Source organism: Bradyrhizobium sp. NBAIM18 (genome assembly GCF_020193825.1).
Taxonomy (GTDB): Bacteria; Pseudomonadota; Alphaproteobacteria; order Rhizobiales; family Xanthobacteraceae; genus Bradyrhizobium; species Bradyrhizobium yuanmingense.
Window position 1 is genome coordinate 55,563 of the sequence record NZ_JADYVO010000006.1, and the last position, 111,332, is coordinate 166,894.

At 64.9% G+C, this 111,332-nt stretch carries 111 protein-coding genes (2 of these 111 cut by a window edge); 28 read left to right on the top strand and 83 right to left on the bottom strand.

Features of this window, described 5'->3' with window-relative positions; all coding sequences use genetic code 11:
• Positions 1 to 208, top strand: the 3' end of a protein-coding gene (locus I6F17_RS15380) for a 5-(carboxyamino)imidazole ribonucleotide synthase (protein ID WP_225126736.1). 899 nt of this gene lie to the left of the window's left edge; 208 of the gene's 1,107 nt are visible here — the last part of the coding sequence; its start codon lies off the left edge, out of view; the stop codon is at positions 206 to 208.
• A gap of 46 nt (positions 209 to 254) precedes the next feature.
• On the opposite strand, the gene aqpZ is transcribed toward I6F17_RS15380, so the two are convergent.
• Positions 255 to 977 carry an aquaporin Z gene (gene aqpZ / locus I6F17_RS15385; RefSeq protein ID WP_036041199.1) on the bottom strand — a complete coding sequence of 241 codons (723 nt, stop codon included), beginning with the start codon at positions 975 to 977 and terminating at the stop codon, positions 255 to 257.
• A gap of 259 nt (positions 978 to 1,236) precedes the next feature.
• Between aqpZ and rpsU the strand changes: the two genes are divergently transcribed.
• Both rpsU and I6F17_RS15395 read left to right on the top strand, forming a co-directional pair.
• Complete coding sequence (gene rpsU, locus I6F17_RS15390; protein ID WP_008546194.1) at positions 1,237 to 1,533, top strand: 30S ribosomal protein S21; 297 nt, start codon at positions 1,237 to 1,239, stop codon at positions 1,531 to 1,533.
• A gap of 101 nt (positions 1,534 to 1,634) precedes the next feature.
• Positions 1,635 to 2,285, top strand: coding sequence for a tetratricopeptide repeat protein (locus I6F17_RS15395; protein ID WP_225126733.1), 651 nt, complete (start codon positions 1,635 to 1,637; stop codon positions 2,283 to 2,285).
• 26 nt (positions 2,286 to 2,311) lie between these two features.
• Here I6F17_RS15395 and I6F17_RS15400 read toward each other — a convergent pair whose 3' ends face one another.
• From I6F17_RS15400 to I6F17_RS15460, 13 genes are all read right to left on the bottom strand, one after another.
• Positions 2,312 to 3,217 carry a hypothetical protein gene (locus I6F17_RS15400; RefSeq protein WP_036041221.1) on the bottom strand — a complete coding sequence of 302 codons (906 nt, stop codon included), beginning with the start codon at positions 3,215 to 3,217 and terminating at the stop codon, positions 2,312 to 2,314.
• A 93-nt stretch (positions 3,218 to 3,310) separates the two neighbouring features.
• Positions 3,311 to 3,595, bottom strand: a complete 285-nt coding sequence (locus tag I6F17_RS15405) for a cupin domain-containing protein (protein ID WP_225126731.1) — start codon at positions 3,593 to 3,595, stop codon at positions 3,311 to 3,313.
• Positions 3,596 to 3,607: 12 nt separating this feature from the next.
• Entirely contained in the window at positions 3,608 to 4,705 is a 1,098-nt protein-coding gene (locus tag I6F17_RS15410; protein ID WP_036041222.1) for an ionic transporter y4hA, read from the bottom strand.
• Between the two features lie 49 nt (positions 4,706 to 4,754).
• Entirely contained in the window at positions 4,755 to 6,182 is a 1,428-nt protein-coding gene (locus I6F17_RS15415) for a sodium:proton antiporter (protein ID WP_225126729.1), read from the bottom strand.
• 4 nt (positions 6,183 to 6,186) lie between these two features.
• Entirely contained in the window at positions 6,187 to 6,984 is a 798-nt protein-coding gene (locus tag I6F17_RS15420; RefSeq protein ID WP_035998702.1) for an alpha/beta hydrolase, read from the bottom strand.
• 28 nt (positions 6,985 to 7,012) lie between these two features.
• Positions 7,013 to 7,165 (bottom strand): hypothetical protein, encoded by a 153-nt coding sequence (locus I6F17_RS15425; RefSeq protein WP_225126716.1) that lies wholly within the window; start codon positions 7,163 to 7,165, stop codon positions 7,013 to 7,015.
• Between the two features lie 32 nt (positions 7,166 to 7,197).
• On the bottom strand, positions 7,198 to 8,595 hold the full coding sequence (locus I6F17_RS15430; RefSeq protein ID WP_036041228.1) for an NAD(P)(+) transhydrogenase (Re/Si-specific) subunit beta: 1,398 nt from the start codon (positions 8,593 to 8,595) through the stop codon (positions 7,198 to 7,200).
• A 39-nt stretch (positions 8,596 to 8,634) separates the two neighbouring features.
• Positions 8,635 to 8,952 carry a proton-translocating transhydrogenase family protein gene (locus tag I6F17_RS15435; protein ID WP_035998681.1) on the bottom strand — a complete coding sequence of 106 codons (318 nt, stop codon included), beginning with the start codon at positions 8,950 to 8,952 and terminating at the stop codon, positions 8,635 to 8,637.
• A gap of 11 nt (positions 8,953 to 8,963) precedes the next feature.
• Entirely contained in the window at positions 8,964 to 10,091 is a 1,128-nt protein-coding gene (locus tag I6F17_RS15440) for a Re/Si-specific NAD(P)(+) transhydrogenase subunit alpha (RefSeq protein ID WP_225126707.1), read from the bottom strand.
• A 139-nt stretch (positions 10,092 to 10,230) separates the two neighbouring features.
• On the bottom strand, positions 10,231 to 10,383 hold the full coding sequence (locus tag I6F17_RS15445; protein ID WP_036041235.1) for an aa3-type cytochrome c oxidase subunit IV: 153 nt from the start codon (positions 10,381 to 10,383) through the stop codon (positions 10,231 to 10,233).
• Between the two features lie 97 nt (positions 10,384 to 10,480).
• Positions 10,481 to 10,876, bottom strand: coding sequence for a type II toxin-antitoxin system death-on-curing family toxin (locus I6F17_RS15450; protein ID WP_081493791.1), 396 nt, complete (start codon positions 10,874 to 10,876; stop codon positions 10,481 to 10,483).
• Positions 10,877 to 10,887: 11 nt separating this feature from the next.
• The gene (locus I6F17_RS15455; protein ID WP_018641564.1) at positions 10,888 to 11,112 is read right to left on the bottom strand and encodes an AbrB family transcriptional regulator; all 225 of its coding nucleotides are present in this window, start codon (positions 11,110 to 11,112) and stop codon (positions 10,888 to 10,890) included.
• A 101-nt stretch (positions 11,113 to 11,213) separates the two neighbouring features.
• Positions 11,214 to 13,151 (bottom strand): M3 family oligoendopeptidase, encoded by a 1,938-nt coding sequence (locus I6F17_RS15460; protein ID WP_225126695.1) that lies wholly within the window; start codon positions 13,149 to 13,151, stop codon positions 11,214 to 11,216.
• A 127-nt stretch (positions 13,152 to 13,278) separates the two neighbouring features.
• Here I6F17_RS15460 and I6F17_RS15470 point away from each other — a divergent pair, with 127 nt between their 5' ends.
• From I6F17_RS15470 to I6F17_RS15480, 3 genes are all read left to right on the top strand, one after another.
• A complete protein-coding gene (locus I6F17_RS15470; protein ID WP_225126675.1) occupies positions 13,279 to 14,775 on the top strand; it encodes a sigma-54 dependent transcriptional regulator in 1,497 nt (498 codons plus the stop codon).
• A gap of 348 nt (positions 14,776 to 15,123) precedes the next feature.
• Positions 15,124 to 17,295, top strand: coding sequence for a L,D-transpeptidase family protein (locus tag I6F17_RS15475; protein WP_225126674.1), 2,172 nt, complete (start codon positions 15,124 to 15,126; stop codon positions 17,293 to 17,295).
• 273 nt (positions 17,296 to 17,568) lie between these two features.
• Complete coding sequence (locus I6F17_RS15480) at positions 17,569 to 19,188, top strand: DUF882 domain-containing protein (RefSeq protein ID WP_225126672.1); 1,620 nt, start codon at positions 17,569 to 17,571, stop codon at positions 19,186 to 19,188.
• 49 nt (positions 19,189 to 19,237) lie between these two features.
• Here I6F17_RS15480 and I6F17_RS15485 read toward each other — a convergent pair whose 3' ends face one another.
• From I6F17_RS15485 to I6F17_RS15495, 3 genes are all read right to left on the bottom strand, one after another.
• A complete protein-coding gene (locus tag I6F17_RS15485; protein ID WP_225126670.1) occupies positions 19,238 to 21,004 on the bottom strand; it encodes an adenylate/guanylate cyclase domain-containing protein in 1,767 nt (588 codons plus the stop codon).
• Positions 21,005 to 21,090: 86 nt separating this feature from the next.
• Positions 21,091 to 21,363 carry a DUF2312 domain-containing protein gene (locus I6F17_RS15490; protein ID WP_018641571.1) on the bottom strand — a complete coding sequence of 91 codons (273 nt, stop codon included), beginning with the start codon at positions 21,361 to 21,363 and terminating at the stop codon, positions 21,091 to 21,093.
• A 195-nt stretch (positions 21,364 to 21,558) separates the two neighbouring features.
• Complete coding sequence (locus I6F17_RS15495) at positions 21,559 to 21,864, bottom strand: DUF1244 domain-containing protein (protein ID WP_035998652.1); 306 nt, start codon at positions 21,862 to 21,864, stop codon at positions 21,559 to 21,561.
• Positions 21,865 to 22,018: 154 nt separating this feature from the next.
• Here I6F17_RS15495 and I6F17_RS15500 point away from each other — a divergent pair, with 154 nt between their 5' ends.
• From I6F17_RS15500 to I6F17_RS15510, 3 genes are all read left to right on the top strand, one after another.
• On the top strand, positions 22,019 to 22,600 hold the full coding sequence (locus I6F17_RS15500; RefSeq protein WP_035998649.1) for a DUF1036 domain-containing protein: 582 nt from the start codon (positions 22,019 to 22,021) through the stop codon (positions 22,598 to 22,600).
• Positions 22,597 to 24,033 (top strand): pyruvate kinase, encoded by a 1,437-nt coding sequence (pyk, locus tag I6F17_RS15505; RefSeq protein WP_225126666.1) that lies wholly within the window; start codon positions 22,597 to 22,599, stop codon positions 24,031 to 24,033. Before I6F17_RS15500 ends, pyk begins: the two co-directional genes overlap by 4 nt.
• Positions 24,034 to 24,264: 231 nt before the next feature.
• Positions 24,265 to 25,176, top strand: coding sequence for a DMT family transporter (locus I6F17_RS15510; RefSeq protein WP_225126664.1), 912 nt, complete (start codon positions 24,265 to 24,267; stop codon positions 25,174 to 25,176).
• A gap of 35 nt (positions 25,177 to 25,211) precedes the next feature.
• Here the strand turns inward: I6F17_RS15510 and I6F17_RS15515 are convergent, their stop codons facing one another.
• Positions 25,212 to 25,892 carry a TetR/AcrR family transcriptional regulator gene (locus tag I6F17_RS15515; RefSeq protein WP_024337641.1) on the bottom strand — a complete coding sequence of 227 codons (681 nt, stop codon included), beginning with the start codon at positions 25,890 to 25,892 and terminating at the stop codon, positions 25,212 to 25,214.
• A gap of 445 nt (positions 25,893 to 26,337) precedes the next feature.
• Here I6F17_RS15515 and I6F17_RS15520 point away from each other — a divergent pair, with 445 nt between their 5' ends.
• The 5 genes from I6F17_RS15520 to I6F17_RS15540 all read left to right on the top strand — a co-directional run bounded on the left by I6F17_RS15520 (position 26,338) and on the right by I6F17_RS15540 (position 31,497).
• A complete protein-coding gene (locus I6F17_RS15520) occupies positions 26,338 to 26,613 on the top strand; it encodes a hypothetical protein (RefSeq protein WP_225126662.1) in 276 nt (91 codons plus the stop codon).
• A 697-nt stretch (positions 26,614 to 27,310) separates the two neighbouring features.
• Positions 27,311 to 27,781, top strand: a complete 471-nt coding sequence (locus I6F17_RS15525; RefSeq protein WP_225126660.1) for a hypothetical protein — start codon at positions 27,311 to 27,313, stop codon at positions 27,779 to 27,781.
• A gap of 262 nt (positions 27,782 to 28,043) precedes the next feature.
• Positions 28,044 to 29,642, top strand: coding sequence for a glycosyltransferase 87 family protein (locus tag I6F17_RS15530; protein WP_225126658.1), 1,599 nt, complete (start codon positions 28,044 to 28,046; stop codon positions 29,640 to 29,642).
• 74 nt (positions 29,643 to 29,716) lie between these two features.
• A complete protein-coding gene (locus I6F17_RS15535) occupies positions 29,717 to 30,949 on the top strand; it encodes a glycosyltransferase family 87 protein (RefSeq protein WP_225126656.1) in 1,233 nt (410 codons plus the stop codon).
• A 251-nt stretch (positions 30,950 to 31,200) separates the two neighbouring features.
• Complete coding sequence (locus I6F17_RS15540; protein WP_035998615.1) at positions 31,201 to 31,497, top strand: hypothetical protein; 297 nt, start codon at positions 31,201 to 31,203, stop codon at positions 31,495 to 31,497.
• Between the two features lie 147 nt (positions 31,498 to 31,644).
• Here I6F17_RS15540 and I6F17_RS15545 read toward each other — a convergent pair whose 3' ends face one another.
• Positions 31,645 to 32,874, bottom strand: coding sequence for a glycosyltransferase family 87 protein (locus I6F17_RS15545; protein ID WP_225126646.1), 1,230 nt, complete (start codon positions 32,872 to 32,874; stop codon positions 31,645 to 31,647).
• 168 nt (positions 32,875 to 33,042) lie between these two features.
• The gene (locus I6F17_RS15550) at positions 33,043 to 33,207 is read right to left on the bottom strand and encodes a Flp family type IVb pilin (RefSeq protein ID WP_128264172.1); all 165 of its coding nucleotides are present in this window, start codon (positions 33,205 to 33,207) and stop codon (positions 33,043 to 33,045) included.
• 297 nt (positions 33,208 to 33,504) lie between these two features.
• Here I6F17_RS15550 and I6F17_RS15555 point away from each other — a divergent pair, with 297 nt between their 5' ends.
• The 3 genes from I6F17_RS15555 (at position 33,505) to I6F17_RS15565 (ending at position 37,660) form a co-directional block, all read left to right on the top strand.
• Entirely contained in the window at positions 33,505 to 34,995 is a 1,491-nt protein-coding gene (locus tag I6F17_RS15555) for a hypothetical protein (RefSeq protein ID WP_225126643.1), read from the top strand.
• Between the two features lie 44 nt (positions 34,996 to 35,039).
• Complete coding sequence (locus I6F17_RS15560) at positions 35,040 to 36,602, top strand: hypothetical protein (RefSeq protein ID WP_225126642.1); 1,563 nt, start codon at positions 35,040 to 35,042, stop codon at positions 36,600 to 36,602.
• A gap of 62 nt (positions 36,603 to 36,664) precedes the next feature.
• Positions 36,665 to 37,660, top strand: coding sequence for a glycosyltransferase family 2 protein (locus I6F17_RS15565; protein ID WP_225126640.1), 996 nt, complete (start codon positions 36,665 to 36,667; stop codon positions 37,658 to 37,660).
• 64 nt (positions 37,661 to 37,724) lie between these two features.
• Here the strand turns inward: I6F17_RS15565 and I6F17_RS15570 are convergent, their stop codons facing one another.
• The 14 genes from I6F17_RS15570 to tolQ all read right to left on the bottom strand — a co-directional run bounded on the left by I6F17_RS15570 (position 37,725) and on the right by tolQ (position 53,999).
• Positions 37,725 to 39,164 carry a hypothetical protein gene (locus tag I6F17_RS15570; protein WP_225126638.1) on the bottom strand — a complete coding sequence of 480 codons (1,440 nt, stop codon included), beginning with the start codon at positions 39,162 to 39,164 and terminating at the stop codon, positions 37,725 to 37,727.
• A gap of 89 nt (positions 39,165 to 39,253) precedes the next feature.
• Positions 39,254 to 40,486, bottom strand: a complete 1,233-nt coding sequence (locus tag I6F17_RS15575) for an APC family permease (protein ID WP_225126826.1) — start codon at positions 40,484 to 40,486, stop codon at positions 39,254 to 39,256.
• 9 nt (positions 40,487 to 40,495) lie between these two features.
• A complete protein-coding gene (locus tag I6F17_RS15580) occupies positions 40,496 to 41,335 on the bottom strand; it encodes a universal stress protein (RefSeq protein WP_225126636.1) in 840 nt (279 codons plus the stop codon).
• Positions 41,336 to 41,588: 253 nt separating this feature from the next.
• Positions 41,589 to 43,511 (bottom strand): ATP-dependent zinc metalloprotease FtsH, encoded by a 1,923-nt coding sequence (ftsH, locus tag I6F17_RS15585; RefSeq protein WP_035998585.1) that lies wholly within the window; start codon positions 43,509 to 43,511, stop codon positions 41,589 to 41,591.
• Positions 43,512 to 43,787: 276 nt separating this feature from the next.
• Positions 43,788 to 44,843 carry a tRNA lysidine(34) synthetase TilS gene (gene tilS, locus I6F17_RS15590; protein ID WP_036041281.1) on the bottom strand — a complete coding sequence of 352 codons (1,056 nt, stop codon included), beginning with the start codon at positions 44,841 to 44,843 and terminating at the stop codon, positions 43,788 to 43,790.
• Between the two features lie 64 nt (positions 44,844 to 44,907).
• Positions 44,908 to 46,005, bottom strand: a complete 1,098-nt coding sequence (ybgF, locus tag I6F17_RS15595; RefSeq protein WP_225126634.1) for a tol-pal system protein YbgF — start codon at positions 46,003 to 46,005, stop codon at positions 44,908 to 44,910.
• Between the two features lie 207 nt (positions 46,006 to 46,212).
• Complete coding sequence (gene pal / locus I6F17_RS15600; protein ID WP_035998574.1) at positions 46,213 to 46,701, bottom strand: peptidoglycan-associated lipoprotein Pal; 489 nt, start codon at positions 46,699 to 46,701, stop codon at positions 46,213 to 46,215.
• Positions 46,702 to 46,944: 243 nt separating this feature from the next.
• Positions 46,945 to 47,706, bottom strand: coding sequence for a hypothetical protein (locus I6F17_RS15605; RefSeq protein WP_035998571.1), 762 nt, complete (start codon positions 47,704 to 47,706; stop codon positions 46,945 to 46,947).
• Between the two features lie 159 nt (positions 47,707 to 47,865).
• Entirely contained in the window at positions 47,866 to 50,187 is a 2,322-nt protein-coding gene (locus I6F17_RS15610) for an EAL domain-containing protein (RefSeq protein ID WP_225190434.1), read from the bottom strand.
• Positions 50,188 to 50,223: 36 nt separating this feature from the next.
• Complete coding sequence (locus tag I6F17_RS15615; RefSeq protein ID WP_157783954.1) at positions 50,224 to 50,367, bottom strand: hypothetical protein; 144 nt, start codon at positions 50,365 to 50,367, stop codon at positions 50,224 to 50,226.
• 78 nt (positions 50,368 to 50,445) lie between these two features.
• A complete protein-coding gene (gene tolB, locus I6F17_RS15620) occupies positions 50,446 to 51,783 on the bottom strand; it encodes a Tol-Pal system beta propeller repeat protein TolB (RefSeq protein ID WP_225126824.1) in 1,338 nt (445 codons plus the stop codon).
• Between the two features lie 39 nt (positions 51,784 to 51,822).
• The gene (locus I6F17_RS15625) at positions 51,823 to 52,782 is read right to left on the bottom strand and encodes a protein TolA (protein ID WP_225126622.1); all 960 of its coding nucleotides are present in this window, start codon (positions 52,780 to 52,782) and stop codon (positions 51,823 to 51,825) included.
• A 4-nt stretch (positions 52,783 to 52,786) separates the two neighbouring features.
• Positions 52,787 to 53,239 (bottom strand): protein TolR, encoded by a 453-nt coding sequence (gene tolR, locus I6F17_RS15630; RefSeq protein ID WP_036021864.1) that lies wholly within the window; start codon positions 53,237 to 53,239, stop codon positions 52,787 to 52,789.
• Between the two features lie 43 nt (positions 53,240 to 53,282).
• Positions 53,283 to 53,999 carry a protein TolQ gene (gene tolQ, locus I6F17_RS15635; RefSeq protein WP_008546343.1) on the bottom strand — a complete coding sequence of 239 codons (717 nt, stop codon included), beginning with the start codon at positions 53,997 to 53,999 and terminating at the stop codon, positions 53,283 to 53,285.
• 424 nt (positions 54,000 to 54,423) lie between these two features.
• Between tolQ and I6F17_RS15640 the strand changes: the two genes are divergently transcribed.
• Positions 54,424 to 54,942: a DUF2231 domain-containing protein gene (locus I6F17_RS15640; RefSeq protein ID WP_225126620.1), complete on the top strand. Its 519-nt coding sequence runs from the start codon at positions 54,424 to 54,426 to the stop codon at positions 54,940 to 54,942.
• Between the two features lie 7 nt (positions 54,943 to 54,949).
• Here I6F17_RS15640 and I6F17_RS15645 read toward each other — a convergent pair whose 3' ends face one another.
• Positions 54,950 to 55,720 carry a DapH/DapD/GlmU-related protein gene (locus tag I6F17_RS15645; protein ID WP_225126617.1) on the bottom strand — a complete coding sequence of 257 codons (771 nt, stop codon included), beginning with the start codon at positions 55,718 to 55,720 and terminating at the stop codon, positions 54,950 to 54,952.
• Positions 55,721 to 55,975: 255 nt separating this feature from the next.
• Here I6F17_RS15645 and I6F17_RS15650 point away from each other — a divergent pair, with 255 nt between their 5' ends.
• A complete protein-coding gene (locus I6F17_RS15650; protein ID WP_225126615.1) occupies positions 55,976 to 57,139 on the top strand; it encodes a fatty acid desaturase in 1,164 nt (387 codons plus the stop codon).
• 33 nt (positions 57,140 to 57,172) lie between these two features.
• Here I6F17_RS15650 and I6F17_RS37750 read toward each other — a convergent pair whose 3' ends face one another.
• The 6 genes from I6F17_RS37750 to I6F17_RS15675 form a co-directional block, all read right to left on the bottom strand.
• Entirely contained in the window at positions 57,173 to 57,307 is a 135-nt protein-coding gene (locus I6F17_RS37750; protein WP_276325995.1) for a hypothetical protein, read from the bottom strand.
• The gene (locus I6F17_RS15655) at positions 57,304 to 57,561 is read right to left on the bottom strand and encodes a hypothetical protein (RefSeq protein WP_225126612.1); all 258 of its coding nucleotides are present in this window, start codon (positions 57,559 to 57,561) and stop codon (positions 57,304 to 57,306) included. Before I6F17_RS15655 ends, I6F17_RS37750 begins: the two co-directional genes overlap by 4 nt.
• A gap of 254 nt (positions 57,562 to 57,815) precedes the next feature.
• On the bottom strand, positions 57,816 to 58,307 hold the full coding sequence (locus I6F17_RS15660; protein ID WP_036041312.1) for a DUF2852 domain-containing protein: 492 nt from the start codon (positions 58,305 to 58,307) through the stop codon (positions 57,816 to 57,818).
• A 121-nt stretch (positions 58,308 to 58,428) separates the two neighbouring features.
• Entirely contained in the window at positions 58,429 to 59,169 is a 741-nt protein-coding gene (locus I6F17_RS15665) for a TetR/AcrR family transcriptional regulator (RefSeq protein WP_057028075.1), read from the bottom strand.
• Between the two features lie 212 nt (positions 59,170 to 59,381).
• Positions 59,382 to 59,747 (bottom strand): YciI family protein, encoded by a 366-nt coding sequence (locus I6F17_RS15670; protein WP_225126610.1) that lies wholly within the window; start codon positions 59,745 to 59,747, stop codon positions 59,382 to 59,384.
• Between the two features lie 47 nt (positions 59,748 to 59,794).
• Positions 59,795 to 60,199 (bottom strand): YciI family protein, encoded by a 405-nt coding sequence (locus tag I6F17_RS15675; protein WP_225126608.1) that lies wholly within the window; start codon positions 60,197 to 60,199, stop codon positions 59,795 to 59,797.
• A gap of 264 nt (positions 60,200 to 60,463) precedes the next feature.
• Between I6F17_RS15675 and I6F17_RS15680 the strand changes: the two genes are divergently transcribed.
• The 3 genes from I6F17_RS15680 (at position 60,464) to I6F17_RS15690 (ending at position 62,562) form a co-directional block, all read left to right on the top strand.
• On the top strand, positions 60,464 to 61,252 hold the full coding sequence (locus I6F17_RS15680) for an SDR family oxidoreductase (RefSeq protein WP_225126606.1): 789 nt from the start codon (positions 60,464 to 60,466) through the stop codon (positions 61,250 to 61,252).
• Positions 61,253 to 61,378: 126 nt separating this feature from the next.
• On the top strand, positions 61,379 to 61,816 hold the full coding sequence (locus I6F17_RS15685; RefSeq protein ID WP_035998510.1) for a hypothetical protein: 438 nt from the start codon (positions 61,379 to 61,381) through the stop codon (positions 61,814 to 61,816).
• Between the two features lie 395 nt (positions 61,817 to 62,211).
• A complete protein-coding gene (locus I6F17_RS15690; RefSeq protein WP_036041329.1) occupies positions 62,212 to 62,562 on the top strand; it encodes a hypothetical protein in 351 nt (116 codons plus the stop codon).
• Positions 62,563 to 62,763: 201 nt separating this feature from the next.
• Here I6F17_RS15690 and I6F17_RS15695 read toward each other — a convergent pair whose 3' ends face one another.
• From I6F17_RS15695 to I6F17_RS15710, 4 genes are all read right to left on the bottom strand, one after another.
• On the bottom strand, positions 62,764 to 63,177 hold the full coding sequence (locus tag I6F17_RS15695) for a VOC family protein (protein WP_225126604.1): 414 nt from the start codon (positions 63,175 to 63,177) through the stop codon (positions 62,764 to 62,766).
• 29 nt (positions 63,178 to 63,206) lie between these two features.
• Entirely contained in the window at positions 63,207 to 63,746 is a 540-nt protein-coding gene (locus I6F17_RS15700) for an SRPBCC family protein (protein WP_225126602.1), read from the bottom strand.
• A 193-nt stretch (positions 63,747 to 63,939) separates the two neighbouring features.
• Positions 63,940 to 65,241 carry an RNA polymerase sigma factor gene (locus I6F17_RS15705; protein WP_036041341.1) on the bottom strand — a complete coding sequence of 434 codons (1,302 nt, stop codon included), beginning with the start codon at positions 65,239 to 65,241 and terminating at the stop codon, positions 63,940 to 63,942.
• Positions 65,238 to 65,606, bottom strand: coding sequence for a YciI family protein (locus I6F17_RS15710; RefSeq protein WP_035998498.1), 369 nt, complete (start codon positions 65,604 to 65,606; stop codon positions 65,238 to 65,240). The genes I6F17_RS15705 and I6F17_RS15710 overlap by 4 nt, the downstream gene beginning before the upstream one ends.
• A 140-nt stretch (positions 65,607 to 65,746) precedes the next feature.
• On the opposite strand from I6F17_RS15710, the gene I6F17_RS15715 reads away from it, so the two are divergent.
• Positions 65,747 to 66,712: a glyoxylate/hydroxypyruvate reductase A gene (locus I6F17_RS15715; RefSeq protein ID WP_225126600.1), complete on the top strand. Its 966-nt coding sequence runs from the start codon at positions 65,747 to 65,749 to the stop codon at positions 66,710 to 66,712.
• Positions 66,713 to 66,727: 15 nt separating this feature from the next.
• On the opposite strand, the gene I6F17_RS15720 is transcribed toward I6F17_RS15715, so the two are convergent.
• Positions 66,728 to 67,408, bottom strand: coding sequence for a TetR/AcrR family transcriptional regulator (locus I6F17_RS15720; RefSeq protein WP_225126598.1), 681 nt, complete (start codon positions 67,406 to 67,408; stop codon positions 66,728 to 66,730).
• A gap of 106 nt (positions 67,409 to 67,514) precedes the next feature.
• On the opposite strand from I6F17_RS15720, the gene I6F17_RS15725 reads away from it, so the two are divergent.
• Entirely contained in the window at positions 67,515 to 68,159 is a 645-nt protein-coding gene (locus I6F17_RS15725) for a glutathione binding-like protein (protein WP_036041349.1), read from the top strand.
• 36 nt (positions 68,160 to 68,195) lie between these two features.
• On the opposite strand, the gene I6F17_RS15730 is transcribed toward I6F17_RS15725, so the two are convergent.
• From I6F17_RS15730 to I6F17_RS15785, 12 genes are all read right to left on the bottom strand, one after another.
• Positions 68,196 to 68,963 carry a transporter substrate-binding domain-containing protein gene (locus tag I6F17_RS15730; RefSeq protein WP_225126596.1) on the bottom strand — a complete coding sequence of 256 codons (768 nt, stop codon included), beginning with the start codon at positions 68,961 to 68,963 and terminating at the stop codon, positions 68,196 to 68,198.
• A gap of 17 nt (positions 68,964 to 68,980) precedes the next feature.
• Positions 68,981 to 69,388, bottom strand: coding sequence for a cytochrome c (locus I6F17_RS15735; protein WP_225126594.1), 408 nt, complete (start codon positions 69,386 to 69,388; stop codon positions 68,981 to 68,983).
• 21 nt (positions 69,389 to 69,409) lie between these two features.
• Positions 69,410 to 71,128: a PQQ-binding-like beta-propeller repeat protein gene (locus tag I6F17_RS15740; protein WP_036041354.1), complete on the bottom strand. Its 1,719-nt coding sequence runs from the start codon at positions 71,126 to 71,128 to the stop codon at positions 69,410 to 69,412.
• 322 nt (positions 71,129 to 71,450) lie between these two features.
• Positions 71,451 to 72,755, bottom strand: coding sequence for a TRAP transporter large permease subunit (locus I6F17_RS15745; protein ID WP_225126592.1), 1,305 nt, complete (start codon positions 72,753 to 72,755; stop codon positions 71,451 to 71,453).
• 31 nt (positions 72,756 to 72,786) lie between these two features.
• Positions 72,787 to 73,380 carry a TRAP transporter small permease gene (locus tag I6F17_RS15750; protein ID WP_225126591.1) on the bottom strand — a complete coding sequence of 198 codons (594 nt, stop codon included), beginning with the start codon at positions 73,378 to 73,380 and terminating at the stop codon, positions 72,787 to 72,789.
• 9 nt (positions 73,381 to 73,389) lie between these two features.
• Complete coding sequence (locus tag I6F17_RS15755) at positions 73,390 to 74,388, bottom strand: TRAP transporter substrate-binding protein (RefSeq protein ID WP_225126589.1); 999 nt, start codon at positions 74,386 to 74,388, stop codon at positions 73,390 to 73,392.
• Between the two features lie 33 nt (positions 74,389 to 74,421).
• Positions 74,422 to 76,080: a hydantoinase B/oxoprolinase family protein gene (locus tag I6F17_RS15760; protein WP_225126587.1), complete on the bottom strand. Its 1,659-nt coding sequence runs from the start codon at positions 76,078 to 76,080 to the stop codon at positions 74,422 to 74,424.
• Between the two features lie 2 nt (positions 76,081 to 76,082).
• Positions 76,083 to 78,167: a hydantoinase/oxoprolinase family protein gene (locus I6F17_RS15765; protein WP_225126577.1), complete on the bottom strand. Its 2,085-nt coding sequence runs from the start codon at positions 78,165 to 78,167 to the stop codon at positions 76,083 to 76,085.
• Between the two features lie 140 nt (positions 78,168 to 78,307).
• Positions 78,308 to 79,129: an NAD-dependent protein deacetylase gene (locus I6F17_RS15770; protein WP_036041370.1), complete on the bottom strand. Its 822-nt coding sequence runs from the start codon at positions 79,127 to 79,129 to the stop codon at positions 78,308 to 78,310.
• A 74-nt stretch (positions 79,130 to 79,203) separates the two neighbouring features.
• Positions 79,204 to 81,003: a cation:proton antiporter gene (locus tag I6F17_RS15775; protein WP_036041373.1), complete on the bottom strand. Its 1,800-nt coding sequence runs from the start codon at positions 81,001 to 81,003 to the stop codon at positions 79,204 to 79,206.
• A gap of 131 nt (positions 81,004 to 81,134) precedes the next feature.
• The gene (locus I6F17_RS15780; RefSeq protein ID WP_225126575.1) at positions 81,135 to 81,971 is read right to left on the bottom strand and encodes a glucose 1-dehydrogenase; all 837 of its coding nucleotides are present in this window, start codon (positions 81,969 to 81,971) and stop codon (positions 81,135 to 81,137) included.
• A gap of 69 nt (positions 81,972 to 82,040) precedes the next feature.
• Positions 82,041 to 83,354: a solute carrier family 23 protein gene (locus tag I6F17_RS15785; RefSeq protein ID WP_225126573.1), complete on the bottom strand. Its 1,314-nt coding sequence runs from the start codon at positions 83,352 to 83,354 to the stop codon at positions 82,041 to 82,043.
• Between the two features lie 126 nt (positions 83,355 to 83,480).
• On the opposite strand from I6F17_RS15785, the gene I6F17_RS15790 reads away from it, so the two are divergent.
• On the top strand, positions 83,481 to 84,815 hold the full coding sequence (locus I6F17_RS15790) for a dicarboxylate/amino acid:cation symporter (RefSeq protein WP_035998454.1): 1,335 nt from the start codon (positions 83,481 to 83,483) through the stop codon (positions 84,813 to 84,815).
• A 191-nt stretch (positions 84,816 to 85,006) separates the two neighbouring features.
• Here I6F17_RS15790 and I6F17_RS15795 read toward each other — a convergent pair whose 3' ends face one another.
• From I6F17_RS15795 to I6F17_RS15840, 10 genes are all read right to left on the bottom strand, one after another.
• Positions 85,007 to 86,620, bottom strand: a complete 1,614-nt coding sequence (locus I6F17_RS15795) for an ABC-F family ATP-binding cassette domain-containing protein (RefSeq protein ID WP_225126562.1) — start codon at positions 86,618 to 86,620, stop codon at positions 85,007 to 85,009.
• A 172-nt stretch (positions 86,621 to 86,792) separates the two neighbouring features.
• Complete coding sequence (locus tag I6F17_RS15800) at positions 86,793 to 87,140, bottom strand: RidA family protein (RefSeq protein ID WP_028138431.1); 348 nt, start codon at positions 87,138 to 87,140, stop codon at positions 86,793 to 86,795.
• A gap of 13 nt (positions 87,141 to 87,153) precedes the next feature.
• On the bottom strand, positions 87,154 to 88,275 hold the full coding sequence (locus I6F17_RS15805) for an FAD-dependent oxidoreductase (RefSeq protein ID WP_225126561.1): 1,122 nt from the start codon (positions 88,273 to 88,275) through the stop codon (positions 87,154 to 87,156).
• Positions 88,272 to 89,690: an NAD(P)/FAD-dependent oxidoreductase gene (locus I6F17_RS15810; RefSeq protein WP_225126559.1), complete on the bottom strand. Its 1,419-nt coding sequence runs from the start codon at positions 89,688 to 89,690 to the stop codon at positions 88,272 to 88,274. Before I6F17_RS15810 ends, I6F17_RS15805 begins: the two co-directional genes overlap by 4 nt.
• Positions 89,687 to 89,983 (bottom strand): (2Fe-2S)-binding protein, encoded by a 297-nt coding sequence (locus I6F17_RS15815; protein WP_025034065.1) that lies wholly within the window; start codon positions 89,981 to 89,983, stop codon positions 89,687 to 89,689. Before I6F17_RS15815 ends, I6F17_RS15810 begins: the two co-directional genes overlap by 4 nt.
• 31 nt (positions 89,984 to 90,014) lie before the next feature.
• A complete protein-coding gene (locus I6F17_RS15820; RefSeq protein WP_225126557.1) occupies positions 90,015 to 91,151 on the bottom strand; it encodes an FAD-dependent oxidoreductase in 1,137 nt (378 codons plus the stop codon).
• 8 nt (positions 91,152 to 91,159) lie between these two features.
• The gene (locus tag I6F17_RS15825; RefSeq protein WP_035998443.1) at positions 91,160 to 91,966 is read right to left on the bottom strand and encodes an ABC transporter permease; all 807 of its coding nucleotides are present in this window, start codon (positions 91,964 to 91,966) and stop codon (positions 91,160 to 91,162) included.
• Positions 91,963 to 92,838 (bottom strand): ABC transporter permease, encoded by an 876-nt coding sequence (locus I6F17_RS15830; protein WP_035998440.1) that lies wholly within the window; start codon positions 92,836 to 92,838, stop codon positions 91,963 to 91,965. Before I6F17_RS15830 ends, I6F17_RS15825 begins: the two co-directional genes overlap by 4 nt.
• The gene (locus I6F17_RS15835; protein ID WP_225127290.1) at positions 92,835 to 93,875 is read right to left on the bottom strand and encodes an ABC transporter ATP-binding protein; all 1,041 of its coding nucleotides are present in this window, start codon (positions 93,873 to 93,875) and stop codon (positions 92,835 to 92,837) included. Before I6F17_RS15835 ends, I6F17_RS15830 begins: the two co-directional genes overlap by 4 nt.
• Before the next feature lie 23 nt (positions 93,876 to 93,898).
• The gene (locus I6F17_RS15840; protein WP_225127288.1) at positions 93,899 to 94,933 is read right to left on the bottom strand and encodes an ABC transporter substrate-binding protein; all 1,035 of its coding nucleotides are present in this window, start codon (positions 94,931 to 94,933) and stop codon (positions 93,899 to 93,901) included.
• Positions 94,934 to 95,210: 277 nt separating this feature from the next.
• Between I6F17_RS15840 and I6F17_RS15845 the strand changes: the two genes are divergently transcribed.
• The gene (locus I6F17_RS15845) at positions 95,211 to 96,131 is read left to right on the top strand and encodes a LysR substrate-binding domain-containing protein (RefSeq protein WP_036041399.1); all 921 of its coding nucleotides are present in this window, start codon (positions 95,211 to 95,213) and stop codon (positions 96,129 to 96,131) included.
• Here I6F17_RS15845 and I6F17_RS15850 read toward each other — a convergent pair.
• Genes I6F17_RS15850 through I6F17_RS15885 form a run of 8 tightly spaced genes read right to left on the bottom strand, consistent with a single transcriptional unit; the run spans position 96,121 to position 104,213 of the window.
• Positions 96,121 to 97,494, bottom strand: a complete 1,374-nt coding sequence (locus I6F17_RS15850) for an amidohydrolase family protein (RefSeq protein WP_225127269.1) — start codon at positions 97,492 to 97,494, stop codon at positions 96,121 to 96,123. The genes I6F17_RS15845 and I6F17_RS15850 overlap by 11 nt on opposite strands.
• On the bottom strand, positions 97,491 to 99,074 hold the full coding sequence (locus tag I6F17_RS15855) for an ABC transporter substrate-binding protein (protein ID WP_225127267.1): 1,584 nt from the start codon (positions 99,072 to 99,074) through the stop codon (positions 97,491 to 97,493). The genes I6F17_RS15850 and I6F17_RS15855 overlap by 4 nt, the downstream gene beginning before the upstream one ends.
• Complete coding sequence (locus tag I6F17_RS15860) at positions 99,074 to 99,958, bottom strand: polysaccharide deacetylase (RefSeq protein WP_225127264.1); 885 nt, start codon at positions 99,956 to 99,958, stop codon at positions 99,074 to 99,076. The genes I6F17_RS15855 and I6F17_RS15860 overlap by 1 nt, the downstream gene beginning before the upstream one ends.
• Positions 99,945 to 100,760 (bottom strand): ABC transporter substrate-binding protein, encoded by an 816-nt coding sequence (locus I6F17_RS15865; protein ID WP_225127262.1) that lies wholly within the window; start codon positions 100,758 to 100,760, stop codon positions 99,945 to 99,947. The genes I6F17_RS15860 and I6F17_RS15865 overlap by 14 nt, the downstream gene beginning before the upstream one ends.
• Positions 100,761 to 100,776: 16 nt before the next feature.
• Positions 100,777 to 101,541, bottom strand: coding sequence for an amino acid ABC transporter ATP-binding protein (locus I6F17_RS15870; RefSeq protein WP_036041413.1), 765 nt, complete (start codon positions 101,539 to 101,541; stop codon positions 100,777 to 100,779).
• A complete protein-coding gene (locus I6F17_RS15875) occupies positions 101,538 to 102,395 on the bottom strand; it encodes an amino acid ABC transporter permease (RefSeq protein ID WP_036021759.1) in 858 nt (285 codons plus the stop codon). The genes I6F17_RS15870 and I6F17_RS15875 overlap by 4 nt, the downstream gene beginning before the upstream one ends.
• A complete protein-coding gene (locus I6F17_RS15880) occupies positions 102,392 to 103,219 on the bottom strand; it encodes an ABC transporter substrate-binding protein (RefSeq protein ID WP_225127260.1) in 828 nt (275 codons plus the stop codon). Before I6F17_RS15880 ends, I6F17_RS15875 begins: the two co-directional genes overlap by 4 nt.
• Positions 103,220 to 103,256: 37 nt before the next feature.
• Complete coding sequence (locus tag I6F17_RS15885) at positions 103,257 to 104,213, bottom strand: N-carbamoyl-D-amino-acid hydrolase (protein WP_225127258.1); 957 nt, start codon at positions 104,211 to 104,213, stop codon at positions 103,257 to 103,259.
• A gap of 151 nt (positions 104,214 to 104,364) precedes the next feature.
• On the opposite strand from I6F17_RS15885, the gene I6F17_RS15890 reads away from it, so the two are divergent.
• Positions 104,365 to 105,291 carry a LysR family transcriptional regulator gene (locus tag I6F17_RS15890; RefSeq protein ID WP_036021753.1) on the top strand — a complete coding sequence of 309 codons (927 nt, stop codon included), beginning with the start codon at positions 104,365 to 104,367 and terminating at the stop codon, positions 105,289 to 105,291.
• Between the two features lie 28 nt (positions 105,292 to 105,319).
• Positions 105,320 to 106,027, top strand: a complete 708-nt coding sequence (locus tag I6F17_RS15895; RefSeq protein ID WP_225112979.1) for a type 1 glutamine amidotransferase — start codon at positions 105,320 to 105,322, stop codon at positions 106,025 to 106,027.
• A gap of 194 nt (positions 106,028 to 106,221) precedes the next feature.
• Here the strand turns inward: I6F17_RS15895 and I6F17_RS15900 are convergent, their stop codons facing one another.
• The 7 genes from I6F17_RS15900 to I6F17_RS15930 all read right to left on the bottom strand — a co-directional run.
• Positions 106,222 to 106,689 carry a nuclear transport factor 2 family protein gene (locus I6F17_RS15900; protein WP_036021747.1) on the bottom strand — a complete coding sequence of 156 codons (468 nt, stop codon included), beginning with the start codon at positions 106,687 to 106,689 and terminating at the stop codon, positions 106,222 to 106,224.
• A 79-nt stretch (positions 106,690 to 106,768) separates the two neighbouring features.
• On the bottom strand, positions 106,769 to 107,218 hold the full coding sequence (gene ybgC / locus I6F17_RS15905) for a tol-pal system-associated acyl-CoA thioesterase (protein WP_225127256.1): 450 nt from the start codon (positions 107,216 to 107,218) through the stop codon (positions 106,769 to 106,771).
• 68 nt (positions 107,219 to 107,286) lie between these two features.
• Positions 107,287 to 108,207, bottom strand: coding sequence for a metallophosphoesterase (locus tag I6F17_RS15910; protein WP_225127254.1), 921 nt, complete (start codon positions 108,205 to 108,207; stop codon positions 107,287 to 107,289).
• A gap of 128 nt (positions 108,208 to 108,335) precedes the next feature.
• Positions 108,336 to 109,394 (bottom strand): Holliday junction branch migration DNA helicase RuvB, encoded by a 1,059-nt coding sequence (ruvB, locus tag I6F17_RS15915; protein ID WP_225127252.1) that lies wholly within the window; start codon positions 109,392 to 109,394, stop codon positions 108,336 to 108,338.
• A gap of 131 nt (positions 109,395 to 109,525) precedes the next feature.
• A complete protein-coding gene (gene ruvA, locus I6F17_RS15920) occupies positions 109,526 to 110,143 on the bottom strand; it encodes a Holliday junction branch migration protein RuvA (RefSeq protein ID WP_035998377.1) in 618 nt (205 codons plus the stop codon).
• Positions 110,140 to 110,667, bottom strand: a complete 528-nt coding sequence (gene ruvC, locus I6F17_RS15925) for a crossover junction endodeoxyribonuclease RuvC (protein WP_225126363.1) — start codon at positions 110,665 to 110,667, stop codon at positions 110,140 to 110,142. Before ruvC ends, ruvA begins: the two co-directional genes overlap by 4 nt.
• Before the next feature lie 124 nt (positions 110,668 to 110,791).
• Positions 110,792 to 111,332, bottom strand: the 3' portion of a protein-coding gene (locus I6F17_RS15930; protein ID WP_225127249.1) for a YebC/PmpR family DNA-binding transcriptional regulator. 206 nt of this gene lie beyond the right edge of the window; the window shows 541 of its 747 coding nt (coding positions 207–747); its start codon lies off the right edge, out of view; the stop codon is at positions 110,792 to 110,794.

Consider the following 111,332-nt stretch of genomic DNA (forward strand, 5'->3'; position numbering starts at 1 on the left):
CCGTGCCATCGCCGGCTGGCCGCTCGGCAAGCCGGTGCGCCACGGCGAGGTCGTCACTATGACCAATTTGATCGGCGACGAGATCAACGATTACGAAAAGTGGCTGAGCGTGCCGGGCGCGACCGTGCACATCTACGGCAAGGGCGCGCCGCGCCCCGGGCGCAAGATGGGCCACGTGACCGAAGTCAGGCCGCCGCGGGACAAGTGACGGGATCGCAGCAAGAGCTGCAATCCCGCCGGGTGATTGTGATTACTTACGCCGTCTTCACACCCGCAACGATGCCGGTGGGCTCCTCGCTGAGCCAGCGATAGATCACCCCGCCGAGCGCGCCGCCGATCAGCGGCGCGACCCAGAACAGCCACAGCTGCGACAGCGCCCAGCCGCCGACGAACAACGCCGGGCCGGTGCTGCGCGCCGGGTTCACCGAGGTGTTGGTGACGGGAATGCTGACGAGGTGGATCATCACCAACGCGAGCCCGATCGCCAACGGTGCGAATCCCGCCGGCGCGCGCCCATGGGTCGCCCCCATGATGATGAACAGGAACATCATGGTCATCACCACCTCGGTGAGGAAGCACACGATCATGCTGTACTGGCCGGGCGAATGCGCGCCATAGCCGTTGGAGGCAAAGCCCTTGCCGACGTCGAAGCCGGGCGCTCCGCTCGCAATGACATAGAGCAGCCAGGCGGCAATGATCGCGCCCGCCACCTGAGCGACGATGTAAGGCAGAACCTGCCCCGCCGGAAAACGGCCACCGGCGGCAAGACCGACCGTGACGGCCGGGTTGAGATGGCAGCCGGAGATATGGCCGATCGCGTAGGCCATGGTGACGACGCTCAATCCAAAGGCCAGGGACACGCCGACCAGCCCGATCCCGACCTGCGGGAAGCCGGCGGCGATCACCGCGCTTCCGCAGCCCGCGAATGTGAGCCAGAAGGTGCCGATGGCTTCGGCAGCGTATTTTTTGATGTCCATTGTGGTCCCCTCATTGCAAAGATTCCGGAACAAGCTCCGGCGCGGCCCCGTCCTCGGCGCCAAATCGCCCAAATCGGGGCCGCATGGAGGTATTTTCGCCGCATTTAATGGCCGAACTTGGCCCGAAAACCCGTTTGGCCGGTGGACATCTGCGGTTTTGTCTGATACATCCGCGCGCTCAAGGTTAAGGGCTTGCGCGTTTCGCCATCCCCTTTGACTTACCAGAATTCAAATCCGATCCACCTGAAGAGGATGCCGCGTGCAGGTTCTCGTTCGCGATAACAATGTTGATCAAGCCCTCAAGGCGCTGAAGAAGAAGATGCAGCGCGAGGGAATTTTCCGCGAGATGAAGCTCCGCGGTCATTACGAGAAGCCCTCCGAGAAGAAGGCCCGCGAAAAGGCCGAAGCCGTGCGCCGCGCGCGCAAGCTGGCCCGCAAGAAGCTGCAGCGCGAAGGCCTGCTGCCGATGAAGCCGAAGCCGGTGTTCGGCGCCGGCCCGGGCGGTGATCGCGGCGGTCGTGGCGGCCCCGGCGCAGGTCCGCGCGGACCGCGCTGAGCCGATTCAGCAAGACTCTAGTTTTCGATGACGCGGGCCCCAGGCCCGCGTTATTGCTTTGAGGACTTGTCGGATCAAGCTCTAGCGCGAGCCAACCGTAGATGACCTCCCCTTTCTCCCAGCGCGGCCTTCCGCGACGGCGCCGGATCTGGCAGCCGCCGCTCGCGGCGGCCCTGACGGGGATCGTGCTGGGCGGCTGCTCGTTCGATCTGGGATCGCTGATGCCGGAGAAGGACAAGCCGCAGGAGGCCCCCAAGGCCGCCGCGCCGGCCGAGAGCGCGGTGAGCGCCGGCAACGTCACCGAAGCCCAGGCCCATACCGCGAAGGCTCAGTCCCTGGCGAAGTCAGGCGAGGCCGCGGCAGCGCTCGACGAGTTCAATCGCGCGATCGGCCTCGATCCCTACAATGCGCAGGCGCTCTATGGCCGCGCCCTGATCTACCAGGGCAACAACCAGCACGACTTCGCGATCGCCGATTTCAGCGCCGCCAGCGGACTCAACCCGCAAAAGGCCGAGCCGCTGCTGGGCCGCGCCAACAGCTATCTCGCGCTCGGCAAGGTCAAGGAGGCCGCAGCCGATCTCGACGAAGCCTCCGAGGCCGATCCGAACAATGCCCAGGTCTGGACCGCGCGCGGTCAGGTCTATGAGCGCCTGGGCGACAAAGCCAAAGCGGTGGCGTCCTACACCAAGGCGGTTGCGCTTCGTCCACGCGACGAACCCGCCCGCAGCGGTCTCGCCCGCGTCGGCGGCTGACGCTTTGGCGCAGGCTGAGCGGAGTTCTAGTCGGGCGTGGCGCTCTTGGGCAGAACGGCGTTGAACATCGACTTCATGCCCGACAGCATCTCGTCGGCGACATTGGTCTTCTTCGGCCGCGGCAGGGCGGCGCCCGCATCGGCACGCAGGTCGAGCGGCGGTGCGATGACCGGCACGGGAATGTCGGCCGGCGGCGTCACCCGATTCGGATCATCGTTGCCGATCGAGGCCGTGTAGGGCGGATTGGAGCCCCCATTGCCATAGGCCTCGGGTGAGGGCGTCGAGACATTGATCGGCGGCGGCAGCGGACGGACTGGAGACGGCTCCACATTCACGACCCGCGGAGCCTCCGGCGTGCGGGCGGCGTCCCGCACCGCAGGCTCAGCCGGCTTGGTCTCCGACGCGCGAGCCTCGGCAGGCTTGGTTTCCGACGACCTGGCCTCGGCAGCCTTGCCCTCGGGCGACTTGCGCAGGCGCTCGATCGCAGCACGCGCCAGATCGTTGGCGTCGGGAGCCGCGGAAGCCGCCGTCGGGGCCGAATTGGCCTCAACCACGGGAGCAGAAGCAGCCGGTGCGGATTTTGCCGCGGCCTTGTCGCGGGCAGAGGGACGGCCGCGCGGACCGGTGTCAGCGGGAGCCACGTCTGCGGCCTTGGTCTCGGCCGCCGGCGGATGATCGGCCGGCTTCTCGACCGCCGCCTTGTCCGTCACGCTCTTCTCGGGGATGCCCTTGGCTTTGACGCCGGGAGCGGGAAGGTTGGCGGTATCGGTGGGCTTGCCGTCGCTGCCGGTCTGGGCGGGCGCGGTCACGGCGGCTGGGGTGTCGGCGGCCGGCTTGGCGTTGATGTAATGATTGACGATGTAGGCCCCGATGATCGTCGCGAGCACCGAGGGGAAAATATCCATCGAAATTTTTGCGAGGTATTTCAGCATTCCGACCACACTCCCCGCGCGACCTGATGCGGGAACTTTAGGGCATTGTGAGGGATCAACTGCGACGGATCGATGGCAAACGGGGGCGCGACCCTAGCGTTTCAGCTCAATTTCAAGGAACACGATCTCAGTTGAGGTTTCGTTAAGTACGTCATGCTGGACGCCGGCCTTGCGGAAATAGGATTTCCCGGCGGCAAGCTGCGCCTTGAACCTTTCGCCATTGGGCGCGACGATGGTCATCTCGCCGGCGGCGACCGGAACGATCACATAGTCCATGCCATGGGTGTGATGGCCGGTGGCGCTGCCGGGGGCAAGCCGCCATTCGGTCACCCGGACCTCTTCGTTGTCGACCTGAACCTCGGACTTGGCGGCAAGCACTGGGAGCTCCTTCTAGGGTACGAAAACCATGAACACGTAGACGGCAAATACCACCATATGCACCAGGCCGAACAGGACATTGGTCCTACCCGTGCCGAAGGTCAGCATGCTCAGGAAGAAGGTCAGCAGCAGGAGCACGCTGCCCTGGGCGCCAAGGCCGAGCTCGAGCTCCTTGTCGAGCGCGTAAGTGGCAACGCCGACGGCAGGAATGGTCAGGCCGATGGTCGCCAGCGAGGAGCCGAGGGCGAGATTGATGCTCTTCTGGAGGTCGTTCTGGCGGGCCGCCGAGACGGCCGCGACGCCTTCCGGCATCAGGATCAGAAGCGCGACCAGAAGCCCGGCAAAGGCCGGCGGCGCGCCGATCTTGGCCGCGACGGCGTCGACCACCAGCGAGAACTTCTTGGAGAGCAGCACGACCGCCAGCAGCGCGATCAGCAGCAGCACGACGCTGAGCACCAGCATCCTGCCCGACAGATGCACCTCGCCGCTGCCGCCGTACGCCCGCTCGTGGACGAAGTAATCCTTGTGCAGGACCGTCTGGGTGTAGAGAAACACCGCATAGAGCGCCAGCGTGACCACGTCGACGAAGCCGAGTTGGACCGCCGAATAGACAGGCCCCGGCGTGGTGGTGGTGTAGTTCGGCAGGATCAGCGTGATGGTCGCGAGCGCGAACAGGACGCTGAGATAGACGTTGGCGCCGGAGACCTGAAAACCCTGCTCGCGATAGCGCAGGCCGCCGATGAAGATGCAGAGCCCGACGAGGCCGTTGCAGACGATCATGACCACGGCGAACACGGTGTCGCGGGCCAGTGCCGGGGCGGGCTTTTCGCCCAGCATGATCGTGGTGATCAGCGCGACCTCGATGATGGTCACCGAGAGCGTCAGCACCAGCGTGCCATAGGGTTCGCCAACCCGCTCCGCGATCACCTCGGCATGATGAACCGCAGCGAACACCGTGCCGAACAGGATGACCAGAAGGACGACGGTGAAGAGAAGACCGCCAAACGACAGCGTGAAGACGTAATCCGTGGCGCTGACGACCGCGAACAACAGCAGGGCCATCGCCGGAAAGACCCAGGCCGACCGGGGCATCGGATCATGCGCGCTCATCAATCGGCTCCAACTACGAAAGCGAGCAATAGCAAATCGACCGGCAGATTCAATGCCAGTGCAGGATCGGTGCGACCGGCAGGAACGTCAGCAACAGGAACAGCGGGATCAGCACGGCGCCGGCGCGCAGGAGATAACCGAAGAAGCTCGGCATCGCGACGCCGTTCTCGCGCGCGATGCTGCTCACCATGAAGTTCGGTGCGTTGCCGATATAGGTGAGCGCTCCCATGTAGACCGCTCCCATGGAGATCGAGGCGAGCGTGCCCGAGAGCTGATGCATCAGCACCTGCGGATTGCCGCCGGCGAGCTCGAAGAACAGCAGATAGGTCGGCGCATTGTCGAGGAACGCGGACATCAGGCCGGTGAGCCAGAAATAGACGACCTCGCGTGGCGCGCCATCCGGCGCCGTCACCGCCGACAGCAGCCAGGCGAACGCGCCGTGATGGCCGGCGTTGAGCATGGCAATGACCGGGATGATGGCGACGAAGATGCCCGCGAACAGTTTTGCGACCTCGCGGATCGGCTCCCAGGTGAAGCCGTTGGCCTGCCTGTGCTCGTCGGGCGTCAGCCACACCGACAGCGCCGCGATGGCCAGCAGCGCCAGGTTGCGCGCGACGTCCTCCAGCTCCAGCTTGGTACCGAAAATGTCGAAGGCAATGTCGGGCCTCCACATCGCCGAAGCGAGTAGGCTGGCGACGATGGCTGCGATCAGCACCAGATTGACGAGGCCGCCGATGCGCAACGGCTCTCCCCGGCCTGTGTCGGCGGACGGCGCCTCACTGCGAAAGCGCCAAACGTCGACGACGGCGAAGATCGCGAGCAGCAGGACGGCGACGAGTGCGGTCTGCAACCAGATGGTCCGCGTGGTCCAGAAGAAGTCAACGCCATGCAGGAAGCCGACGAACAGCGGGGGATCGCCGAGCGGGCTCAGCGCTCCGCCGACATTGGCCACCAGGATGATGAAGAAGATGACGACATGGGTGTTGTGGCGCCGCTGCCGGTTGGCGCGGATCAAGGGGCGGATCAGGATCATCGCGGCACCCGTGGTACCGACGATGCTCGCCCCCAGCGTGCCGAGCGCAAGGATGCCGACATTCGCCGCCGGCGTGCCCTTGATGTCGCCGGTGATGAGGATGCCGCCGGCCACGACATAGAGAGCGAACAGCAGCACGATGAAGCCGAGATATTCGGCGAGCATGGCATGGACCAGCGCCGCCAAGGTCGCCGCGCCGCCGGCAAAGACGACGAGCGCGGCGAGCGCCAGCAGCGACCAGGCGGCGGTGATCTTGCCGTAGTGGTGATGCCAGATCTTCGGCAACAGCAGCGGCCCCATTGCAATCGACAGCAACAAGCCGGCAAAGGGCAGCGCATAGGGCCAGCGCATCGCCGCACCATCGAGGCCGGTCGCGGCAAGCGCATTCTGCGGCAGAAGCGTCAAGCAGGAGGCAGCGAGCGCGGGGATGTAACGTTGAGCCAAGCCGTCAGCCGCCAATGAAGCCTCTCGCCGTTTCGATCGCGCCATATTGATCGAGATCGTCGTGCCCGCCGCCCTCGATGCGAACGAACCGCTTGGGCTCGCGGGCGAGCGCGAACAGACGCTCTCCGAAGACGATCGAAATGACAAGGTCATTGGTGCCATGCATGACGAGCAGCGGCACCGTGACGCGCGACATGCGCTGGTCCGAATGGAACGGGTCGCGCATCAGAAGGCGGACCGGAACGAACCAGAACGATGACCCCGCAATGTCGGCCGTCGACGTATAGGGCGCCTCCAGGATGAGTTTTCCAACGCGATGCTCCGAGGCGAGCGCGACCGCGACGCCCGTCCCGAGCGAAAAGCCCCAGGCGACGATTCGTTCCGCCGCATAGCGCGCGGTGGTGAACGCGTAGGCGGCTGCAGCGTCGCGCAGCAGGCCCTGCTCGCTCGGCATCCCGCTCGAGCCGCCATAGCCGCGATAGGACAGCGCAACGAGGCCGGTGCCGTCGGCGGTCATCGCCTTGAAACGACCAACGCGGCCGGCGAGAAAATCGCCATTGCCGTGGAAGTAGAGGATCACGGAACGACCGGGCTTGGCCGGCACGTGCCAGACGATGACCTGCTCGCCATCAGACGTGGTCAGGACATGCTCTTGCGCCTCGGGAAGGCCCGCAGCATCGGGTGCGGTGCGGCCGGCGGGCGGGATCGGAAACAGCATCTCGCGCTGGCGGACGTACAGCACGAGGAGACCGGCGCAATAGACGGTCAGGAGCACGATGGCGATCCACTTGACGATGCTCATCATTGCGCGGCCGCTCCCTCGCTTGAGACTAGGGCTTGCGACGGCTCCGCAGCAATTTCATGACGTCGGGCCGCAGGCTCGCCGGAATGTCGCGGCAGCTGCATGCCGCCTTGTGGGCAGCGTGCCAGGCGATGCGCTGCTCGCGCGTCGCCTTGGGCGGCATGCGATGGGACGTTGCCATTCCTAATTGATGGCCACGGTCCGCGCTTGGCGCTACATCGCCTTGACGATGTTCTCGGTGACCTTCTTGGCGTCGCCGAGCAGCATCATGGTGTTGTCTCGGTAGAACAGCGGATTGTCGATGCCGGCATAGCCAGAGGCCAGCGAGCGCTTGATGAACATCACCGTGCCGGCCTTCCAGACCTGGAGCACCGGCATGCCGTAGATCGGCGAAGTCTTGTCCTCTTCGGCCGCCGGGTTGGTGACGTCGTTGGCGCCGATCACGAAGGCGATGTCGGCCTGCGCGAATTCGGAGTTGATGTCCTCGAGCTCGAACACCTCGTCATAGGGCACGTTGGCTTCGGCGAGCAGCACGTTCATGTGGCCGGGCATGCGGCCGGCGACCGGGTGAATGGCGTATTTCACCTCGACGCCTTCCTTCTTCAGGATGTCCGCCATCTCGCGCAGCGCGTGCTGGGCCTGCGCCACCGCCATGCCGTAGCCGGGCACGATGATGACCTTGGAGGCGTTCTTCATGATGAAGGCCGCATCGTCCGCCGAGCCGAGCTTGGCGGGCTTCTGCTCGCCCGTGGCGCCGCCGGCCGCCGCGGTCTCACCGCCGAAGCCGCCGAGGATGACCGAGATGAAGGACCGGTTCATCGCGTGGCACATGATGTAGGACAGGATCGCGCCGCTCGATCCGACCAGCGCGCCGGTGATGATCAGCGCGGAATTGCCGAGCGTGAAGCCGATGCCGGCGGCCGCCCAACCCGAATAGGAGTTCAGCATCGAGATCACGACCGGCATGTCGGCGCCGCCGATCGGGATGATCATGAGCACGCCGAGCGCCAGCGCGATGATGGTGATCATCCAGAAGTCGAACGCGCCGCCGGTGAGGACGAGACGGACGATAAAGAACACCAGCGCCACGGCCAGCGCGATGTTGATGATGTGGCGGAACGGCAGGATGATCGGCGCGCCGCTCATGCGCGCGGACAGCTTCAGGAAGGCGATCACCGAGCCGGTGAAGGTCAGCGCGCCGATGGCGACACCGAGCGACATTTCGACCAGACTTGATGCATGAATGGCGCCAGGCTTGCCGATGTCGAAGGCCTCCGGCGCGTAGAACGCGCCGGCAGCGACCAGCACCGCGGCCATGCCGACCAGCGAGTGGAAGGCGGCGACCAGTTCCGGCATCGAGGTCATCGGCACGCGGCGGGCGATCACCGCGCCGATGCCGCCGCCGATCGCGACCGCGAGGATCACGAGGACCCAGGCCACGCCATCCGCCGGCGGATGGCTCGCCAGCGTGGTGGCGACCGCGATCGCCATGCCGATCATGCCGAACAGATTGCCCTGGCGCGAGGTTGCCGGGCTCGACAGCCCGCGCAGCGACAGGATGAACAGCACCCCCGCCACCAGATACAAGAATGCAGAGAGATTGGCGCTCATCTCAGGTCCCCATTGATCCCTTCAGCCCGAGGTGGCCGCTTACTTCGACTTCTTCTTGTACATCGCCAGCATGCGCTGGGTGACAAGGAAGCCGCCGAAAATGTTCACGCAGGCGAAGACGAGCGCGACGAAGCCGAAGCCGCGCGCCCAGCCCGAGCCGCTCGAAACCATGCCGACGCCGACGGCGAGCAGCGCGCCGACCACGATCACCGAGGAGATCGCGTTGGTCACGCTCATCAGCGGCGTGTGCAGCGCCGGCGTCACCGACCACACCACGAAATAACCGACGAAGACGGCGAGGACGAAGATCGACAGCCGGAAGATGAAGGGGTCGACGACCTGTGCAGCGTGCTCCATGGCGGGTCTCCTTAAGCCTTCGGCTGGAAATTCGGGTGGATGACGGCACCGTCCTTCGTGAGCGCGGTAGCCTTGACGAGTTCGTCGTCCCAGTTGACGGCGAGCTTCTTCTCTTTCTTGTCGACCATGGTCTCGATGAAGGAGAACAGGTTGCGCGCGTAGAGGCTGGAGGCCGAGGCCGCAACGCGACCCGCAACGTTGGTGTAGCCGACGATCTTGATGCCATCGAGGTCGACGACCTCTCCCGGCTTCGCACCCTCGACATTGCCGCCGCGCTCGACGGCGAGGTCGACGAGCACCGAGCCGGGCTTCATCGACTTGACCATGTCGGCACTGACGAGCTTCGGCGCCGGCCGGCCCGGAATCAGCGCGGTGGTGATCACGATGTCCTGCTTCTTGATGTGCTCGGCGGTGAGCGCGGCCTGCTTGGCCTGGTATTCTTTCGACATTTCCTTGGCGTAGCCGCCGGCGGTCTGCGCGTTCTTGAACTCCTCGTCCTCGACGGCGAGGAATTTCGCGCCGAGGGATTCCACCTGCTCCTTGGTGGCGGGCCGCACGTCGGTCGCGGTCACGACGGCGCCGAGACGGCGCGCGGTCGCGATCGCCTGGAGGCCGGCGACGCCGACGCCCATCACGAACACCTTTGCGGCAGGCACGGTGCCGGCTGCGGTCATCATCATCGGAAAGGCGCGGCCGAAGGCTTCGGCGCCCTCGATCACGGCGCGGTAGCCGGCGAGGTTGGCCTGCGAGGACAGCACGTCCATCACCTGCGCTCGGGTGATGCGCGGCATCAATTCCATCGCGAAGGCGGCGATGCCGGCATCGGCCATCGTCTTCAGCGCGGCATCGTTGCCGTAGGGATCCATGATGGCGATGACGAGGGCGCCGCGCTTGTACTGCGCCAGCTCGGATGCCTCAGGGCGCTTCACCTTGATGATGATGTCGGCGTCCTTGAGCGCGTCAGCGCTGACGGTGGCGCCGGCCGCGGTGAATTCGGAATCCGGCAGGCCCGATTTGATGCCGGCACCCGGCTCGATGGCGATCTCGGCGCCCAACGCCTTGAACTTCTTCACCGTATCAGGCGAAGCGGCGACCCGCGGCTCGAGCGGATCGATTTCCTTGGCAACGGCAATCTTCATGAGGCCTCCGGCGGCGCGGGAGAGCGCGCGCGCAAACTAAAGCGTTACTTCCCGCAGCGTTCGATACCGGTTTTGATACCGGCTTGGATGCAAGTTTTCTGGGCAGCTGCTGCCGCTGGCGTGTGCAGCCGCTGGTCGATCAGGTCAGGAAGATCGCCATCAGGATCACGATGAGCGCGACCGAGACCGTGCCCCACTTCACGAGCTTGATGAATCCCTCATAGGTCTGCTCATGGGCAGCGTAGTCGTTGCCGTCGGCGGTCGTGTACGCCACTTCGTGATGGTCAGCCATGGAATGTCCCCAGTCGAAAGTCGAATTCTCGGGCTGGGATACCGCAAAGATTTAGACAGGGCAACGGCACCGAGGCGGGGTTTTCCCGCAAATCGGGTCATTTGGAATCCAGATTGTCGCGGATCCAGCGCGCGAGGCTCTCCTCGCTGACTTCGCCGGCAGCGAGGGAGAGGATGATGGTCGTCGCTTCCGCCGGATCGGGACTGAAGGCCACGCCATTCTTGTGCAGAAAGACCATCAACGCCATGAAGGCGATGCGCTTGTTTCCGTCGACGAATGCGTGATTTTTCGCAAGGCCGAATGCATATGCTGCAGCGAGTTCGTCCAACGGCGCCTGCTCATAGCGCCATTTGTTGATCGGCCGTTCCAGCGCCGACCGCAACATGCCTTCGTCACGCAATCCCGGCGCACCACCGAAGCGCCGGAGTTGGCGACCGTGAATGGCGACAGCCTGTTCGTAGGTGATCCAGAGCGGCTCCTGGGGATCGCTCATTGCATGGCCGACTATTTTGCAAGCGCCGCGAGCGTGTCGCGATACTTGTCCATCACCTCGTCGGCGATCTCCATCGTCCGCTCGAAGTCGGGATCGTAAGGCAGCAACTGAAAACCACCGCCGGGTAATTCCACGATGTGCAATTGCTGTCCGCGCTTGAGATCGAGCCGCTGCATCAATTCACGGGGCAACAGCAGTCCGTCGGAATTGCCAATCTTCTTGATCTCGATCTTCATGGGCATGGACTCCAGCGAGTATACATATGTATAACATCGCCGAAGACTTAGTTCAACAAATGTTTTACGTGCGCCCACCCCTCCAAAAGCGCCAGCGCGCCTCAGCCCATCGCCTCGAGCTCGTCGATCATCCCCGCGATGACGCTGAGCCCACCGTCCCAGAACTTCGGATCCTTTGCATCGAGCCCGAACGGGCGCAGCAGCTCGGAATAGTGCTTGGTGCCGCCGGCCGCGAGCATGTCGAGATAGCGCTCGGCGAAACCCTCGGCCGCGTTTTCGTAGACGGCGTAGAGCGAGTTCACGAGACAGTCGCCGAACGCGTAGGCGTAGACGTAAAACGGCGAGTGGATGAAGTGCGGGATGTACATCCAGTAGTTCTCGTAGCCCGCCTTGATCTCGATCGCCGGCCCCAGGCTCTCGCCCTGAACCGACAGCCAGATCTCGCCGAGCCGCGTCGCGGTGAGCTCGCCGTTCTTGCGCTCGGTGTGGACCGCACGCTCGAAGGAGTAGAACGCGATCTGCCGCACCACGGTGTTGATCATGTCCTCGACCTTGCCGGCGAGCAGCGCCTGGCGCTGCTTCGCGCTCTTGGTCTGGGCCAGCAGCCGCTTGAAGGTGAGCATTTCGCCGAACACGCTCGCGGTCTCCGCCAGCGTCAACGGCGTCGGCGCCATCAGCGCGCCGTTCTTTGCCGCGAGCACCTGATGGACGCCATGGCCGAGCTCATGCGCGAGCGTCATCACGTCGCGCGGCTTGCCCTGGTAGTTCATGAGCACGTAAGGGTGCGCCGACGGCGTGGTCGGATGCGAGAACGCACCGGGCGCCTTGCCCGGCCGCACCGGCGCGTCGATCCAGCGGTCGGTGAAGAAGCGCTCGGCGATATCGGCCATTTTGGGCGAGAAGCCGCGATAGGCCGTCAGCACCATGCTGCGCGCCTCCGGCCAGGCGATGACATCGGTCGCCGCAAAGGGCAGCGGCGCGTTGCGGTCCCAATAGGCCAGACGCTTCTTGCCGAACCATTTCGCCTTCAGCGCATAATAGCGATGCGACAGCTTCGGATAGGCTGCGCGCACCGAGGCGACCAGCGCATCGACCACCTCGCGTTCGACACGGTTGTTCAGGTGCCGGGAATCGGCGACATCCTTGAAACCGCGCCAACGGTCGGAAATGTCCTTGTCCTTGGCGAGCGTGTTGGTGATCAGCGCAAAGGTGCGCTCATTGGCCTTGAACGTCTTCGCCAGTGCCTCCGCCGCGCTCTTGCGCTTGGCGCCGTCGCGATCCTGCAGCAGATTCAGCGTCGGCTCGATCGCGAGCTCCTTGGCGCCGACCTTGAAGCGGAGGCTGGAGATGGTCTGATCGAACAGCCGGTTGAAGGCTGAATAGCCGGTCTGCGCCTTCTCCAGGAAAAGCTGCTCCAGCTTGTCATCGAGCTGGTACGGCTTCTCCTTGCGCAGATCCTCGATCCAGGGACGGTAGTGCGCGAGCTCGGCGGCCTGCATCGCGCGATTCAAAATATCGTCATCGATCCGGTTGAGCTCGAGCGCGAAGAACAACAGATGCGTGGACGCCGCCGTCAGCCGCTCGGACACGTCGCCGTAAAACTTTGAAATCGCAGGGTCCACACTGTCGCCGGCATGGACGAGTCCGGCATAGGAGCCGAGACGGCCGGCGAGATCGTCGATCGCCTCATAGCGTCGCACCGCCTCGGCGAGCCACTTTCCGCCATCTTCGTTTGCTGTCCCTGTCGCCAGCTTGCCCCTGTAGTCCGTCTCGAAGGCGACGCAGTCGGCATCCATTCTCTCGAGGTCGCGCGCCACCTCCGGCGCCGCGATCCCGGAATAGAGGTCGGCCAGGTTCCACTCCGGAAGCTTGCCGGTCTTGCTCGCAGCTTTGGAGGGTGCAGCTTTGGAGGGCCTTGCCTTGGGGGCGGATTTTTTGGTGCTTGGCTTGCGGAGAGCGGGCTTGCCGGGAGCGGACTTCTTGAGAGCGGACTTGTTCAAGGCAGATTTGTTCAAGGCGGACTTGGAGCGCGAATTCATTGTGTGGGAAACCTGTGTTCAACAATCGCGGCGGCAGGCGGGGGCATCAAGGTTTAAGCGTGCGTTAATCGGCTTCGGCCAGAGTGCCCCGATTCGAGACAGATAGTAGTAGCGTGCGGGGAACACCATGGCTGCCAGTATTTTGATCGCCGACGACGACGCTGTAGCCCGCCGGCTGGTCGAGAACATGGTGCAGAAATGCGGCTATGAGACGGTCGTCGTGGACTCCGGCGACGCCGCAATTGCCGCCCTCACCGCCCCCGACGGAACGGCCATCGACGCCGTCATCCTCGATCTCGTGATGCCCGGCCTCGACGGAATGGGCGTATTGGCGAAGATCCGCGAAGCCGGCCTGAGCGTCCCCGTCATCGTGCAGACCGCTCATGGCGGCATCGACAACGTGATCTCCGCGATGCGCGCGGGCGCGGCCGATTTCGTCGTCAAGCCGGTCGGCGTCGAGCGGCTCCAGGTCTCGCTTCGCAACGCGCTCAACACGTCCGCGCTCAAGGGCGAATTGCAGCGCATCCGTCACAGCCGCGAAGGACGGCTCACCTTCTCCGACATCATCACCCGCTCCGAAGCGATGACGGGCGTGATGCGCGCCGCCCAGAAGGCGGCAAACTCCGCGATCCCCGTGCTGATCGAGGGCGAGTCCGGCGTCGGCAAGGAGATGTTCGCGCGCGCCATCCATGGCAGCGGCGAGCGCAAGGCCAAGCCGTTCGTTGCGGTCAATTGCGGCGCAATTCCCGACAACCTCGTCGAGTCCATCCTGTTCGGCCATGAGAAGGGCGCCTTCACCGGGGCCACCGAGCGGCACACGGGCAAGTTCGTCGAGGCTCATGGCGGCACGCTGTTTCTGGACGAGGTCAGCGAGCTGCCGCTGACGGCGCAGGTAAAGCTGCTGCGTGCGCTCCAGGAGGGCGCCGTGGAATCGGTCGGCGGCCGCAAGCCGCTCAAGGTCGACGTCCGCATCATCTCGGCCACCAATCGCAAGCTGCTGGAGCGGGTGAAGCAGGGACAATTCCGGGAAGACCTGTTCTACCGGCTGCACGTGCTGCCGCTGACGATCCCCTCGCTGCGCGCGCGGCGTGAGGATATCCCGCACCTGCTCAGGCATTTCATCGCGCGCTTTGCCGCCGAGGAGAACCGCCCGATCACCGGGATCAGCGGCGAGGCGGTGGCTCATCTTGCCCAGCTCGACTGGCCCGGCAACATCCGCCAGCTCGAGAACGCGGTCTATCGCGCCGTGGTGATGAGCGACGGGGACCAGCTTGGTCTCGGCGACTTCCCTCTGCTCGCCTCGCAGGCGCATCCCGTCACGGATATTCCGACCGCTCCGTTGCTGCTCGAGCCGGCGGCGACGCCCTCCGTAGTGTCGGGTAATGAAATACCAATCGCCCCGCTCCCCGCAGTGGGAACGCTGTCTATGCTCACTGCGACCGGGGATGTCCGCCCCCTGGAGGACATGGAGAACGAGATCATCCGTTTCGCGATCTCGCATTATCGCGGCCAGATGTCCGAAGTGGCTCGCCGACTCAAAATCGGCCGCTCGACGCTCTACCGCAAACTCGACGAGGCCGGGGTTCCCGGGCATGGCGGCAAAAGCGGGGAGGAGACGCATTGAGCCCAGTGCGAACGAAGCTTCGCGCGGCGGTGCGAGAACGCTCTAAGCCGTTCGCATGACGACGGAATTCGACTGCAATTTGAACCGTGACCTGGAAGTGACAGACAGAGGGAAAAGCGCGTGGCAGAAGCGTACAATCCGTTGCCAAGAGGCTCCCTTGAAGTCAGTTTGTCGTGAGTTGTCCCGGGTAGCGCTGGCTGCAAAATCGGGGCCTGTATATCGTCTGCGTCAGAATCGTTGCGTGCAGGCGTGCAACTTTCGAGAGGCCGGCGCGGTTTAGCCGAAACATCAATAAGCGATAACGAAGCTGTTCCATGAAGGAACAGTTCACCCGAGGGGTGCGACACAATGCGTGACTGTTTGAACCACCGTGTGGGCTTTGACCGTGTCTTGATGACGGTCGCGGCGGCCTTCCTCACGGTGTCGGCCAGCTCGGCCCTGGCGCAGGATCAGGCGCGCAGCAGCGCCGCCGAACTCGCGATCGAAGCCGCGATCCCGCGCCCCGAACCGGCAAACGTCCCGCCCCCGACTGCAGCCGACATCAAGCTCGACACCACCGCCACGGTGCAGGATTCCACGAAGGACGTCGCAAGGGATTCCGCCAGGGTGAACGTCGCGCCCACGGCGGACAAGGTGGAGACGAAGCCCTCCGACGTTGCCACCACACCCGCGCCGGAAGCGCCGAAGAGCGAGACTGCGAAAACCGAGCCGGCCAAGGCCGACACCGCAACGGCCACGCCGGCGGCTCCCGCAGCACCGGCCGCCGAACCGGTGAAGGCCGCAAGCAACGTGCCCACCGCCGACCAACCGGTCGCCGACAAGCTCAAGGACATCATCGGCGCCAAGACCTCGCGCCATTTCGACCGCAAGAACGAGCGTGCAGCGATTGAGAAGTTCTACGGCGCGCGCGACTTCGCGCCGGTCTGGACGCAAGGCGGCAACCTGACTGCTGCGGCCAAGGGCGTGATCGCACGGCTCAAGGACGCGGCGTCCGACGGTCTCAATCCCGCCGACTATCCGGTGCCGGATTTCGCCGCCACGACCCCCGATGCGCTGGCGGATGCCGAGCTCAAGCTCACCGCCAGCATGTTCGACTATGCCCGCCACGCCCAGAGCGGCCGCATGCATTGGTCACAGGCCGGCGGCGACATCCTCTATCCCGAGCATCCGGTCGACCCCGGCGAGGTGCTCGCCAAGGTCACGACGGCGGCGGACGCCTCCGCGGCGCTCGACAGCTATAACCCGCCGCACAAGCTCTACAAGGAGCTGAAGGCCAAGCTCGCCGAGCTGCGTGGCCAGGGCAGCGGTCCGGTGATCGAGATCGCCGACGGCCCGGCGCTGAAATACACCCCGGCCGGCAAGAAGCAGGCTGAGATCGTCGTGGATGATCCGCGCGTGCCGCACCTGCGCGCCAAGCTCGGCCTCGCCGAGAATGCCAGCGACACCCGCTACGACGCTGCAGTCGCCGAAGCCGTGCGCAAGTTCCAGAGCAGCGCCGAGATGAAGCCGACCGGCATTCTCGACGACAAGACCGTCAAGGCGCTCAATACGCCCAAGCGCGACAAACAGATCGACGTGGTGCTGGTGAACATGGAGCGCTGGCGCTGGCTGCCCCGCGACCTCGGCGCGCCGGCGCTGGGTGATGCCTATGTCATCCTCAACATTCCGGACTTCACGCTGAAGGTGATGCAGCGCGGCCAGCAGGTCTGGACCACGCGCGTCGTCACCGGCAAGCCGGGCAAGCATGCCACCCCGCTCCTCACCGAGACGATGAAGTACATCACGGTCAATCCGACCTGGAACGTGCCGCCGTCGATCGTCTACAACGAGTACCTGCCGGCCTTGCAGCAGGACCCGACCGTGCTCCAGCGCATGGGCCTGAGGCTCGAGCAAAACCGCGACGGCTCGGTGCACATTTCGCAGCCGCCGGGCGAAGCCAACGCGCTCGGCCGCGTCCGCTTCAACTTCCCGAACAAGTTCCTGGTCTATCAGCACGACACGCCGGACAAACACTTGTTCGCCAAGGAAGAGCGTGCTTTCAGCCATGGCTGCATGCGGGTGCAGAATCCGGATCAGTACGCCTCCGTTCTGCTCAACATCGTCATGCCGAACGAGAAGTACACGCCGGAGCGCATCCGCAGCATGTACGGCAAGAGCGAGATCGACCTGAAATTCCCGACGCCGATTCCGGTCAACATCACCTACCAGACCGCGTTCGTGGATGAGGCCGGCAAGCTGCAATTCCGCAAGGACGTCTATGGTCGCGACGCGGTCATGATCAACGTCCTGAAGAACAATCGCGGCAAGGACCTCGAGGCCGTCGTGGCGCATTCCCAGCCGAGCTATTCGCGTCCGGCAACGACGCTGCCCTCCGGAGTGGCCGTGGCCAACAACGGCGGCGGCTTCGGCTCGTCCGGGCCGAACTTCTTCGAGCGGCTGTTCGGGGCGCCGACCCCGGCCGCGCCGCCGGCACCGGTCGGCCGTCGGCCGCAACAGCAGCAGCGGGTGTTTACCCGCTGACGCCCGCCCGGCACCCCATTTTCCTGAAATTCTACAACGAAATCAGCGACCCCATCCCCCGATGGGGTCGTCTGACGTTAACCATGTCCCACTGTCCACCCGGGCAGTGGGCGTTTTTTTGCCACAGTCAACCGGTTAGGATCGTATTCTGACTTGGTTTGGGGGCGGGAAGGTCAACCTCAAATTAACCTTCTCGCTTTAAGAAAGCGTTCATCCTCTTTCGCGCTGCTAACGGGGTTGGCGGGAGAGTCCATTTGAACGCTCGTCGACTGGGTGGGCTCATACGTGCTGACTGGTCTCGCACGCCAATTTGCTGTGCTGTCGTTGTCCCATGCGGGCGTGAAGGCCGGATCCCGGATCGGCCTTGCGGCTGCATTGCTGCTCGCGGCCGCCGGTTCGGTTCATGACGCCGCCGCGCTGAACGAGACCAAGACGCTCTCGTTCCATCACACCCATTCCGGCGAAGACCTCACCGTCACCTTCAAGCGCGACGGGCGCTATGACGAAGCGGCGCTGAAGCAGCTCAACCATTTCCTGCGCGACTGGCGCAGCCAGGAGCAGACGGTCATGGACCGTCGCCTGTTCGACATCCTCTGGGAAGTCTATCGGGACGTCGACGGCAAGCAGCCGATCCAGATCATCTCCTCCTATCGCTCCCCCGCCACCAACGCCATGCTCCGCCGCCGCTCCTCCGGCGTGGCGCGCGCCAGCCAGCACATGCTGGGACATGCGATAGACTTCTACATCCCCGGCGTGCCGCTGGAGCAGATCCGCTTCGCCGGCCTGCGCCTGCAGCGCGGCGGCGTCGGCTTCTATCCCACCTCCGGCTCGCCTTTCGTGCACCTCGACACCGGCAGCGTCCGGCACTGGCCGCGCATGACGCATGACCAGCTCGCCCGCGTGTTCCCGGACGGCAAGACGGTGCATCTGCCGACCGATGGGGTGCCGCTGAAGAACTATGAGCTCGCCAAGGCCGAGATCGAGCGGCGCGGCAGCGGCGATGATGCCGGCAGCAAGCCGAATTTCTTCGCAGCCTTGTTCAGGAGCAAGCCGGCAGCTCCGGCCGCCAGCGACGAGGATGACGAGGGCGCGCCCGCCCCGGCCGCGAAGCCGGCGGCACCGACCGTCGTCGCAGCCACCGCCAAACCCGCCGAGCCGGTGCCGACGCCGCGCGCCAAGCCGCAGATCGCCGCAACCCTCCAGCTCGCCTCGGCCGATGCGCAGATCGTCGCGCCGCCCAAGCCGAAGCCCGCGCCCGTGGCTGACAAGCCCGCTTCCGGCAAGCCTGTTGACGGAAAGCCGGAGACCCCGGCCGACATCATCAATGCGCGCGGCTTCTGGGATGACGTTCCGGCCACGCCGCAGCAAGCGACGCCGGCGCAGGTCGCCGCGCTGAAGGCGCGCCAGGCGCTGGCCGCGGCCACCGATCCGCAACCAACCGCGAGCGTGTCCAACGCGGCCCTCCAAGCCCTGGCTTTCGCGCCGGCGGCCTCCACGGTCGACCGCGCCAACGTCGTCGCCGCCTCCGCGCCGATCCCGCGCACCGCCCGCCCCCGCAGCCTGGCTCAGGCAACGGAGATCAACACGGTGGTCGGCAAGAGCGTCGACGGCAGGGTCGCAACCGCGACCCGCCTGTCTGCGGCCAAGGGCGAGAGCATCTGGCTCAAGATCGTGATGCTGTCGCCGAGCGCCAGCCACGCGATGTCGGTGACGCTGATGGGCGAGCTCGATACCGCGGCGCTGCGCGGCTATTTCGTCAAGCCGCGCTCCGTGATCGCGATGGGCTTCTCCGACGACCCGATGCAGGGCCTGTCCTGCGACAATTTCTCGGGCAGCGCGACCGCAAAGCTCGAGACGATGTCGTTCGTCGTGCGCACCGCCGCACTGCGCTGAGTCCTCTGTACCAGCAAAGCTCTCTCTGTTCGTCCTTGCCCGGGGTCGATCAAGCCGGCAAGCCGGCCGCGATGAGGCCGGCCTCGTGGCGCTGCCGGTCGGGCTCGCGCTTGTAGTGCAGCGTCGCAAGATAAGCTGCCACCGAGAATCCCGGTTCGCGCTTCAAGACCTCGGCGGCGTGAGCGCCGGCCGCGATCGCGTTCTTCATCTGCGCGAATGTCGCCGCCAGGAACGCATGATGGGTATAGTCGGGGCGCGTGATCCTTGAAAACGCCTCGGCCGCCTCGGCGTATTTCTCCGCGCAATAATAGGCGCGGCCCAGATGGCTCCAGAAGCGCTCGGGATGATAGGGGTTGAGACGCATCGCTTTCCTGATCCAGTCGATGCCTTCCTCCGGCAGGCCCAGCCAGGTCAGAAGCTCTCCCTGTTGCACGACGACGAGGTCGTAGTTCGGATTGAGGGCGAGTGCACGCTCCTGGTGATAGGTAGCCTTTTCGTAGTCGTGTCGCGTCAGATTGAGCGCGGCGAGAATTCGGTGCACGTCCGCGTCGTTGTCGTCGAGCGCCAACGCAATTTCCAGCTCCGAAGCAACCTGCTCGAAGGTCGCCTCGCGGTCGGCGCACCAGCCATAGATCCAGCACTGACCGAGCACGCATGCCTTCCAGGCATGAGCGTGGGCATAGTTCGGATCCATCGCCAGCGCACGGTTGAGCAGCGTCTGCGCCTGAGCGTTGTCGTCGCGGGTTGATCGATGATGCAGGAGCTTTGCAGCCAGCACGCATTCGTAAGCGGGCATGTTGTCGGTCGGCTTGCGCTTGGTGCGGTCGTGCGTTGCGGCTTCTACCCGACCCGGCAACGTCGCCACGATCGCGCGGGTCATCTCGTCCTGGATGGCGAAGATATCCCGGAGCTCGCGGTCGTAGCGTTCGGCCCAGATATGGCGATCGGTCTCTGCATCGATCAGCTGCACGGTGACGCGGACGCGCTCCCCGGACTTGCGAACGCTGCCCTCGATGACATAGTCGACTCCGAACTCACGGCCGATGTCCTGGACCTTTACGGCCTTTCCCTTGTAGACGAACGTCGAGTTGCGGGAGATGACGAGCAGGTCGTGGAAGCGCGAAAGCTCGGTGATGATGTCCTCGGTGAGACCGTCAGCGAAGAACTCCTGCTCCGGATCGCCGCTCATATTGGCGAACGGCAGCACGGCGATGGACGGCTTTTTCGAAACACCCGGCGGCGTCAGCGCACGATTGGACCCGTCAGGCAGGCTTGCGGGCCCCTCCGCCAGCCGAATGCGGAAGATGCGGATTGGACGGGCGATGTTCTTGACGCTCTGTTCACCGAGATCGTCGAACTGAACGCCGTCGAGCCGGTCGCCGACCTGATCGCGCACCGCGCCGGAGACGCAGATTCCTCCGGGCTCGGCCAGCGTCTCCAGCCGCGCCGCGACGTTGACGCCATCGCCGAATATGTCGTTCTGATCGACGATGACGTCGCCGAGATTGATGCCGATGCGGAATTGGATCCACCGCGGCGGGGGGACGTCGGCATTGCGCCGCGCCATGCGGCGCTGAACCTCGGCCGCACATAGCACGGCATCAACGACGCTGTGGAATTCCGCGAGCATGCCGTCGCCGGTCGTCTTGATGATACGGCCGCGATTCTTGGCAATGGCAGGATCGATGAGCTCGACACGATGGGTCTTGAGGCGCGCAAGAGTGCCGGCCTCGTCGACCTCCATCAGCCGGCTGAAGCCGACCATATCGGCAGCGAGAACCGCGGCAAGCCTGCGCTCTGGTCCCGGCACATCCATCGCTCGGTCCCTTCACCGAGCAACCTAGCAGATGCCGAGATTTTGCCCAAGCTTGGTGCGCTGCAACGCCGACCGGGCGGGGCGCCTCAGAGCATCCCCAGCGCCTGCATGTAGGTCTCGAGGATGGTCTCTGCCTCGGCGCGCTCGTTGGGGTCCTGCTTGCGCAGGCGCACGATGGTGCGCAGCGCCTTGACGTCGTAGCCGTTGCCCTTGCTTTCGGCATAGACGTCGCGGATGTCGTCGGAGATCGCCTTCTTCTCTTCCTCCAGCCGCTCGATGCGCTCGATGATGGATTTGAGCTGGTCCTTGGCGAATTTCGTCGCGGGCTCGTCGTCGCGGACGGCGGCGGAGGTGGCCATCTTGGTACTCCCAATGGAACTGGCAAAACGAGGTGACGCCGGCATCCCTCACCGCGCGTGCTGGGTAGACCCTTAGGGTCGGTGCTCCCAGCGTTCAAGCAAGCATCACGCTCGTCCACAGCGCGCCCACACCTTCCTGCGCCGACGCACAGAAAGCTGTTGTGTGGTGCGACTCAGGGCTCGGCGATGGGCCGTTCAATGCCCGTGGGGATGGACCTTCTTCATCGCCTCGAGCTGCTCGGGCGTGGCCGTGCCCTGGTGCTTCGCCTTCCAAGTCTCATAGGGCATGCCGTAGACGGCCTCCCGGCTCTCGTCCTTGCTCAAGGCGACGCCCTGGGCGTCCGCGGCGTCCTTGAGCCAGTTGGACAGGCAATTGCGGCAGAAGCCGGCCAGATTCATCAGGTCGATGTTCTGGACGTCGGTGCGGCTCCGCAGATGCTCGACCAGGCGCCGAAAAGCGGCCGCCTCGAGCTCCGTTCTGGTTTTGTCGTCGATTGCCATGGCTGTCTTTCCTCAAGGTCCGTTCCGGGGCAGGGTTACGGGATCAGGTGGGTCTTGTCACAGATTTTGCCATATCGCGGCGCAAAGGGGCCACTGCCCGGCTGCCCCCGGCCTAACGCCAAATCGTCAATGATCTGGTATAGCTTCCGCGACAATGACTGCCGAATCTCCCCGCTCCCCGCTTTACCTGCTCGCCCGGTTGGTCCCGGTGCTGGTGGTCGCCCTGGCGTGCCTCTACGCCGGCCCGGCCTCCGCCGATTTCCGCCTCTGCAACAACACGTCGAGCCGGGTCGGGATCGCGCTCGGCTACAAGGACGCCGAGGGCTGGACCACCGAGGGCTGGTGGAACATCTCGTCCCGTTCCTGCGAGACGCTGCTGCGCGGCACGCTGGTCGCCCGGTACTACTACATCTACGCCATCGACTACGACCGCGGCGGCGAATGGTCGGGCCAGGCCTTCATGTGCTCCCGCGACAAGGAGTTCACCATCCGCGGCACCGAGGATTGCCTGGCGCGCGGCTATGACCGCACCGGCTATTTCGAGGTCGACACCGGCGAGCAGCGCGCTTGGACGGTGCAGCTGACCGACGCCAACGAACAGCCGGCGCAGCAGCGCGTGCCTGGCCTGCCCGGCCCGGTGGGCCCGGGCGGCGTTCCGGGTTTGCCCAATAGCCCGCCCGGTGCTACGCCCCCGGGCTCGCCCGGCCTGCCACCCCCGTCTGGAAATAAGCCATGAGGCGCCTTCGCCGTATCAAGATTCTCGCGACCCTGGGACCAGCCTCTTCAGACCTCGCGATGATCCGCCGCCTGTTCGAGGCCGGCGCCGACCTGTTCCGCATCAACATGAGCCACACCCCGCATGACAAGATGCGCGAGCTGGTGGCGACGATCCGCAACGTCGAGAGCAGCTACGGCCGGCCGATCGGCATCCTGGTCGACCTGCAGGGCCCGAAGCTGAGACTGGGCTCCTTTGCCGAAGGGGCGATCCAGCTCCAGAACGGCCAGACCTTCACGCTGGATTCCGACAAGACGCCGGGCGATGCCACGCGCGTCCATCTCCCGCATCCGGAGATCCTGGCGGCGCTCAGGCCCGGCCATGCGCTGCTGCTCGACGACGGCAAGGTGCGGCTGATCGCGGAGGAGACCTCGAAGGAGCATGCGGTGACGCGTGTCGTGGTCGGCGGCAAGATGAGCGACCGCAAGGGCGTCAGCCTGCCCGATACCGATTTGCCGGTCTCGGCGATGACGCCCAAGGACCGCGCCGACCTCGAGGCCGCCCTCGTCACCGGCGTCGACTGGATCGCGCTGTCCTTCGTGCAGCGCGCCGACGACGTGATCGAGGCCAAGAAGATGATCCGCGGCCGTGCCGCCGTGATGGCCAAGATCGAGAAGCCGCAGGCGATCGACCGCCTCGCCGACATCATCGAGGCTTCCGATGCGCTGATGGTGGCGCGCGGCGACCTTGGCGTCGAGCTGCCGCTGGAGCGGGTGCCGAGCCTGCAGAAGCAGATGACGCGGATGGCGCGCCGCGCCGGCAAGCCGGTGGTGATCGCGACCCAGATGCTGGAATCGATGATCCAGTCGCCGGTGCCGACCCGCGCCGAGGTCTCCGACGTCGCCACCGCGGTCTATGAGGGCGCCGACGCCATCATGCTGTCGGCGGAATCGGCGGCCGGCAAATTCCCGGTCGAGGCGGTCTCGACCATGAACCGCATCGGCGAGGAGGTCGAGCGCGATCCGACCTACCGCTCGGTGATCATGGCCCAGCGTCCGGCGCCGGAATCCACCGCGGGCGATGCCATCGCCGACGCCGCGCGGCAGATCGCCGAGACGCTCGACCTGCCGGCCTTGATCTGCTGGACCTCATCGGGCTCGACCGCCGTGCGCGTGGCGCGCGAGCGGCCGAAGCCGCCGATCGTGGCGATCACGCCGAACATCACCGCCGGCCGACGGCTCGCGGTCGCCTGGGGCGTGCATTGCGTGGTGGCGGAGGACGCGCGCGACCAGGACGACATGGTGCGCCGCGCCGGCCAGATCGCGTTCCGCGACGGTTTCGTCCGCGCCGGTCAGCGCGTCATCATCGTCGCCGGCGTGCCGCTCGGCATTCCCGGCACCACCAACATGGTGCGCATCGCCTCGGTCGGGCCCGAGGGCGACGCGAACATATGAGGGCCCGCCAGGGCGGCCAAACAAAAAGTCAAAAAACAACCCCATGCACAGTAGCCGGCCGCTCTGGCCGGATTTGCCGGGATTTTGCGAAAAGGCACGCTCGGGCAATGGCATGAGCGCGATCAGGCCGCCTCTTGGCTCCCGGCGCGATTTCTCCAGGTCCCGACCAGCGCCGTGTTCGCAGGCAGCAGCGTCTGCTGCACCAGACCGCTATCGCTAGGGACCGGTTATATGGCCACCACCGTAGAATCCGAAGCCCGCGCCCGCCCGACGCTGGGCATCGTGCTCATGGCGGCCGCGATGCTTTCGATCCCGCTGGTCGATGGGATCGCCAAATATCTGAGCGCCGACTATTCGCCGCTCTTCATCGCCTGGGCGCGCTACGCCGTGGCAAGCGCCGTCGTCCTTCCGGTGGCCGCGATCAGGTACAAAGGAGAGATCTTTCCCGCCGAACGGCGCGCCTCCCATATGCTGCGGACGGTGTTCCTCGTCACCGGGATGACGCTTTACTTCCTGTCCATCGCGACCGTTCCGCTGGCTACAGCCGTCAGCGCCTATTTCGTGGGGCCGGTCATCGCGGTCGCGCTCGCCGCCATGGTCCTGAAGGAGCGTTTGACGCAACGAAAGATCGCGAGCCTGGCGCTGGGTTTCACCGGCGCCATCGTCATTCTGCGCCCGGACGGAGACATCGAACCCGGCACTCTGCTGGCGCTCGGCGCCGGGCTATTGTTCGCGCTCTATCTGATCGCAACGCGGCAGGCTTCTCTGGTCAGCGATCCCGTCAAGACGCTCGCCTTCCAATCTGTCGTCGGCATGGTGCTCCTGACGCCACAAGCCATCTTGACCTGGGCCACACCGGCCTGGGACGCGGTCATGTTCTTTCTGGCTTTGGGTGCGCTCTCTGCTTTCAGTCATGTCCTGTCCATCGCGGCATTCCGCTTCGCCGAAGCGTCCACCCTTTCGCCGCTTGTCTATCTCGAGCTGCTCGGTTCCACAGCCATCGGCTATCTTGTCTTCAAGGATATCCCGCAAGGCTCCACGATCGCCGGAGCGGTCCTCATTGTGACCGCCGGGCTCATTCTTCTGAAGCGTCCCACCGGCGTTGATCAGTCCGGCCGGGAAAATGCTGATGTAGCAGGATAACGTGGGGCCCAGGCGAGATCCCGGTGGCGGTCGGCTCAGGCGCCGACCAGCGCCTTGGTCGTCGGCAACAGCGTCTGCTGGACCACGAGGCCGCGGGCGCGGGCGTCCATGACGCCGACGGCGCGCAGCGCCAGCAGCGTTACGGTCTGCACCGCATCGCGCATCTTGACGGGATCATCGAGATTGTCGGGTGCGAGCGGGCCGACGAGCGCCTCATGCAGCGCGCCGAGCAAGGCGGTGGCTGCAAGCGCGGTGTCTTGCGCCGGCAGATGGCCGGCACGCACGGCGGCGTCGATCCGGCCAGCGATCTCGCCGGCGATCTCGCGCCGGCTGGCCAGACGGGAGGCGCTGACATCGACATCGACAGGCTCGGCCAGGATGCCCCAGGCCAGCCGGCGCTGCGACAGCGTATGCACCGCCACGGTGGTGACGGCGGCCGCCAGCGCCGAGGACGGCCCCGGCGCGGCATCGGCCGCCCTTCGGATCGCCGCAAGCTCGTCGCGGGAGACCTCGGCAATGAGCTCGGAGATCAGGTCGGCCTTGGAGGGGAAATAACGGTAGACCGTGCCCGCCGCGACATTGGCCCGGACCGCGACCGGTGCGATCTGCACCGCCGCCATCCCCCCTTCCGCCGCCGCCTCCCGCGCCGCCGCCAGTATGGCGCTGCGCCGCGCCGCAAGGCGCTTCACCACTTGATGCGTCCGCCGATAAACCATGGCGCGCTTCCTGTCCCACCACGCCCGCCGCACGCCCTGCGGCCGAACGCTTCTCACGCAATAGATGCAAATCGCCCCACAAGGACTGAACAACTATTCAGGGTGAATGACAAGGTGCAAATGCGTGAAGCGCCATGGTGGGCGGACGGCGGCGCCAAACGAACCGGTCGAGAGACTGAACGAGTATTCTTGGAGGGCTTGGATCGCCGGTTCACAATGTGAATTCAGTGGTCGGTGTTTCGCCTCTGAGTGTTCCGGCTGGATTGCGCTACGATCATATACTTATAAGTTCATTTATCCTGTTCGCAGCCAGACGTTGACGCGTGCCTGGTGCAGTGTGCTGATGGCATCGATCTTCACTGCCAGGCAGTTTTCGAAGCCTCGAAAGACTCGGCGCTCTCTCAAGCTGCGGTGGACAGTCTCATGGACGAACGGAGCGTGCGTCATGAAGCGGCTCTTGGGCCTCGCGCTCATTCTCTTTCTGATGCCGACGCCAGACCGCGCGGCAGCCGGTGAATTATTTTCGGTACGGTGTGAAGGCGGCATTCCCGCCCGCCTCTACTTCGCGACGTTCGACGTCGATGCCAAAGCTGTCGTGTTTGAGACGCCGCCGATAGACCTCGAAACAAATTTCGGCATCACTACACGTTCTGGAGAAATCATTTCCAAAAACGATGGAAAGATCGAATTCATGCTGCGCGTCCAGGTCGGATCGGCCTGATCTTTGATAGCAACAAGAAGACGATGACTTGGCCGGGACTCGACGACCCCACCTTTCGGCCGACATTAACCCATCTGTGCACTGTCACGCCCCCGAGAAGCATTTTGAGCTTCGGGGTTCGCGATCCCATTCTGAATCCGATCTCTGTACGCTGTGAACACACAGGCGCTGTGTACTTCACGATGGATGCAGCTTCGAAACAAGCACTCTTCGAGCGTGGCAAGGAGGGAAGAGGTTTCGCGGTGAAGTCACCGATGCCGGCCAGGATGACGTCACGCTCTCGATGAATTTCGAGGTCCCCCGCCGGGTCGTATGGAGCAGAAGCCGCCAGACCATCACGATTGAAGGCATCGATGGCGATGCAGCGCGACCTCGCACCGTCGTGCAATGTCAAGAAGTCCCGCCTCGAACAATGATGGAATTCCATAGAGAGTCGCAGCGGTAAGAGACGCCTCTCCACGGCAGCAACAATCAAAGAAAACGAAAGACTGGGCGACCGTGCCGACGACATGAACGTTGATGGAGCGTCGTCATGAGACGCAAACTCGCTGCACGCGGAGCAAGCTGCGCCATTCTCGTTCTGGCGTTGCCCACAGCCACCTTTTCGGCCGAGCAGCCGACCAAGGACCAAACCCTCCAAGTCCGATTCGCGGCACATTTGGTCCCGGCAAGCTCATCTTGGAGAGGAGAACGAAAGATGCTGCTCACAGCCGGATCCGAGCTGCCCGTTATGTACTTTCTCGATAAGCCTCCGGGCGATATTCGCACGTCAACATTACCCACGACGGCCAAGGAAGTACTGCTGGCGAAAGTGCGGCTACTGGGGACTGCGGCCGGCCTGGGTGGGCGGATTCCACCGGGAGGCCGTGGGAACGATCCTCTCAGGGAGCGTCTCGCGGTCAGCCTCAGGGTTCTCGAAGTCCTGAGCGGAAATGCATCGGTCGGCTCGGTCTTCGACGCGACGTTCGGAGTAACTGATCAAACCCATTCCCTGATTCCGGTGCCGCGTACCAAGTCCGAGCTGGAGAGGGATTATTTTGTCGTCGTGTACGCGGACGATGGCGGTCATTGGCATTTGGCCGGATTTCCGATGAGCGAGGCAGAGTATCGGAGTTGGGAAGAGAAACTCTGGAACGATGAGCGCGATCGCATGGGCATCAGGCCCTAAACGCTGCAGGTCGACCCGAAGGACCGATTCGAGCCCTCGACTACTCGCGACTTTGACGTGCAATCACGCAAAGTTTCCGCATCGATTCATGCAACCTTAACTGGCTGCCCGTAGTCATACGGTTGTAAATTGGAATTCGGCAATGCGTTTCACGAGCGGGCTTTCTGCGGTTCAGCGACCCGGCTCTGCTCCTGATGTTCCCGGCGCACATGGCGCCTTGATGCTGGAACGCGCGGCGATTTCTTCCGACCTGCGAGAGGTGATGTCCATGCCCGCGGCCGGGAGGCTGCGGCCATCATGGACGGCGAAGTTGCGCGGCAATGCGCTTGCAGCGATCGCCATTGTCGTCTGCTCGATGCTGGCGGGCGCGCTCTACACCCTGGCGATGGGCGAAGACGTCAACTGGGATTGGCAGAACTACCACGAATACAATGTCTGGGCCGTGCTCAACGGCCGCTATGGCGTCGATGTGGTCCCGCCGGGCTTTCAGACCTACTTCAATCCGCTCGTCTATTTTCCGGTCTACTATCTCCGCCATGTGCTGCCGGCACCCTACGGGCTGATGATCATCGGCGCCGTTCACGGCCTCAATCTCGCGCTGATCTGCCTGTTCGCCCGTCTGGTGCTGCGTCAGGCCGCGACCATCGCGCCGGTCGCGGCAGCTGTCGTCATCGCTGCCTCGGGTCCGATGACGCTCTCGGAAGTCGGCACGAGTTTTTCCGACGTGCTGCTGGCCCTGCCCGTGATCGGCGGCTGCCTTCTGATCCTGGTGGCGGATCGCCGACCCGCGATCTGTGTCCTGCTCGCGGGATTGCTGATCGGTGCCGCCGTCGGGCTTAAGCTGACCAACGTCGTCTACGCGATCGGCGCGGCCGCAGCGCTGCTCGTCTCCGCGCGTCCGCTGCAGGCGATCATGCTTCTTGGCATCGGCGGGATTGTCGGCGCGGCGCTCACCGGCGGCGGATGGTGCCTGATCACGTGGCGCGACACCGGCAATCCGATCTTCCCGCTGTTCAATGCACTGTTCCAGTCCAGCGAGGTGGCCGGCGTCAACCTGATGGATGCGCAGTTCATGCCTCATGGCGTGCTCGACGCACTGGCCTACCCCTTCTACTGGCTGATCGGCGACCACCGAGGCGCGGAGCATCCGTTCCGCGACGCGCGCTTCGCGGTGGTGATGGTCCTGCTCGTGCTCGGCCTGTGGGTCCGCGCGAGGCGCAAGAGCGCGATCCTCACCCGGGGTGACGTGCAGCTGGTGGTGCTGTTTGCGGCCTCTTACCTCGCATGGCTCGGCTTGTTCTCGATCCAGCGCTATGCGGTGGTTCTGGAGCTCCTGTGCGGTCCGCTGATCGTTCTGTTGCTCGCGCGCCTCGCCGCGAGCGTGGGGCCGACGTGGCTGACGGCGTCCCCTCGACCGCTCGCTGCGCTGACGTTGACGGTCGCAGCCGCGATCGCAGCGTGGTCGCAGCCGGCGGATTGGTGGCACCGCCCCTGGTCCGACGTCTACCGGCCGAAGATCGCCCACGAGCTCGATCAGCCCGCGACCTACTTCATCCTCGGCAAGCCGCTCGCCTATATCGCGCCGCAGCTTCCCTCCGAGTCGCGCTTCTACCTGCTCGCCGATATCGCCGTGCCGATCGTCCCCGGCGGCATCTTCGACCAGCGCATTCGCGCCGGGCTGAAGGCGCCGCTGCCCGGCGGCGTCCGCGAATTGCACATGCGCGGCGATCCGGACCGCAGCGCGCTTTTGGATCACTACGAGCTCACCATCGATCGCTCCCGGCCCTGCGTCACCATTGAGGGCGCCCGCCCCGGCACGGTGATCGAAAGTTGCCCGCTGATCGCGCGGACTGCGCATTAGTCGCCGTCCGCGCGGAACTCAAACTTGAGAACCATCGCGCCTCTCGAACAGAGGCCTCACCCTTTGAGCGTACAATGAGTCATGGCAAGCTTGGCACAGGCAATCCAGCATCAGTAAGGATCTACGCGTCCCTCACCGTGGTCGCTGCGGCCATTCTGCTGGCGGTTGTCATATTTGATTTCCAACTGGCAGCAGCGCAGTCGTTCCCATCGTTCGTACTTGACCCAGGCGGCTTTCCGGTTGGTCGAGATTTTCTGAACACTTGGATAGGCGGCCGATCGGCTTTTTCCGGCGGCCCTGCGGACTGGTTTGATTCCAGCGCCTACATGGCTGCGATAGCGAAGGTGACCGGCATTCCCGATTTGGCACCTCTGTATTGGTCATATCCGCCGCATCTTCTGTTCTTCATTTGGCCCTTTGGTTTGCTCGGTTTTCTGCCGTCGTACATTGTGTGGTGCGTGACCGGGCTTGCCCTGTATGTTTGGGCGGCAACATCATGTGGTGTCGAACGAAAATACTGGGTGTTTCTGGCCGTCGCACCTGCCGTCACGGTTAACGTATTCCTCGGCCAAAATGGTTTCTTGACCGCTGCGCTCTTGATCGGCGGTCTGGCAAACCTCGAGCGGCGGCCGATACTCGCTGGAATTTTGTTTGGTATGCTGACTATCAAGCCGCAACTCGGACTCCTGCTTCCGATCGTGCTGGTGCTGGGAGGGCACTGGCGAGTCATTGGTTCAGCCGTCGTCACGACGGTGTCGCTTGTCGCCGCGACTGCAGCATGGTTTGGGCCAGAAATCTGGATAGCATATTGGCATAAAGTTTTGCCGCAACAGCACGAACTGCTCGACGTGGCAGGTATCATGGGCTGGCCGATCGTTGCCTCAGCCTTGATCAACGCCCGCCTTGCGGGTCTTCCGGCTGATTTGGCCTGGGTAGTGCAAGGAGCGGCGTCGGTATGCGCCGTCGGTGCGGTGGTTTGGACGTTCTGGCGCAAGCGCGATCCGGTCCTCTCACTAGCGCTCTTCGTTACCGCCACCTTCTTGTTTTCACCCTGGATCATGAACTACGACATGGTCGTATTCGGATGGATTGTCGCGCTTCTGCGTCAGCGCGGAAACGAAGCATTCGCCGATCAAATTCTTTCGCTTGCGTTGTGGATGTTGCCTATTCTGATGTTTCCATTCGGCTTCGCGCAAATACCGATTGCTTTACTGATCCTCCCCTTGTTCGCCGCTCGTCTGCTGTGGCGGTTGTCCAATGATAGATCAAAGCAAGCCTCGTCAGTGACGTCGCCAGCGTTAGCTTGAGTGGCGACATTTCCTGTTGCGCGACGCCATCGAGTTCGATGAAGACATCGAGTGCCCGTTCAATTGCGGGCGAGACGTCAACGGTTCGCACGGGAACCTCGCAGGCGAAAAAGGGGAGCCTTGGCTGTTGGCGCTCGCCAAACCGGCGCCTTTGACCTAAGCGAACTTTCCGCTTCGTGCTATACGCTGCATCTAAGCAGCAGGACGGAAAACCTATTGCGCGAAGATTATGAGCTAGTCGGTGGACGCGGATGTATCGAGAACTCTCCATCTGGAAACGAATTGATGCCAAAAGAGCAGTTCACTTCAGATGCTTTGAGGATGTTGCGTCGCACCTTTTCTGCGTCCAGAGCGCCGACTTCTATGCCTTGCCGGTGACGGTCGACGCCCGTCGCGAGCTCGACCGCCAATTCATCGAGCTCTTTATCGAAGTGGAGCCGAAGAAACGCAGTCGATGGTTCGCCACCGTTGAGCAGGCCGTTGCTGCACATGAGGAGGAGTTTTCCTCGATGGCTCGAATTATCGCCGAGCGGGAAAGGAAGCGATAACGCGGTGTCCGGAACGGGCCCATCGCAGCAGTTGAGGAATATCAACTGTTCCGCCGCCTAATAGATGGTGCAGCCTCCATCACTGCGCTGACGGCGAACGCCTCACGCCCCAACGTCTCACCCGGAGACCGAGCATGACTGAACTCCTCAGTTCGTTCGCGTGAGAGCGAGCTGCGCCGATGCGGCCTCGGCACTCCGCCAGGCTGCGCAGCGTCCGAGGATCAGCCCGAACACGATCAGGATCGCCGGGAAGCCGACCGGTTGCCCGAGAAACAGGAAGCTCGCAAGCAGCGCGAAGACGAGCGCAAGCGCCATCACCTCGTGGCGTGCGAAACCTTCATCGAGCCCGGCGCGGATGAGGAACGCCACCGCGATGCCCAGCACGACCAGATCGTACATGAAGAGATAGGGCGTTGTGAGCAGGGTCGCCGTGGCGAGCATCGCCGCCTTGAGAGCGTAGGGCAGCCGGCTCCGCCACACCACGACCAGCGCCACGGCCACAGAAGCGGTCAACACCCACTGGAAGATCCATGCGAGCTGCTCGGTTCCGCCGACATAGCGCACCAGCGCAAAGATGCTCTGCATCTTGAACCAGGGCGCCCTGCCTTCGGTCAGGAAGGCCTGGGAGAACATCGGAATCCAGTGGAAGAACGCCTGCCAGCTTTCGGTGCCGAAGGCGAGCCAGGACATCGCGGCCATCGCGACGGTGACGATCGCGGCGGTGAACAGCACGGTCCATTCGGCGGCGGCGAAGAGAACCAGCGGAAACAAGAGACCGTATTGCGGCTTGTAGCTGAGAAGGCCGAGACAGATGCCGGCCAGCACCGGCCGCGTCGGCAGCAGATAGAGCATGCCGCCGATCAGCGAGGCCGTGAGGAAACCGTTCTGCCCGACCAGGATGTTGAGGAAGGCTGCCGGAAATCCAACCGCAATCACAAGGCCCGCATTGCGTCCGATGATCGCGCGCATCACGGCGAGATAAGGCACCATGCTGAAGGCGGCCCAGCCGATGAAGGCGATCGCATAGGGAAATTGCGCGAGGAAGGACGCGACGAACAGGAAGGGCGGCGGATAGTGCCAGGCGAAATGGCCGACGAAATCCTGCTTGAGCAGCGCAAGCTCGACCTGCTTCTGAATGTCCCAATCCCAGGCCTGCGCGGGATGCCCCTCGAGCGCCAGTCTTCCGGCCGCCCAGACGTTGACGAAGTCCGTGGGGATGCCGCGCCCGTCGGCGTCAAAGACCCAGAGATGGCCGAGATAGGCCGTCGGAAAATACGCCAGCGTGACGATCGCCAGCACGAAGGAGATGTTGACGAGGATCGCTGGGACCGCACCGTGACGGCCGATTGCAGGCGGAACGGAGGAGGCTTCGGCCATGCGGCTTCCTTACGCGATCATGTGAGGCGGATGCGTCCAAGCCATACACCCGAGTGACTTGAAGGAGGCTTAAGCCCGATCGTCCAGCGCCCCGCGCCGAATTCCCGGGCAAAGCAAAAGAGCCCCGTCGATGACGGGGCTCCTCGCTATTCCGCTGGTCGTCCAGCCTTACTTGAGGCTGGTCGAGATCGAGCTGAACTTGGCGTTCAGCGTGGTGCCGAGGTTGTTGACGACGGTGATGATCGCCAGCGCGATGCCGGCAGCGATCAGGCCGTATTCAATGGCGGTGGCGCCGGATTCATCCTTCATGAAACGCGCAACGAGGTTCTTCATAGAGTGCTCCAAATGAGTACACGAGGCTACAACTGATCTGGTCTCTTCGGCTTCCCAGCGCCGCCCGACCATGGCAACGGAACGTAGAGGCAAAGAATTGCACCGCAGTTAATTCGGCTGCGTAAACACCGAGCGGATTGCGTGTATCGGCCCATGGTAAATCCAAGTTCGAAACAATCCGTTAAATTGTAAGCATCTGACGCCGGCCTGGCGCGGCCGGTTTACCCGAAGTTATGACCGGCGTGGTCCAATGCCGCCCGCTCGGGCCGGCAAGAACAACCAGGACGACGAGACGGCATGTCCCTTTCCTTCGCCAACAGCATCGCGGTGCAGGGCCGCGCGCGTGCCCTGGTGCCGTTGTGCGTCGGCGCCGGCGCCTATCTGTTCTTCCTTTTTCTCGGCGACACGCTGCTTCAGGATTCCGACTCGTTCTGGCAGATCAAGATCGGGCAATGGATCCTCGATCACCGCGCCATGCCCATGATCGACTTCTATTCCTTCACGCGGACGGGCGCGCCGTGGATCTCGACGTCCTGGCTGTCGCAGGTCGCGTTCGCCTTCTCGCATGCGCACTGGGGCTGGGCAGGTCCCGTCATCCTCACCGCGGCCGCCGTCGCGCTCACCGTCGCGATCCTCGTCTATCTGCTCGAAGTGCATATCGAGGCACCGCGCGCGGTGCTGTTTGCGATGCTGGCGCTGCTGCTGTCGATTCACCACGTGCTGGCGCGCCCGCATATTCTCGCGCTGCCGGTGATGGTGGCGTGGGTCGGCTTACTGATGGCGGCTGCGAGCCGCCGGAGCGCGCCGTCCTGGACCTGGCTGCCGCTGATGGCGCTGTGGGCGAACCTGCACGGCGGCTTCGTGCTCGGGCTCGCGCTGATCGGCCCGATCTCGCTCGAAGCGGTCGAGCATGCCGGGAAGGGACGGCGGCTCGCCCTGTTCATGCGCTGGGTGCTGTTCGGAATCGGGGCGCTGATCGCGAGCTGCTGCACGCCGTACGGCTGGCGAACGCTGCAGGGCGCGACCAACATCCTCAGCCTCGGCGAATTGCTGACGCTGATCGTCGAATGGATGCCGGCGAACTTCGCCACGTTCACCCCGTTCGAAGGCGCCCTGCTCGCCCTGATCGCATTCGGTTATTATCGCGGCCTGGTGCTGTCGGCACCCCGGATCTTCCTGATCCTCTTCCTGACCTGGAGCGCGCTGAGCCACGTCAGGAGCATCGACGCATTTGCATTCCTGGTGCCGCTGGTGCTGGCAAAGCCGCTCGGCGAGATGTTCCCGCAGCCGGCGCTTGAGCCCGCCGGTGCCGACAGCTGGCCGGGCCGCTATGTCACGGCGCTCGGCGCGCTGATGATCGTGGCGGCAAGCTGGACCTCGACCTCGCTCTATCTGGGGCACCACCGCTTCACCTTCACGATGACGCAGACGCCGGTCGCGGCGGTCGACCTGCTCGAGCAACGCAAGGTGCAGCGCGTCTTCAACGCCTACCAGTTCGGCGGCTATCTGATCTCGCGCGATATCCCTGTTTTCGTCGACGGCCGCGCCGAGCTCTACGGCGAGAAATTCATCATGGACTTCTTCAAGGCGACCGAGGGCAAGAAGCCCGAGCTGCTGCCACGCCTGCTCGACGAGCACAAGATCGATGCGACACTGCTGGGCGCGGATGCGCCGGGCCCGCAGATCCTCGACCAGCTCAAGGGCTGGAAGCGGATCTATGCGGACGATATCGCCGTGATCCACGTGCGCGACGCCGCAGACGGCGCGACCGCGGCGCCTTCGAAGTGACGACCCGCTCCAGCGCGCGTCTTCGGCCTCAGCGACTTCATCAGATGGTTCCTTCCAGCAAGCCGACCCTGACAGATCCGGCGCGTTCCGCCCCGGACCGAGCCGTGGCGATGATCGTGCTTGCGATGCTGGCTGTGGTCTCGTTTGTTCCGGTGCTGCTGACGCCCATTCCGGCGATGGTCGATTATCCCAATCACCTCGCCCGCATGTCTGTTCTGAGCCAGAACGGCACCGCGGGTGCAAATCCGTATTACGAGGTGAGGTGGGCCTTCTATCCCAACCTCGGAATGGACCTGCTGGTCCCGCAGCTGGCGCGGCTGATGAGCGTCGAGAACGCGACGCGGCTGTTTCTGTTGCTGAGCCAATGCCTGATCGTCACCGGTGCGCTTCTGCTCGAATGGGTCAGGAAGGGACGCATCCATCTCGCCGGTTTCGCCGCGCTCGCTTTCCTCTATTGCCTGCCGTTCAGCTGGGGTTTCGTGAACTTCGAGTTCGGGCTCGGCCTCGCGCTCTGGGGCATCGCCGTCTATCTGATGCTGGCGGAAGGCCCCTGGCCGCTGCGCTTCATGGCCAATCTGATCTTCGTCGCCGCGCTCTATGTGGCGCATTTCTTTTCGCTCGGCATCTATGGCGCAACGCTCGGCCTTTTCGAGCTGTCTCGCATCCGCCAAGGGCGGGTCGCGTATCCCGTCGCGGCCGCGCGGCTTGGCGCGCTGGCCCTACCGGCGCTTGCGCTGCTTGCGATCATGCATGTCACGGCAGGCGCGATCGGAAGCCAAGGCAACGACTGGTTCCTCGCATTCAAGCCGGTCTGGCCGCTCCGCATCATGAACGGCTACAATCTGACGGCCGCGGCGGTGACCGGGCTGACCCTCATCACCGCGTTGCTGTTCGCCGCAAGGCGCGGCTTGCTCAGGCTCGAGCCGGCCGGGATCTGGATCGCGCTCGGTCTTGCGCTCCTGTACGTGGCCATTCCTTCGAGGCTGTTCGGGACCTCGTTTGCCGACCTCCGCATGATTCCCGCTGCGGCGCTGATCCTGCCGGCCTTCTGCTCGCTGTCGCTGCCAAGCCGGACGTCGAGAATGGCTGCACTCGCTGCGATCAGCGGCATCACGCTGATCAATCTCGCCGTTGTCTTCACGGTATGGCTGCCCTACCGCGCTGACTACGCGGCCATCATCGAGTCGTTCCGCAAGGTCGAACGCGGCTCGCGCGTTCTCGTCAGCAATGCAGATGAAGCTGGCGACCCGCCCTTCGCCGATCTCACCGCGTATCCGATGTATTATGCGCCAACGCTGGCGGTGCACTATGCCAATGCGTTCGTGCCCAATCTCTTCACGGAGGCGGGCAAGCAGCCTGTTCGGGCCGTCGAGGCCGTGCGCCATCTTGCCACTCCGGATGGCGGACTGGTGTCCTCAGGCCTGCTCACCGCGATAGCAGCGGGCCGCCCGCCGGCGGACTCGCCGCGCTTTGTCCGCACCTGGTACCGGGATTTCGACTACCTCTATGTGCTGGGACCGCGGGCCGCAAACCCGCTGCCGGATCTGCTGGAACTATTGGAGACCTCGGATCGGTTCGTGCTCTACAGGATTCGCCGCAAGTCCTGAAAGGCGACCTTAACCACCTGCCCATAGACTTCCGCCCCTGCAACCCAGCTGGACTCCTTCGCATGGCGGCCAATTCCGGACCGATCCGCTACAGCCTCGTCATTCCCGTCTTCAACGAGGAAGCCGTACTGCCGATATTGTTACGCCGGCTCGACTTCCTGCTGTCCCGGCTCGACGGGCCGGCAGAGGCGATTTTCGTCGACGACGGCAGCAGCGATTCCAGCTCGATCGTGCTGCAGGCACTCGCCGCGCGCGACGCCCGCTTTCGCTATATCGGCCTGTCGCGGAATTTCGGCCATCAAGTCGCCATCACCGCCGGCATGGACGCGGCGCAGGGTGACGCGATCATCGTCATGGACGCCGATCTGCAGGATCCGCCCGAAGTGATCGAGCAATTGATCGCAAAATGGCACGAAGGCAATGACGTCGTCCACGCCCGCCGCCTGTCGCGCGAGGGCGAAAGCCGATTCAAGCGCGCGACCGCACACCTGTTCTACCGGCTGCTCGGCAAGATGTCCTCCGTCGGCATCCCTGCCGACGTCGGTGACTTCCGCCTGATCGATCGCAAGGTGCTGGACGCGCTCAGGCAGATGCCGGAGCAGGATCGCTTCGTACGCGGCATGATCGCCTGGCTCGGCTTCCGCCAGGCCGAGGTCACCTTCCATCGTCTCGAGCGCGCCGCGGGCGAGACCAAGTACCCCCTGTTCAAGATGATCCGGCTCGCGGTGAACGCCGCGCTCGGCTTTTCCGATCTGCCCTTGCGCCTGGCGATCTGGTGCGGATTGACCGTCTCGGCATTCGCACTGCTCTACGGCGGCTGGGTCGTCGTGATGTGGCTGAGCAACGACGCTCATCTCGTGACCGGCTGGTCCTCGACCATCGTCCTCCTCTCGCTGTTGTGTGGAATGAACATGCTGATGACGGGGATCGTGGGCCTTTACGTCGGCCGCATCCATGCTGAAGTAAAGCGCCGCCCACTGTACGTGGTCCAGAAGCGAGCCGGCTTCGATCGCAACGAGGCGGCGACCGCAACCGCGAAACACGCAATCAACGAGTGATCCGCCGCAATCATCTGGGACGTGAGGCCAACACCTCGTCTTCGATGCTGCTGCCGAGCTGTTGTTACTGCATCTCTCGGCGCTTGTGGACGACCGCCACATCGTCGCTGTACACGCGCTGCCAGTGCGGCAGCCGGTCAAGCATCGCTGTGGCGGGCGTATTCGGCGCGAGCAGCGTCGCGCGGATCTTGTAGTCGTCGAGCAGCTTGAGAAAATCTCCGAGGTCAATCAGCGCCAGGGCGCGATTGTAGCGGTCGATGAACGGTCCGCCGAACAGTTCCGCGCGGCCGTCGATGAAGGTTGGAATGCCGGCAAAGACCAAATAGCCGCCGAAGGAATAATCGTTGAGCAGCGGCCCCGCCTTGGCGAGGTCGGCACGGGCGACCGCCGCCTCGGGGGTGATGAGGGGAGCCGGCCGGATGTCGCGCGCCAGCGCCAATCCACTCATCGCGGCCAAGATGCCGAATGCCGCCAGGCTCAGGCCGCGCGAGGAGCGGTCGGTCTCGTTCCCGCTCGGCCCGCCGAACCTCCGGGCCAGCGGGGCCGCGAGGTAGAGCGGCGCCAGCATGGCCAGCAGATCCGCATTGCGCATCTGCGCCAGCGCGAAATGGAGCAAGCCGATCACCACCAGGGTCCGCACGACCGGCAGCGTGACGCCGCGCGAGAGCGCGAAGATGCCCCCCAGCAACAGCAGCTCGAAGCCGCCGATGCGGCTGAAATCCTGCGGCCGCCATTCCGCGATCCAGGCGAGCGCGGGACCGAGGCCGAGCGTCGTGATCGGCATCAGCAGCGGTTCCGGCCCATGCGGCGTCAGGCAGGATGCGGCAACGGCAAGCAGTGTGAATGGCACCCAGCTCAGCAGCACGCGTGGCCATTGGCTTCGCTCCTCGCGCAGCAGCGCCTCGAGCACCACGGGTCCAATCAAGCCAAGCGCCAGCACTCCGCTGCCGTGTAGATTGCCCCACACAACCAGCAGCGGCAGGGCCCAGTATGGTGGCGGCCTGCCGTGATCCATGCAACGCACCAGGGCAGCCGCCCAGATCACCATGATGGGCATCACGAGCACGTGTGGCCGCGCCAGCATGTGCGGCGCCGTCAGGATGACGGCCGCGATCACCATGACCAGCGTCTGGGTCGGCGACAGCTCGCGCAGCAGGAAGTATGTGAGCAGACCAAAGGCGAGTGCGATCGCCGCGGCCGCGACGACGACGACGCCGGGCCAGCCGGACAGGACGTAGGCTGCGGCATAGATGACTTCCGACAGCCATTCGAACGTGATCCAGGGCGCGCCATGCTTCGAAAACGAAAATGGATCACTCGTCGGCAGGGTCCCATGCGCCATGATCCAGCGCCCGAGCTCGACGTGAGAATAGCTGTCGGGGTCTCCGAGCAGCTTCGGGCCGACGGCCAGCAACACAGCGTAGACGGCGAGCCCCACAGCCCAAGGGAGCACTGCACGCGCCGAAAACGGTTGAACCGCGCTGGAGACGACCTGATCAGTCATGGCGGGCCAAGCTAGGCCTTAATTGTTAAGGTGTTCTTTAATGTTTCACCGATCGCGCGTGCGGAAGCGAGAGAACCGCCACGCGGGCGCTATCGCACGAGATCGATCAGGAGCAACGCGGCGCTTGTGAACAGTCCTGCGATCGGCACCCAAATGGGCACGAAGAACACGCCGGCGGGAGGTTTGGATTCTCTCGTCTTGATGCGAAGAAGCGCCAGGTTGACCAGGACGAAGATCCCGAGCGTCAGGCGTGAGGTCCATTCGGCCAATCCGGTCAAGGGAATGCCGAGGGCGAGGATCAGGATGGCACCCACGCCGAAGAGGGTTGCAACCACCGGCGCGCCGCTTCTGGCGTTCACCCGGGCCAGAAAGGCCGGAAGGCTGCCTTGGTCCGCAAGCCCGTACAGCACACGTCCGATCATCAGCATGTGAACGATGATCCCGTTGACCGTCGCAACGATCGCGATGACGCTCAATACCGAGAGGGGAAGACCGGTCAACCGCTGAAAGACAAGTGCAAGCGGAGCCGAGGCGTGCGCGAGCTCGGCCGGGGGCACCGCGACCACCGAAACCCAGACGACGATCATGTAGAGGAGCGCGGTCACGCCGAGGGTGATGAAGAGCGCCCAAGGCAGCGTTTGGGACGGATTCTTCATTTCCTCGGAGATGTTCACGAGGTGCTCGAACCCGATGAATGCAAACACGGCGAGCAGCGACGTCTGTGCGATCCCGGTCCACGCCGCTTTATCGTTCAGGGGAGCCAACAGCTCGGGCAGCCGGGAGACCAGGGCCTCGCCCTCAAACAGTCCGGCTCCGACAATGAGGACCAATCCTCCGATCTCCACGACCGTCATCAAGCCGGCGAAGCTGATGGACTGAACCGCGGACAGGCAGGCGACCGCTCCCATCGCGAGCACAACGCCGGCGATGATCCAGCTGGCAGGCAGCGGCAGGAACACGCTGATGTAGCCGGCGCTCCCAACGGTGATGGTCGCGCCCGAAATCGTCGCTGCAGCCACCACGAGCAACCCTGTGGCACCGCTGAGCCATTTTCGATGAAACGCGGCCTGGACATAGGCGGCCTCGCTCGCCGCGACCGGCAGTCGCGTGCCCAGTTCGGCAAAGCTCCCGGCCGTCACGCCCATCACGACCGCGGCAACGAGGAACGCCAGAGGTGCATGCATTCCGCTCCGGGCGGCGGCCGCGCCCACCAGGACGTAGATTCCGGCGCCGATCGTCACGCCGAGCCCATAGAGGACCGCGTGCGTGAGCGTCAGCGATCTGACGAGTTTCGTAGACCCGAGCGGCGCCACCTCCTGCATCACCAAGCGTCAATGCGAAAACAGGATCGGGATCGGCGGCTTGGACAGCAAGCCCCTGGTCGCGCCGCCGAGCACGAATTCCCGCCACCTCGGCGTTCCGTACGCGCCCATCACGAGGACGTCGATGCCGTGGGACAGCACGTAAGATGTGAGGACCTCGTCGATCGGCTTGCTCTCGGCATCGATCTCATCCAGCACGACCTCGATGCCGTGACGAGCCAGGTTCTTCGCCAGTTCTCGGCCGGAATGTCCGGAATCCAGGGGCTTTTCATTGGTGACAGTCACGACGCGCACACTTCTTGCGCTTTCAAGCAAAGGAAGTGCGTCGGAAACCGCTCGCGCAGCGGTGCGGCTGAAGTCCCAAGCCACGCAGATGGCGTCGAGCCGCAACGGACGCGACCGCGGGCCGGTGGGCAGGATCAACGTCGGCCTGCCGGATTCGAAGATCACCTCCTCGGCGTACCCCAGATCATGGGAGTCCGGCACCGCCATGATCGTGAGATCGCGAAGCCTTGCATAGTCAACCAGCAGCGCGGCCTCGCTGGCGGTTGCACATTGCTCGAAGATGGTCTCATGCCGGACGCCGGATTTGTCGGCGGAGGCTTCGAATGCGGCAAGCAGGGCTTTCGCATTCTCGCGGCTCTTGGCGGCCTCGCGCGCAATAAGCGCGGGTATGTCCAGGATGACATCCCCGAGCAGGCTTGCGCGCACGTCCGCATGGACCTCGCAGGAAATGGCTGCGAGGTGCGCCCCCAGGGCGGCGGCCACCGAGACGGCATCGTCGATCACTGAAACCGGCGTCGGCTCCGGGTAGCTCGCCAGGGTCAACAGAACATCCTTGAAAGGCATGTGTGCCTCCTTTGACGAGTCGGAACTTAACGCTGTCGAGATGCTCCTTCTTGACCCACCGCAACCGATTCAGCCGGATGGCTGTGGCAAAACGGCCCAGACTCAAACGATGGCGCCGGAACAGAACGCTCTGGTTCGGCGGCGCCTGCCTTGCGGGAGGGGCCAGTGCAATGCCAGCTCGCGAAGGCGCGCTCGGACAATAAAAAACGCGGCGTTACCGCCGCGTTTTTCGATTCTCAGCTGCCGCTTGGAATTACGCCTGCGGCTGCGGCTCGAGGCCGGGATCCGGATCGGGACGCGGGCGCGGCTTGCCGGCCGGGGGCACGGCGGAGGCGCGCGGGGTGGTCGGCTCGAGCACCGACTCGCGGTTCGGCTTCTTGCCCTTGAGCAGGTCGACGATCTCGTCGCCGGTCAGCGTCTCGAACTCGAGCAGGCCCTTGGCCAGCGTCTCGAGATCGGCGCGCTTCTCGGTGAGGATGCGCGTCGCCTCCTTGTAGCCTTCCTCGACCAGACGCTTGATCTCGGAATCGATCTTCTGGACGGTGGCTTCGGAGGCGTTCTGCGTGCGCGACACCGACATGCCGAGGAAGACCTCGTCCTGGTTCTCGCCATAGGAGACGGTGCCGAGCTCTTCCGACAGGCCCCAGCGCGTCACCATCATGCGGGCCAGGCGCGTGGCCTGCTCGATGTCGGACGCCGCGCCCGAGGTCACCTTCTCGCGGCCGAAGATCAGCTCTTCGGCGACGCGGCCGCCCATCATGATGGCGAGGCGCGAGGTCATCTGCTCCAGCGACATCGACAGCTTGTCGCGCTCGGGCAGCTGCATGACCATGCCGAGCGCACGGCCGCGCGGGATGATGGTCGCCTTGTGGATCGGATCGGTCGCGGGCACGTTGAGGCCGACGATGGCGTGGCCGCCCTCGTGGTAGGCCGTGAGCAACTTCTCTTCCTCGGTCATCACGAGCGACTTGCGCTCGGCGCCCATCATCACCTTGTCCTTGGCCTCCTCGAACTCGGCCTGCGTCACCATCCGCTTGTTGCGGCGGGCGGCGGTCAAAGCGGCCTCGTTGACGAGGTTCATCAGGTCGGCGCCGGAGAAGCCCGGGGTGCCGCGCGCGATGGTCTTGAGATTGATATCCGGCGCCAGCGGAACTTTACGAACATGCACCTTCAGGATCTGCTCGCGGCCGACGACGTCGGGGTTCGGCACCACGACCTGACGGTCGAAGCGGCCCGGACGCAAGAGCGCGGGATCGAGCACGTCGGGACGGTTGGTGGCGGCGATCAGGATCACGCCTTCGTTGGCCTCGAAGCCGTCCATCTCGACCAGCAGCTGGTTCAGCGTCTGCTCGCGCTCGTCATTGCCGCCGCCGAGCCCGGCGCCACGGTGACGACCGACGGCGTCGATTTCGTCGATGAAGATGATGCAGGGCGCGTTCTTCTTGGCCTGCTCGAACATGTCGCGGACGCGGCTCGCGCCGACGCCGACGAACATCTCGACGAAGTCAGAACCGGAGATGGTGAAGAACGGCACGTTGGCTTCGCCCGCGACCGCACGCGCGATCAGGGTCTTACCGGTGCCGGGAGGGCCGACCAGCAGCACGCCGCGCGGAATGCGGCCGCCGAGGCGCTGGAATTTGCCGGGGTCGCGCAGGAACTCGACGATCTCCTGCAGGTCCTGCTTGGCCTCGTCGACGCCGGCGACGTCCTCGAAGGTGACGCGGCCATGAGCCTCCGTCAGCATCTTCGCACGCGACTTGCCAAAGCCCATCGCCTTGCCGGCGCCGCCCTGCATCTGCCGCGACAAGAAGATCCAGACGCCGATCAGCGCGATGAAGGGCAGCCAAGAGACCAGCAGCGAGACGAACCACGGCACGTTGTCGCCGGGCGGCTTCGCGGTGATCTGCACCTTGCTGTCATAGAGGCGCTTCACCAGCGTCGGGTCGTTCGGCGCGTAAGTCTGGAAGCTGGAGCCGTTGGTGAAGGTGCCGTGGATGTCCGGCCCCTGGATCACGACGTCGCGCACATTGCCGCGGTCAACTTCGCTCAGCAGCTGCGAGAAGGCGATGTCCTGCGAGGAGGCCCGCTGACCCGGATTCTGGAAGAGCGTGAACAACGCCAACAGCAGCAAGACAATGATGACCCAGAGGGCGAAATTGCGCAGATTGGCGTTCATCGATCTTCCTTCGTGGTCGCGCGGATCGCGGCCGTGATCCTTGGGCAGTTGATTTGGTCAATGCGAGGAAATCCCAAGGAATCCTCATCGTTAGACGGGTACAATTTAGGTGCCGCCCCGGTCGCTGCCAAGGGAACGAGATGGGACTATTTATCCCATCTTAGCGCGATTCCCGCTGAAATCATGGCGTCCGAACCCGGGTTTTTCCTGCCTGGTTAAGGTGGCCTGACGGCACGGACGCGAATTGACCGGTGTCATGATCCGCTCTCGTCGCGCTCATCTGCCCTTGCGCCGCCGGGCCGGCGCCGGCGCGATCTGGATACGCCCGCCGGCAAGGCTGATCAAGGCTCCCGCGAGGGTCTGCTTCAGAACCGGCCGGCCATTTGCGGCTGCGACGGGGCCGGCGATCGCCCGATCAAGCACAGACATCAGGGTTTCGACCTTGCCGAGTTCCGCGGGCCCTTCATGGCCGAGCGCGTTGATGGCCCGCAGCAGGAGCCGCAGCCGCACCTCCTCCGGCAGGGCGGCAAAGGTCGCGGCCTCGAAGCTCCTGACACTCGCCTGCGGCGCATCGCCGCGATCCCGCAGGCGGAGGAAGCGCTCGGCGCCGTCGGCAAGCACCTCGACCGCCGCATTGGCCCGCGCCAGCCTTGCCGCGAGCCGGGCCAGATTTCTGGCGTCGCCGCCCTCGGCCGCGAGGAGCGGCAGCAGCGCGCGCAGCCGCGGCCGTGTGAAGGCGGTGTCGCGGTTGGTGGGATCCTCGGCAAAGCCGATCCTCGCCCGCCGCAAGGTCGCGATCAGCTGCGATTTCGAAACGTCGAGCAACGGACGCGCCAGCACGATTCCGTCGCGCTCGGTGAATGGAGCCATGGCCGAGAGCCCGGCAAGTCCGCTGCCGCGGAACAGGCGCATCAACAGGGTCTCGGCCTGGTCGTCGCGGGTGTGTGCCGTCAGGACATGGCTCGCGCCGGCGGTACGCGCGGCCTGTGCGAGCAGGCGATAGCGGGCCTCGCGCGCAGCGGCAGGCAGCCCCGTCTTCGGCTTTTCACCGCGCCAGCGCAAGGTCCGGTGCGGCAATCCGAGCGCCGCGGCGAGCCGCTTGACCTCGCGCGCCTCACGGGCGGCCTCCGGGCGCAGGCCGTGATCAATCGTGACGACTGTGATTTGCGGGCCTCGCGCGAGGCTGCGCTGCCAGCGCGCTGCAAGCCACATCAGCGCAACCGAGTCGGGCCCGCCGGAGACCGCGAGCACCAGCGCCGGGGCATCTCTCAGGCCCGCGAAGAGCCGCCTCGCCTCGCGCGCCGAGATCGGTGAATCGTCGTCGTCTGACATGACGCTGCAATCATCCGCGGATGGACCGAATGTTTAGCGCAACGCCATCCGCTTTGTCAGCGGATCAGCACTTCACCCGCTTCTGCTCGCGATCGACGGCGGCTTTGACGCCGGCGGAGGCGCGCGGATATTTGCGGCCGATCTCGCCGAAGGCGGCGCAGGCGGCCTCCTTCTCCTTCAGCGCGGCGAGCGACTGGCCGAGCCGCAGCAGCGCATCCGGCGCCTTGGCCGATTTCTCGTATTTGGTGGTGACGGCGAGGAACGCTTCGGCGGAATCGCGATATTGCTGGCGCTGGAAATAGCTCTCGCCGAGCCAGTATTGCGCGTCGCCGACCAGCGGGTCGCTCGGAAATTTCTGCGTGAAGTTCTTCATGGTCTGCTCGGCCAGCGCGTAGTCCTTGCGCTGCATGTAGCCGATGCCGAGGTCGAACTCGTCGCGGGGCGTCGCCGACGGCGGCAGAGTGGCCAAAGCAGCGCCACCGGCCGGTGCGGGATAACCCGATTGTGCCGACGGATAGCCGGGCTGCGCGGCCGGCGGCACACCTTGCTGGTAGCGCGGGCTGGTGTTGGCGAGATCGAGCGGCTCGCCCGCATTGCGGCCGCCGCCAGGCGTGACCGCCGGCATCGGCTGCTGCCCGCCGCCGAGTGCGCGCGGCGCACCGGGCGCATTCGGGTTCTGGCTGGGGTCGAAGGCATCGCCGCGGCGGCGCGTGCCGGGTGCACCGGGCGCCGGCTGCTCCTGAACGATCGGCGCGGGCGCTGCGATCTGCGGCTGCTCGTAGCTCGGCGGCGCGGCTTGGCTCGGCTGCGCGGCCTGCTGTTGCGGGGGCTGGCGATATCCGGGCGCGACCTGCCCCGGTGCAATCTGGCTCGGTGCGATCTGCGCGGGCGGCATCGCCGCGACGTTTGGTGCCTGCCCGGGCGCCCCTTGCGCGCCGCCCTCGAGCGCCCGCAGGCGCTCTTCGAGCTGGCGGTTGCGATATTGCAGCTCCTCGTTCTGGCCGGTGAGCTGGCGCAGCCGGTTCTCCAGCCGCTCGATCCGCATCTCCGGGTCGACATCATCCGACTGCCCGTAGACCGATTGCGCAAGCGCGGGCGAGCACAAAGAGAGCAGCGCGGCGGTCGCCGCGGTACCGGTAAAAGCCCTAAATCTGGATGACATCTTGCCCTGACGACGAAAGCGAAATGGCCTGCGACGGAACCCTCGACGCGCCACACATTGAAGTGGAGTACGCCAAAAATGTGACTGATACCAAGGGGTTTTCAGTCACAGAATGCTGAAACGAAACCGGCGCCCGAGAGGGCGCCGGCATCATCCAATTGCAAAGCTGAACGGGGCCTGACTGACCACCGGGGACCTGACCGAGCGTCAGGAGCTGGCGTTCAGGACAGTGACGGCGCGGCGGTTCTGCGACCAGCAGGAGATGTCGTTACAGACGGCGACCGGCCGTTCCTTGCCGTAGGAGATCGTGCGCATGCGGTTCGGGTCGATGCCGCGCGAGGCGAGGAACGAACGGACCGACTGGGCACGGCGGGCGCCGAGCGCGATGTTGTATTCGCGGGTGCCGCGCTCGTCGGCATGACCTTCGATGGTGAAGGAGTAGCGCGGATAGGTCTGCAGCCACTGCGCCTGCTTCTCCAGGGTCACGATCGCCTGCGGGGTCAGATCGGTCTGGTCGCTTTCGAAGAACACGCGGTCGCCGACGTTGACGACGAAGTCCTGCTGGCTGCCGGGCGTCGCCGCATTGGCCATCGCATCCGTCGCGGCATTCTTGTTGGCGCAGGCGCCCATCGACAGCGCGACGGCGAGCACCGCGGCCAGCTTCAATCCCTGGAGGATACGCATAGGATGTCTCATTCCGGAGCCTCCACGCTCACGTTAGTCCACTGCTGTCCGGTCTACAGGGGGTTGGTTAAGCGAACGTTCCGTCAACCTTGACGGAACCTTGCCTCAGCCGGTCAAATGCCCCCAACCAGCGAAAAGCAAACGTCATGGTTAATGGGTTGTAAATGTGGCGCGAGGGTGAAGGCAAGCCGCGTCGGCCGGCAAAAGAGCCGGCACTTGCTGGAATTTGGGCTGAAATGACCGGGGAGCGCCCGCCTAGACCGAACCGAGCGCTTGAGAGGCCACGTCCAGGGTCCGCGGCGTGGTGAGCAGAATCGGCCGCGTGGCGGCCTGGCGGGGGATGCTGCGTTCAAACAGCATGCGCCGCTCGAACGCGCTGGAGCGCATGATCGGAAAGCGCGCCAGCACCTTGTCCCGCTGCCGCCGGACGTCGGTCGCCATCAGGACCGCCTTCTTGGTGGGCCAGCCCGGAAAGCCCCGCGGCTCCGGCGAAATGGTCTCGTGCAGGAAGATGCGGCGGTAGAACGCCTGATGATCGGTCCGGATCATGGCAAGGCCGGTGTCGGCGTTGAAATGATCGCACGCGACAAAGGCGAGGCGGACGGTCAAATAGGGCAGCTCGGGAAAGCGGTGGTGCTTGTCGGGATCTGCAACGAGCCGGCACGGATCGACAAAAACCTCGCCGCGATCGAGGCGGGGATGCAGGATGTCGCCGAACACCTCGGTGGTATAGGACATCCGCCATTCCGACGTCAGCAGATGGATGCGGACGGAGCTGCAAAGCTCTCCGTCAACATAGACCCCGAAATTCCAGGTGTTGGGCGTTTCGTCGAAACGATCGCTGACGCGCAGCGAAGGTGATGGCTCGATCAGACCGGCCTGCAGATAGGCGCGGTAGCGCATCAGATACAGGTTGTCCTTGTCCTCGGGCGTTTCGATGAGCCGATAATCGATGCGGTCAAACAACGCGGCGCCTCGTGGAAGGAGCGCCGTGTTTGGTTCGGCTCCGGACTTCATCTGCAACCTCTGACTCCAAGCAACTTCCACGAGTAGCCAGACCTTAATGGTTCCTTAACGGAATTGCAAAGCTATAGAATTGTTAGGGTTAACCTTTGCGAGCCCGCAAGACTACGGTGCCGATGGGAGCCGATTGCGAGAGAGGGAAAGGGATCAGGCCTATCGCGACGACACGAGGGCGAGCTGGTCGTCGGGCACGCGACGACCATGCGAGGCGTTGAGCAATTGCCGGATTCGCACTGCCGGCACGGGCCGGCTGAACAGGTAGCCCTTCCCTTCGGTCACGGTGCCGTCGGCGCTGATCAGCTCGAGCTGCTCGTTGGTCTCGATGCCTTCGACCACTACGGCCATGCCGAGATCGGCGGACAGCCGCGCGACACCGCGCAGCAGCGTCAGCGGCCGGTCGGTATCGATGCCTTCGAGGAAAGAGCGGTCGATCTTCACCTTCTGCATCGGGAAATTGTGCAGGTAGCTGAGGCTGGAATAGCCGGTGCCGAAATCGTCGAGCGAGATGCGCACGCCGAGCGCATGCAATTGCGACAGGATGTCGTGTGTGAGCTGCGTGTTGCGCAGCAGCGAGGACTCGGTGATCTCGATCTCAAGACGATGCGCCGGCAGGCCCGACACTTCGAGCGCGTAGCGGATTTCGCTCAGGACGTCGCGCTGGTGGAATTGTTGCGGCGAGAAATTGACGGCGACGCTGACGCCTTCCGGCCACTTCATGCATTCCATGCAGGCGCGGCGCAGGATCCAGCGGCCGAGATCGACGATCAGGCCCATGTCCTCGGCGACCGGGATGATGTCGACCGGCGAGACCGTGCCGCGCACCGGATGATTCCAGCGCAGCAGCGCTTCGCAGGTGGTGATCTTGCCGGACCTCAGATTGACCAGCGGCTGGAAGAACAGCTCGAATTCCTCGTTGGCGAGCGCCTTGCGCAGGTCGAGCTCGAGGATACGGCGCGCCTCGACGGTCGCGGCCATCTCGTCGCGGAAGAAACAATAGGTGCCGCGGCCGTCGGCTTTGGCGCGGTACAGCGCCATGTCGGCGTTCTTGAGCAGCGTGTCGGCGCTGGTGCCCTCCGGCGAGGTCAGCGCGATGCCGACGCTGGCGCCGATCTCGACCAGATGATTGTCGATGCGGTACCGCTCGCTCAACCGCTCGACGATGCGGCGGGCGAGTGCCGCGGCATCCTCGGGCGCCGTGAGGTTCTGCTGGAACACGACGAACTCGTCGCCGCCGAACCGGGCGACGAAATCCTCGGGGCGCAGCATCTCGCGCAGGCGGTTGGCGACGGCGCACAGGAGCTGATCGCCGCAGGGATGGCCCAGCGTGTCATTGACCTGCTTGAACTGGTCGAGGTCGATGAACAGCAGCGCGGAGAGCTGCGCCGCATCGTGGGAGACAGCCAGCAGGTGCTCGATCTGGTCGCGGAAGTTGACCCTGTTCGGCAACGCCGTCAGGTCGTCGTATCGCGCAAGATGGGTGATCTTGGCCTCGGCGTTGCGCCGCTCGGTGATGTCCTCGAGCAGCAGCACCGCCCCTCCGTCCGCCATCGGCTGAACGGTCCAGCACAGCGACCGATTTCGCTCCAGGTTCGCCTCGGCGGTGATGATCTCCTTCTCCCGCGAACTTTCGATGCCGGCGACGATATGCTCGCCGTCCGCGCTCGAGATGGATCTTGCCTGCACGCATGCCGCGATGATGTCGCGCGCGCTGGCGCCGCTCCGAGGCAGATGGTCGGGCAGGTTCATCATCGCCGCGAAGCGGTGATTCATCACCGCGAGCTGGCCATCGCGATGGAACATGCAAAGACCGTGCGGCATGTTGTTGAGGGCGGTATCGAACTGGCCCGCAAGTGCGGCTTCGCGTTCGCGCGCCACCACGGCGCCCATGAAGATCCGGTGCAAGTTGACCGAGAGCTGCATGATCGCCAGCAGGAAGGCCGCGCTCACAACGGCCATCGCGATGTAGTAGGGCGTGCCGCGCCACGCCAATGCCAACACCGCCGGGGCGAAAATGAGCAGCGCCTGCAGATGGAAGATCGACGGTCGTCCGTACGCCCTTCCCGCTCCCCCTGCGGCGATGCCTGTCGTGACCGACAAGGCAATCATGTGCGCGACCGCGTCGTCGGTGGCGAGCAGAGTCGTGCCGCACCAGATGCCGATCGCTGCAGCTTGGATCTTCGCGCCGATCTGATACCGCGCCTGCCAGCGTTTGGCCGCCTCGGCGGTCACGCTCGACTTGCGTCCCTGATAGCGACGCAAATCGATCGCCCGCACCGTTCCGGCCAAGACGAGCAGCGCCACGCACGCCCAAATCAGGGGCTCACCTGTCTTCAGCGCAGTCAGCGCAGCACCGATCGACACGAAGATGAGACCGGCCAGCAGCGGTCCGGGCGCTTCAAAGAGCGAATCGATCTGCGCCGCCGGATTGACCGGCGGCGGCTGCCCCTGCTCTCCGCTCTGGCTTGCGAACTGCATTTTGGTTTGTACGCGCGTCCTGTTCAGCGCGTAGTCTTACCCAGCCGAGATGAAGCTTTTCTGAGGGAACATCGTTAAAGTCGGGTTGTTTTTCGGCAATAGCGAAATGATTTCCGCTGCAATATCAAGCAGGTAGGCAAGCCTTGCCGGGCGCAAGGTGAAGGAAGTGTTGCCGTTCACGGCAAACTCGGAAAAAATCGGCGCGCTTTTTCGAAAACATCGCGCGTCTGAACGCGCGATGTTTCAACTGCGCCGTTGTCAGCCCGAGGTCGAGGACAACAGCGGCGACCATGCCGGGTCCGAGGCAAAACCCGGCGTCGGCACCTTCAATTCGTTGCGGCCGGAGATGTCGACCGAGTACAGCGACGGCCCGCCATTGCCGCCAGGATCGCGGAAGAACATCAGCACGCGGCCGTTCGGCGAGAAGGTCGGGCCTTCGTTGTGAAAGCCGGAGGTGAGCAGCCGCTCGCCCGAGCCGTCGGGCTTCATGACGCCGATCGCGAACTGCCCGCCGCCCTGCCGGGTGAAGGCGATGTAGTCGCCCTTCGGCGACCACACCGGCGTCGAATAGCTGGCGTTGGTGTCGTCCTTGGAGAAGGAGATGCGCTGCGCCTGTCCGCCGCCCGCACTCATCACGTAGATCTGCGACCTGCCGCCACGATCGGACTCGAAGCAGATGCGGCTGCCGTCGGGCGAATAGGACGGCGAGGTGTCGATCGCCGGCGTGTCGGTGAGACGCGTGGTCGAGCGCGAGCGCAGATCCATCACGAACAGGTTGGAATTGCCGCCCTGCTGCAGGCTCATGATGACGCGCTGGCCGTCCGGCGAGAAGCGCGGCGCAAAGGTCATGCCCGGGAAATTGCCGACGATCTCGCGCTGGCCGGTCTCGATGTTGTAGAGATAGACCTTCGGATCGCCCTGGCCGAACTCCATGTAGGTGATCTCTTGCGAGTTCGGCGAGAAGCGCGGCGTCAGCACGAGATCGGAGCCACGGGTCAGATAGCGCACATTGGCGCCGTCCTGATCCATGATCGCGAGCCGCTTGACGCGGCGCTCCTTCGGCCCGGTCTCGTCCACGAACACGACGCGGCTGTCGAAATAGCCCTTCTCGCCGGTCAATTTCTCATAGATCTGATCGGAGATGATGTGAGCGATGCGCCGCCAATATTCCGGCGAGGTGAAATATTGCTGGCCGGTGAGCTGCTGGCCGGAGAGGACGTCCCACAGGCGGAATTCGGCCTTGAGCCGCCCGTCCGGCTGCCGCGTCATGCGGCCGGTGACAAGGGCCTGCGCGTTCAGGGTCTTCCAGCTCTCGAATTGCGGCGCGACGTCGATGTTGCTGATGCGCTCGATGAAGGCGGCCTGGTCGATCGGCGCGAACAGACCCGAGCGCTTCAGATTATTGGTGATGACCTGGGTGACGCCGCTGCCGACATCTCCGTCAGAGGGAGAACCCGGCACGAAGTTGCTGATTGCGATCGAGATGGGTTGGAATCCGCCGGGACTGACTTGAAGTCGCCCCTGCGCAGTCGCGGCGCGTCCGGCCAGCAGGGTCACTGTCGATCCCGCGGCCGCGATAAACCCACGTCGCGTCAGAAAAGGCATCTTATCCACCTGAGTCAATTCATGTCTCATCTAATGCGGATCTTTCATATCGAAAGTCAGCGCAATCGTTTTCCACGTGTCGTACTGGGACTTGGGCAGGAATGTGTAGGCCTGACACTCCTGGATCGCACGCTTGGCACTCTCCGCCATTGCATTTGCGACTGTCCGAGACGGTCCTCGCACAGCGACGATGACAGGAACTGAAGCGAGCGTGCCATCGGGACGCATCTGTATGTCTATGTCGGCCTCAAACTGATCCCTGTCCTGAGCATCGTAAGGGAATTTGAAGCAGTGCTTAACTCTCGAAACGAAAGCTCCCTGCCAGGTCGCGACGTTGTTTACGGCTGTCCCTGACGTCGAACCCAGTGATGCCGATGCATTCAGCGCCGAGCCGGTCTGCTCGTGCCGCGTCGCGGCGCGCTTGTCGAGGTCACGCTGGATCTGCGCGGGGTCGAAGGTGCGCTCCTTCGGCTTGGGCTGCTGCTGCGGCTGCACCGCCGCGACCTTCTGCTCCACGGGCTTGGGCGGAGGCTTCTTGGTCTCCATCTTCTTCTGCAGCTCGGCGATCGGATCTTCCTTGGCCGGATCAGGCTTCTTTTCCTGCGGCTTCGGCTCTTCCTTCGGCTTGGCCTCCGCCACGGGCTTCGGCGGCTCCGGCTTCTTCTCCACCGGCTTCTCGACCGGCTTCGGCGGCGGCTCCGGCTGGGAGTTGGTCTTGATCAGCTCTTTCTTCTCGGTGACCTTGCCGACGGCGTCTTCCTCGGGCTTGGGCTCCGCGATCTTCTCGACCTTCGGCTTCGGCTCCTCCTTCTTGCCGGTCTTCTGCCCCGCCATCATCTTGGCGAGCTGATCGGAGGAGATGATGTCGATCGGAAGCGATTCCTGCGTCGCGATGTAGGCCTTGCTGCTGAAGGTGACGAGCCCCCATCCCAGCACGAGGACATGCAGGGCAATCGACGCAACGAGTGTCTTGTCGACGTTCACCTTCACGGCCTCAAGACCCCTGATCCGCTTCCGTGACGAGCGCCAGCTTCTTGAATCCGGCGCCCGAGAGCTGGCCCATCACCTTGGCCACGGTGCCGTAATCCGCCTTCTTGTCGGCGCGCAGATAGATGCGTTCCTCGAGGCCGCCGCGCGCATCGGTGATCGCCTTCAGCTTCGGGATCAGCTCGTTCAGCGCAATCTCGGTGTCGTTGATGAACACCTTGCCCTTGATGTCGACCGACATCTGGATCGGCTTCTGGTCGTTGTTTTCGAGGCTCTTGGCACTGGTCTGGGGCAGGTCGAGCGGGACGCCGACCGTCAACATCGGTGCCGACACCATGAAGATGATGAGCAGCACCAGCATGACGTCGACCATCGGCGTGACGTTGATCTCGGCCACGACCGGCTTGCGCCGGCCGCGGCGCCCGCCGCCGCCGGACGAACTCGCAACGTTCATGGCCATGATCGCGTGCCCAGATTGCCCTTCACACTATACATGCCGTCCGTCAGCCCCGCTCGTCGATCTGACGAGACAGAATGGCTGAAAATTCATCAGCAAAGCCCTCGAGCCGCTGGGCCTGCCGGTTCACCTCGGAGGTGAACTTATTGTAGAAAATAGTGGCAGGAATGGCGGCGATAAGGCCGACGGCGGTCGCAAACAGCGCCTCGGCGATACCGGGGGCGACCACCGCCAGAGAGGTATTTTTCGAGGCCGCGATCGACTGGAAGCTCGACATGATGCCCCAGACCGTGCCGAACAGGCCGACGAAGGGGCCGGCGGAGCCGACGGTCGCCAGCACCAGAAGGCGCCGTTCCAGCCGCTCGACCTCGCGTGCAATCGAGACGTTCATCACCTTGTCGATGCGCATCTGAAGCCCTGCGACCGAGCGGGCATGGCTCTCGAACGAGCGCTTCCACTCGCGCATCGCCGCCACGAAGCAGGCCGCCATGGAATGCGTCGGCTTGGCCGACAGCGTGCGATAGAGCTCCTCGATCGACTCGCCGGACCAGAACGCCTGCTCGAACCGGTCCATCGAGCGGCGGGTGCGCGCGTAGAGAAAGATCTTGTCGATGGCGATCGCCCAGACCCAGACCGAGCAGGCCAGAAGCCCCAGCATCACCGCTTTCACGATCCAGTGAGCCTGCCAGAACAGCGCGATCAGCGACACGTCGGCGGAGGCAGCAACCGGAAGGGCTGACTGAGCCAATTCGGCCGGATTCATAAGCAGTATCCTCTCAAGGCGATCGTTACCTAATGTCCTTCGGCCAGCAAATCGCGGCCGGTGTTCCCCAACAGCCGCGCTGGACCCGCGCGGCGGGCAAGCCCGCTCAAAGCCTTTTCTTTCTGGGGGTGCAGGGCTCGTCCAAAGGATCTTCCAAAGCCGGCCGCCTGCATTCCCCGCCAAGATGTCAAAACTAAGGGCCTTTGGCCCCGGGCCTTGACCTCGGGCTCCGGGCACGCCTGTCCCGCCCTACCAGAGCCCGCCGATGGTTAATGCGGGGTTACCGGCGGCGCATTTGGCTGCAGGAAAGGCAGTCCGTGCAGGGGGATGGAGCCCGGATCCCATGTTCCGGACGCACCGGCCGGAGGAACCTGCTCTCGCGCCAAAAATTGTCCGGAAAATCACTCTCAGCGAGGGTCTTGCCATGTCCATCAACCCCAAGACGACCGCCGCGATCGGCGATCACCCGCTCCACCCCATGCTGATCCCGTTCCCCGTCGCGTTCCTGGCCGGCGCCCCCATCGCCGATCTCGCCTTCATCGGAACCGGCGACGGTTTTTGGGCACGCGCCGCGATGTGGCTGATCGGCGCCGGCATCGTCATGGCGCTGGTTGCCGCCGCAGCCGGCTTCACCGACTTCTTCAGCGAGCCACGCATCCGCCGCCTGAACGATGCCTGGTACCACATGGTCGGCAATCTCGCGGCGGTGGTGCTGGCCCTGGTCAATTTCTATCTCCGCTACGCCCAAGGCGCGGAGGCGGCGATCAACCCCTGGGGCGTCGTGCTGTCCCTGGTCGTGGTCGGCATCCTTCTGTTCACGGGGTGGAAGGGCTGGGAAATGGTCTATCGCCACCACGTCGCGGTGCTGGATGCGCCGGGCCAGACCAGCTCGGAGCCGGTCAACCCGCATCATGGCGGCGAAAGCCACCGCCGCGCTGCCTGAGCGACGGTCAAGCGGACGAAGCGGCCGCAAGGCAATTGGTGAGCCGCGCGGGATTGCCGATTGCGGTACAGCCGCCAGGCACGTCACCGGTCACGACAGTCCCGGCGCCGATCTTGGCGAAGTCGCCGATCTCGATGTCGCCGAGGATGGTCGCGCCGGAGCCGATGAACACGCCGCGACCGATGCGAGGCGAGCGCATCGGCAGGTCGCCCTGGCGTCCGATGCTGACATTCTGAAGGATGGTGACCTCGTCGCCGATGACGACATTGGCACCGATCACGATGCCGGTGGCATGGTCGAGATAAACCGACGAGCCGAGGCTCGCGGCCGGATGGATGCTGACCTGCAGGACGTTCGAAGCCTCGTTCTGCAACAGCAGCGCCGCATCACGATGGTCATGACGCCATAGCCAGTGCGAGACGCGCCAGGACTGCAGCGCGACATAGCCCTTGAAGTACAGCAGCGGCGGCAACAATCCGGCGATGGCGGGATCACGGAGCACGATGGCGCGCAGGTCGCGGCCAGCCGCTTCAACCAGATCCGGTTGGCCGCGAAAGGCATCGCGGGAAAACGTCGTGAAGCGCTCGCGATCGGCGGCGCTGCCGCCCAGCCGACGCCCGATCAGATCGGCCAAGGCAGCGGTAAAATCGTCATGGGCAAGGATGGCATCGGCGACAGCCTTGCCGAAGACGGGATCCGCCGTTGCGGCGCGCCGCGCCTCGCCGCGTATCTCCTGCCAGAGGATGTCGCTCGCCACGATCGCAGTCTCCGTCCGCATTGCCGCCTGCGGTGTTTTGACGCTTGCTTCTCGCTGTCGAATATAGGACGCAGGCCGCCTGCGCGCCAATTGGCGTCGGCAACACGCGCGGCCACCTGTGCGCCATGCTCCCCGTAAGGCTACGGGCTTGCTTGCCAGAGAGCTGCGGCCAGCCTTCGGCCGAAGCCCGCGGTGGCATCCGCGGGTTTTGGTACCCGCCGGACGTCAAGCTGCCGGCCAGTTCCGAATCCACGTCATCCGAGGTCACGCTCAAATATGCCGCTCAACGCCCCCGCTGACGACCAGCACGACGACATCATGTATCCATCCGCCCTGCCGTTCCTGCTGGTCCATCTCGGCTGCCTTGCGGCAATCTGGTCGGGCGTCAGCTGGCAGGCGGTCGCGATCTGCGTCTCACTCTATTGCTTGCGGATGTTCGCGATCGGAGCCGGCTACCATCGCTATTTCTCGCATCGGGCGTTTGCGACCAGCCGGGTGTTTCAGTTCATCCTAGCCTGCCTTGCGCAAAGCAGCGCCCAGAAGAGCGTGTTGTGGTGGGCGGCCAAGCATCGCCACCATCACCTGCATTCCGACACTGAAAACGACGTGCATTCACCGCGTCACCGCGGCTTCCTCTATAGCCATCTCGGCTGGATCTTTTACCGGCAGCACGACGCAACCGACCTCGTGAAGGTCGGCGATCTCGCCGCCTATCCCGAGCTGATGTGGCTGCATCGGCTGGAGCTGCTGCCGGCCTTCGTGCTGGCAGGGCTCTGCTTCCTGGTCGCAGGATGGTCGGGTCTGGTGGTCGGCTTCCTCTGGAGCACGGTGCTGGTCTATCACGCGACCTTCTGCATCAATTCGCTTGCCCATGTGCACGGGCGCAAGCGCTACGTGACCGGCGATGATTCCCGTAACAACTGGCTGCTGGCATTGGTCACGCTGGGTGAGGGCTGGCACAACAATCACCACGCCTATCAGAGCAGCGTGCGACAGGGCTTTCGCTGGTGGGAGGTCGACGTGACCTATTACATCCTGACGCTGCTGTCGTGGATCGGAATCGTCTGGAACATGAAGGCGCCGCCCGAACAGGTACTGCGCAACGAGCAGCCGCTCGGCGCGCGGGTCATCCATCGGGCGGCCCGCGAGCTCGCCGGACGGTTCGATGCGCAAACCCTGGCGCATGCGATCTCGTCGGCACGCCGCCGGGCCGATCTCGCCCAGTTGCAGCTGCCGACGCTGCACGACATCCTCAATCGCGCGCATGAAGGTGTCGACGCGCTGACGCATCTGCATCTGCCGAAGATCCCGACACGCGAGGAGTTTCTCGCGGAGGCCAAGGCGATGTTCGCGCGAACGCGATCGCTCAACGAGATCGTCGACCACGCCTACGAATACTTCCTGGCCTCGGTGCACGCGCAACTCGCCGCAGTGCGCTGAAACTTCACGCCATGCGACACCGGCCGGCAGCGGTCATGCTGCCCGGGCGCGTCCATCGCGGGCGCGGCCGGGGTCAGCCTGCTTGCGGAGGCTGAGCGCATAGAGCCAGCCGCCTGCGGCGATCAGCACCGGCAGGACGAAAAGCGCGAAATCGCGGAGCAGGATCATGGGACGATACTTCCCTTCGCGAACGACACCGCGCGGCTGAGTGCGTAAGATGCGCCCCAATATAGATTGGCGCTGAGAAACAACTGCCAGGACTCACCGAGCTGCCATTCCGGGTAGAGCTGAACTTCCGTGGGCCACCCATTGAGGAACGCAATCGCCACCGGCACCACGGGGCCGAAGCGCTCGAACAACACGGCCGCGCGCTCGAACAATGCGAGGCGCTGGCTGATTTGTTTGCGTTCAATATTGGTCATGATCGTGCCCGTCGGCGCCGCGGAGGCGCAGTCAAGGCTTGGTCGGTGCTCGCGCGGTCCGGGTTCTATCGATCCTGCACATCTGCGTGATGGGCCTCGCAAAGCCCTCGCAGGCGCTTCGCATCGCCAGGACGACCATCGAAGTGTGACATAAACCAAACCGCCCGCCTGCGGGTTGCGCAGACGGGCGGCTCGGGGCCATCAGGACTTTGGGGGCATGCGCCTGAAGGCTTTGAGAGGTGTAATTCTTCGGATCAACCCTGCTGTTGGTCGGTCGGCGGCGGGGTCGGACGCGTCTTGTGCTGCGCCATGAACTGATCGAACTCTTCCTTGTCCTTGGCGTGACGCAGGCGGTCGAGGAAGTTCTTGAACTCGACCTGCTCTTCCTCGAGCCGGCGCAGCGTCTCACTGCGATACTCGTCGAAGGCGCGGTTGCCGGAGGACGGCGGGCCGAAGCCAAAGCCGAAGCCGCGGCGCTCCATGCGGTCGCGCATGCGATCCATCTTGTACTGCATCTTTTCCATCTTGTTCTGCCAGCGATCCTGATTGCTCCAGCACGACATTCTTCTGCTCCCGAGTGTGAAAAAGAGGAGGGCAAGTCCGATCGGCCACCAGATGATGAAGCCGAGAATGGTCACGGCGATCCAGCCGGGATGCCAGGGCGTGTCCAGCATGCGGGGGCGCTCGTAATATTGCTGTTGGTTCGACGGGCCGCGCCAGCGATTGACATCAGCGGTGTAGGCCATTTCCCTTCTCCATCACGGCACCAGCGCCGTTGTGAATGTAAATAACATTTACATAGCTAGACCATCCCGCGATTTTGTCAAGCTGGCAGCAAAACACGCCCGCGTGATTATTTGCGCAATCTTATTTCGGCTTGCCCCAGGGGCTGCCGGGCGGCAGGCCCGAACCGGAGGGAGCCTCCGGCGGCACCGGCGGCGGCTCGGCGCCCCTGGCCGGAGGACGGCGGTCGATCGGGAAGCCGAGGCCGCGCAGATAGATCAGCACCTCGGCCTCCAGTAGCTCGTCCGGCGACATCGGCAGCTTGCGTCGCGCAGCATCGCCGCGGGAAAACAGCGAGGCCACGCCATGCGACATCGACCAGATGTGCAGCGCCATCATCATCGCCGGGGGGCGGGGTGTGCCGGGCGGCGTCAGTGCGGCGAGCCGCTCGGCTGCGGCTCGAATGATGTTGAAGGCGCGTTCGCTGGCCGCCTGAAGTGCGGGATTGGCATCGACCGGCACGCCCGATTCGAACATCGCGTTGTAGAAGGCCGGCTCCGCGCGGGCGAAGGCGAGATAGGCCTTGCCGACGCGCTCGAAGGCGGTGACGGTGTCGGGCCGCCCGTCGTCCCACGCCGCCGACAGGCGCGCCTCGAACTGCTCGAAACCGCGCTGGGCGATCGAGGACAGCAGCTCGTCACGGTCGCGGAAATGCCGGTAGGGCGCCGCCGCACTGACTCCGGCCATGCGCGCGGCATCGGCGAAGGTGAAGCCGGCCGCCCCCTTCTCGGCGATCAGCCCGAGGGCCGCCTGCAACAGGGCTTCCTTCAGATTGCCGTGGTGATAGCCGCGCTCGGCGCGGCGCTGCTCCTTGCGCCAGCTCATGTGAACGACCTTTACATGAGCCGGGCTTCAAGGTCACTAGCGGGAATCGCTCGTGATTAACCCGTATTCTCCGCAGTCATTCCGGGCGGCTCATAGAGCCGAACTATGGTGCGCGCTTGCGCACCTGAGAATGTCGAGTTTCCGGGTTCGGTCCTGCGGACCGCCCCGGAATGACGGCCCACTTGGCCGCCCGGATACCTATTCGCTCAGGGCTACATCTGCGGAATCGGCAGCACGGGCATGACTTCGATCGCCTCGCCCGGGAAGATCGCAAGATGCGGATGGTTCTCGAACAGCTTTGCAGCGTCATCCTGCGAGGCGGCGCGCACCACCGTGAAACCAGTCAGCGCGTTGCTGACCTCGGTGATGCCGCTCCCGTCGATCCTGCGGGTCTTGCCGAGCGGGCCGCCCAACTCGACGATCACGGATTTGTGCTTCTCGACCCAGCCGTGCCAGGCCGCCATGCCCTCCTGCTCCTTCGCTTTCCGCTCGGCCTCGGGCAGCGCACGCCACGCCGCTATTTTCGATCCGCTCGTGCTGCCGAGATAGATGGCGAGAAATTTGTGTTCGGTGCTCATGGGTTCTCTCCTCAGGTTGATTGGGAATCGCGCAGCCGCCGTCTCCTCTACGTCTTCAGGTCGCCAAACCCGGCAACGATCTCCTGCACTTCGGGCGAGTAGTCGGCCATCTCCTGCACCTGGCGGACCTCAATGATCTCGTTGGCTGAAGCGGGACATTTCTTGGCCCATGCGATCGCCTCGGCGCGCGAGGCGACCTCGATCATCCAATAGCCGCCCAGGACTTCCTTGGCTTCCGCGAAGGGCCCGTCGGTGACGATGGGCTGGCCGGTCGCAAACGAGACGCGCGCCCCGGTCGACGGCGGGTGCAGCCCATCGAGCGTGATCAGCACGCCCGCGTCCTTCAGCGCCTCGTTGTAGCGCATCATCGCGGCGACGCGCTCCGGATCGAGTTGCACCTCCGGCGGCGCGTTCTCGTAGCCGAGCGGGATCATCAGCATCATGAATCGCATGGGATTTCCTTGCTGCTCTCAGTCATTCCGATATGTCCTGCGGGCGGAAACGGCTGGCCCGCGCTCCCCTCCAAGACGAACGGCCTTCTGCCGGGCCGACAGCGGAACAGAAATTATTTAGAGGCCGGAGTGCAGCCGGGCTGGCGCATTCTGGGACCGCATCGGGCTCGATCGGCTCGGCGTGGCCTTTCATGCTGGAACGAAAGCGCAGTAAAAGGAACCGGCGCTTCGCGCGCTGCTCCCGGACACAGGACAGATCAGCCAATGCCGCAAGCCCCGCAAAAAGTCGCCCTCGTCACCGGTGCCGCCCGCGGTATCGGGCTTGCGACCGCGAAGAAATTCCTGGCCGAGGGCTGGCGCGTGGCCCTGCTCGACATCGAGCACGAACTGCTCGGCCGCGCGATCGCGGACATCGGCCAGAGCGAGGCGACGCTGGCGCTGACCTGCGATGTCGCCGACGCTGCCGCAGTCGGCACCGCAATGACGACGATCGAGCGGCGGTTCGGCCGCTTGGACGCGCTGGTCAACAATGCCGGCATCGCGGTGTTCGCGCCGCTGATGGAGACGTCGGATGCCGACTGGCGCCGCGTGCTCGAGGTCAACCTCACCGCACCGTTCCTCTGCACCAAGGCGGCGGTGCCCCTGATGCGCGACGGTGGTGGCGGCGCCATCGTCAACATCACCTCGATCTCAGCCGTGCGCGCTTCGACGCTGCGCTCGGCCTACGGCACCAGCAAAGCAGGCCTTGCACACCTTACCAAGCAGCTCGCGGTCGAGCTCGCCTCCCTCAACATCCGCGTCAACGCGGTCGCACCGGGGCCGGTCGACACCGCGATGGCGAAGCAGGTGCACACCAAGGAGATCCGCGCCGACTATCACGACGCCATTCCGCTCAACCGCTACGGCCTGGAAGAGGAACTCGCGGAAGCGATCTATTTCCTGTGCTCGGGCCGCGCGAGCTACATCACCGGCCAAATTTTGGCCGTGGACGGCGGCTTCGATGCGGCGGGCATCGGCCTGCCGACGCTGCGCGGGCAAAGGCGCAACGGATAGGCGCAGGATTTGTAGGGTGGGCAAAGGCGCAACGCGCCGTGCCCACCATCGATCCCAAATTTGCGGTGCGGATGGTGGGCACGCTACGCTTTGCCCACCCTACGAAAGCGGTTTGGTGGAGAGTTCATGCAACGCATCACCTTCCTCAAAGCTCTGATGCTTGCATCCGCGCTGCTCGCCGCCGCGCCTGCGGCGGCCGAGATCCGCATCATCCAATCCCCGGGCGGACAGGTCGGGCCGTTCCTCGATCTGTTCGAAAAGGTCCGCGACAGTGGCGAGCGCGTGGTGATCGACGGCCCCTGCCTGTCCGCCTGCACGCTGGTGCTGAGCATCGTGCCGGGCGAGCGCATCTGCGTCACCAAGCGCGCCGTGCTCGGCTTCCATGCCGCACGCTCGGTTGACCGGCGCGGCCGCTTCTATGCCGAGCCGGAAGCATCGGTCGCGGTGCTTGCCGCCTATCCCGGTCCGGTGCGCGACTGGATCAGCCGACGTGGCGGTCTGACCTCGCGGTTGCTGCTGTTGAAGGGGCGCGATCTCGCCGCGATCTATCCGCGTTGCCGCTGATACAGCCGGCAGCCGCCACCGCTTTCAAAACAGCGTCTGGATCACTGGCGCCAGCTTCGCGCTGGCGCAAATGAGCATTCCCCAAAGAGCAAAGTTGATCTGTAGCGCCGCCGCCATCGGTCGCTCCCCTTGCAAGTGACGTCCATCCCAGTTTGTAGCTTTTATGACTCACCAATAACGATTCTGACGTGCAGAGCACAGCCCAATCTTGCGCCAATTGTTGTGCGATGCAGCTCGCTTCACGAAGCGGCCTCACTGCGTCCGCAAAGTGATGCGAAAGCACGACTCATATTCGGCCATGCCGGCAAGTTTGTTTTGCCTTGAGTTCCATTGAACCGACGATGCGCGTGTCTCACGCAGATTCTGCGCGCCGCTTATGGAGGCAAAAGCCCGGCATGATTCGACACGGCTTGATCGTGCTCACTTTTTGCACAGCGCTGATCGGATGCGCAGAGGCGCCAGCGCAGGAACGCCGCGCCATTGCATGGGATGGCCTCGGCAAGGATCCGAACCGTCCGCATGTGGCCAAGCGGCGCGTCACGACCGGCGCGCCGGCTGCAAGTGATCCCAATCAGGAGCGCGAAAAAGTGCTCGGCACATTGCGCCCCTATTCCGAGGCGTGGTGGGCGGTCCAGGACGAGATACAGGCGGAGAACGACAGGAAGCTGGGCGCCAAGCTCGTGATCTGTCCTCGCTGCGTGGAATCGTCGCCGCCGCCCGAGGACGTCACCGGATCAATCCGGTGAAAGGACAAACGATCGGCGCGTGATAGAACGAAGCGTACGTCCCCTCTCCCGCAGCATTGGAGAGAGGGGATCGCAACGCGACGGATCGCGGTCGTGCCCAAAGCGCGATGCGATTAGGATGAATCGTCATCGCGCTTCAGGTTATTGTTTGAGCATGATCTTTTCGGAAAACCGCTTCACACTTTTCCGGATCATGCTCTATCACATGCCCTCGGCCGAGCAATTCACCATCCAGGGAATGCCGAACTTGTCGACGCACATGCCGAAGCCCTTGGCCCAGAACGTCTTGCTGAAGGGCATGGTGACGCTGCCGCCGTCGGCGAGCGCGTTGAACTTGCGCTCGCCATCTGCGGGGTCCTTGACCGTCAGCGAGATCGAGAAGCCCTGCGGCTTTTGAAAGTGCTCGGCCGGCGCGTCGGACGCCATCAGCACGCTGCCGTCGGGGAGCGACATGCGCGCATGCATGATCATCTTCTCGCGGCCGGGCGCGGCGGGCATCTCCGGCGGAGCATCCGATGCACGCATCATTGCGTCGATCTTGCCGCCGAGAACCTTGGCGTAATAGTTGAACGCTGCTTCGCAATTGTCCTGGTAGAACAGATAGGGATTGAGCATCGTCTCTCTCCTCTTCGTTTGCGTGAGGCCTATTGCTTCTCGGTGAGCTTCTTCAGGCCGGCGAGACCCGTCTCGAAATCCTTGCCGATCATGCTGTCCATGTTGAAGAACACCTGCATCAGCTTGGACAGGAACGGGGCCGGACCGTACATCGCCCATGTGACGAGTGTGGCATCGCCTTGCGGCACAAAGGTGAACTCGGCGGTGTTGTGGCCTTCGAACGGCCGCTCGAAATCGAGCTTGATGCGGAGCTTGGAGGGCCCGGTCGCCTCCAGGATCTCCATATGGCCGGCGCCGACCTTGTTGTTGCCGTCCCAGGCATAGGTCGCACCCTTCCCTGCCGCGGCTCCGCCGAACGTCCGCTTCATGGCGGGATCGCGGGCCTCATAGGGCGACCAGGCGGTCCAGCGATGGAAATCGGCAACCAGCGGATAGATCGCAGCGGCCGGCGCCTTGACGGCGAGCGAGCGTTCCACACGGAGGGTATCGGGCTTCGTCAGGGCAAAGACGAGGACCGCGGCAAGGCCGGCGGCGAGAACGATGGCGATGACGGCAATGGCTTTCAGCATGGATGGCTCCCCTGGTACGGGATTAAGACGAAGGGGAACGGCGGGGGCCGACAATGGGAGAGAAATTCTTTGGCGCACTTCCCACCGCTCGTCATGGCCGGGCTTGTCCCGGCCATCCACGTTCTTGGCGTAGATGGAAGGACCGTGGATGCCCGGGACAAGCCCGGGCATGACGATGTGGAGGCAGACGGGCCTACTTTGCCTTCGTACCCAACTTCACGCTGCCATCGCTGCGCTTCGGCTGGCTGTCCCGGATCAGGCGATCGAGATGCATGCGGATGTGGGCGGCTTCGGCCGAGGTGTTGGCGAGCGCGATGGCGCGGTCGAAGGCGATTCGGGCTTCGTCGTTGCGGCCGAGCTGCATCAGGAAGGCGCCGCGCACGCCGTAGAAATGGAAATAATTGGCGAGCTTCGGCGCCAGCGGCTCGATCAGCTCGAGCGCGGCCTGCGGCCCGCGCACCTTGGAGACCGCGACCGCCCGGTTGAGCGTCACCACCGGCGAGGGCTGCACCACTTCGAGCGCGCCGTAGAGCAGGTCGATCTCCGTCCAGTCGGTCTCCTCCGGCGTCGCCGCGCGCGCATGCAGGGCGGCGATCGCGGCCTGGATCTGGTAGGGCCCGCTGCGGCGGTGGCGCATCGCCTTGTCGATCAGCGCGAGGCCCTCCGCGATCATGGTGCCGTTCCACAACGAACGATCCTGATCGTCCAGCAGGATCAGCGACCCGTCCGCGGCAAAGCGCGCCGCGCTGCGCGCGTGCTGCAACAGGATCAGCGCGGTCAGGCCCATGATCTCCGGCTCGCTCGGAAACAGCCGCAGCAGCAGCCGCGCCAGCCGGATCGCCTCCTCGCACAGCGGCTTCCTGATCTCCGCGGTGTCACCGCTCGCCGAATAGCCTTCATTGAAGATCAGGTAGATCATCGCCGCGACGCCGGCGAGCCGTTCAGAGCGCTCGACCGCGCCCGGCGCCTCGAACGGCGTCCCGGCCTCGGCCACCTTTGCCTTGGCGCGCGTGATGCGCTGCTCCATCGCCGCTTCCGAGACCAGGAACGCGCGGGCGATCTGCTTCACCGTGAGGCCCGAGACGATGCGCAGCGCCAGCGCGATCTGCTGCGTCGCCGGCAGTCCTGGATGGCAGCAGATGAACATCAGCCGCAAGATGTCGTCGCGATAGTGCGAGCCGTCGAGCCGCTCGGCCAGCTCGCCTTCGGCGTCGTCGAGATCGGAGATCGCCTGGTCGTCCTCAGGCAGCGGCTGCTGCCTGCGCGCGCGTCGCACTTCGTCGATCGCGACGTTGCGGCCGACCATGATCAGCCAGGCCGCGGGATCGCGCGGCGGCCCATTCTGCGGCCAGGTCTTGAGCGCGCGCAGGCAGGCGTTCTGAAACGCCTCCTCGGCGGTGTCGAGATCGCGGAAATAGCGCAGCAGCGCGCCGACCGCCTGGGGTCGCGCCGAAGTCAGCGCAGTCTCGATCCAGGCGGTATCGGCCTCGCTCACGTCAGGTTTCCTCCGGGCCGGAACACGCCGACGGGACGCACCTCATAGGCGCCGCCGGGATTGGCGGCACCCAGCTCGCGTGCGACGTCGAGCGCGTCGTCGAGATTCTTGCAGTCGACGATGTAGAAGCCAAGCAGCTGCTCCTTGGTCTCGGCATAGGGGCCGTCGAGCACCAGCGGCGGATCCTCCTTGCGCAGCGTCGCCGCCGCGGTCGTCGGCAACAGCCGCGCCACCGGCCCGAGCCGACCCTGCCTGGTGAGCTTCTCCTGCACCACGGTGAGCTTCTTCATCACGGCCTCGTCCTGCTCCTTGCTCCAGGAGCCGACGAAATCCTCATCGTGATAGCAAAGAATGGCGTAAAGCATGGGCAGCACTTCCTCGTCTGTTCTGAAGACGCGCCAATATGGCCCGCGCCGACAGCGCTGCGGAAAAAATTTGCAAGAAAAATCCGGCAGATCGTGCCAAGGAGGGCTTTCTCGAGCGGAACCCAAAAGAGGCACTTCGAATGACTATGGGCACACTGGCCGTCCTGATCAACAGCACGCAGCAGAACTGGCTGCCGGAGCGGTGGAAGGCCCGGTTCGACGCGGTCTGCGGCAACCGCCGCGTGGTGCTGCTGCCGGACGTCGGGCTCGATCCGGCGGAGGTGCACTATGCGGCGGTATGGAAGCCGGTGCCGGGCGATCTCGGGGCGTTCCCCAATCTGCGGGCGATCTTCAACCTCGGCGCCGGCGTCGACGCGCTGATGGCCGACAAGAGCCTGCCCGAAGTGCCGCTGGTGCGCGTCGCCGTGCCCGATCTCACCAATCGCATGACCGAATATGTCGTGCTGCATGTTCTGATGCATCACCGCCAGGAGCTTTACCTGCGGCAATCGCAGCGCGAGAAGCGCTGGGAGCCCAGATATCAGTGGCCGGCGAGCGCGATCACGGTCGGCGTCATGGGGCTGGGCACGCTCGGCGCCGATGCGGCCGACGTGCTGCGGAGGCTCGGCTTCCGCGTCGCCGGCTGGAGCCGCAGCCCGCGCACGATCGAGGGCGTCGAATGCTTCCATGGCACTGCAGGCATGGACGCGTTCCTGCGCAAGACCGACATCCTGGTCTGCCTGCTGCCGCTGACGCCGGACACGCACGGCATCCTCAACCGCGACGTCTTCACGAAGCTCAACCGCAACAGCCCGCTCGGCGCGCCCGTGCTGATCAATGCCGGCCGCGGCGGCTTGCAAAACGAGGCCGATATTCTCGCCTGTCTCGACGACGGCACGCTGGGCGCCGCCTCGCTCGATGTCTTCGTGCAGGAGCCGCAGCCGAAGGAGAGCCGGTTCTGGACCCACCCCAACGTCCTGCTGACCCCGCACAACGCCGCCGATACCGATGCGGACGCGATCTCGGCCTATGTCGCCGAGCAGATCGCGCGTTTCGAGGCGGGCGGCGCGCTGGAGAACGTGGTGGATCGAACGCGGGGATATTGAAGCTTCGCTTCCAGCTTATCCTTTGGCGCCGATCATCACGTCGATCGCGCCCTTAACGATCGCCTCCAGCTCCTTGCGCGGCACGCGGGCGCGGGAGCGGATGGCGATGGTGTGGATGGTGGCCGATGCGATCTGCGCCAGCGCGAACGGATCGGCGCTCTCCGGCAGCTCGCCTTTCTCCTTGGCGCGGCGAAAGCAACTGGCAAAGGCCTTGTCGAGCTCGGTGAGGCCGTCCAGCACCATGGCGCGGATCTCGGGATCGCCGACCGCCTCGGACGCCGCGGTGACGACCGTGAAGCAACCGCGCGGCCCGGTGTCGCCGGACAGATAGATGTCCAGCGCGGCCGCGTAGATGCGCTCCAGCCGCTGGCGCAGCGGCATCTCCTCGCGGAAGATCGCGACCATCGCCGCGCCCGCTTCATCGCGATAGCGCTGGTAGCTTTTGATGTAGAGCTCGCGCTTGTCGCCGAAGGCGCCGTAGAGGCTCGGCCGGTTCATGCCGGTGGCGGCGCTGAGATCGTCGAGCGAGGTGGCCGCGAAACCCTGCTTGCGGAACAGGTCGAGCGCCTTGCCGAGCGCGATATCGGGCTCGTAGGCGCGCGGACGGCCGCGGCGCTTAGGCCCACCGCGACGCTCGGGCTCGCCGCGGCGTTCGGGCTGATTGGCAGCAGCTGGCGGCTTCGATTTTTGTACCATTCCGCAAGTTATTCCTTGACCTCACCCATATTATGCAAGATGGTACAAAAATCAATCTGGCCAGGTTGAGCGACACCCAAAGAGGAATTGCCCAAGGAGGCTACAGATGGATCTCTATTTCTCGCCGCTTGCCTGCTCGATGGCGACACGCGTCGCGCTGTATGAAGCCGGCGCCGAGGCGAACTACCTCGAAGTCGATCCGCCGACCAAGAAGGTCTTGAGCGACGGCTCCGACTTCCGCACCGTGAATCCGATCGGCCTCGTGCCGACGCTGCGCACCGACGACGGCATGGTGCTGACCGAGAACGCTGCGATCCTGCAATATGTCGCGGACCGTTTCCCGCAAGCCGGCCTCGGCGCGAGCGCCGGCATCGAGCGCACGCGGCTGCATCAATGGCTCTGCTTCATCGGCACCGAGCTGCACAAGGGTCTCTTCATCCCCATGCTCGACCGCAAGGCGCCGCAGGAAGTCAAGGCCTATGCCCTGGAGAAGAACCTGTCGCGGCTCGACTATCTCGACAATTACCTGAAAGGACGCGAGTTCCTGCTCGACCATTTCAGCGTGGCCGATGCCTATCTCGTCACGGTCATCAACTGGACCATGGCGACGCCGCCGATCGAGCTTGCGAAATGGCCGAACCTGAAGGCGTATCACGAACGGCTGCGTCAGCGACCTTCGATTGCCAAGGCGATCGCGGAGGAGTTCGAGCTGTACAAGGCCGAGCTCGCGCGGAAGAAGGCCGCGGCCTGAGGCCGCACGCGAGCTCCGTATTGGCGCGGCAGCGCGCTATCTCGGCGCCTGCAGCGCGATGCCGTAGCGGCGGTAGATCCGGTCGATCGTGCCGTCGCTGCGCAGCCGCTCCACGGCTGCGTCGATGGCTTCGCGCAACGCATCGTCCGGCCGGACCATGCCGACGCCGACGTTCCAGTTCAGATCGGCCGTGCTCTCGTCGCGATCGAGGATCCGGAGCGGTTTGTCCGGGTGGGTCAGATTGAAATAGCTGGCGGCGGTGGGCGTGACCGCGGCGGCGTCGATCTCGCGGTTCGACACGGCCTCCAGGCTGTCGCTCTCGAAGCCGAAGGTCGATATCGGCACGCGCCGCCGGCCGATGATCATGGCTGCGATCGATCCAACTTGCACGCCCACCTTGGTCGATTCGTTGAGGCTGGCGAAGGACGTGAGCGTGCTGGATGACGGCACGGCGAGCGCGACGCCTGTGCGATAATACGGTTTGGAGATTCTCAGGCGGGTTTCGCCTTGCGCTTCGCGATCGGCGATGACGTCCAGGAGAATGTCGCAGCCGGCGCTGCGCATCTGGTACTGCGTGATGATCCAGTCGAGCCGCAGCGAGACACCGAGCTCGCGTGCCAGCACCCGACCGAGTTCGACCTGGAAGCCGGGCGGATCGCCGGTCTTGTGCGCGAAGGGAAGCGAATTGGGATGTGCGCAGAGCCCGATCACGCCGCTGGAGCGGATCGCCTCCAGGGGGCGCGCCGCCGCCTGCCCCGACAGGACGATGGCGGCAGCGACGATGACCGGGACAAATGTCTTCATTCCACACTCTATGCTAGTTAGCCGTCGCGCGGTTTCAGGGCGCGGATGTACTTGACCATCTGGTCGATCTGGGCGTCGGTGAAGGCGCCGTCAAAGGCCGGCATCGCTCCTTGCTTGCCGTGCTTGATGCGACTGCGGATATAGTCGTCGTCGCGCGGCGAATTCATCAGTTGCGGCCCCTTCCCAGCGGCCCGGCCACCGTCGGAGTGACAGAAGCCGCAAGTCCCCGCAAACACCTGCTCGACCTCGAACGCCGCGTTCTCCGGCACGGGTGTGGCGGATTGGGCCTGGGCCATCGCAGCCCACAGCAACGAGGCGCTCAGCCCCGCCAAAATCGTCTTGCAAGACAGTCTCAACAGGTACGCTCCATTCCTGAGCCACGCGGCCGCGACATCGATCGAGGAGCGGGCTTGCGCCCGCTCCATGATCAGAACATCTGCGGCAGACTATTTCAGGCTGAAGACGACCAGGGCGCCGTCGTCACGCGGCATGCTCTTGTAGACGCCGCCGAAGTTCGGCGCATATTCGTCCGCCAGCATCCCGCCGAAGCCCGCCGTCACCGCGATATATTGCTTGCCGCCGACGGAGTAGCTGACGATGCCGCCCTGGTGACCGGTGCCGTTGTTGTGCTTCCACAGCTCGGCGCCGGTCTCGGCATCATAGGCGTGCAGCACACCGCGGGAATCAGGCACGAAGACGAGGTTGCCCGCGGTCGACAGCACGCTTCCGAGCGGAGGCTCGGGATAGCGAACCTCCCATTTCTTCGCGCCCGTGATGGGATCGCGCGCGTCGAGATGTCCGTAGATCTCGCCACCCGGAGGAGGCACCATCTTGAAATCGGCACCGATGTTGAGCTGGACCTGCGGCGTGGTGACCGGCGTCGTCTTCTGGATATCCAGCGTCATGCACCATTCCTGTCCGATCTTGTAATAGAGACCGGTCTTGGGGCTGTAGGAGCCGGCGTTCCAGCTGATGCCGCCGCCGATGAACGGACACAGCGGTGGTTCGGTGACCTTGCCGACCGGGAAATCGCGACGGCCGATCAGCGCGCCGGTCTTGGGATCGATATCCTTGACGAAGTTGATGTTCTCGACCAGCCGCCAGACGTTCTTCACTTTGAGATTGCGGTCGTAGACAAAGACGAAGCCGCCCTTGTTCGGATGGACGACGTATTTCTGGCCGTCTCGCTCGAGCATCACGAATTCGCCGACCGAGCTGTCGAAATCCCAGGCATCGTGCGGCAGTTCCTGATGGTAGAATTTCAGCTTACCGGTATCGATGTCGAGCCCGATCACCGAGCTCGTGTAGAGGTTGTCGCCGGGGCGCGCGCCCTGCGTCTTGTAGTCCGGACCCGACCAATCGTAGAGCGGCGCCGGGTTCGCAGTGCCCCACAGGATGGTGTTGGTCTCGGAATCGTAGGTGCCCGGCATCCAGCCGCCACCACCGCCGGTGCGCCAGGACTCGTTGCCCCAGGTCTTCATGGCCTCTTCGGTGCCTGCGACCGTTAGGAACTCCCACTTCTTCTTTCCGGTCGCGGCATCCAGCGCGAAGATCGGGCCGCGGCCCGGCCATTCGCCGCCTTGCGCGCCGATGATCACGCTGCCCTTCGCATAGAGCGGCGCGCCGGTGAAGCCGACCGTCAGCTTCTGCGAGTCGATCAGCCTGGTCTCCCAGAGGACCTTTCCGGTCTTGGCGTCCAGCCCGAAGACACGGCCATCCATGGTGCCGACGAAGACCTTGCCTTCGCCGAGAGCGACGCCGCGGTTGTAGGGAGAGTGGGTCTGCCGGCTGATCAGCGCCTCATCCAGCTCAGGAAAGAACGACCAGATGACCTCGCCGCTGGCGCCGTTCAGCGCGAAGACGCGGCTGTAAGAGCCCGAATAGTACAGCACGCCGTCGGCGACGAGCGGCATCGACTGCAGGCCGCGCGTCGATCGCCCGGGAATGTGCATCCACGCCACGCCCAGATTGCCGACATTGCTCGTATTGATCTGCGCCAGCGGGCTGTAGTGATGGGATTTGTACGAACCGTGATAGGTGAGCCAATCGTTCTGGCCGGCGGCCTCGATACGGGACGTATCCACCGACTGAGCCAATGCCGCCGTCGCTGCAAATGTCGCAACGGCGACGACAGGCAGGACCGAGCTGAGCCACTGTTTCCTCATTTGCACTTCCTCCCGCTCTTGTGTTTGTTGATTGCGTCTCGTGAACGCGGCTTGCGAGGGTATTTGCAGTTAGTGTGCGTCGATCGTCCTCCATCGGACCGGAGCGGCAACAGACGTCCCCTCGCTCGGCGCATCGCGCCGAGGAGCCACGTTCACCGGAGTGGTTGCTGTTGTACTTCTGCTTACCGTCACACTGTACGACGGATCACAGGGCGTGCAAATATGGAATGCGCACCGAAGTCGCTTCGATGCAGGGCGACTTGAAACGGCAGCGGCGCTGACCGTTTTTGCTTTCGATCCGCCGATCCCGGAACAAGTCGTCTTATCCGTAAAGCACCTTCGGCAGAATCGTGACGATCCCGGGCCACAGCGTCAGCAGCAACACGAAGCCGATCATGATCATCAGATACGGCATCGTGACGCGGGCGATGTAGCCGAGACCGTCGTCGGTCAGCCCCTGGATCACGAACAGGTTGAAGCCGACGGGCGGCGTGATCTGCGCCATCTCCACGGCGAGCACAAGGAAGACGCCGAACCAGACCTCGTCGAAGCCGGCGCCCTTCACGATCGGCAGCACGATCGGCAGCGTCATCACGATCATCGAGAAGCCGTCGAGAAAACAGCCGAGCACGAGATAGAAGACGATCAGCGCCACGATCAGCATGAAGGGCGACAGGCCGAGGCCCTTGACGAACGCGGCCACCGCCTGCGGGATGCCGAGGAAGGCCGCGGCATTGCCGAGGATCGAGGCTCCCAGCACGATCAGCGCGATCATCGAACAGGTGACGACCGAGCCGATCAAGACGTCGCGGATCACCTGTTGCGACATTGCGCCCTGCGCCCAGGCAACCAGAGCCGCGCCGAGCACGCCGACGGCGGCAGCTTCCGAGGGCGTTGCGAGCCCGCCATACATCGAGCCGAGCACGCAGGCGATCAGGAACAGCGCCGGCGCGAGGTCTTTCAGCGCTGCAAAGCGCTCGCTCCACGGCACCTGCGAGAGCTTGGCTTCGGTCTCGGGCACCATCGCGGGCTTGAGGCTCGTATGCAGCATCACCCAGGCCATGAAGGTCGCGGCCAGCAAGAAGCCCGGCAGCACCCCGGCGGTGAACAGCTTCAGGATCGAGACGTCGCCGAGCACGCCGTAGATGATCATGATGTTGGACGGTGGGATCAGGAAGCCGAGCGTGCCGGCGCCGGCAAGCGAGCCGATCGCGATGTCGCGGGAGTAGCCGCGGCGTAGGAGCTCGTTGAGCGACATGCGGCCGATCACCTGCGTCGTCGCCGCTGACGAGCCCGAGATCGCCGCAAAGATGGTGCAGCCGATCACGTTGACATGCAGCAGGCGGCCGGGCAGCAGCCCGGCCCACGGCGCCAATCCCTGAAACAGCGAGCGCGACAGGCGGGTGCGGAAAAGCAACTCGCCCATCAGAATGAACAGCGGCAGCGCAAGCAGCTCCTGCGTGGTCAGGATGTTCCAGGCGTATTGCGGCAACAGCTTGTCGAGCGGGATCGAGCGGAACATCGCGAGCAGCAGCGTCGCGGTGAGCGCAAGCGTGAGGCCGATCCAGACGCCGCAGGCCAGCAGCACAAACAGAATCGCGAACAGGGCGACGACTTCGATGGTCATGCGATCTCGGGTCCGGATGCGGGCAAGGCGATCATTCGACGGGCGAGGCCTTCATGCGATGGTCCTCCAGCGGCAGGCCGAGCGCGGCCTGGATCGCACGCGCCAGGAACTGCAGCGTCAGCAGCAACATGCCGAAGGTGACGATCGCCTGCGGAAACCACAGCGGCGTGTCGCTCGAGGTCGAGACCTGGCCGCGCAGGAAGGCGCTCCAGGCGAATTTCGCCATGGCTGAGGTCAGGAACGCCATGAAGGCAAAGCCGGCCGCCGCCGAGAGGATCTCGAGCGCGCGCTGCACCGGCACGGGTGCGTTCTTCAGGAGCAGCACGACGCGGATGTGGCCGCCGACGCGCAGCGTCATGGCGGCGCCGAAAGTGAAGGCCGCCGCCATCAGATAGGAGGAGTATTCCCACGCGATCGAGATGCTCGGCGGGAAGAACGGCAGGAAGTTCGAGAGGAAGCGGGTTGCGACCTCGCACAGCATCAGCAGCGTCAGCATGAGCAGACAGAAGCCACCGATCCAGCCGTCGAGCCGGCCGAGGCGATCGATGCCGTCGAGGACGATGCGCAGCGGCGCGGGCGCCGCTGCGTTGAGGCTTTGCGATGCTTCGGGCGAAAGGCTCACCACGCCTCGCCCTCAGCCGCGCTTGATTTCGGCGAGATAGGCCCGCACCGGCTTGTCCGCCGCCGGCACGCGCTTGAGGAAGGCGTCCAACTGCGGCGCGGTCTTGGCCCGGATGTCCTTCATCATGGCGTCCGAGACCGGCACCACCTCCATGCCGCCCTCCTTGAGGCGGTTGAGGCTGTCAACATCGGCCTTGAGCGAATTGGCCCAGAAGCCGGGCTCCATCTTCGCCGCGATGTCAGCGACCAGCTTCTGTTGATCGGCGCCGAGCGCCTTCCAGGCATCGAGATTGACGGTGAGCATCTGCGACGACCAGACATGGTTGGTCGGGTAGACGTATTTCAGGAACTCCCAGAACTTGCCGTCGACGCCGGACACAGACGAGGTGGAGACCCCGGCCACCGCGCCGGAGGCGAGTGCGGGGATCGTTTCGCCCCAGGGGATCATCACCGCCGCCATACCGATGGCATTGAGCATCTCGACCGCGTTCTTGTCGGGCACGCGGATCTTGATGTTCTTGAGGCCCTCGACGTCGGCGACCTTGGTCTTGAGATGCAGATATTGCGTCGGCCAAGGCACGATGTAGAGGATCTTCTGATTGTTACGCGCGGCGATCTTCTCATATTCGGGCCGCACATATTTGTGCAGCACCTTGAGCTCGTCCACGGAGCCGCAGAGGAATGGGATGCTCTCGACGCCCATGAAGGGCTCGTCGCCGACCTGCTGGATGTTGAGGACGTCGGCGAGCGGCACCAGGCCGTCGCGCACGGCCCGCAGGTGCTCGGGCCCCTTGAAGCCGAGCTGGCCGCCGGCCTTCACGGTGATGGCGACCGCACCATTGCTTTGCTTCTTCACTTCCTCCGCGAAGGACATCGCGTTCTGGGTGTGGAAATTGCCGTCGGGCCAGACCGTCGACATATCCCAGCTCGTTGCCGCCCGTGCGCGAGTCGAGATGTGGCCGGCGGCGAGCAGCGTTGCTGCGCCCACAGTGAAGTTCCGTCGCGTAATCATTGCTCCCCTCCGTTTACCAAGCGCGCCGATGCATCAACGCGCGTACCCATAGACGTTGACTGCGTTCTCCGAAGACACGAGACCGCTTGCGACGTCGTCGTTGACGGCCGCGCGATCGCGCTCCCTGGGATCGCCGATGCCGGCACCGCCGGGCGTCAGCACGACCAGCCGATCGTCCGGCGGCACCTGCTGAAAGCCCTTGCCGCGCAGCTTCTTGCCGGATTTGAGACCGACATAGCCGGCCTCGCCGTTCTGGCCGCCGTCCCGCCCGCGCGGCGGATGATCGATGCGGTCGAACGCGGCGAGGATGTCGAACGGCGCATCGACGCCGCTGCCGACTTCGATGATCTGGCCGAGGCCGCCGCGGGTGCGCCCTGCCCCACCGGAATCCGGACGCAGCTCCTTGCGCCAGAAGATCAGCGGCGTCTGGGTCTCCGCGATCTCGACCGGCGTGCCGCGCACGCCGCTTGGGTAAGCGGTCGCCGACAGCCCGTCCTTGCCGAAGCGCGCACCGGTACCGCCGTTGGAAGTCACCGCCATCGAGAATCCGTAATTGCCGCCGGCGCCGGAGCGGGTCTGGCCGCGTACGTTGAGATTCCACAGGCAGGAGGTGCCTTCCGCAGGCACGCGCTCGGGAATGATCTGGCGCAGGCAGCCGAACACGACGTCAGGCAGCATCTGGCCGATGACGTGGCGCGACGCCACGGGCGCCGGTTTCGGCGCATTTAGGATCGCACCCGCCGGCGCGGACACCGTCAGCGGCGAGAGCGAGCCGGCATTATTCGGGATCTGCGAGGCGACGACGCAGCCGAGGCCGAACACGGTGTAGGCGGTGGTGTAGGACAGCGGCACGTTGATGCCGAACTTCGAGGCCGCCGAGGTGCCGTCGAAATCGACGTGGATGCCGGTATCCGAGATCGTCAGCGTCGCCGCCAGCGTCACCGGCGCATCATAGCCGTCGACCACCATGGTGTTGCGCCAGCTGCCCTTCGGCAGCTTGGCGATTTCGGCCAGCACCGCCTCGCGCGAGCGGTCGCAGATGTAGTCGCCGAGCTCGTCGAGCGTCTCGATGCCGAACTCGCTCATCATCTCGACCAGGCGCTCGCAGCCAACGTCGTTGCAGCCGGCGAGCGAATAGGTGTCGCCCTCGGTGTCGATCGGAAGCCGCGTGTTGGTGCGGATCATCGCCATCAGCGTCTCGTTGACGACGCCCTGATCGATCAGCTTCAGCATGGGGATGTAGAGCCCCTCCATGAACACGTCGGTGGCGTCGGGCCCGAAGCCGATGCCGCCGATGTCCATGAGATGGCTGGTGCAGGAGAACAGCGCGACGACCTTGCCGTCCTTGAAGCAGGGCGTGGTGACGACGAAATCGTTGAGATGACCGGTGCCCATCCAGGGATCGTTGGTGATGTAGGCATCGCCCTCCTTCATCGTCTCGATCGGGAAGTGCGCGATGAAGTGCTTGACCGATTCCGCCATCGAGTTGACGTGGCCGGGCGTGCCGGTCACCGCCTGCGCCAGCATCCGGCCCTTGAGGTCGAACACGCCGGCCGAGAGGTCGCCGCATTCGCGCACGATCGGGCTGAACGCGGTGCGAAGCAGCACCTGCGCCTGCTCCTCGACCACGGCGATCAGCCGGTGCCACATGATCTGGAGGTCGATCAGGCTCGCGCCATTTGCCTTGCTCATGATCAGGCCGCCTTTCGTTCCATGACGATGCTGCCGGCACCGTCGATATGGGCGTCGAAACTGGTGGAGACGAAGGTCGAGGTTTCGTCTTCCGCGATCACGGCGGGGCCCGCGATGGTCGCCCCCGGCGCCATGTCCTCGCGCCGATAGAGCGGGATCTCGATCACTTCGCCGGCCCGGCCGTCGAAGAATCTTCGGCTGCCGGACGCCTTGGCCGCGGGCTGGCGCGCCACGGAAGCGACGGCGGGCGGATTGCGCGCCTCGGTGGTCGCGAGCACCGACCAGCTCAGAACCTCGATCGCCGCGCCCGGGATCGGTCGCTCGAACATCGCCGAATAGTCGGCCTCGAACTTTTGCCGCAGACCGGCGAGATCGGCCGTCGTCAGCGGACGGTTCGGCAGCTCGACGGTGATCTCGTGGCCCTGGCCGACATAGCGCATGAAAGCCGCGCGGCGCTCGCGCACCGGCGCGCCGGCCGCGCCCGGCTCGACCAGCGCGCGCGCTTCGGTCACCATGTCCTGAAGCAAGTCAGAGACCGCCTCGGTATCGAAATCATCGAGCCGGACGTGACGGCTGCGCACCAATTCATACGCGATGGGAGCCGCCAGAAATCCGACCGCCGAGCCGACGCCGGCGTTCGAGGGCACGATCACGCGGGAGACGCCGATCTTCTCGGCAACGCGCGCCGCATGCAGCGGCGCGGCGCCGCCGAAGGCGATCAGCGTGTGCTGGCCGACCACCGCGCCGCGCTCGACAGCATGCACGCGCGCGGCGCTCGCCATGTTCTCGCAGACCACCTCGTGCACGGCATAAGCCGCTGTTTCCGCCGACAGGCCGAGCGGCGCACCGACATCGCGCAGCAGCGCCTGTTTCGACAGCTCCGGATCGAGTTTGATCGTGCCGGCCGCAAAGGCGTCAGGATCGATCATGCCGAGCGCAACGTCGGCATCCGTCACCGCGGGGCGCTGACCGCCGCGGCCATAGCAGGCCGGCCCCGGCTCCGACGAGGCGCTCTCCGGGCCGACGGTGACGCGCTTCATCGCATCGACATGGGCGATCGAGCCGCCGCCGGCGCCGATCTCGACCATCTCGATCACGGGGATGCGCACCGGCAGGCCGGAGCCCTTGAGGAAGCGCGCGGCGCGATCGACCTCGAACACGCGCGAGGTCTCGGGCTGGAATTTCTCGATCAGGCAGATTTTCGCGGTGGTGCCGCCCATGTCAAAAGAGAGCACCTTGCTCTCGCCAAGGCGCGCCGCGATCTGCGCCGCGAAGATCGCGCCGCCGGCCGGACCGGATTCGACGAGACGCACTGGAAAGCGCCGCGCGGTCTCGATCGAGGTGACGCCGCCGCCTGACGTGACGAGGTAGATCGCGCCGCGGAACTGCTCGACCTGCAGGGCGTCGGCCATGCGGGCGAGATAACCGTCGATCAGGGGTTGCACATAGGCGTTCGCGACCGCAGTCGATGTGCGCTCATACTCGCGAATTTCGGGACAGACGGCGGAAGACACCGTCACGGAGATGCCGGGCATCTCCTCGGCCATGATCGCCGCTGCGCGTCGCTCGTGCTCGGGATTGGCGTAGGAGTGCAGGAAGGCGACCGCGACGCTCTCGACGCCGAGTTCACGCAATTTCGGCGCGAGCGCGCGCACGGCCGTCTCGTCGAGCGGGAGGCGGACGGCGCCGTGGGCGTCGATGCGCTCGGGCACGGTGAAGCGGAGGCCGCGCGGCGCCAGCGGCTTCGGCTTGTCGATGCTGAGATCGTACTGGTCGTAGCGGCTCTCGGTGCCGATATCGAGCACGTCGCGGAAGCCCTCGGTCGCGATCAGCGCGGTCTTGGCGCCGCGCCGCTCGATGATGGCGTTGGTTGCAAGCGTCGTGCCGTGGATGAAGACGTCGATATCGCTGATATGCGCGCGTGCATCGGCAAGAATGAGCCGCATGCCGTCCAGCACCGCCTGCTCGGGGCGCTGCGGCGTCGTCAGCACCTTGCGGGTTTTGCGGTCTTGTCCCACGTCCAGCACGATGTCGGTGAACGTGCCACCGATATCAACGGCAAGCCGCACCTCGGCTCCCTCGAGCATTCCAATTTCTCCGTGCTGATCGTCAAGTTCGGGTCCAAAAGCGCAGCAATTCCCGTGCCATGAGGCATGCGTACAACGCTGTGCCCGGCTATTTTGCGCGGCACCTATGCAATAGGCAAGGCGTGTTCGCGCCTGAGCGATCAGAGCAGGAATGCAAGCGCCGCTTCACAGCGCTCCTCAACCTTCAGCGTCAGGAGATCGTCGGCGCGGGTGCGGCCGAGATTGACCGCGGCGATGGGGATATTGCGCCGCGCGGCGGCTTGGACGAAGCGGAAGCCGGAATAGACCATCAGTGACGAGCCGACGATCAGCATGGCATCCGCCTCTGCCAGATGATCTTGCGCCGTGGCCACCACCTCGCGCGGCACGTTCTCACCGAAGAACACCACGTCGGGCTTGAGGATGCCGCCGCAGGCTTCGCAAGGCGGCACCTCGAAGGAGGAAAAATCCTCGTGCTCCAGATCGGCGTCGCCGTCGGGTGCATCGGCGGCATCGAGCGTCAGCCATGCCGCATTGGCGCGGCCGAGCGCATGCTGAAACTCCTCGCGCGGCGTCTTCGCCCCGCAGCCCATGCAGCGGACCAGATCGAGCCGGCCGTGCAGGTCGATCACTTGCCGATGGCCGGCCGACTGATGCAGCCGGTCGACGTTCTGGGTCAGCAGCATCCCGCACCGGCCGTTCGCCTCGAGCCGGGCCAGCGCGCGATGCGCATCGTTGGGCCTCGCCCGGCCGAACCGCCGCCAGCCGATCAGGCTGCGTGCCCAATAGCGGCGGCGGGTTGGCTCGTCCGACATGAAGGCCTGGAAGTTGACGGGCTGGGTCCGCTTCCAATTGCCCTGGCTGTCGCGATAGTCGGGAATCCCGGAATTGGTGCTGCAGCCGGCGCCCGTCAGCACGAACAGGCGTTCGTGCCGGCCGATGAAATCCTGGAGCGGAGGTTTTGCCGGAGGGGCATTCGTCATGGCGCATGATGTAGTTCGCGCCGGCCCGTTTTGCCAGATGACGACAATCCCGGCGCATGGCGGCCGCATAGCCGCTATCGGGGCGACCGCCGTCCCGTGAGATCGAGCGGACGAGCTTTCTCTTGTCCCGCGATCCGCGCGGCCTGCTGCAGCGTCAGCCTGAACTCGTCCCGCTTCTCGTGCACCGAGGCGATCGCATGCCCGACCGCAACGCCGAGGCCGACCAGTGCGGCTTCGGAGAGCTGCAGGCTCGCCTCGATGGTTTCCGGCACCGCATCGGTTGCGCCGATCGCGTAGAGATGCCGGGCATGATCTGCGTCCCGCGCACGCGAGACGATCAGCACGTCCGGCCGCACCGCCCGGATCCGCTCGACGACGGCATCGATCGCCGGCCGCGACTGGATGGTGATGATCACGCCGGTCGTCTGCATCAAGCCACAGGCTTCGAGGAAACCCGGCTCTGTCGCATCGCCAAAATAGACCTTGTGACCGTCGCGGCGATCACGCGCCACGTCGACGGCCGCGTGATCGACCGCGATGTAGTTCAGGCCATGGCTGGTCAGCAGGGAGCAGACCACCTTTCCAACACGGCCATAGCCGACCACGATGGCTTGCGCGCGGTCGCCGGGCGGCCGAACCGCGAGCTCGGGATCGGGCGTGCGTTCGCTGCTCAGCTTCGCGGCCAATTTTCGTCCAAGAATGCTCAGAAGCGGCGTCAGGGCCATCGTCACGGCGGTGACGGCGACGGCAAAGCTCGACACGCGGGGCTCGATCATGCCTCCGGCCGCCGCCATTCCGATGCTGACGAAGGCGAATTCGCCGACGGGGCCCAGCAGGAAGCCGATCTCGATCGCCGCCGGCCATGACAGCCTGAAGAGGCGCCCCAGGATGATGAGCACGATCGCCTTGCCGACGAGAATGCCGACGACGGCGGCCAGCAGCCAGCCGGGCTCGCGCAGGAACACGCGGACGTCGATCGCCATCCCGACGGTGAAGAAGAAGATGCCCAGCAGCAGGCCCTTGAACGGCTCGACGGTGGCCTCGATGGCCTTGCCATATTCGGTTTCCGCCAGCATCAATCCTGCAACGAAGGCTCCGAGCGCCATCGACAGGCCGGCCTGGTGGGCGGCAAGCCCTGCGCCGACGATGACGAACAAGGTCGCGGCAACGAACAACTCCGTCGAATGGGTGCCTGCAACCATCTGGAAGAGCGGACGCATCAGCAGCCGTCCGACCAGAGTGAGGAAGGTTACCGCCAGCACAGCCTTCAGGACCGCACTGGAGATGTGCGCCACGACCGAGCCACCGCTTCCCGCGCCGAGCACCGAGACGAAAACCAGAATGGGGACGACTGCGAGGTCTTGAGCCAGCAGCACCGAGAAGCTGGCGCGCCCGACCGAGGTGGAAAGCCGCCTCTCGGCGGACAGGAGCTCGAGCACGATCGCCGTCGAGGACAGCGCAAGGCTCGCGCCGAGGATCACGGCCGTATCGGAGCTCTGCCCGAAGAGAAGCGCCACGCCGAAAATCATGGCCGACGTCGCGAGGACTTGCAGGCCGCCGAGCCCGAACACCAGACGCCGCATCGTCATGAGCCGTCTGAAAGACAGCTCGAGCCCGATCAGGAATAGCAGGAACACGATGCCGAGATTGGCGATACCCTCGACGTTCTGGGCGTCCGCCACCGTGAACCAGTACAGGAACGGGAGGTCCTTGACGAGCGAGCCGAGCCCGAGCGGACCGAGAATGGCGCCGGCCCCGAGATAGCCCAGCACCGGATTGATGCCCCAATGCCGGACGATCGGCACCACGACGCCGGCGGTGCCGAGGACCACCAGTGCGTCACTATAGGCATTGATGTTGATGGTTGTGGTCACGGGCCCTTCACGTGTCGGCGCTCGCCAATAGCGGCAGCGCCATCCACGGTCGATAGCACACGGCGCCGCAGACCCCCAACCGGTCACGCCCCTCTATCCCACGCGAGGCGCGCGCAACCCCAAGCCGGTTTTCAGCTTGCCCAGTTCTCCCGAAACTCTGGAAACAGCGTCAGGCCCCCGCAGGCATAGATGGTCTGGCCGGTGATGTAGCTGGCGTCGTCCGAGGCGAGGAAGGCGAACACCGCGGCGATCTCTTCCGGCGTGCCGACGCGCCCCATCGGAATATGGGAGGTGACGACGCCGCGCTTCTCCGGATCGCCGGTCCAGGCCGCATTAATCGGCGTGTCGATCGCGCCGGGACCAACCGCATTGACGCGGATGCGCTGGCCGGCGAATTCCAGCGCCAGCGTGCGCGTCAGATTGGCCATGCCGCCCTTGCTGATCGAGTAAGCGAGATAGCCGGGTTTGGGAATGATCTGGTGCACGCTGGAGCAGTTGATGATGGAGCCGCCTCCTCCGCGCGCGACGAAATGCGCCAGCGCCTTCTGCGCACACAGCACGGCGCCGTTCAGGTTGACGTCGATGATGCGGCGATAGGTTTCGACGTCGAGCGCCTCGCTCGGCGATTCCCGCTGGAAGCCGGCATTGTTGACGAGACAGTCGAGGCGCTTGAAACGCGCCAGGACCGTTTCGAACATCGCGGCGATGTCCTGCTCGCCGCCGACGTCGGCCTTGACCGCGAAATGGTCGAGCCTGCCATGACCGCGGTCGGCGGATGCGGTTCGTGCGAGCGCGAGCGTCTCGTCCGCCCCCTCGGGACTGCCGAAATAATTGATGGCGACGGTCGCGCCTTCCTGGGCGAGCCGGATGGCGACGGCACGGCCGATGCCTTGCGAGGCGCCGGTCACCAGCGCGTACTGGCCGACGAGGCGCGAGGGAAACGGGGTCGAGCGTTCGGTTTGCGGCATGTGTTTCTCCGGGATGCATCATCATGGAGGGAACCGGCGTTTTGTTCCATCCCTCGCAGATGCCGGGATCTAGTCGGCCCGCTGCGCGCGCGGCGAGGTCAGGATCTGATAGAGGATGATCGCGCCGAAGGTCGCGGTGCCGATGCCGCCGATCGTGAATGCACCGAATTTGAGCGTGAGATCGCCGGCCCCTGCGATCAGCGCCACCGCGACCGTGATGAGGTTCGCAGGATTAGCGAAGTCGACCTTGTTCTCGACCCAGATTCGTCCGGCCATCGCCGCGATCAATCCGAACAGCACGATCGAAAGTCCCCCGATGACGGGACCCGGGATCGACAGGATGAGCGCGCCGAATTTCGGCGAGAAGCCGAGCAGGATCGACACCAAGGCCGCGAACGCAAACAGCAGGGTCGAATAGACCTTGGTCGCCGCCATCACGCCGATGTTCTCGGCATAGGTGGTGACGCCGGTGCCACCGCCGCACGCCGCCAAGATGGTAGCTAAGCTGTCCGCGAACAGGGCGCGGCCGAGATAGGCATCGAGGCTTCGGCCGGTCATGGCGCCAACGGCCTTGATGTGCCCGAGATTCTCGGCAACGAGAATGACGGCAATCGGCGCGATGAGGAAGATCGCATCGGCATGGAAGCTCGGCGCAGTGAAGTTCGGCAGCCCGAGCCACGGCGCGGCCGACAATTGCGTGAAGTCGATCGGCTTGCCAAAGCCGAGGCCGTTCGCGAACAGTAGGTACAAGAAATAGCCGCCGACCGCCCCAAGGATGATCGGCAGGCGGCGCCACAGGCCTGGTGCTGCAACGGCGACCACGCCGATAATCAAGACGGTGGCGAGGCCGATCCAGGTGTCGAATGCATTGGCGCTCACTGCCTTGACCGCCACCGGCGCGAGATTGAGGCCGATCGCAGCGACGACGGCGCCGGTAACGGCCGGCGGCAGCAGCCGCTCGATCCAGCCGACACCGGACCACATCACGACCAGCGAAATCAGGCCATACAGCACTCCGGCGCCGACGATGCCGCCGAGCGCAACCGACAGGTTCGGGTTCGGCCCCTGCCCAGCATAGCCGGTGGCGGCGATGACGACGGCGATGAAGGCGAAGCTCGAGCCGAGATAACTCGGCACGCGCCCGGCGACGATGACGAAGAAGATCAGCGTGCCGACGCCGGAGAACAGAACTGCAACGTTGGGATCGAACCCCATCAACAGCGGCGCAATGATCGTCGCACCGGACATCGCGACGCAATGTTGAAGACCCGAGACGATGGTCTGGCCCCAGGACAGTCGCTCCTCCGGCATGATCACGCCCGAGGTCTTGAGCTTCCAACGTGGAAAATAGCTCTGCTCGTCCAAGCCTGTTGCGATCGGCATGTTCCCACCCAAGTTCGGCGCAACGACCGATGGTCGTGCCAACAGACAAAAATGTGATTGTCGCTTCTGCGGCGCCCATCACATGATGCAAATCATGCACGATCAATCCGTTCCCGAGCCTACATTATGACACAGATTGCGATCCCGTCAGCCATCCAGCGCCGGCACCAGCCCTGGTACAAGATCCTCTACGTCCAGGTGCTGATCGCGATCGCACTCGGCGTGCTCATCGGCTATGTCTATCCCGATCTCGGCAAGGCCTTGAAGCCGCTCGGCGACGGCTTCATCGCGCTGATCAAGATGATGATCGCGCCCGTGATCTTCTGCACCGTGGTGCACGGCATCTCCTCGATGGGCGATCTGAAGCGGGTCGGCCGGGTCGGGCTGAAGTCGCTGATCTATTTCGAGACGGTCTCGACCGTAGCCCTCGCGGTCGGCCTTCTGGTCGGCGAGATTCTCCAGCCCGGGCGCGGCTTCAACATCGATCCGGCCACGATCGACCCGAAATCGGTGGCGACCTACGTCACCAAGGCCCACGAAGAGGGCATCGTCGCCCATCTGATGGCGATCATTCCCGACAGCTATCTCGGGGCGATCGCGCGCGGCGACCTCTTGCAGGTGCTGCTGATCTCGATTCTCTCCGGCTTCGCCATCGCCTTTCTCGGCAAGGCCGGCGAGCCCATTGCGGACGCGATCGACAAGGCGGCGAAGATGTTCTTCGGCATCATCCGCATCATCGTGCGCGTCGCGCCGATCGGCGCCTTCGGCGCCATGGCGTTCACCGTCGGCGCCTACGGCCTCGGCTCGCTGCTCAATCTCGCCGCGCTGATCGGCACGTTCTATCTGACCAGTATCCTTTTCGTGCTGATCGTGCTGGGTTCGATCGCCCGGCTCGCCGGCTTCTCGATCCTGCGCTTCATCGCCTATATCAAGGACGAGCTCTTGATCGTGCTCGGCACCTCGTCCTCCGAGACCGTGCTGCCGCAGATGATCCAGAAGATGGAGCATCTCGGCGCCTCACGCTCCGTGGTCGGCCTCGTCATCCCGACCGGCTACAGCTTCAACCTCGATGGGACCAACATCTACATGACGCTCGCGACGCTGTTTCTGGCGCAGGCGACCAACACCCATCTGACCATCTGGCAGGAGCTCGGCATTTTGGGCATCGCTATGATCACCTCCAAGGGGGCCTCTGGCGTGACCGGCGCCGGCTTCATCACGCTCGCTGCGACGCTGTCGATCGTGCCTGATATCCCGATCCAGTCGATCGCGATCCTGGTCGGCATCGACAAGTTCATGAGCGAGTGCCGCGCACTGACCAACCTGATCGGCAATGGCGTTGCCTGCGTGGTCATCAGCATCTCCGAAGGCGAGCTCGACCGCGACGCGCTGCACGAGACCATGGCGCATCCGCTGGAGATCGGCGAGGCGCTGGAGCCGGGTGGAGGCGCGGCATCCTAGGCCGCGCAATCGGCGGGCAGACGGCGCCTGGTTCCGATGCGGTAGTTTCCCGGAGTAGAAAATCGATGCGGCCCGCGTCACAACAACGGCGTTGGGATCACGGATTTATACTCATTTTTTCCGCCCGACGCGCTGGGGGCAGGGCGTCGGGCTTTTGAAAATCACAGCCAGATCCAGAGCGCCAGGCAGGATCAGACGATCCCGCCATCGATGCGCGGCAAATTGGCGGCAAGTTCGATCCGCCGCGTGATCCCGATCGCCTGCAGGAACGCCTCGTCATGGCTGACGACCAGCAGTGCGCCGTCATAGGCCCGCAAGCCGGCCTCGACGGCTTCGATGGACTCGAAGTCGAGATGATTGGTCGGCTCGTCCAGGATCAGCAGCGACGGCGGCGGCTGCCCGCCCAGCACGCAAGCGAGGCCCGCGCGGAACATTTGCCCGCCGCTCAGGCTCCCGGCGATTTGCAAGGCGGCATCGGCGCGAAACATGAACCGGGCCAGCGCGGCATGGCACTCGTTCGCACCGGCCTTCGGATTGAGACGCCGAAAATTGTCCAGGATGGAGCGCGCCGGGTCGAGCAGGCTGACCTTCTGGTCGAACAACGCGAAATCCGGCCTGACCCGCACGATGCCCGCAAGCGGACGCAGCTCGCCCACGATGAGCTTCAGCAGCGTCGTCTTGCCGGAGCCATTGGGCCCGACCAGCGCGACGCGCTCCGGCCCGACCACCGCAAATGAGAGGTCGCGCAGGACAGGCTGCTCCGGCCAAAAGCCAGCGCTGACACCGTCAAGCCAAAGCACCTCCCTCCCCGCCGGCAGGTCGGTTGCGGGCAATTTGACCGAGAGCGGCTGAAGAACTTCGATGCGCCGGCGCGCCGTGTCGATGGCTTGAAGCGCTTCCGCGCGCTGCCGCTCGGCGATTTGCGCATTCTTGCCGCCGGTGTCCTCGCTGCGATCCTTGCGGGCGCCGGCCAGGATGCGCGGCATGTCGCCCTTGGCGCGCTTCTTTCTGCCGCCGCTGTCCTTGCGTGCTTTCTTCTCCGCGGCCTCCTGCGCCCTCCCGTCGATCTCGGACAGGCGGTTCTCGGCAAGCGCTAGATCGTGCCTCACAGCCGCGAGCTCGATGGCCTTCTGCGTTCGAAAGCTGCTCCAATTGCCACCATATCGCGTCGCGCCGAGCGACGTCAGCTCGACGATCGCATCCATGGTGTCGATCAGTGTCCGGTCGTGGCTGACGATAATCGCGCCGCCGCGCCAGGCAGCCAGCAGATCGGTGACGGCCTTGCGTCCGTCCTGGTCGAGATTGTTGGTGGGCTCGTCCAGCAGCAGGAAGTCAGGCGCAGCGAACACCAGCGCGGCGAGACGAACCCGCGTGATCTGGCCACCGGACAGGCACGACAGCGCCGTATCGGGAGACGGATCGAACCCGAGGCGCGCCAGCGCGGCCTCAAGCCGCGTCTCGAGCGTCCAGTCGACCGCAGCGACCTCGTCGGCGGAGGCGTCGCCCCGCTCGGCACGGCGCAGCAACTCGAGCGCCGGCCGCACGCCGAACAGATCCGCCACGGTCCCGCCGGCAAGAACCTGCACGTCCTGGCGTAACAAGCCGATAGTGCCGTTGATCAGAACGCGTCCCGACTGAGGAATATGTTCGCCGAGCATCGACGCAAGCAGCGTCGTCTTGCCAACGCCGTTACGGCCGACGAGACCAGTTCGCTCGGCGCCGAATGTCAGATCGAGGTTTGAGAAGAGAGAGCGCCCGTCAGGCGTGGACAGCGACAGGTTCGACAGGATGATTGAAGCAGGCATGGAATTCCCCGTGAGCAAGGCGGATGGGCGTTGCGGTCGGGGTGAAATCCATGGCTGCGAAGATCCTGATTGAGGAACTCTCTAACTAGTCCCATCAAAGGGCGAGATCAAGGCGCGGCACGAGGAGACAACAGCGTGATGGGGCGCTGTCGTCCTTCCTCGCCGTGCGCCATCAGCCCTTGAGCGCGGTCACCACCACCTCAATTAGCGCACCGCCGCCGAGATCGGCGACCCCAACGGTGGCGCGGGTCGGCAGGTTGTCGCCGAAGAATTCGGTCCAGGCCGCGTCCATCTCTTTCTTCTTGGAGAGATCGGTGACGAAGATCGAGGCGCTGACCACGCGGCTCTTGTCGGTTCCCGCCTCTTTCAGATAGCCGGCGATCTTGCCGAGGATGTTGCGGGTCTGCTCGCCCATCGAGACCGAGGTGTCGTCGGCGATCGTGCCGCCGAGGAAGACGAAGCCATTGGCTTCGACGGCGCGGTGCATGATGGGCGTGCGGATGCTGCGGGTGATGCTCATGATGTCCTCTTGTTTAGAGCGTGGAAGGGTGGAAGCGGTCGATGCCGAGTTCGCCGACTCGAGTCTGGGTGCCGCCGTTGACGATCAGTTCCGCCATCACGGCGCCGGCGCCAGGGCCGAGCTGGAAACCGTGCAGCGAGAAGCCGAACTGGTGATAGAGGCCCTTGTGACGCGAGCTCGGCCCGAACACGGGAATGTCGTCCTTCATCTTGGCTTCGATGCCGGCCCAGGCACGGACGATGTTGGCGCTGCGCATCACCGGGAACAGCTCGAACACGGTCTGCGCGCTGGTCGCAAGGCTCTTCCAGTCCAGCACCGTCTCGTTGCGATCCTGATAGGGCGTCGCCAGATGGCCGCCGCCGATCAGCACGGTGCCGTTCTTGAACTGCTTGAAGGACAGCTTTCGACCACGCAGGATCACGACGGGGTCGATGAAGTGCGGCACACGCGAGGTGATCATCAGCATCGGCGCCACGGTCTCGACCGGGACGGGCTCGCCGAGATCAGCCGCGATCCTGCCGGCCCAGGCGCCGGCAGCATTCACCAGCACCGGCGCGGCAAAGCTCTCCGAACCGACATCGACATGCCAGAGGCCGTCGTTGTAGCGGATGTTGCCGGCCGCTACGCCTTCGCGCACGGTCGCACCTAACTGCTCAGCCTTGCGGCGGAACGCCGTCGTCGTCTGCGCCGGATTGGCCGCGCCATCACGGCGCGAGACCACGCCGCCGGGACAGGTCTCGGCAACCGCCGGCACCAGTCGGCGCAATTCGGTCGCGTCGATCAGTTCTTCATGGGTGAAGCCGAGCGCATTGAGCTCGGCGACGCGGGCGCGGCAAAGGGCGAGCTCGTCCTCGTTCTCGGCAACCAGCACCTGACCGTAGCTCTCGAAGCTGCAATCGTCGTCGACGAGATCCGTGATCTTCTCCCAGATGCCCATCGAGCGGATCGACAGCGGAATCTCGGGGATGTGCCGTGCGAGCTGCCGGACGCCGCCGGCATTGACGCCGGAGGCGTGACGGCCGGCATAGTCCTTTTCGATCAGCACCGGCTTCAGGCCGGCGAGACACAGATGCAGCGTGGTCGAGCACCCGTGGATGCCGCCGCCAATGACGATCGCATCCACGTTCTTGCTCATCCGCGCACCACGGCCTTGACGTCGGCCTCGCTCTTCGGAACGGCGGCGAGCTCGGCCAGCGTGATCGGCTTCACCGGCGCGCGCAGCCGGTAGTAACCGATCTCCTGCGGGGTCTTGCCGCGCGCCTGCGCCATCAGCTCGGTGACGGTGAGGCCGCAGAGCCGGCCCTGGCACGGGCCCATGCCGGTGCGACGATAGGCCTTGAGCTGGTTCGGTCCGGTCGCGCCGATCGCGACGGAATCGAGAACGTCCTTCGCTGTGACCTCCTCGCAACGGCAGACGATGGTATCGCCCGAGGGAATGCGGAACTGCGGCGCGGGACGGAACAGTGTATCGAGGAACAGGCGGCCACGCTCGGCCTTGGCGAGATCGGCGCGGAGCGCTGCCATTGCGGGAAGCTTTGCAGCTGCCGCGGGCGCCAGCGCTTCCACCGCCGCGCGAGCCGCAATGCGACCGCGAACCACGGCGGCATTCGCTCCGCCAATCCCTGCCCCGTCGCCGGCGATCGCGGTGCCGGCGACCGACGAATTGCCGCTCGCATCCAGCACCGGCGACCAGCACAATTGCAGATCATCCCAGCGATGCTCGATGCCCGCTGCCATTGCCAGATTGACGTTGGGCACGACGCCCTGATGCAGCAGCAACAGGTCCGCAGCGATCGTCTCGCGCTTGCCGCCGGCGACATAGCTCACGCTGGCAAGCTGGCCGTCACCGGCTGCCGATAGCTCGGTGACGCCAGAGACGACCTGCACCTTCGCCTTCACCTCCCGCATCATCGACAGTCCCTTGGCGAAATAGGGCGAGGTCAGGAAGGCGAAAGCGTGCGGGAGCGCGGCGAAATAATTACCGCGCTCGGTGGTGTCGAGGATGCGATCGATGCGGCCGCCAAGCCGCAGGATCTGGGCGGCGAGCAGCCAGAGCAGCGGCCCCTGCCCTGCGATCACCGTGCGTCCGTCGGGCACCAGGGCCGAGGACTTCAGCATGGTCTGCGCCGCGCCCGCGGTCATCACGCCCGGCAGCGTCCAGCCGGGAATTGGGAACGGCCGCTCCAGCGCACCGGTCGCGAGAATCACGCGTTTCGCCTTGACGAAGGCCGAGGCGCCGCCGATCGAGACGGCGATATCGAGATTGCGGTCGAGGCTCCAGACGGTGGCGCGGTGAATGACCTCCGCATTGCTCGCGCGCAGCGACTGCACGAGATCGGCCCCGACCCAATAATCGGCGCCGAGCTGATTGCGCTCGGTAACCGGCGTCGAGGCGATGGCGCGAAACACCTGGCCACCGGGGCCGATGTTCTCGTCGAGCAGCAGCGTCGAGAGGCCGGCCTTGGCGGATGTTGCGGCAGCAGCAAGGCCCGCGGGCCCGGCGCCGATCACCACGACGTCATAGTTTTCGCGCTTGGGAGCCACGCTCATTTTCCGATCTCCCGCTTGCCCTTCTGGATTTCGATCTGCATGCCCTCGGCGACGGGCACGAGGCACCCTTGCCGGTTGCCGACGCCGTCGATGGTGACGAGGCAGTCGAAGCAGACGCCCATCATGCAATAAGGCAGACGCGGCGCGCCGCTCACCGCGGTGGAACGCCGTGCGTCAACGCCGGAGGCCAGCAGTGCGGCGGAGACCGTGTCGCCCTGGCGCGCCGCGACGGCGACGCCGTCGACGAAGATCTGCACCTGTGGCCGCTTGTCCTGTTCGGATCGCTTGAACATGGGGATGCCTCTTGGCTCCTTCTCAGAATCTCTAGTAGCTGCTGCTGTTCGCAGCACCTGCGCCGCCAAAACGGCTGGCCGAGAACGCGCCGACCAGCTCCGGCTCGAGCGCGCCCTGCGCCACCATGCGCGCGATCTCGAAGGCGTGGTTGGAGGCGAGCGTCACGCCGGAATGGCAGCAGGCGACGAAGGCGCCGGGATGCGTCTCCGACTGGTCGTAGATCGGAAAGCCGTCCTGCGGCATGACGCGAATGCCGGACCAGCTCCTGACCACGTTGAGCCGCGCCAGATGCGGAAACATGCGCTGCGCGCGATCGGCCATGACGCCGCTGATCGACGGCTTCAGCGTGCGATCATCGAGCTCGTCCTCCTTGCTGTCGCCGATCATCACCGTGCCCTCGTCGGTCTGGCGGATCGTGGTCAGCGGATGCGGCAGGAACGGCATGGTGCGCTCGGTCACGACGACCTGGCCGCGCGTCGGGCCCATCGGAGCAAAGAGGCCGACCATCGGCGCCAACGTCTGGTTGGCATTGCCGGCGGCAAGCACGATCTTGCCGGCACGCAGCTCGCCCTGCGGCGTGGTCAGGCGAAATTCGCCGCCGCTCTTGCTGATCGCCGAGACCGGGCGCTCCGGAAAATAGTCGATGCCGAAGGCAATGAAGCCAGTGTGGAAGGCGCGGAACGTGCGCAGCGAATTGACATGGCCGTCGAGCGGACAATAGCTGCCGCCGGAGACCTCGGGGCCGATCAGCGGCAGCGCCTCCTTCACCTCGGACGGCCGCAGCATCTCCATCTTGTAGTCGGCCGCGCCGACCTGGTTGTGCATGCGCTTGACGAGCTCGGTGCGCTGGCCGAATTCGTCCTCGCCGAGCGTGAGATGAAAACCGCCGTTCTGCTGCAGGGCGACGTCGAGGCCGGTCTGCTGCTTCAGCTCGGAGGCCAGCCGGCCCCAGGCCTGCGAGGCCTGCACGGTCCACCGTGTATAGGCAGGCATGCCGAGCCCTTTGCTCTGCACCCACACCAATGCGAAGTTCGCGCGCGAGGCGCGCTTGGTGATGTCGCCTTCGTCGAGCACGGCGACCTTCTTGCCGAGCCGGCCGAGGCCCCAGGCAATGGCGGAGCCGAGCAGTCCGCCGCCGACGACGGCGACGTCGTAATCTCCTGACATGAGTTCTCCTATCGTCCCGTATCGCCCTTGCCAGCGAGCACACGGTCGAGCCCGTAGAAGCGGTCGAGCAAAATGAGGGCGGCCATGGTGATTGCGATCACGCAGGCCGAGACCGACGTCACGAGCGGATCGATGTTGTCCTGGATGTAAAGGAACATGCGGACCGGCAACGTCTCGGTCCCGGGCGCAGCAAGGAAGACGGTCATGGTGAGATCGTCGAAGGACTGGATGAAGGCGAGCGCCCAGCCGCTAATCACGCCGGGCAGGATCAGCGGCAAGGTCACGCGGCGGAACAGCGTCCAGCCGCCGGCGCCGAGCGAGACCGCCGCCATCTCGACCGTGCGGTCCATGCCGGTCGCCGCCGCCAGCGTCAGCCGCAGCGCGAACGGGAACACGATGATGACATGCGCGACGATCAGCGCCGCGAAGCTGCCGCCGAGACCGGCCGAAGTGAAGAAGCGCAGGAAGGCGATGCCGAGCACCACATGTGGGATCATCAGCGGCGACAGGAACAGCGCCGCCAGCACATCACGACCACGGAAGCGATAGCGCGAGATCGCCAGCGCCGCCGGCACCGCGAACAGCAGTGCCACGAGGGAGGACAACGCGCCAAGGCCGAGGCTGACCCAGAAGGCGTGAATGAATTCGGGGTAGTTCGCAATGGTCCTGAACCAGCGCAGCGAGAAGCCGTTGGTCGGCAGCGACAGGTATCCCTCAGGCGTGAAGGCGACGAGGCAGACCACCAGGATCGGCGCCACCATGACGATGACGAAGATGGTGTGAAAGATCAGCGCGAGCGGACCGTTCCGGCTCATCGGAACACCTCCGCATAGCGGCGTTCGATCAGTGCGTTGCTGCCGACGACGATCAGCACCAATGCGGCCAGCAGCAGCGTTGCGACCGCAGCGCCCAGCGGCCAGTTCAGCGTGTTGAGGAATTCGTCATAGGCGAGCGTTGCCGCGACCTTGAGCCGGCGGCCGCCGATGATCGCCGGCGTTGCGAAGGCGCTGGCCGAGAGCGAGAACACGATGATGGCGCCCGACAGCACGCCCGGCATGATCTGGGGCATGATGATGCGGCGGATGATGGTCGCAGGGCCCGCGCCGAGCGACATCGCAGCATTCTCGATCTGCGGATCGAGCCGCTGGAGGGCAGCCCATACCGACAGCACCATGAACGGCATCATCACATGCGCGAGCGCGATCACCACGCCTGTTTCGGTGAACATGAAGGGAATCGGGGAGCCGATCAGCCCGAGCGACATCAGCAGCTTGTTGACGAGGCCGTTGTTGCCACCGAACAGCAGGGCCCAGCCCAGCGTTCGCGCCACCACTGAGATCAAGAGCGGCCCGAGAATGACCAGTAGGAAAAAACTCTTCCAGCGGCCGCTCATGCGGTTGAGGATATAGGCTTCGGGCGCGCCGAGCAGCGCGGTGAGCAGCGTGGTCAGAATCGCGATGCGAAAGGTCCGCCAGAACATCTCGGCGTAATAGGGATCGGTCGCGATCTCGTGCCAGTTCTTGAAGATGAAGACCGGCTCGATGCCCTTGTACTGGCCCCAATCGTGGAATGACAGCATTACCGTCATCGCCAGCGGAATCAGCAGCACGCCGACGAACAGCATCAAGGCGGGTGCGGTCAGCACCCACGGCGCGCGCAGGCTGCGCTCCTCGGCCGCCATGCTCATGCGCCGGCCCTCACGCGAACGCTCATGTCTTGGGGCCGCCAGGTGAGGCGAACCGCGTCCCCTTCGGCCGGCTGCGCTTTGCCGTCGTTCTGGCGGATCACGATCGCCGGGCCGCATTCACTGTCGCACTGGAACAGCCAGTGATTGCCCTGGAAGATGCGCGTGATGATCTTTGCGCTGAGCCCGGTATCACCAAAGCCGATTCTCTCGGGCCGAACGCTGACGGTGACGGGACCGCCGAGCCCAGCCGGCGCCGGTGCGCGCCAGGAGCCGGCCACCAACTGCGTCGGCGCGACGGTCCGGTCGATCGTTCCGGCAAAGTCGTTGGTCTTGCCGAGGAATTGCGAGACGAAGGCCGAGGCCGGCTTCTCATAGGTTTCCTGCGGCGTGCCGATCTGCTCGATCTTGCCCTGGCTCATGACCACGATGCGATCCGACAGCGACATCGCCTCGTTCTGGTCGTGCGTGACCAGGATCGTGGTGGTGCCGACGGTGCGCTGGATCTGGCGCAGCTCGATCTGCATCTCCTCGCGCAGCTTGGCGTCGAGGTTGGACAAGGGCTCGTCGAGCAGCAGCACGCTGGGCTTGATCACCAGCGCACGCGCTAGTGCCACGCGCTGCTGCTGGCCGCCGGACATGCGGCGCGGATGGCGATCCTCGTATCCGGCGAGGCCGACCATCGCGAGCGCGGCGCGGACGCGTTCGGACCTTTCAGCGCGCGGCACGCCACGCATCTCCAGGCCGAAGGCGACGTTCTCCGCCGCGGTCATGTGCGGAAACAGCGCGTAGCTCTGGAACACGATGCCGAGGCCGCGCTTTGCCGGATGGATCGCGGTCAGGTCCTTGCCCTCAAGGCGGATCGCGCCGCGCGTCGGATCGAGGAAGCCCGCGATCATCTGCAGCGTCGTGGTCTTGCCGCAGCCGGACGGGCCGAGGAAGGAGATGAACTCCCCCTTCCCCACCGACAGGCTGAAGTCATCGACCACAGTCTGCGTGCCGAACTGCTTTGCGACCCGATCGAGCTCGAGATAGGCCATGGCGCTGTCTCCGCGGCGACCGATCAGCGTTCGACCTCGCGATTCCAGCGCTTGGTCCACTCCTCGCGCTTCTCGTTGATCACGGTCCAGTCCGGATTATAGAGCTTGGCCGCGCGCTCGCCGATCGGCGCCATCTTGCCGAGCTCGGGCGGGATCACCAGCGATTTCAGCACCGGGCCGTAGCCGTAATCCTTCAGCATCACGAGCTGGGTTTTCGGATCGAGCAGCATCTTGACGAAGCTCGCAGCCAGCGGCGAAGCATTGGGCTTATTGATCGGGCACGCCGTGGTCAGCAGCGTCGCTGCGCCTTCCTTCGGGTAGACGAAGTCGACGGGGAAGCCGGTATTGGCGAAGCTCTGCACGCGGCCGGTGCCCCATACCGCGATCACGGCCTGGCCGGACTGGAACAGCTCGGTCATCTTGCCCGGCGACGGCTCATAGGCCAGCACGTTCGGATTGATCTGCTCCTTGAAGATCTTGAAGCCGGACTCGACGTTGGTCTCGCCGCCGCCGTTCATCTTCGACAGCATCACCAGCGCTTCGAGACCGTAGGTGTTGTTGATCGGTGGAATCACGAGCTGTTTTGCGTATTTCGGGTCCTTCAGGTCGTTCCACGAGGTCGGCGGCGCCCAGCCTTTTTCCTTGAACACCTTGGTGTTGTACATCAGCCCGGTGGCGACGATGCCGATCGCGACGGCGCGATCGTCCTTAAAGCGCGCAGTGTCGTAGAGGTCGGCGGGCAGGCCGTCGAGCTTGCCGCAGAAGCCGAGCTGGATGGCCTGGTACATCGGGCCATCATCGACGATGGCGACGTCGATCTGCTGGTTGCCTTTCTGCGCCTGGAGCTTGGCCAGCGTGTCGGTGGAATTGCCGGCGACGTATTCGACCTTGACGCCGTTCTCCTTCTCGAAGGCCGGGATCACCTCGTCGCGGATGGTCTTCTCGAACGAGCCGCCATAGCCGGCGACATAGAGCGTTTTCTGCTGGGCCGAGGCGACCGAGGGGGCGGCAATGAGCGCTGCGATGCTGACCGCGGTCAGAAGGCGAAAAGTCTTCATGTGGACCGATCTCCAATACCGGAATGAGGTGACGTGCCGACGAGTCTCGCTGGCTGAAGCGCGTTGCCGCATTTCCTTCCGCGCCAAACCGCTTCCGATCAGGGCTCCGGCCCCCATTCGGCGGGTTTTGGCGCGATCTGGAGGGTTGAACACCTCCAATCTGCCGAAAAAGCGGGCTGTCTCCAGTCCTGATGAAAAAGATCGCAGACCTATACTTCCATCGTCCAATGAATAATGGCACCCTCTGCATGCCGAAATGTTATGATTGGATGGTGGAATGGCGCGGATCAATTCGCGGCAGGTGGAGGCCTTCCGCGCGACGATGCTGACGGGCAGCGTGACGGAGGCGGCGGCGCTGATGAAGGTGACGCAGCCGGCCGTCAGCCGGTTGCTGCGCGACCTCCAGGCCCTGCTCAAAATGGAGCTGTTCGAACGGCGCGGCACCGGCCTGGTACCCACCGCCGCGGCGATGGCGCTCTACACCGAGGTCGAGCGCTCCTTCGTCGGCCTCGAGCGCATCACTGCGGCGGCGGAAGAAATCCGCGGCCGGCGCACGGGCTCGCTGCGCATCGCAGCACTGCCAGCGCTGTCGAACGGCTATCTGCCGCGGCTCACTGGTCACTTCCTGAAGGAGCGGCCAAACCTCAACCTGGCCTTCTTCGGTGTCATCTCGCCGATCGTGGTCGACTGGGTGCTGAACAATCAATGTGACGTCGGCTTTGCCGAGGTGCCGATCGCGCATTCCGGTCTTCCGAGCCAGAGACTGCCGGCGCCGGCGCGCGTCGCAGTGCTGCCGACCGGTCATCGCCTCGCGGAGAAGGAAGTGCTGGAGCCGCGCGATTTCGAGGGCGAGACCTTCATCTCGCTGTCGGCGGGATCGTCGAGTCGGCATCTCGTCGACCAGGTCTTCCACCGCCACGATGTCCGCCGCGTGCTGCGCGTTGAGACCACGCTGTCGGAAATCATGTGCGGCATGGTGTCGTCAGGCCTCGGCGTCGCGATCTGCGATCCCTTCACGGCGCAGGAATTTGCAACGCGCGGCGTCGTCGTGCGCCGCTTCCTGCCGCGCATCGATTTCGAATTCTCCGCGGTGTTTCCGGCGCAGCGCAGCCCGTCCCCGGTGGCGCTGGACCTGGTCGAGACCATGCGCAAGGCGCTGGTGGAGTTCGAGGACGACGAAGCCGGGGTCAGCCGTTGAACGCGGCCTGCGCCTCCGGCAGATCCCAGATCTTGCCGATCGCGGCGGTGCCGGCCGCCGTAATCGCGGCTTCATCCGCGCCGAGATAGCGTCCCTCATCGACCAGGACCCGGCCATCGACCATGACCTGATCGATATTGGCGCGGTTGGCGAGTGCGATCAGCGCGCGGCGCGGGTCGAACAGCGGCTGCAGATGCGGATGGGTGAGATCGACCACCGTGAGATCGGCGGTCGCGCCCGGCTCGATGCGGCCGAGATCGGGCCGCTTGATCACGTCGGCGGCGACCGTCGTGTTCGCCTCGATCAGCTCGGGTGAGTTCGCGACGTCAGGGCGCGCCGAAATGATCTTGGAGATCAGCGACGCCGCATTGAGCTCGCCGAGCAGGTCCATGTTGTAGCCGTCGGTGCCGACCACGGTGCGCACGCCGTGCTCGGCGAAGCGGCTGAACGCCGCGGTGATGCCGGCACGCGCGAACACGCGCGGGCAGTTCAAGGCGGTCATGCCGCGCGCGGCCATCAGCTTGAGATCGTCATCGCTGCTGAACATGCAGTGCGCCGCCATCAGATCCGGCGCGAGCAGGCCGAGCCAGTCCAGATATTCTGCCGGCGTGCGGCCGCCATAGCGCTTGCCGATGGTCTCGACCTCGGCGCGGCTCTGCGCCATGTGCGTGGTGATGGGAACGCCGAGCTCGCGCGCCCGCGTGGCGCAGGCCTTCAGCAGATCGGGGCCGCAGGTGTCGGTGGCATGCGGGCTCATGGCGAGGCTGATGCGGCCGTCGCCGCGATTATTCCAGCGCTGATAGAGCGCATTCCATGCCGCCATGTCCGCAGCGCCGTCATCGCCGGAATATTGGACCACACCGTCAGGCCCGGCCTTGGCGTCGGAGGTCGAGAACAGATAGGGCGCACCATAGAAGCGGATGCCCATCTCTTCCGCCGCGTCGAACATCTCGGGGATCGAGTTGCGAAACGGCTCCATCACCGTGGTGGCGCCGCCCTTGAGCAGCTGGAGGATGCCGAGCCGCGCCACCGCAAGGCGCTCTTCCGCCGACAGGATGTCGGCGCCGCGCTTGGTCAGCGGCAGCAGCACCGTGTAGACGATGCTCTGGTTGTTCTTGCGGCCGTTGCCGTCCTCGGTGTGGCTGCGCGCCACCGCTTCCGAGAAGCAATGATTGTGCAGGTTGAGCAGGCCCGGCAGGACGAAGCGGCCCGGACGATCATAGACCCGATCGGCGCGCGGCTTGTCGCGTGTGATCGCTGCAATCTTCTTGCCTTCGACCAGAACCCAGTGGTCGCGCAAGACATCCTGCGCGCCGTCTTTGCGTGACAGCACATAGCTGCCGAAGATTGCTGTGGTGCTCATGCGGGGCGCACGTTCCAGAACACGGCGGTGCCGTCGAGAATGCCGGTGATGGCCTTGCGATAGGCCGTCGGCTGCTTGTAGAGGCCGATCGGAATATAGGGGATTTCCTCGAACGCCACCCTCTGGACTTCGCGGCAGATGCGCTGCTGTTCGGCGAGTTCGGAGGCCGCCAGCCACTGGCTGCGCAACTCGCCCATCTTCGTGCTCGCGTACCAGCCGGCGACCTTGCCTTCGCCGCGAATGTTGGTGTTGCCGGCCGGGTTGAGCCAGTCGATGCCCTGCCAGTTGCCGACCGCGGCGCTCCAGCCGCCCTGCGGAAGCGGATCCTTCTTCAGCTGGCGCTGCAGCACCACGGCGAAATCGAGGCCGGCATATTCGACGTTCATGCCGGCCTTGCGCAACGAGTCCACCGCGATCTCGCCAAGCGGCTTTTGCGCCAGCGAGTTGGTCGGAACGAGCAGCACGATCTTCTCGCCGTTATAGCCCGCGGCTTTCAGGTCGGCCTTCACCTTGGCGTAGTCGCGCGGGCCGCGGAACACGTCGAGGCCGACCTCATTTGCCATCGGGGTGCCGGGTGCGAAATAGCCGACCGGTGAGACCTGGAACGCCGGATCGGTGCCGGCGACGGCGGTCATGAATGCGGACTGGTCGATCGCACCCAGGAGCGCGCGGCGGATGGCGGGATTGTCGAACGGCGGCTGCAGGTGGTTGAGGCGCAGCATGCAGGCGTAGCCTCGGGGATCGAGGATGCGCGTCTCGATATCGCCGGCCGCCTTGATCACCGGAAGCAGATCGTGCGGCGTAGTCTCCTGCCAATCCTGCTCGCCGGTCTGGAGCGCGGCGACGCCGGTGCCGGCATCGGGCGTCGTGGTCCAGACCACGCGATCGTAGTGCACGATCTTCGGCCCCGCAGTCCAATCCGGCTTGCCGTCGGTGCGCGGCTGATAGCGCTCGAACTTGGCATAGGCATTGCGCGCGCCCTGCACGCGCTCGTCGGCGAGATAGCGGAACGGACCGCTGCCGATCACCTCGGTGAGCGGCTTGAACGGATCCTGGCTCGCCAGCCGCTCCGGCATCATGAAGCAGGCATTGATCGCTGCCTTGCCGAGCGCCTGCGGCAGCAGCGGAAAAGGACGCTTCAGACGGAAGCGGATGGTGCGGTCGTCGGCAGCCGAGAGCTCGGCGGTCGCCTCCATCAGCTCGCCGCCAAAGCCGTCGCGCGCGGCCCAGCGACGGATGCTGGCGACGCAATCGCGCGCCAGCACGCGTTCGCCATCGTGCCAGAACAGGCCGTCGCGAAGCGTGAGGTCCCACTGCAGCTGGTCGGCGGAGATGGCGTGGCCCGACAGCATCTGCGGCGAGACCTGGAGCGAGGAGCTCATGCCGTAGAGCGTATCGTAAACCATGAAGCCGTGGTTTCGCGACACCTGCGCGGTCGAATAGATGGGATCGACGAAGGCGAGATCGATGACGGGGATGAAGCGCAGCGTGGACTGGGATTCAGCGCGGACGATGCCCGGCAGGGACAGCGCCGGCAGCGCTGCGCCAGCCTTGAGGAGCGAGCGGCGGGAGATCGACATTATCGGTGACCCGCTTCGTGACGCAGGAAGTTTTTCGCGATGTTCTCGCCGGTGGTGATCCAGACATCCGGGCACGATTTTGCGTAGGTCAGGAATTCGCGCAGCAGCCGCAGCCGCATCGGGCGGCCGCTGCATTGGGGGTGCAGCACCGTCGTCACCATCGCGCCCCAGTCGCGGACCTCATCCAGCTCGTCCTTCCACATCGAGAGGACGTGCTCCCTAGGGAAGATCGAGCGCGGGCTGAAACGCGCGGACAGGCCATGCATCCAATCGTCATAGCTGGCGGTGACCGGCAGCTCGATCGTGCCGGGCTTGCCGTCCGCGAGGCGATGTCGATAGGGCCTGACGTCGTCGCGGAACGAAGACGTGTAGACGATGCCGTGACGCACCAGCGCGACGCGCAGTTCCTCCGTGAACTCGCCATAGGGCGCGCGATAGCCGGTCGGCTTGAGGCCGAGCCGGCGCTTCAGCGCCTCGAAGCCGCGCTCCAGCTCCTCCTCGATCCAGGGATCGCCGGGGTCGGGCAGCAGATGGTGATAGCCGTGATGGCCGATCTCGTGACCGGCCTTCAAGATGGATTCCGCCATCGCCGGATGCGCGTCGACCGACCACCCCGTGACGAAGAACGTCGCCTTGAGATCGAGCTGGTCGAGCAGCTCCAGGAGCTTCGGCGTGCCGACGCGCGCTTCATAGCCGCCATAGCTCATGGTGATGAGCCGCTGCGCATGCAACGCGTCCTTGCTGGTCCAGGCACTCTCGGCGTCCACGTCGAACGACAGAAACATCGCGGAATTGTACGGCTTCGGCCACGGATATTCGGGCGCGGGATCCGCGGTGTTGGCCGGAACGAGCGGAATGCTCTGGAGTGCCTTACTGTCCAGCATTGATGGTCGCCTTCTCGATTGCGTTGTCGCTCAATTTCCACTTTGCCAGCAGCGTCTTGTAGGTGCCGTCCGCGATTAGCGCATCGACGGCTTCCAGCATTGCCTGCTGCAATGCCTTCTCCTTCACCGGCAGAGCAATGCCGGTGAATTGCTGTGCGATGGGCGCGCCCACGGTCGCATAGGTGTTGGGCTCGAGGTCCATGATGTAGGGCAGCGTCTCGTTGCCCTGGGCGGCGGCATCGATGCGGCCCTGCCGCAGCTGGGTGCGAGCATCGGCCGAGCCGTCGGTGCCGACGAACTGGATCGGAGAGCTGCCGCAATTCTTCTCGCTCCACGCCGCAATCTGGGCCGGGAACATGGTGCGTCGGCTGGCGCCGACCTTCTTGCCGCACAGCGACGTCGCATCCTTGAATTCCGCCTTGCGCGACGCCTGCACGAAGAACTGCGGGCCGCTGCGCAAATAATCGACGAAGGTCGCGACCTCGTGCCGGCTCGCATAGTCGGTGAAGCCGGACAGGATGGCATCCACCCGCCCGGTCGAGATCGAGGGCATGAACTCGGCAAAGCTGGTCTCGGTCCATTCGATCTTGAGGCCGAGCTTGCGGCCGATCGCCTCGCCGAGATCGACGTCGAAGCCGGAGAGCGCGTTGGTGGCGGGATCGCGGAACTCCATGGGCGGATAGTTCGGCACCACCGCGACCTTGATGCTGCCGCGCTTTACGATCTCAGGCGGCAATTCGGCCGCCATTGCCGACGCGCTCATGGCGCCCAGGAACGCCGTCGCAAGCAAGAATCTCTTCATCACCATACCCCCAATGTCAGATCACTGCCGAAAGAAATGCCTTGGTGCGCTCCTCGCGCGGCGCGCCCAACACGTCGGAGGCGCGGCCCTGCTCGACGATCGCGCCCTGATCCATGTAGACGACGCGGTCGGCGACCTCGCGGGCGAAGCCGAGCTCGTGCGTCACCACCATCATGGTCATGCCGCTTCGCGCCAGCTCCTTCATGACCGCGAGCACCTCGCCGACGAGCTCGGGATCGAGCGCGCTGGTGGGCTCGTCGAACAACATCAGCATCGGTTTCATGGCGAGCGCCCGCGCGATCGCGACGCGCTGCTGCTGGCCGCCGGAGAGCTGCGCCGGATACCAGTCAGCCTTGGCCGACAATCCGACGCGGCGCAATAGCTCGAGCGCCTCGGCGCGCACCTCGTCCGGCTTGCGCCCCTGCACCTGGGTCGGACCTTCCGTGATGTTCTCCAGCGCGGTCTTGTGCGGGAACAGGTTGAAGCGCTGGAACACCATGCCGGTCTTGAGCCGCTGCCGCCCGATCTCGCGCTCGCTGAGGCGATGGAGCTTCCCGCCTTGCTCGCGCACCCCGAGCAGCTCGCCGTCGAGCCAGATGCCGCCGGCATCGATCGTGGCGAGCTGATTGATGCAGCGGAGCAGCGTGGTCTTGCCGGAGCCGGAGGCGCCGATCAGACACATCACCTCGCCGGGCCACACGTCGAGCGAGACGTTGTTGAGAGCCTGAAACTCTCCAAAGTTCTTGGCTACGGAGCGGATCGCGACGAGCGGTTTTGTCATCGCGCCAGCCGCAATGTACCGCGCGCAAAGCGGCGTTCGAGCAACATCTGGAGCGGGGTCAGGATCGAGACCGCGAGCAGGTACCAGAGCCCGGCGACGATCAGGAGCTCGATCACGCGCGAATTGGCGTAGTAGATGTTCTCGGCATTGTGCAGCAGCTCCGGATATTGGATCACGCTGGCGAGCGAGGTCGCCTTCACCATGCCGATGAACTCGTTGCCGAGCGGCGGGATTACCACGCGCATCGCCTGCGGCAGCACGATCCGGCGCAGCGCCCGCAGCCGTCCCATGCCGATCGCCTGCGCCGCCTCATATTGTCCGATATCGACCGACAGCATGCCGGCGCGCATGACTTCGGAGGTGTAGGCGCCCTGGTTGATGCCGAGCCCGAGCAGCGCGGCAAGGAACGGCGTCATGACATCGACGGCGCGTGCAGACCACAGGCCGGGGATACCGATGGTCGGAAACACCAGCGCGAGGTTGAACCACAGCAGCAGCTGCAGGATCAGTGGCGTGCCGCGAAACAGCCATGTGTAGCCGGCGGCGACCGACTTCAGCACCGGATTGGGCGACAGCCGCATGATCGCGACGACGATGCCAAGGAAGATGCCGAGCATCATCGCCAGCACCGCCATCACCATGGTGTTGACGATGCCTTCGAGGATGACCTTTGCGGTCAGGAAGCGGCTGACATAGGACCATTCGATCTGGCCGTTCGCAAAGGCGCGCGCGATCGCCGCCAGCACGAGGACGATCAGGGCCGCGCTGATCCAGCGAAACCAGTGCGGCTCGCGCGCGATCCGCATGCCCGACAGATCGGGAAATCCTTGCGCGAGTGCCGGCGCCTGCTTCATTGCGGCGCCGCGTTCAGCATGGGCTGGGCGACTGCATTGGTCCCCAAGCCCCATTTGTCGAGAATGGCCTTGTACGAGCCGTCAGCGATCATCGCCGCGAGTTTCTCGGTCACGACTTCGCGCAAGGCGGCATCGTCCTTGCGGAACATGATGCCTTGATAGCCCTTGGCAAAGGGCTCGCCGACGATGCGGTACTTGCCGGGCTCCTGTTGCTGCGCATAAGGCAACGTCTCGCTGCCCTGCACGGCGGCGTCGATGCGGCCCTGCTTGAGCTGGTTGCGGACGTCGATGGAATTCTCGCCCGGAACGTACTGGATCGCCGGCTTGCCGGCCGGCTCGCAATTCTGCTTGCTCCACTTCTCGATCTCGACCGGGAAGCTGGTGCTGCGGGTGGTGCCGACCTTCTTGCCGCAGAGATCGGTGGCGTCCTTGACCGCGCTCTCCGCCATCACGAAGAACTGCGGGCCGGTTGCGAGGTAATCGACGAAGTCGGCGGTCTCGCGCCGCGAGGCACGATCGGAGATGCCAGAAATGATGAAGTCGGCCCGCTTGGTCGTGAGCGACGGGATCAGCTCGGCGAACGGCGTCTCGCTCCAGACGATCCTCAGCCCGCCGAGCCGCTTGGCGAGCTCCTTCGCCAGATCGATGTCGAGCCCGACCAGCTCGTTGGTTGCGGGGTCGCGATATTCCATCGGCGCGTAGGTGGAATTGACCGTGAGCTTCAGCGTGCCGGCCTGCTTGATCTCCGCCGGCAGCTCGGCGGCTCGCGCCGACGTCACCGCAGCCAGCGCTGCGCAGGCAAGCAAATACGAGAGGCGTGTCATGTCAGCTCCTTTTGCCAACGCCGCGACCGGCCGTTGGTCAATCTGCGTCGAGAACGGCCGGCTCGATGATGCCGGCACGCTCGGTGATCACCCTGTATTGCTCGGGCCGCCGGTGGGCGGCGAAGTTGAACATCTTGTCCTTGCCCTGGCGGCAGAGGTCGAGATCGATGTCGGCGACGATCACCTCGTCGGCCAGCGTTTGCGCCTGCGCGACGATGCGGCCATTGGGATCGACGATGCAGGAGCCGCCGATCAGGCCGGAGCCGTCCTCCTCGCCCGCCTTCGCCACCGAAATCGCCCAGGTCGCGTTCATGTAGGCGTTGGCCTGCGTCACCAGCGTCGAGTGGAAGGTGCGCAAGGCTCCGTCTTCGGTCGTGCCGCCGTTGGGATCGTAGGCCGCCGAATTGTAGCCGATGCAGACGAGCTCGACGCCTTGCAGACCAAGCACGCGCCAGGATTCGGGCCAGCGCCGATCGTTGCAGATCATCATGCCCATGATGGCGTGGGCCCAGGATGAGCCGGCGCGGAAGGCGGGAAAGCCGAGGTCGCCATATTCGAAGTAGCGCTTCTCGAGTTGCTGGTAGCGCGCGCCCGGACGCGGCTCAACCGAGCCCGGCAGGTGCACCTTGCGATAGCGGCCGAGAACCTCGCCGTCGCGGTCGAGCAGGATGGAGCAATTGTAGCGCCGGCCCTCCGGCGTCAGCTCGGCATAGCCGACATAAAAGCCGACGCGGAGCGCACGTGCGCGGTCGAACAGCTTTGCCACCGCGGGGTTCGGCATGCCGCGCTCGAAATACCGGTCGAGCGCCTCGCCTTCGAGCAGCCAGCGCGGGAAGAAGGTGGTGAAGGCGAGCTCCGGAAACACCACAAGGCTCGCACCCCGACCGGCCGCCTCATCGAGCATGTCGAGCATCCGCGACAACGTATGCTCGCGCGTATCGGCTTTTTGCGTCGGCCCCATCTGAGCGGCGGCGGCGCGAAGGACACGAACCAAGATTGCCTCCAATCTGTGCGCAGTGCTGCCTCAATGGGCGAACGAACCCTTTGATGCGACGTGCAAATCCGCTGCCATTACGGGCGAGCGGTGCTGCAAAATCAATTCGCGTTGCTATGATGTTTTGGCCCTGACTATAATCGGCAGTGATATGAACCTGCGTCAGCTCGAGATCCTTCGCGCCGTGATCCGCCACCGCACCACGGTGGCGGCGGCGGACGAGCTGGCGCTGTCGCAGCCGGCGGTCAGCAACGCGCTGAAGACGATGGAGGCGCAGGCGGGCTTTGCGCTGTTCGAGCGCGTCAACAACCGGCTGTTTCCAACCGCCGAAGCGATGGCGCTCTACAAGGAGAGCGAGGCGATCTTCGCGCTGCACGCCAAGCTCGAGAACCGCATGCGCGATTTGCGCGAGAACCGGTCCGGGCATCTCGCCATCGTGGCGACGCCGCCGCTCGCGTACAGCATCATTCCGTCCGCGCTGTCGGGCTTCCTGCGCCGCCGCCCGGAGACGCGGGTGTTCTTCGACGTACGGCGCTATGAGGGCATCATCGAGGGTGTGCTGAGCCGCGTCGCCGAGCTCGGCTTCGCGCTCGGCCTCACGCATCATCCAGGGATCGCACACGAGGTGGTGCACACCGGCGAGATGGTCTGCGTGCTGCCGCCACAGCATCCACTCGCCGACCGGCCGATGATCTCCGCTTCCGATCTCTCCGGCCTACCCTTCATCGGGCTCGAACGCGGCACGCGGCTCGGCGAAGCCGTGCGCGACAGCTTTGCCCGCGCCGGCGCGCCGTTCCGGCCGACGGTCGAGGTGCGCTACTGCAACACGGCCTGCGTGCTGGCCGCCGCCGGCGTCGGCGCGGCGGTGGTCGATCCTTTCTCGCCGCGGCAGAACGGCGGCAGCGGCCTCGTCGTCCGTCCGTTCACGCCGACGACGCAGGCGGTCGCCTATATGCTATGGTCTGAAGCCGAGCCGCTGTCGCGTCTGGCCAAGGCCTTTCTCAACGAGATCCGCAAGGAGAGCGCTCTGCTCGAGCGCACAGCGCCGCACCAGCAACATGGGGCAGAAAGCGGCTGAGCTTCGCAACCTTTTGACCGGGAGGCCCATGGCACGCATCACCATCATCGAGACCGGAGAGGTGCCGCAAAAATACCGCGAGCGCCACGGTTCGTTTCCGGACATGTTCGCGCGCATGATCCGCGCCGAGGAGCCGGCCGCGACGATCGAGGTCGTCAGCATTCCCAACGGCGATGCGCTGCCCGATCCGAGCAAGCTCGAGGCCGTCCTCATTACCGGCGCGGCGGCCGGGGTCTATGACGGGCTCGACTGGATCGCGCCGCTGGAAGATTTCGTGCGGACGGCCTACGCCCACAAGACACCGATGGTCGGTGTCTGCTTTGGCCACCAGCTGATCGCGCAGGCGCTCGGCGGCACCGTGCGCAAATCAGAACAGGGCTGGGGCATCGGCCGGCATGTCTATCAGGTGCTGCCGGAGAACGGCGTCATCGACGGTGAAGCGGTCGCGGTCGCCGCCTCGCATCAGGACCAGGTGATCGAGCCGCCAAGCGATGCGCTGACGATCCTCTCCTCCGAATTCACCCCGCATGCCGGCCTGCTCTATGCCAATGGCGCGACGCTGACAGTGCAGCCGCATCCGGAATTCGATGTCGGGTTCGCGCAAGTGTGCTGCGATCTGCGCGATGGCAAGGCACCTGAGGATGTCGTTGCCACGGCGAGGGCGTCGCTGGCGGAGCCGATGGATAATGCGAAGCTCGGCGGGGCGATTACGCGGTTTCTGGCTAAGCGCACCTGACTACGAAGCTCGAGACGCACTCGTCTTCCCTTCTCCCCTTGCGGGAGAAGGTGGCGCGAAGCGCCGGATGAGGGGTTCTATCCATTCGCCGGACTGCTCGTGAGGAGAGAGACCCCTCACCCGTCTCGCCGCTATGCGGCGAGCCACCCTCTCCCGCAAGGGGAGAGGGTGAAGCAGCGGTCGCTTTGTTAATTTCAGAACGGCTCGCTTCCCAGCCCCGGCACATCGGCCGGCCGCGGGCCCGGCGCCGCCCAGTGAAACCGGCGATCCTTCTCCGCAATGGCGATGTCGTTGATCGAGGCCTCGCGCCGCTTCATCAGGCCGTGCTCGTCGAACTCCCATTGCTCGTTGCCGTAGGAGCGGTACCACTGGCCGCTTGCATCGTGCCATTCGTACTGGAAGCGCACCGCGATGCGGCTGCCGTCGAAGGCCCAGAGGTCCTTGATCAGGCGGTAATCCTGCTCCTTCTCCCATTTGCGGGTGAGGAAGGCGACGATGGCCTCGCGGCCCTGAAACACTTCCGAACGGTTGCGCCAGCGGCTGTCCTCGGTATAGGCGAGCGAGACCCGCACCGGATCGCGTGAATTCCAGGCGTCCTCGGCCATCCGGGCCTTTTGCGCGGCGGTCTCGCGGGTGAAGGGTGGAAGCGGCGGGCGCGACATGGTGGCCTCATCGGTTGATCGGGACCGCGAATGTATCGTCGCAATTGGCAGAGTCGATAGGCGATCCGCTATCGAGCGATCACGTAACCAGATCGGCCTTCATCAGTTGGCGGATCGATTTCGGAATCGGCTGGGCACGGCCGCCACTGATGAAGGCGACGCGGACCTCGGCTTTCACCAGCACGTCGTCGCCGCGCCGCACCTCCTGCGCCAGCATGATGGATGCCCCCTTCACCGCGACCGGCCAGGTCACGACGTCGAGCACGTCGTCCATTCGCGCGGGCTTCAAGAAGTCCAGATGCATCGAGCGCACCACGAAGGCGAAGCCCGCGCCGTCCGTCTCGGACTGCTCGAACAGCACCTGCTGCTCGGCGCCCATCAGCCTGAGATGATTGGTGCGTCCGCGCTCCATGTAGCGCAGGTAATTGGCATGATAGACGATGCCGGAAAAATCCGTGTCCTCGTAATAGACCCGGACCTGCATGTGGTGGCGGCCGTCGCGGATCTCGCCGTCGAGATGAGCTGTCACGTCGCGAGCCTCTTCGCTGGTCGGTAACCGGCACGTTTTGCGCAAAAACAGCCGGACGCGCAAGCGTGTTAGGACACAACCAGACCCGATCTTCCCAGCGTCACCTCAACGATCTCGGGCGGCACGCCGAAGCGGAGCGGCATGATGCTGCAACCGAGGCCGCCGGAGACGATGAGATCGCATTTCAGGCGGAAATGGCCATAAGCGAGCCGCAGGCCGTTCTTGGGCGCGACGGCCGGCGACCAGCCGAGCAGGCGGACCTGGCCGCCATGGGTATGGCCGGACAATTGCAGCGCGACGCGCGCGGGCACGAGCGGAGCGACATTGGGCTCGTGCGCGAGCAGAATGACCGGCGCATCATCGGTGATCTTGGCCAGCGTGGCGTTGAGATCGTCGGCACCGAAGTGCGCCATGCTCCGGAAGCGCCGCGCCGGCAGGAAGGCCAGTTGATCGCCGAGGCCGGCAAGCCAGAACGGACGGCCGTCCTTGGTAAGACGCACAGCATCGTTCTCGTAGACGGGAATGCCGGCCGTCTCCAGCGCCCGATGTGCGATGGTCGTCCCGTGCCCGGCCCGCTGCACGGTTCTGTCATCCCAATAGTCGTGGTTGCCCATAACGGCATGAACGCCGAGGGGCGCCTTCAGGCGCGCCAGCACCCTTGCCCATTCGCTCGACGGAATGAAGCGCGTGACGTGGTGAAGGCCGGCGACATAGTCGCCGAGCAGCACGATGAGATCGGCCTTGAGCGCGTTGGTCCGGTCGACGATGCCCTCGATGCGCTCCAGCGACATCCAGGGATCGCAGGCATGGATGTCAGCGATGGCGGCAATCTTCAGCGGAAAATCCGCCGGCCACTGCCGCGGCATCGGATGATAGCGCGTGACGCGAAGGCGCAGCACCGGCTCGACACCGACGCCGTAGGCTGCGGTCGAGACGCCGAGGGCGGACAGACCGCCGATGGAACGGATGAGATGACGGCGCGTGATCATGGAAGCCCGATGATGATGCGGCGCCTTGATGATATCCGATTGGAGCGGAATTGGGGTGCGTTCGTGCAGATCGTCTGCACGAGGTTAACGGAAATTCATCAAGCCGGAACGGCGCGAGGTTCGGCAGATCACTCGTCGCTGTCATCCGTGCCGAACAGGCCGAACTGCGCCGCCGCATCGCGCGAGGGCTCGGCGAGACCGAGATGGCGGAAGGCGTGCGAGGTCAGCAGGCGGCCGCGCGGCGTGCGCTGCAGATAGCCGCACTGGATCAGATAGGGCTCGATGATGTCCTCGATGGCGTCGCGCGGCTCCGACAAGGCCGCAGCCATGGTCTCGACGCCGACCGGTCCGCCGCCATAGTTGAGCGCGATGGTCGAGAGATAGCGCCGATCCATCGCGTCCAGCCCTGCGGCATCGACCTCGAGCGCGCTCAGCGCATGGTCGGCAATCTTACGGTCGATCTTGTCGGCATCGGCCGCCGAGGCGAAATCGCGCACGCGGCGGAGCAGGCGGCCGGCGATGCGCGGCGTGCCGCGGGCGCGGCGCGCGATCTCGTTGGCGCCATCGGCGCTCATGCCGACGTTGAGCACGCGCGCGCCGCGGCTGACGATGCTCTCCAACTCCTCGATCGTGTAGAAGTTGAGCCGGACCGGAATGCCAAAGCGGTCGCGCAAGGGATTGGTGAGAAGGCCGGCGCGCGTGGTGGCGCCGACCAGCGTGAATTTCGACAGCTCGATCTTGACCGAGCGCGCCGCCGGGCCCTCGCCGATGATGAGGTCGAGCTGAAAGTCCTCCATCGCGGGATAGAGCACCTCTTCCACCGCGGGGCTGAGGCGATGGATCTCGTCGATGAAGAGCACGTCGCGCTCTTCGAGATTGGTCAAGAGGGCCGCAAGATCGCCGGCCTTGGCGATCACGGGACCCGAGGTGGCGCGGAAGCCGACGCCGAGCTCCTTGGCGACGATCTGCGCCAGTGTGGTCTTGCCGAGCCCCGGGGGACCTACGAACAGCACGTGGTCCAGCGCCTCGCCGCGCTTGCGCGCCGCTTCGATGAAGATCGAGAGATTCTTGCGCGCCTGCTGCTGGCCGACGAAGTCGGACAGCGATTGCGGCCGCAGCGCGGTGTCGCCGACATCATCGCTGCGGCGCTCGGGCGAGACCATGCGGCTGGCCTTCGGATCGCTCACTCAGCGAACTCCATCGGATCGTAGGGTGGGCAAAGGCGCACTTCGCGCCGTGCCCACCATGTCGCTGCTCGCTTTGTAGATGGTGGGCACGCTTCGCTTTGCCCACCCTACGAGACTGACCATTGACGCACTCACTTCGCGAGTTCCTTCAGCCCGAGCCGGATCAGCTGTGCCGTCTCGGCGCCCTCACCCGCGCTACGCGAGGCCGATGCAATCGCCGCGGCGGCCTGCGGCTGGCCGTAGCCGAGATTGACCAGCGCGGAGATCGCATCAGCGACGGGCCGCGGCGCGCGCTGGTCGTCGACGGCGCCGGCAAGATGCACAACAGCGGGATCGACATTGGCGAAGGCCGGCGCCTTGTCCTTCAATTCGGTGACGATGCGCTCGGCGACCTTGGGGCCGACACCGGGCGTGCGCGCCACCGCGGCCTTGTCGCGCAGCGCGATGGCATTGGCAAGATCGGCCGGCGACAGCGTGCCGAGCACGGCCAGCGCGACCTTGGCGCCGACGCCCTGCACGGTCTGGAGCAGGCGAAACCATTCGCGCTCCTGATCGGTGCGGAAGCCGAACAGCTTGATCTGGTCCTCGCGGACATAGGTCTCGATCGACAGCACAGCGGCCTCACCCGGCGAGGGCAGATGCTGCAAGGTGCGCGAGGAGCAATGTACCTGATAGCCGACGCCGCCGACGTCGAGGATGACGAAATCCTCGCCGTAGGAATCGATCAAGCCCTTAAGCTTGCCGATCATATCCCCACCACCTTCAGCCTGAGAGCGGTGCTCTGGCGGTGATGGGCGTGGGTGATGGCGATGGCGAGCGCGTCGGCTGCGTCCGCGGACGGCGGCTCGGCCTTCGGCAGCAGAATTTTCAGCATCATCGCGATCTGTTGCTTGTCGGCGTGGCCGGCGCCGACCACCGTCTTCTTGACCTGGTTCGGCGCGTATTCTGCGACAGAGATGCCGAACATTGCGGGCGCCAGCATGGCGACGCCGCGGGCCTGGCCAAGCTTCAGCGTTGCAACGCCGTCCTTGTTGACGAAGGTCTGCTCCACCGCGGCTTCCAGCGGCTGGTGATTGGACAAGACGGAAGCGAGCCCTTCATGGATCGCGAGCAGCCGGCTCGCCAGCGGTAGATCGTCCGGCGGTTCCACAGAGCCGCAGGCCACGTAGATCAGGCGGTTGCCCTCGGCCTCGATCACGCCCCAGCCGGTGCGGCGCAGGCCGGGGTCGATGCCGATGATGCGAACGGGGCCACGAATCGGGAGCGCAGTCATGGGCCAGTGATAGCGGCTGGCCGCGGGATGCGAAACAGAAACAGAACGGAAGTAACAGGGGAATGGGTCCCGGCCCAGCGCCGCAGCGTTTCACGCTGCAGCGCGTCCGGGACACGAGAGCGGCCTATCCGCCCATCTTCGCAACAAGCGCGTCCGACACCTCGAAATTGGCGTAGACCTGCTGGACGTCATCGTGCTCGTTGAGCAGGTCCATCAGCTTGAGCAGCTTCTCGCCGGTCTCGTCGTCGACCGTCACCGTGTTTTGCGGCTTCCAGATCAGCGCGGCCTTGCGCGGCTCGCCGAACTTGGCTTCCAGCGCCTTGGCGACGTCGCGATAGCTTTCGGTCGAGGCGTAGATCTCGTGGCCGCTCTCGCCCGACACCACGTCGTCGGCGCCGGCCTCGATCGCCGCATCCAGCACGGCGTCATCGGAGGCGACGCTGCGGTCGTATTCGATGATGCCGGTGCGGTCGAACATGAAGGAAACCGAGCCGGTTTCGCCGAGATTGCCGCCGGACTTGGTGAAGAAGGAACGGATGTCGGACGCGGCGCGGTTGCGGTTGTCCGTCAGCGCCTCGACGATGACGGCGACGCCGCCGGGGCCGTAGCCCTCGTAGCGGATCTCGTCATAATTCTCGCCGTCGCTTCCGAGCGCCTTCTTGATG

What these genes read in the sequence shown, in the direction of transcription:
- I6F17_RS15745 (WP_225126592.1), bottom strand. Translation starts at nt 72,755, where the DNA reads ATGACCATCGAAGTCGTCGCCCTGTTCGCGATTCTGTTTGTGCTGCTG.
- I6F17_RS15485 (WP_225126670.1), bottom strand. Translation starts at nt 21,004, where the DNA reads ATGGATGTGCCGGGACCAGAGCGCAGGCTTGCCGCGGTTCTCGCTGCC.
- I6F17_RS15645 (WP_225126617.1), bottom strand. Translation starts at nt 55,720, where the DNA reads ATGCGGACGGAGACTGCGATCGTGGCGAGCGACATCCTCTGGCAGGAG.
- I6F17_RS15845 (WP_036041399.1), top strand. Translation starts at nt 95,211, where the DNA reads ATGGCGCGGATCAATTCGCGGCAGGTGGAGGCCTTCCGCGCGACGATG.
- I6F17_RS15690 (WP_036041329.1), top strand. Translation starts at nt 62,212, where the DNA reads ATGATTCGACACGGCTTGATCGTGCTCACTTTTTGCACAGCGCTGATC.
- I6F17_RS15440 (WP_225126707.1), bottom strand. Translation starts at nt 10,091, where the DNA reads ATGAAGATTGCCGTTGCCAAGGAAATCGATCCGCTCGAGCCGCGGGTC.
- I6F17_RS15715 (WP_225126600.1), top strand. Translation starts at nt 65,747, where the DNA reads ATGACTATGGGCACACTGGCCGTCCTGATCAACAGCACGCAGCAGAAC.
- I6F17_RS15545 (WP_225126646.1), bottom strand. Translation starts at nt 32,874, where the DNA reads ATGGCCGAAGCCTCCTCCGTTCCGCCTGCAATCGGCCGTCACGGTGCG.
- I6F17_RS15720 (WP_225126598.1), bottom strand. Translation starts at nt 67,408, where the DNA reads ATGGTACAAAAATCGAAGCCGCCAGCTGCTGCCAATCAGCCCGAACGC.
- I6F17_RS15395 (WP_225126733.1), top strand. Translation starts at nt 1,635, where the DNA reads ATGACCTCCCCTTTCTCCCAGCGCGGCCTTCCGCGACGGCGCCGGATC.
- I6F17_RS15795 (WP_225126562.1), bottom strand. Translation starts at nt 86,620, where the DNA reads ATGCCTGCTTCAATCATCCTGTCGAACCTGTCGCTGTCCACGCCTGAC.
- ybgF (WP_225126634.1), bottom strand. Translation starts at nt 46,005, where the DNA reads ATGTCATCCAGATTTAGGGCTTTTACCGGTACCGCGGCGACCGCCGCG.
- I6F17_RS15685 (WP_035998510.1), top strand. Translation starts at nt 61,379, where the DNA reads ATGCAACGCATCACCTTCCTCAAAGCTCTGATGCTTGCATCCGCGCTG.
- I6F17_RS15565 (WP_225126640.1), top strand. Translation starts at nt 36,665, where the DNA reads ATGGCGGCCAATTCCGGACCGATCCGCTACAGCCTCGTCATTCCCGTC.
- I6F17_RS15610 (WP_225190434.1), bottom strand. Translation starts at nt 50,187, where the DNA reads ATGCAGTTCGCAAGCCAGAGCGGAGAGCAGGGGCAGCCGCCGCCGGTC.
- I6F17_RS15760 (WP_225126587.1), bottom strand. Translation starts at nt 76,080, where the DNA reads ATGAGCAAGGCAAATGGCGCGAGCCTGATCGACCTCCAGATCATGTGG.
- I6F17_RS15860 (WP_225127264.1), bottom strand. Translation starts at nt 99,958, where the DNA reads ATGCTGGACAGTAAGGCACTCCAGAGCATTCCGCTCGTTCCGGCCAAC.
- I6F17_RS15535 (WP_225126656.1), top strand. Translation starts at nt 29,717, where the DNA reads ATGAGTCATGGCAAGCTTGGCACAGGCAATCCAGCATCAGTAAGGATC.
- I6F17_RS15880 (WP_225127260.1), bottom strand. Translation starts at nt 103,219, where the DNA reads ATGACACGCCTCTCGTATTTGCTTGCCTGCGCAGCGCTGGCTGCGGTG.
- I6F17_RS15800 (WP_028138431.1), bottom strand. Translation starts at nt 87,140, where the DNA reads ATGAGCATCACCCGCAGCATCCGCACGCCCATCATGCACCGCGCCGTC.
- I6F17_RS15445 (WP_036041235.1), bottom strand. Translation starts at nt 10,383, where the DNA reads ATGGCTGACCATCACGAAGTGGCGTACACGACCGCCGACGGCAACGAC.
- I6F17_RS15510 (WP_225126664.1), top strand. Translation starts at nt 24,265, where the DNA reads ATGGCCACCACCGTAGAATCCGAAGCCCGCGCCCGCCCGACGCTGGGC.
- tolQ (WP_008546343.1), bottom strand. Translation starts at nt 53,999, where the DNA reads ATGAATCCGGCCGAATTGGCTCAGTCAGCCCTTCCGGTTGCTGCCTCC.
- I6F17_RS15560 (WP_225126642.1), top strand. Translation starts at nt 35,040, where the DNA reads ATGGTTCCTTCCAGCAAGCCGACCCTGACAGATCCGGCGCGTTCCGCC.
- I6F17_RS15865 (WP_225127262.1), bottom strand. Translation starts at nt 100,760, where the DNA reads ATGAAGAGATTCTTGCTTGCGACGGCGTTCCTGGGCGCCATGAGCGCG.
- I6F17_RS15530 (WP_225126658.1), top strand. Translation starts at nt 28,044, where the DNA reads ATGTCCATGCCCGCGGCCGGGAGGCTGCGGCCATCATGGACGGCGAAG.
- I6F17_RS15735 (WP_225126594.1), bottom strand. Translation starts at nt 69,388, where the DNA reads ATGGAGCGGGCGCAAGCCCGCTCCTCGATCGATGTCGCGGCCGCGTGG.
- I6F17_RS15570 (WP_225126638.1), bottom strand. Translation starts at nt 39,164, where the DNA reads ATGACTGATCAGGTCGTCTCCAGCGCGGTTCAACCGTTTTCGGCGCGT.
- I6F17_RS15555 (WP_225126643.1), top strand. Translation starts at nt 33,505, where the DNA reads ATGTCCCTTTCCTTCGCCAACAGCATCGCGGTGCAGGGCCGCGCGCGT.
- I6F17_RS15910 (WP_225127254.1), bottom strand. Translation starts at nt 108,207, where the DNA reads ATGATCACGCGCCGTCATCTCATCCGTTCCATCGGCGGTCTGTCCGCC.
- I6F17_RS15835 (WP_225127290.1), bottom strand. Translation starts at nt 93,875, where the DNA reads ATGGCCTATCTCGAGCTCGATCGGGTCGCAAAGCAGTTCGGCACGCAG.
- I6F17_RS15870 (WP_036041413.1), bottom strand. Translation starts at nt 101,541, where the DNA reads ATGACAAAACCGCTCGTCGCGATCCGCTCCGTAGCCAAGAACTTTGGA.
- ftsH (WP_035998585.1), bottom strand. Translation starts at nt 43,511, where the DNA reads ATGAACGCCAATCTGCGCAATTTCGCCCTCTGGGTCATCATTGTCTTG.
- I6F17_RS15890 (WP_036021753.1), top strand. Translation starts at nt 104,365, where the DNA reads ATGAACCTGCGTCAGCTCGAGATCCTTCGCGCCGTGATCCGCCACCGC.
- I6F17_RS15515 (WP_024337641.1), bottom strand. Translation starts at nt 25,892, where the DNA reads ATGGTTTATCGGCGGACGCATCAAGTGGTGAAGCGCCTTGCGGCGCGG.
- I6F17_RS15660 (WP_036041312.1), bottom strand. Translation starts at nt 58,307, where the DNA reads ATGGCCTACACCGCTGATGTCAATCGCTGGCGCGGCCCGTCGAACCAA.
- aqpZ (WP_036041199.1), bottom strand. Translation starts at nt 977, where the DNA reads ATGGACATCAAAAAATACGCTGCCGAAGCCATCGGCACCTTCTGGCTC.
- I6F17_RS15650 (WP_225126615.1), top strand. Translation starts at nt 55,976, where the DNA reads ATGCCGCTCAACGCCCCCGCTGACGACCAGCACGACGACATCATGTAT.
- I6F17_RS15825 (WP_035998443.1), bottom strand. Translation starts at nt 91,966, where the DNA reads ATGAGCCGGAACGGTCCGCTCGCGCTGATCTTTCACACCATCTTCGTC.
- I6F17_RS15430 (WP_036041228.1), bottom strand. Translation starts at nt 8,595, where the DNA reads ATGAGCGCCAATCTCTCTGCATTCTTGTATCTGGTGGCGGGGGTGCTG.
- I6F17_RS15410 (WP_036041222.1), bottom strand. Translation starts at nt 4,705, where the DNA reads ATGAGCGCGCATGATCCGATGCCCCGGTCGGCCTGGGTCTTTCCGGCG.
- I6F17_RS15785 (WP_225126573.1), bottom strand. Translation starts at nt 83,354, where the DNA reads ATGCCGATCGCAACAGGCTTGGACGAGCAGAGCTATTTTCCACGTTGG.
- I6F17_RS15425 (WP_225126716.1), bottom strand. Translation starts at nt 7,165, where the DNA reads ATGGCAACGTCCCATCGCATGCCGCCCAAGGCGACGCGCGAGCAGCGC.
- I6F17_RS15640 (WP_225126620.1), top strand. Translation starts at nt 54,424, where the DNA reads ATGTCCATCAACCCCAAGACGACCGCCGCGATCGGCGATCACCCGCTC.
- I6F17_RS15450 (WP_081493791.1), bottom strand. Translation starts at nt 10,876, where the DNA reads ATGAGCGATCCCCAGGAGCCGCTCTGGATCACCTACGAACAGGCTGTC.
- I6F17_RS15680 (WP_225126606.1), top strand. Translation starts at nt 60,464, where the DNA reads ATGCCGCAAGCCCCGCAAAAAGTCGCCCTCGTCACCGGTGCCGCCCGC.
- I6F17_RS15765 (WP_225126577.1), bottom strand. Translation starts at nt 78,167, where the DNA reads ATGCTCGAGGGAGCCGAGGTGCGGCTTGCCGTTGATATCGGTGGCACG.
- I6F17_RS15695 (WP_225126604.1), bottom strand. Translation starts at nt 63,177, where the DNA reads ATGCTCAATCCCTATCTGTTCTACCAGGACAATTGCGAAGCAGCGTTC.
- tolR (WP_036021864.1), bottom strand. Translation starts at nt 53,239, where the DNA reads ATGGCCATGAACGTTGCGAGTTCGTCCGGCGGCGGCGGGCGCCGCGGC.
- I6F17_RS15575 (WP_225126826.1), bottom strand. Translation starts at nt 40,486, where the DNA reads ATGCAGGAGGTGGCGCCGCTCGGGTCTACGAAACTCGTCAGATCGCTG.
- I6F17_RS37750 (WP_276325995.1), bottom strand. Translation starts at nt 57,307, where the DNA reads ATGATCCTGCTCCGCGATTTCGCGCTTTTCGTCCTGCCGGTGCTGATC.
- I6F17_RS15810 (WP_225126559.1), bottom strand. Translation starts at nt 89,690, where the DNA reads ATGAGCGTGGCTCCCAAGCGCGAAAACTATGACGTCGTGGTGATCGGC.
- I6F17_RS15455 (WP_018641564.1), bottom strand. Translation starts at nt 11,112, where the DNA reads ATGAAGATCGAGATCAAGAAGATTGGCAATTCCGACGGACTGCTGTTG.
- I6F17_RS15520 (WP_225126662.1), top strand. Translation starts at nt 26,338, where the DNA reads ATGAAGCGGCTCTTGGGCCTCGCGCTCATTCTCTTTCTGATGCCGACG.
- I6F17_RS15850 (WP_225127269.1), bottom strand. Translation starts at nt 97,494, where the DNA reads ATGAGCACCACAGCAATCTTCGGCAGCTATGTGCTGTCACGCAAAGAC.
- I6F17_RS15495 (WP_035998652.1), bottom strand. Translation starts at nt 21,864, where the DNA reads ATGGCAATCGACGACAAAACCAGAACGGAGCTCGAGGCGGCCGCTTTT.
- I6F17_RS15790 (WP_035998454.1), top strand. Translation starts at nt 83,481, where the DNA reads ATGACACAGATTGCGATCCCGTCAGCCATCCAGCGCCGGCACCAGCCC.
- pyk (WP_225126666.1), top strand. Translation starts at nt 22,597, where the DNA reads ATGAGGCGCCTTCGCCGTATCAAGATTCTCGCGACCCTGGGACCAGCC.
- I6F17_RS15700 (WP_225126602.1), bottom strand. Translation starts at nt 63,746, where the DNA reads ATGCTGAAAGCCATTGCCGTCATCGCCATCGTTCTCGCCGCCGGCCTT.
- I6F17_RS15400 (WP_036041221.1), bottom strand. Translation starts at nt 3,217, where the DNA reads ATGCTGAAATACCTCGCAAAAATTTCGATGGATATTTTCCCCTCGGTG.
- I6F17_RS15475 (WP_225126674.1), top strand. Translation starts at nt 15,124, where the DNA reads ATGCGTGACTGTTTGAACCACCGTGTGGGCTTTGACCGTGTCTTGATG.
- I6F17_RS15490 (WP_018641571.1), bottom strand. Translation starts at nt 21,363, where the DNA reads ATGGCCACCTCCGCCGCCGTCCGCGACGACGAGCCCGCGACGAAATTC.
- I6F17_RS15900 (WP_036021747.1), bottom strand. Translation starts at nt 106,689, where the DNA reads ATGTCGCGCCCGCCGCTTCCACCCTTCACCCGCGAGACCGCCGCGCAA.
- I6F17_RS15460 (WP_225126695.1), bottom strand. Translation starts at nt 13,151, where the DNA reads ATGAATTCGCGCTCCAAGTCCGCCTTGAACAAATCTGCCTTGAACAAG.
- I6F17_RS15740 (WP_036041354.1), bottom strand. Translation starts at nt 71,128, where the DNA reads ATGAGGAAACAGTGGCTCAGCTCGGTCCTGCCTGTCGTCGCCGTTGCG.
- I6F17_RS15580 (WP_225126636.1), bottom strand. Translation starts at nt 41,335, where the DNA reads ATGCCTTTCAAGGATGTTCTGTTGACCCTGGCGAGCTACCCGGAGCCG.
- I6F17_RS15805 (WP_225126561.1), bottom strand. Translation starts at nt 88,275, where the DNA reads ATGAGCAAGAACGTGGATGCGATCGTCATTGGCGGCGGCATCCACGGG.
- I6F17_RS15830 (WP_035998440.1), bottom strand. Translation starts at nt 92,838, where the DNA reads ATGAGCATGGCGGCCGAGGAGCGCAGCCTGCGCGCGCCGTGGGTGCTG.
- I6F17_RS15755 (WP_225126589.1), bottom strand. Translation starts at nt 74,388, where the DNA reads ATGATTACGCGACGGAACTTCACTGTGGGCGCAGCAACGCTGCTCGCC.
- I6F17_RS15770 (WP_036041370.1), bottom strand. Translation starts at nt 79,129, where the DNA reads ATGACGAATGCCCCTCCGGCAAAACCTCCGCTCCAGGATTTCATCGGC.
- I6F17_RS15855 (WP_225127267.1), bottom strand. Translation starts at nt 99,074, where the DNA reads ATGTCGATCTCCCGCCGCTCGCTCCTCAAGGCTGGCGCAGCGCTGCCG.
- I6F17_RS15605 (WP_035998571.1), bottom strand. Translation starts at nt 47,706, where the DNA reads ATGAAGTCCGGAGCCGAACCAAACACGGCGCTCCTTCCACGAGGCGCC.
- tilS (WP_036041281.1), bottom strand. Translation starts at nt 44,843, where the DNA reads ATGTCAGACGACGACGATTCACCGATCTCGGCGCGCGAGGCGAGGCGG.
- I6F17_RS15780 (WP_225126575.1), bottom strand. Translation starts at nt 81,971, where the DNA reads ATGCCGCAAACCGAACGCTCGACCCCGTTTCCCTCGCGCCTCGTCGGC.
- I6F17_RS15730 (WP_225126596.1), bottom strand. Translation starts at nt 68,963, where the DNA reads ATGAAGACATTTGTCCCGGTCATCGTCGCTGCCGCCATCGTCCTGTCG.
- I6F17_RS15470 (WP_225126675.1), top strand. Translation starts at nt 13,279, where the DNA reads ATGGCTGCCAGTATTTTGATCGCCGACGACGACGCTGTAGCCCGCCGG.
- I6F17_RS15710 (WP_035998498.1), bottom strand. Translation starts at nt 65,606, where the DNA reads ATGCTTTACGCCATTCTTTGCTATCACGATGAGGATTTCGTCGGCTCC.
- I6F17_RS15435 (WP_035998681.1), bottom strand. Translation starts at nt 8,952, where the DNA reads ATGGAGCACGCTGCACAGGTCGTCGACCCCTTCATCTTCCGGCTGTCG.
- I6F17_RS15665 (WP_057028075.1), bottom strand. Translation starts at nt 59,169, where the DNA reads ATGAGCTGGCGCAAGGAGCAGCGCCGCGCCGAGCGCGGCTATCACCAC.
- I6F17_RS15670 (WP_225126610.1), bottom strand. Translation starts at nt 59,747, where the DNA reads ATGAGCACCGAACACAAATTTCTCGCCATCTATCTCGGCAGCACGAGC.
- I6F17_RS15820 (WP_225126557.1), bottom strand. Translation starts at nt 91,151, where the DNA reads ATGTCAGGAGATTACGACGTCGCCGTCGTCGGCGGCGGACTGCTCGGC.
- I6F17_RS15500 (WP_035998649.1), top strand. Translation starts at nt 22,019, where the DNA reads ATGACTGCCGAATCTCCCCGCTCCCCGCTTTACCTGCTCGCCCGGTTG.
- I6F17_RS15675 (WP_225126608.1), bottom strand. Translation starts at nt 60,199, where the DNA reads ATGCGATTCATGATGCTGATGATCCCGCTCGGCTACGAGAACGCGCCG.
- I6F17_RS15540 (WP_035998615.1), top strand. Translation starts at nt 31,201, where the DNA reads ATGTATCGAGAACTCTCCATCTGGAAACGAATTGATGCCAAAAGAGCA.
- ruvA (WP_035998377.1), bottom strand. Translation starts at nt 110,143, where the DNA reads ATGATCGGCAAGCTTAAGGGCTTGATCGATTCCTACGGCGAGGATTTC.
- I6F17_RS15655 (WP_225126612.1), bottom strand. Translation starts at nt 57,561, where the DNA reads ATGACCAATATTGAACGCAAACAAATCAGCCAGCGCCTCGCATTGTTC.
- pal (WP_035998574.1), bottom strand. Translation starts at nt 46,701, where the DNA reads ATGAGACATCCTATGCGTATCCTCCAGGGATTGAAGCTGGCCGCGGTG.
- I6F17_RS15420 (WP_035998702.1), bottom strand. Translation starts at nt 6,984, where the DNA reads ATGAGCATCGTCAAGTGGATCGCCATCGTGCTCCTGACCGTCTATTGC.
- ruvC (WP_225126363.1), bottom strand. Translation starts at nt 110,667, where the DNA reads ATGACTGCGCTCCCGATTCGTGGCCCCGTTCGCATCATCGGCATCGAC.
- I6F17_RS15725 (WP_036041349.1), top strand. Translation starts at nt 67,515, where the DNA reads ATGGATCTCTATTTCTCGCCGCTTGCCTGCTCGATGGCGACACGCGTC.
- I6F17_RS15815 (WP_025034065.1), bottom strand. Translation starts at nt 89,983, where the DNA reads ATGTTCAAGCGATCCGAACAGGACAAGCGGCCACAGGTGCAGATCTTC.
- I6F17_RS15840 (WP_225127288.1), bottom strand. Translation starts at nt 94,933, where the DNA reads ATGAAGACTTTTCGCCTTCTGACCGCGGTCAGCATCGCAGCGCTCATT.
- I6F17_RS15895 (WP_225112979.1), top strand. Translation starts at nt 105,320, where the DNA reads ATGGCACGCATCACCATCATCGAGACCGGAGAGGTGCCGCAAAAATAC.
- I6F17_RS15875 (WP_036021759.1), bottom strand. Translation starts at nt 102,395, where the DNA reads ATGAAGCAGGCGCCGGCACTCGCGCAAGGATTTCCCGATCTGTCGGGC.
- I6F17_RS15525 (WP_225126660.1), top strand. Translation starts at nt 27,311, where the DNA reads ATGCTGCTCACAGCCGGATCCGAGCTGCCCGTTATGTACTTTCTCGAT.
- I6F17_RS15550 (WP_128264172.1), bottom strand. Translation starts at nt 33,207, where the DNA reads ATGAAGAACCTCGTTGCGCGTTTCATGAAGGATGAATCCGGCGCCACC.